The sequence below is a fragment of the Streptomyces monomycini genome (genome assembly GCF_022271435.1).
GTDB lineage: Bacteria > Actinomycetota > Actinomycetes > Streptomycetales > Streptomycetaceae > Streptomyces > Streptomyces monomycini.
In genome coordinates, this window is record NZ_JAFIQY010000025.1 from 1 (window position 1) to 113557 (window position 113557).

The following is a 113557-nucleotide window of genomic DNA, read 5'->3' on the forward strand; positions in this document are numbered from 1 at the left end:
GCACGCCCCGCCGCCCGGCCCGGGCGGCACGGAGCCGCAGCCGGGCGCGCCAGCGGACGGACAGCCACACCCGCCCCACCAGAGCCCGCAGCCCCACCAGGCCCATCAGACCCCACCCCAGCAGCCCCACCACCCCCATCCGCCCCACCCTCAGGCCGGCCAGCAGCCCCACTGGCAGCAGTACGACCCCTGGCGGGCGGCGCAGCACGGCGCGGCGATGCCTCTCGGTACGCCGCCCCCACCGCCGCCGGCTCCCCGGCGCAACCGCCGCGGCGCGCTGGCCGCGGGCGCGGTGGTCCTGGCGCTGCTGGCGGGCGGTGTCGGCGGCGGCGTCGGCGCGTACATCGAACGCAACGGGGGCCTCGGCAGCATCGAGCTGCCGCAGGACACCGGCGACCAGGGCGGCCGCAAGCCGGACAGCGTGGCCGGCATTGCACAGGCGGCGCTGCCCAGCGTGGTCACCCTGCACGTGCGCGGCAACAGTGAGCAGGGCACCGGCACCGGCTTCGTCCTCGACAAGCAGGGCCACATCCTCACCAACAACCATGTCGTCGAGCCGGCCGGCACCGGCGGCGAGATATCGGTCTCCTTCAGCGGCGGCCAGACGGCCAAGGCCAAGGTCATCGGCCGGGACGGCGGCTACGACCTGGCCGTCGTGCAGGTCCAGGGCGTCTCCGGGCTGCGCCCGCTGGCGCTCGGCGACTCCGACTCGGTACGGGTCGGCGACCCGGTCGTGGCGATCGGCGCCCCGTACGACCTCGCCAACACCGTCACCGCCGGCATCATCAGCGCCAAGCAGCGGCCCATCACGGCGGGCGGCAAGAAGGGCGACGGCAGCGACATCTCGTACGTGGACGCCCTGCAGACCGACGCCCCGATCAATCCGGGCAACTCCGGCGGCCCGCTCGTCGACTCCCGGGCCCGGGTGATCGGCATCAACAGCGCCATCCGCGCGGCCGGCAGCTCCGGCGGCGGCCTGGACGGCGGCGGCCAGGGCGGCAGCATCGGCCTGGGCTTCGCCATACCGATCAACCAGGGCAAGTGGGTGGCCGAGCAGCTGATCAACAAGGGCAAGGTTTTGCACCCGGTGATCGGCGTCACGCTGGAGATGGAGTACGCGGGCGACGGCGCGCGGGTCAGTTCCAAGAGCAAGGACGGCGGCGTCCCCGTCACGCCCGGCGGCCCGGGTGACAAGGCGGGCATCAAGCCGCGGGACGTGATCACCAAGGTGGACGGGCAGCCCGTGCACAGCGGCGAGGAGCTGATCATCAAGATCCGCAGCCACCGGCCGGGCGACCGGCTCACGCTGACCCTGCGGCGCGACGGCAAGGAGCAGACCGCCCAGCTGACGCTCGGTGCCGCCGGCCAGGAGTAGCGGGGCACGGGCGTGTTTGCACGGTGTTGGGACGGGCGACTCCCGCCGGACGCCACGGGCCAGGTACCGTGATAGGCGGCCTGGCCCATAGGCCCGACACGTCCCCCCAGACCCCCCTGGGTCCTGGTAGGCCACGGATGACCCAAGGAGCTGCAAGGTGTTCTTCGACATAGGACCCCTAGAGCTGATCGCGCTCGTGATCCTTGCGGTACTGATCTTCGGGCCGGACAAGCTGCCCAAGGTGATCGCCGATGTCATGGGGTTCGTGCGCAAGGTGCGGGCGTTCTCGGACAACGCCAAGGAAGACATCCGCAGCGAGCTGGGGCCGGAGTTCAAGGACTTCGAGTTCGAGGACCTCAAGCCCAAGAACTTCGTCCGCAAGCACGTGCTGGAGAACGACCAGTACGGCCTCCAGGAGATCCGTAACGGCTTCGACCTGAAGAAGGAGATGGCCGAGGTCACGGACGCCGTGCACGGTGTCGACAGCGCCTCCGCCGCCGACCCGGGGCCCGCGTCCCGGGTGAACTTCAGCAAGGAGTCCCCGGCCGCCGGGACCGGCTCCGGCGGCGGGTCCGCCGCGCCGGACATGTTCACCAAGGGCGCGAAGCCGGCCCGCGGCGAGCGCCCTCCGTTCGATCCCGATGCCACCTGACTCGTCTTATGCAAGCCTTATGCCCGCTGGTGCCGAACGGGTTGACTATGCTCCCGGTGTCCGGGGTGAGGTCGCCTGAGGGGGGCGGGCCGCCCACGACGCAGGGCAAATAGGAGGCTCCGCGCAGATGGAGACGACGGGTCGGGCAGGAGTTCAGGCGGTCACCGCCGGCACCGGACGGAAGGTCGACGGTTATCTGTCGGCCGCGTTCCCGTGGTACGGACTCGACGACGCGTTCACCGGTCCCCGCTGGCTGCTGCAGGTCGGCGCGGCCGCGGACGGCACGGTCGAGCACGGCGCGACCGGCCACGGCCAGCAGCCCACCATAAAGGTGGAGAGCACACCGGACGCGGAACGCTTCGCGGTCGTGGTGACCGTCGCCAGCCGGCCCGTGCGGCGCAGCGCCGACGGCACCGGGGTCCTGGACGCCACCTCCACGTCCACCGCGGCCTGGCTCGCCGGATCGGGTCTGCTCTCCCGCACCTGGCCCACCCAGATGGACCGCACGCTCCGCCAGGACTGGCTCGACCAGCAGACGATGCTCGCCTGGGAGCTGGCGGACGACCTCGGCGGCGAGGGCTGGAGCGCGCTGACGCTGCCGGTGGACGGCGTACCGACGCCGTTCCGCTACCGGGAGTCGGAGTACGGCTGGGTGCTGGCCGGCTCGGCGGGCGACGGCCCGGAGGGCGTGCACATCGGGGGATACGGGCGCGGCATGAGCGCGTACGGGCTGGGCTTCGCGGTGGTCAAGGACATCGCCGCGTACGAGAGCGGCGACAGCGGCACGCGGCCGGCGGCCACCGGCGACGCGCGGACCGGCGACGTGCCCGCGGAAGGCGTGGCGGCGGACTGAGCCGAGCGCGGGCCGGGCCTACGGGCCGGGCCCGGCGCACGCCCGCCGCACGGGCCCGGCCCGGCGCACGCCCGCCGCACGCCCGCCGTACGACGACGAAGGGCGGGCCCGTCGGGCCCGCCCCTCCGTATGTCCCGGCCGCCGTCCCCGGCCGCCGGGCGCGTCAGAACTTGTTGCGCGGGGTGATCCCCAGCGACATGCCCGACAGGCCGCGCTGGCGGCCGCCCAGCTTGCCCGCGATGGCCCGGATGGCCGCGCCGGCGGGAGACTCCGGGTCGGTCAGCACGACCGGCTTGCCCTCGTCGCCGCCCTCGCGCAGCCGTACGTCGATCGGGATGGCCCCCAGCACCGGCACCTGCGTGCCGGTCGTCTTCGTCAGGCCCTCGGCGACCCGCTCGCCGCCGCCGGTGCCGAACACGTCCACCATCTCGTCGCAGTGCGGGCAGGGCAGCCCGGACATGTTCTCCACCACGCCGACGATCTTCTGGTGGGTCTGTACGGCGATGGAGCCGGCCCGCTCGGCGACCTCGGCGGCGGCCTGCTGCGGGGTCGTGACGACCAGGATCTCGGCGTTCGGTACGAGCTGCGCCACGGAGATGGCGATGTCGCCGGTGCCCGGGGGCAGGTCGAGCAGCAGGACGTCCAGGTCGCCCCAGTACACGTCGGCCAGGAACTGCTGGAGCGCGCGGTGCAGCATCGGACCGCGCCAGACCACCGGGGCGTTGCCCGGGGTGAACATGCCGATGGAGATCACCTTCACGCCGTGGGCCGACGGCGGCATGATCATGTTCTCGACCTGGGTGGGGCGGCCGTCCGCGCCCAGCATCCGGGGCACCGAGTGGCCGTAGATGTCGGCGTCCACCACGCCGACCTTCAGGCCGTCGGCCGCCATCGCCGCGGCCAGGTTGACCGTCACCGACGACTTGCCGACGCCGCCCTTGCCGGAGGCGACCGCGTAGACCCGGGTCAGCGACCCCGGCTTGGCGAACGGCACCTCGCGCTCGGCGGTGCCGCCGCGCAGCGAGGACGCCAGCTCCTTGCGCTGCTCGTCGCTCATCACGTCCAGGTCGACCGAGACGCCGGTGACACCCTCGACACGGCTCACGGCCTCGCGCACGTTCGAGGTGATCGTCTCGCGCATCGGGCAGCCGGCGACCGTCAGGTAGACCGCCACCGCCACCGCGCCGTCCGCCGCGATCTCCACCGATTTGACCATGCCCAGTTCGGTGATGGGGCGGTGGATCTCGGGGTCGTTCACCGTGGCGAGCGCGGCGTGGACCGCGTCCTCGCCGGGTGCTGCGCCTTGGGGCGTGTCGGTAGCCATGCCGAAATACTACGGCCGCGCGAAAGCGTGTCCCAAAGGGGCGGTGGTCGGGCGACGGGCGGGCCTACGGCGCCGGTGGGGGCCTCCGGAAAGGCCGGTGGGCGGTCGTGTTCGTCACTCCCCGGCGCCTGTCCCGCTCCGCCCGCCGGGACTACTCCCGGCGCCGGCCTTCCTGCTCGCTCTCCGCGTCCACCATCTGACGCAGCTCCAGCTCCTTCAGCAGATCCTGGAGTTCGGAGCGGATCCAGTCACGGGTGGCCACCTCGCCCAGGCCCAGCCGCAGCGCCGCCACCTCCCGGGTCAGGTACTCGGTGTCGGCGATGGCCCGCTCGTTCTGCTTGCGGTCCTGCTCACGGGTGACCCGGTCCCGGTCGTCCTGCCGGTTCTGCGCCAAGAGGATCAGCGGCGCCGCGTAGGACGCCTGGAGCGAGAGCATCAGGGTCAGGAAGATGAACGGGTAGTTGTCGAAGCGCAGATGCCCGGGCGCGGCGATGTTCCAGATGATCCACACCACGATGATCACCGTCATCCAGACGATGAACCGGCCGGTCCCCAGAAAGCGGGCGATCTTCTCCGACAGCCGCCCGAACGCCTCCGGGTCGTACTCCGGCAGCAGGCTGCGCCGGGGCGCGCGCGGCTGGTCCAGGCGCACCCGGGGGCGCCCGCCGCCCGGCCCGGGCCCCGGCGTCGCGCTCAGCGCCCGCGCACGCTCCTTGACACCGTCCCGTTCCTCAGCGCCCATCGTCCGGTTCTCCCTCCCGGTCCGCTGCCGCGCCCGGCGGCCCGTGCATCTCCGCCTCCCGCCAGTCGTCGGGCAGCAGGTGGTCCAGTACGTCGTCGACGGTCACCGCGCCCAGCAGGGAGCCGCTCTCGTCCACGACCGGTGCCGCCACCATGTTGTACGTCGCCAGATAGCTGGTCACCTCGTTCAGCGGGGTGCCCGGCGGCAGCGGTGGCAGATCGGTGTCCGCGACCGAGCTGACCAGCGTGAACGGCGGGTCGCGCAGCAGCCGCTGGAAGTGCACCAGTCCCAGGTACTTGCCGGTCGGCGTCTCGTCCGGCGGCCGGCACACGTACACCTGCGCCGCCAGCGACGGCGACAGGTCCGGGTCACGCACCCGCGCCAGCGCGTCCGCGATCGTCGCGTCCGGCCGCAGCACGATCGGCTCGGTCGTCATCAGACCGCCCGCGGTGCGCTCCTCGTACGCCAGCAGACGCCGTACGTCCGCCGCGTCGTCCGGCCGCATCAGGCCCAGCAGCCGTTCCTTCTCCTCCTCCGGCAGCTCGGAGAGCAGGTCGGCGGCGTCGTCCGGGTCCATCGCCTCCAGGACGTCGGCGGCCCGCTCCTCCGCGAGCTTGCCCATGATCTCGACCCGGTCGTCCTCCGGCAGCTCCTCCAGGACGTCCGCCAGCCGGTCGTCGTCCAGCGCCGCGGCCACCTCGCCGCGCCGCTTCGGTGTCAGGTGGTGCAGGGCGCTGGCCAGGTCCGCCGGGCGCAGCTGCTCGAAGGTGGCGAGCAGGTTCTCGGCGCCCTGTCCGTGCTCCTCGAGGGAGAAACCGGTCACCGCCGACCAGTCGACCGTCAGCACCTCTCCCTTGCGGCGCAGCGCCCCGCCCTTCCCCTTCCGTACGAAGACCTTGTCGATCTCCCAGTCACGGCGCGCCGGCAACTGGATGATGCCGATGTCCAGGACGGTGGCCTCCTCGCCCGACTCGACCAGGCTCACCCGGCGGTCCAGCAGCTCACCGAGGACCAGCGTCTCCGAAGCCCGCTGTTCGAAGCGCCGCATGTTCACCACGCCGGTGGTGATCACCTGGCCGGACTCCACGCCCGTCACCCGGGTCATCGGCAGGAAGATCCGGCGCCGGCTGATCACCTCGACGACCAGGCCCAGCAGCCGGGGTGGCCGGCCGCCCACCCGCAACATCGCGACCAGGTCGCGGACCCGGCCGACCTGGTCGCCGTTGGGGTCGAAGACGGCGATGCCCGCGAGATGGGAGACGAACACCCGAGGGGTGACCACCGCCATGCCGAGTGCCTCCACTTCCGTTCCGCTGCGCCGTAGCGGGCCGCCGCGATGCCGCGCGGCCGCGCCCCCTCTTCCCTGGCGTTACGTGTTGCCGCTTCTGCGCAGGTGAAGCCCCTCAGGCGGGCTTGATCCGAAATCAGGCTAACGTGCACCACCCGGTGCCGCCCCGGCGGAAAGGGCCGTACGGTGTCCACCGCGCACTCCGCCGTACGACGTGCCCGGGCCCGGGTACGCTGCCGTACTGCCGTCGAGGTCATCCGTATCAGGAGGCAGAACCGTCGTGACCGCTTTCCCCTCGGCAGGCCCCGCCGGGGCCTGCTCCCGCCGCCCGGCCGCACCCCGTCGCAGGCGTGGGGCGACGCTGACGGCGGCGGTGTGCGCGGTGCTCGCCGGGGCACTGGCGGGGTGCGCGTCGGAGGACCCGGACGCCGGGACCAACGGGGTCGGCAAACTGCCCGCCGACAAGATCCAGGCCAAGGCGCAGACGGCCGCCCGCGGCGCCGGAACGGTACGGCTCTCCGGCAACCTCGTCAGCCAGGGCCGCACCTACAAGCTGGACATGCGGCTCGGCCCCGGGGGCGCCCGGGGCCAACTCGCCACCGACGCGGCCACCTTCCAGCTGCTGCGGGCCGGCGGCGCGCTCTATCTGAAGGCGGACGCCGGGTTCTGGGCCCGCGAGAAGAACGCCAACCCGTCGAAGAACGACGAGACGTCCGTCGCCAAGCTCGTCGGCAAGTACGTGAAGGTGCCGGCCACGGACCCCGTCTACAAGCGCTTCAGCGGCTTCACGGACAAGGACGTCCTGCTCAGCAGCCTCCTCGGCCTGCACGGCAAGCTCGCCACCGGCGACCGCGGCACCCTCGACGGCACCCGGACCATCCGCATCGCCGCCGGCCAGGGCGCGGGCGGCACCCTCGACGTCTCCCTGGAGGGCGAGCCCTACCCGCTCCGGCTGCGCCGCGCGGGCGACGCGGGCGAGGTGCGTCTCACCGACTGGGGAAAGCCGGTGGAGATCCAGGCACCGGCGGACAGCCAGGTCATCGACTACGGCAAGTCGATCACGCTGGGCGACTGAACGCAGCAACCCCAGTGCCATAGTCGCTCTATGCTGCGGCTATGGCAACGACGACGATTCAGGTCCTGCGAGAGACCCGCGATCACCTTGCCGAGCTGGCCAGAGAGCGCGGTGTGAGCATCGGTCAGTTGGTCGAAGCGCTTGCCGCAGAGCAGCCGACGGCAGTGCAGCGGGCAGAGCGGCTGGCCGCCGACCGGGAAGCCGTACGCCGCATGATGGGTGTGCACATCCGCGACGAAGAGTTCGAGCAAGCCCCCGACGTGCTCGGCAACATCTACAAGATCGCTGCCGAGAAGGTCCGGGCGGCCAAGGGCACCGCAGCGTGATCATCCTGGACACCAGCGCCGTCACGGCGCTCGCCGGCGGCCACAAGACGCTGAACCTCCTGGCCGGCAACATGGCGAAGACACCCGGCGAACACCTGAGCATCCCCGCTCTGTGCCTCACTCAGGCCGAAGCCGGTGAAGAGAACCTCGCGCAGCGCGTTCTGGTCTTTTCCTCAGTTGTCGTCGACAGCCTCGACACAACGGCCGCTGTCAGCGTCGGCACCATGATCCGCGACGGCTACGGCGGCCCGGACACCTGCCACGCGCTCTACTGCGCACTGCCACGCCCCGAGTTCACCGGCATGCCGATCCTGCTGACCGCCGATGAGAACGCCTATCCGCCCGGCGTGGTCACCGTCGACATCGACTCACCTGGGATGCTCGGCTTCTGCTGACGGGCGGCCGGCCCAGGCCGGAGTGGCGGAGAGACGGGACGCCCAGGTGTGCCGCGCGCCTGGCGTCCGCCTTCCGGACCGGCAGCGCCCGTCCGTCCCGTATGCAGAGGAGGCCATGGAAGCGGCCGCCTCCTCAGCGCCCCCGCCGCTTCCCCCGCAGCAGCCTGGGCAGGGCCGCCGGGACGGGGTCGCGGGTGGTGGCCGTGGTGGGGAGGGGACGGGCGGCCTGGGAGCCGTCGTCGAAGTCCGTGGTGGCCGGCGTGTTCGTGACCGGCTCCAGGCGCAGTACGCGGCACTCGCGCGCCCAGCGGCGCGGCATCGTCTCCGCGTCCGGCGCGTTGAGCCGCTTGCCCTTGAGGTCTTCCACGGCGGCCTGCCACGCCTCGCTGTCCGGCTCCAGCTCGGTGACCCGGGCCTGCCAGCCGACCAGCCGGCCGCCCTTGTCCTTGCTGCGCAGGGTGACGGTCGCGGTGCCGCCGTCGGTCAGCCCGAGGTCGTGCAGCGGCTGCTCGTCGGCCGGGTCGGCCGCCCCGTCCGTCGTACGGCCGGAGCCCGCTCCGACGACGCACGCGGCGCCGTCGTGCCAGACGTGCCACAGGGCCCGCGCCGGGCCGGTGGCGCCCCGTACCCAGATGAGGCCGGACTTCTTCGTGGCCTCTTCGATGAGCGCGCGGTCCAGCAGCGCCTGCGACACGGTCTCCGTCATGGGAGCAGCCTAATGGGCGGCGCGCACGCCGCCCGGACCGCTCGGCCCTCTCACAGCCACCCGTTGCGCTTGAAGCCGCGGTGGATGCCGAAGCAGATGCCGACCGTGACGAGCAGGACGAGCGGATAGCCGTACTTCCACTTCAGCTCCGGCATGTACTCGAAGTTCATGCCGTAGATCCCGGCGATCATCGTCGGTACGGCGAAGATCGCCGCCCAGGAGGTGATCTTGCGCATGTCCTCGTTCTGGGCCACCGTCGCCTGCGCCAGGTTGGCCTGGAGGATCGAGTTGAGCAGGTCGTCGAAGGAGAGCACCTGCTCGTTGACCCGGGCCAGGTGGTCGGCCACGTCCCGGAAGTACTTCTGGATGTCGCAGTCGACCAGCCGCATCGGCCGCTCGCTCAGTACCTGCATCGGCCGCAGCAGCGGCGACACGGCCCGCTTGAACTCCAGGACCTCGCGCTTGAGTTGGTAGATCCGCCCGGCGGCGTCGCCGCCCTTCGAGGAGCCCTTGCCGGCGCCCGCGTTCTTGCCGTCCGAGCCGGAGCTGAAGACGTCGATCTCCACCTCGTCGATGTCGTCCTGCATCGCGCCGGCCACCGCGATGTAGCCGTCCACCACCTGGTCGGCGATGGCGTGCAGCACCGCGGACGGGCCCTTGCCGAGCAGCTCGGGGTCGTCCTGGAGGCGGTGGCGCAGGGCGCGCAGCGAGCCCTGGCCGCCGTGCCGCACGGTCACGATGAAGTCCCGGCCGGTGAAGCACATCACCTCGCCGGTCTCGACCACCTCGCTGGTGGCGGTCAGCTCCGCGTGCTCGACGTAGTGGACCGTCTTGAAGACGGTGAACAGGGTGTCGTCGTAGCGCTCCAGCTTGGGCCGCTGGTGGGCGTGGACCGCGTCCTCCACGGCCAGCGGGTGCAGCCCGAACTCCCGCGCGATCTCGGCGAATTCCGCCTCGGTGGGCTCGTGCAGCCCGATCCAGGCGAAGCCGCCGTCGCCGCGTACGCCCGCCATCGCCTGCGACGGCGTGACGTGGTCGCTGACGCGCCGGCCGTCCCGGTAGACGCCGCAGTCCACGATGGCACTGTTGGTGTGGGCCGCCTGGCGCGGATCGGTCTCGTACTTGTACGGGGAGTCCTCACGCCGGCGGGAGGGGCGGACGGCGGCACGCAGGTCGCGGATCATCGACATGGGCAGGCTCCTTCACGGGCCGGCCGCCAGCCGCGGGCGCGCGGCGTAACGCTGCCCGGAACGAGGACGTACACGACGGCGCTGGCCGTACGTCCGCAAAGCGGGCGGCGCTCCGTGCGCAGGTCTGACGGCAGTTCGCAGAACACGCAGAAAACACGGAAACGAGAGTCGAAGGCGCTCTTCCGTCATCTGTTTCCGGCGCGAAGGCACTTCACGGGTTTCACCGCGTGCGGCGGGGGTACGGAAGCCCCTGGATCAAGAAAGCCGCTGGGCGCGCTGGGGGATGACAGGAGAACTGTCGGTACTGCACGGTCGACTTGGATCCACCGCAGCCCCACCTCCTCCGGCCGGTCCCCGCTGGGGGACGAACGTCATTCCCTGACCAGACGGCAAGGCTATCAGCCGTCAGAACCGATCAGGCGCGCCTTTGCCCGTTCCATACGAACAGCCGCCCCGTGCGGCCGGGCGGCCCGCCGGGCGGCCGCGGCCGGGCGCGGGCCCGGGCCTATGCTCGCGGCATGTCTGACGTTCTCGATCTGGTCGAAGCCCGCCTGCGTACGGCCCTGGGCGAGCCGGACGCGCGTGCCGCCGTCACCTTCCTCGGAACCGACCGGGTCGAGGTCCTGCGCTTCACCGGCGGCGGCCCGGACGGCGATCTGGTGCGCTATGTCACGCTCGGCATGTCGGACCGGCCGATGACCGACCCCACGGCGGTGCTGGCCGACCCGCTGCGCGGTCCGCGCGCCGAACTGGTGCTGTCGGTCAAGGCGGGCCGGGCCGACGTCGACAAGGTGCTGCGGCCGCTCGCCGTGCTCGCCGCGTCCCCGCAGGTCGAGGGCGTGGTCGTGGCGCCGGGGGCGTCGCTGGACGTGGGGGAGCCGCTGTGGCCGGGCGCGCCCTTCACCTCCGTACTGGTCGCGGAGTCCGGCGGGCTGGTGGAGGACCTGGAGCTGGACGAGCCGCTGGACCCGGTCCGCTTCCTGCCCCTGCTGCCGATGACGCCCAACGAGGCCGCCTGGAAGCGGGTGCACGGCGCCGAGGCGCTCCAGGAGCGCTGGCTCAAGGGCGGGACGGACCTGCGTGATCCGCTGCGTACGGGCGTGGCGCTGACGTAGCCCCGCGCCCGTGCCCGCCGTGGCATTGACGTGGCCCCGCGCCCGTACTCAGCCGCGGTGAGTGCCTCAGCGGGCGAAGGCGGACACGCCGTCCTCGGTGGCGTGCCGCGGCTCCAACTCGTGCGCCCGTACGGTCAGCGCCCGGCGCCGTACGGCCACGATGCCCGCGCCGACGAGCGCCGCCAGGGCCGCGACCACGAACGGGATGTGGATGTCCGTCCACTCCTCGATCTTCGGCGCCAGGAACGGCGCGGCCGCGGCGGCGAACCAGCGCACGAAGTTGTAGCCCGCGCTCGCCACCGGCCGCGGCGCGTCGGAGACACCGAGCGCCAGCTCCGTGAAGACGGTGTTGTTGAGGCCGATGAAGGCGCCGGACAGGATCGTGCAGACGACGGCCGCGGTGTGGTTGCCGTACCCGAGGACGACGAGGTCGACGGCGAGCAGGACCAGGGAGCCGCCCAGGACCTTCAGCGACCCGAAGCGCTCCTGGAGGCGCGGCGCCACCAGTACGGAGAAGACGGCGAGCAGCACACCCCAGGCGAAGAAGACCCCGCCGGACTTGTACGGGCTCATGTCCAGCACGAACGGCGTGAAGGCCAGCACCGTGAAGAACGCGTAGTTGTAGAAGAACGCGGAGACGGCGGCGGAGGCCAGCCCGCCGTGGCCCAGGGCCTTGACCGGGTCCAGTATCGAGGTCTTGCGCGCCGGCCGGGGCTGTTCCTTGAGGAAGGCCGTGATGGCGATGAAGCCGACGGCCATCAGGGCGGCGGTGCCGAAGAAGGGGTAGCGCCACTTCATGTCGCCCAGGACCGCGCCGAGCAGCGGCCCGCAGGCCATGCCGAGGCCGAGCGCCGACTCGTACAGCAGGATCGCCGCGGCGCTCCCTCCGGCCGCCGCCCCCACGATGACGGCCAGCGAGGTGGAGACGAACAGCGCGTTGCCCAGTCCCCAGCCGGCCCGGAAACCGACCAGCTCGCCCACCGAGGACGAGGTGCCGGACAGGGCCGCGAAGACGACCACGAGCGCCAGCCCGGCGAGCAGCGTCTTACGGCCGCCGATCCGGCTGGAGACGAAGCCGGTGACCAGCATCGCGACCGCGGTGATCAGGAAGTAGGAGGTGAACAGCAGGGAGACCTGGCTGGTGGAGGCGTGCAGCCCCTGGGCGATCGAGGGCAGGATCGGGTCGACGAGGCCGATGCCCATGAAGGCGACGACCGAGGCGCCCGCGGTGGCCCAGACGGCCATCGGCTGGCGCAGGATGCTGGTGCCGCCCTCGTCGAACGGATCATCTCCGGCGCCGCCGTGCCTGCCGCTCTTGCCGTGTGCCGACATGCCGTTGTCCCCTTCCTGTTCCGGTCGCGGGCGCCGGGCCGGGCGTCCGCCGGTCCGGCGCTCCCGCAGGAAACGTTGCTGTATACACACGATAAGTTAGCCGCCCTAAAGAATGCAAGCTACAACTACTCTGCCGGGCGGGCGCGGCTGCCCGGCCCGGGACGCCGGATGGGTGATCGTCCTTGACGCGGCGCCCGGCCGGGAGGACCGTGGGGCTCTATGAGGGGCGAACCCAGTTGCCCGAAGTGCGGTGGCCGGGTGCGGGCGCCCGGTCTCTTTGCCGACTCCTGGCAGTGCGGCGTGCACGGCACCGTGCATCCTCTGCAACCGGTGGTCCCGCCCAGCGTCGAAGCGCTGGCCGTGGTCGTCCGCCGTGCCCGGGTGCCGGTGTGGATGCCGTGGCCGCTGCCCGTCGGCTGGCTGTTCACGGGCGTCTCCTGCGCGGGCGACGACCGCAGCGGCGGGCGCGCCACAGCGGTGGCCTGCTCGGGGCCCGGACCGCTCGGCGGGCCCGGCGAGCTGTTGCTGATCGCGGAGGAGCTGGGCGTCGGCCTGGGCGCGCGGTACGCGGGCATCGACGGCCCCGACCCCGGCCCGCACATGTGCGTGAACAAGCCGCCGCACGTGAAGGTGCTGGCAGCCGGGCGCCCGACCCCGCTGTGGCACGTCGAAGGGGCGCCCGAGGACCGGGCGGTCTTCGCCGGGGAGGCGCGCGGGCTGTGGCTGTGGGCCGTGGTCTGGCCCGCCGAGTCCGGGCTGTTGCTCTACGACGAGCTGGTCCTCACCGACCTCCGGGACGCGGGCGCCGAGGTCGACCTGCTGCCGTGCGGGGCGCTGTCGCCGCGGTTGCTGACGTGAGGCGGGCGGTCACCGGCTCCTTCGGCTCCGGTGTGGCCGGCTCGCGCGGGCGTGTGTTCGGGGGGCCGGCGGGCGCGTGAGGCGGGCGGTCACCGGCTCGCTCGGCTCCGGTGCGGCCGGTGGCCGGCTCGCGCGGGCGTGTGTTCGAGGGTCCGGCGGGCGGCCGGTATCCTTCTGACGTCCCCTGGCCGGCCCCGCAGCAGTCTGGAGTTCAGCGTCGTGCGCATCGATCTGCACACCCACTCCACTGCTTCCGACGGTACGGACACCCCCGCCGAGCTGGTGCGCAACGCCGCCGCTGCCGGGCTGGACGTCGTCGCGCTGACCGACCACGACTCCGTGGGCGGCCACGCCGAGGCCCGGGCCGCACTGCCCGAGGGGCTCACCCTGGTCACCGGTGCCGAGCTGTCCTGCCGGATCGGCGGGGTGAGCATGCACATGCTGGCGTACCTCTTCGACCCCGACGAGCCCGAGCTGGCCCGGGAGCGGGAACTTGTCCGCGACGACCGGGTGCCGCGGGCCCGCGGCATGGTGGCCAAGCTGCGCGACCTGGGGGTCCCGGTCACCTGGGAGCAGGTGGCGCGGATCGCCGGTGACGGTGCCGTGGGGCGGCCGCACGTGGCCGCCGCGATGGTGGAACTGGGCGTCGTCGAGACCGTCTCCGACGCCTTCACGCCGAAGTGGCTCGCCAACGACGGCCGGGCCTACGTCGACAAGCACGAGCTGGACCCGTTCGACGCGATCCGGCTGGTCAAGGCCGCGGGCGGGGTGACGGTCTTCGCGCACCCGCTGGCGGTCAAGCGCGGCCGTACCGTCCCCGAGAGCGTCATCGCCGACCTGGCGGCGGCAGGGCTGGACGGGGTCGAGGTGGACCACATGGACCACGACGACGCCGCGCGGTCCCGGCTGCGCGGACTCGCCGCCGACCTCGGTCTGCTGACCACCGGCTCCAGCGACTACCACGGCAGCCGCAAGACCGTCGCGCTCGGCGAGTACACCACCGACCCGGAGATATACGGCGAGATCGTGCGCCGTGCGTTCGGCGCCTTCCCCGTGCCCGGCGCGGGCGGCTGACCGTACCGCGCTCCGGCCGGCGGGGAGGTTCCCGCCCGGTCGGCTGGCAGGTTTCCGTCCCGGCCGGACGGGCGCGAGCGTGCTCCGGCCGGCGGGCTTCCACCCTGCCGCGCCCTGTCCGGGCCGCCGCATCCCGCTCACGCGCCCGCGTGCGTGAGGCTGCGCGCGCTCCCTCTCACCCGCCTTCCCCCTGACGGACCACCGTTCTCTCTCGTACCACTGTTCTCTCCTGCCACCGCTCTCTACCGCTGTTCTCTCGTCACACCGCTCTCTCGTACCACCTCTCGCAAGGCCTTCACTGTGTTCGACTTCGCTGTCTTCAGTACGCTCTTCGTCACCCTGTTCGTGATCATGGATCCGCCGGGGATCATCCCGATCTTTCTCGCCCTCAGCTCCGGCCGCCCCGCCAAGGTGCAGCGGAAGATGGCCTGGCAGGCGGCCACCGTCGCGTTCTGCGTCATCGCCGTCTTCGGTCTCTTCGGCGAGCAGATCCTCGGCCGGCTGCACATCACCCCGCCCGCGCTGATGATCGCGGGCGGGCTGCTGCTCCTGCTCGTCGCGCTCAGCCTGCTGACCGGCAAGTCGGAGCAGCCCACGCAGACCAAGGACGTCAATGTGGCGCTGGTGCCCCTGGGCATGCCGCTGCTGGCGGGACCGGGCGCCATCGTCTCGGTGATCCTCGCGGTGCAGCACGCGGACGGGGTCAGCGGTGAGCTGTCGGTGTGGGCGGCGATCGCCGCCATCCATGTGGTGCTCTACCTCGTGATGCGCTTCTCGCTGGTCATCATCCGGGTGATCAAGGACGGCGGGGTGGTGCTGGTGACCCGGCTGGCCGGCATGATGCTCTCCGCGCTCGCGGTGCAGCAGATCATCAACGGCGTCATGCAGGTCGTACGCGGCGGCTGAGTGCAGGCGCGCCGGGCGCGCCCGGCCGGGCCCGGACGCGCGAAGCGCCCCGCGCGAAAGATTTCGTGCGGGGCGCTCCGTGCGCCGGACATGTGCGCGTCACGCGCTCATGAGTGACGCGGGTGAGGCGTCAACGGGCGGCGGTGTCGGCTGGGCGGATGTAGATGCGCTGGCCGACTGCGGCGGCCTGCTGCACGATCCGGTTGACGGAGGCGGCGTCCACGACGGTGCTGTCCACGGCGGTGCCGTCGACATCGTCCAGGCGCATGATCTCGAAGCGCATAACGGCTTCTCCCTTCGTCTGATCCTCCTGCGGAGAACTTTGCTGTTGTACGGGGTACTCGCGGGGCGTCGGTGCCCTGCGTTCCCAGTGGGTACAACGACATGCTCCCTGCAATCATTCCCTACGCTAAAGAAAATTTTCGGCCGTCTAAATACTGATGGGTAGTGCGAGCGGTTGTGCGCGCTGAGTGACCGGCCGGACAATGGACCCGTATGAACGACGACGCCCGGCCCACCGGCCCCTCACCCGACCTGACCGCGGTGCTCGCGGGGATCGAGCGCACCAACGAGCTGCTCACCCGGGTGCTCGCCGAGGTCGCCACCACCCCGTCCACCCATGCGGCCTTCGTCGACGCGGGCTATGTGTACGCGGCCGCCGGCCGGCTGGTCGCCGGCACCGAGGACCGCAGGGCCTTCGAGCTGGACGCCGAGGGCCTCATCGAGGCGTTCATCGACAAGGCCCGCACGATCTTCCCGGACAGCCGGCTGCTGCGCGTGTACTGGTACGACGGCGCCCGGCGCCGCATCCACACCACGGAGCAGCAGCGCGTCGCCGAGCTTCCTGACGTCAAGGTGCGGCTCGGCAATCTGAACGCCAACAACCAGCAGAAGGGCGTCGACTCACTGATCCGCTCCGACCTGGAGTCGCTGGCCCGGCACCGGGCGATCAGCGACGCGGTCCTGATCGGCGGCGACGAGGACCTGGTCTCGGCGGTGGAGGCCGCCCAGGGCTACGGCGCCCGGGTCCACCTGTGGGGCATCGAGGCGGTCGGCGGGCGCAACCAGGCCGAGCCGCTGCTGTGGGAGGTCGACAGCCAGCGCACCTTCGACCTGGATTTCTGCAAGCCGTACGTGACCCGGCGGGCCGTCGTCCACGACCACGGGGACCCGGCGGCCGACGGCACCGGCAACGGCGGCTCGCCGCTCACCCGCGACGAGGTGCGCTTCGTCGGCGCGCGGGTCGCCGCGCGCTGGCTGGGCGAACGCGGCGTCCCCTGGGTCACCGAGCTGCTGCCCGGCCACCCGTATCTGCCGGGCGCGGTCGACCAGGAACTGCTGACGGCCGCCGAGGTGCTGCTGCACCACTCCCTGCGCGGGCACGCGGACCTGCGGCGGGTGCTGCGGGACGGCTTCTGGGAACACGTACAGGCGCAGTGCTAGCGGGCGGGCTGCCGGGTGGGCGCCCACTCCGGCGCCGGCTCCGGCGCCCGATGCGCGGGGCGGCGGAAGGCCGTACGTACGGGCGCGTGGGCGGCTTCGCGGGGGTACGGAGGCGACGCGCGCCGGGGCGCGCGCCCCGCTCAGTGGACGCTGTGCCAGAACTCCGCGAGTGCCGCCGCCGTCTCGGCCGGACGTTCCGCGTTGGGGGAGTGCTCCGCGCCCTCGACGACCGTACGCCGGGCTCCCAGCCGTCCGGCCATCGCGTCCATCTCCGGCACCGGCCAGGCGTAGTCGGCGGCGCCCGACACGACGTGCTTGGGCAGCGGTACGGCGGCCAGCTCCGCCACCCGGTCCGGTTCCGACACCATCTGCCGCGCGGTGGCGACCAGCTGCTGCGGGACGGTGTTCATCCAGCGCTGGTGGAGGAAGGCGCCGATCTCCGGCGGGGTGGACGCGTCCTCGGCCTCCGGCGGGTCCAGCTCGCGCATGGCCAGCCACACCGCCTGCATGTCCAGCGTCCCGAGGGCGTCGATGAGCATCCGTACCCGGGCCTGCTGGGGCGCGGCGATGGCGCCCGGACCCGAGCTCATGACGGTCAGGGAGCGGAAGGGCGCGGGGTCGCGCAGGACGGCGGCACGGGTGAGGAGACCGCCGAGGGAGTGCCCGAGGAGGTGCACCGGACCGTCGCCCAGGGCGCGCGCCTGAGCGGCCATGTCCTGCGCCAACTCGCCCTGCGCGTAAGCGGATTCGTCACGCGGCCCGGGTGACTCGTGCTGGCCGCGGCCGTCCACGGCCACCACCCGGAACCCCGCGGCGGCCAGCGGTGCCAGGAGGGCGATGAAGTCCTCCTTGCTGCCGGTGAAGCCCGGCACGAGCAGCGCGGTCCCGGCCGGCGTCCCGTCGGGCCGGGCGTCGTGGACGGCGAACTCACCGCGCGCGGTGACGAGTCGGCGCGCGCGGGCGCACGAGGGCAAGGTGAGGGTGGGCGGCCTGCTCATGGGACGAGGCTATCCGGGGCCCGGAAAGCCATCGCGCGCGGGCGCACACACCGAACGGCCCTGCCCTCCCCGCACTCGCCGACGGCCCGGCCCCGCCGCACATGCCGACGGTCCCCGCACACGCCGACGGCCAGCCCCCCTCGCAACGCCGACGGCCCGGCCCCCGCACACGCCGACGGCCCGGCCCCCGCGTGTGCGGGAACCGGGCCGTCGTACGGTCGGATCAGCCCTCGGCCGGGGCCTCCGCCGTGGCCTTCTTCGCGGCCGTCTTGCGGGTGCGGCGCGGCTTGGCCGGAGCCTCGTCCGCGGCGGCGTCGGCGGCGGGGGCCGCCTCGGCCTTCGCGGCGGCCGTCTTACGGGTACGGCGCGGCTTGGCGGGCGCGTCGTCCTCCGCAGCGGTACCGGCGTCGGCCGCCGGGGCCTCCGCGGTGGCCTTCTTGGCCGCGGTCTTGCGCGTACGGCGCGGCTTGGCGGGCGCCTCGTCCGCGACGGGCTCCGCGCTCTCCACGGCTGCCTTGGCGGCGGCGGTCTTGCGCGTGCGGCGGGGCTTGGCCGGGGCCTCGTCCGCTGCCGTCTCCGTGCCTTCGGCCGTGTCGACCGCGGTCTCCGCCTCGGCCTTCTTGGCAGCGGCGGTCTTGCGGGTACGGCGCGGCTTGGCGGGCGCCTCGTCCGCGACGGGCTCCGCGCTCTCCACGGCTGCCTTGGCGGCGGCGGTCTTGCGCGTACGGCGGGGCTTGGCCGGAGCCTCGTCCGTCACCGTCTCGGCGGCCTCGGCCGTCTCGGCCGTGGTCTCCGCCTCTGCCTCCGCCTTCTTGGCGGCGGCCGTCTTGCGCGTACGGCGCGGCTTGACGGCCGCCTCGTCCGCGACGACCTCGGCACCCTCCGCCGTCTCCACGGCGGCCTCCGCCTTCTTGGCAGCGGCGGTCTTACGGGTGCGGCGGGGCTTGGCCGGGGCCTCGTCCGCGACCGGCTCGACGGCCTCGACCGTGTCGACCGCGGCCTCGGCCTTCTTGGCGGCGGCCGTCTTGCGCGTGCGGCGCGCCTTGGCCGGGGCCTCGTCCGCGACCGGCTCGGTCACGACGGCCGGCTCGGCGCTCTCCGCCGCTTCCACGACGGCTTCCGCCGCGGGCTTGGCGCTGCGCGTCCGGCGGCGCGGCTCGGCCGGGGCCTCGTCCGCGACCGGCTCGGCGGCGACCGGCGCTGCCGCGACGACCGGCGCCTCGGCGGTGGCCTGCGCCGGGACCTTGACGGTCCCGGTGGGGCCCTCGGCCGTGTCCACGGCGGTGGCTGCCGCCGTCCGGGCCGTCTCCGCCTTGGCGGCGGAGTTGGCGCCGCCCCGCGTACGGCGGCGGCGCGGCTTCGACGAGCCAGCGGTGGCGTCGGCGGCCTGCACGGCCTCGGACGCGACGGTCTCGGCGGCGGGCGCCGCCTCGGCACGGTCCGGCGTCACGGCGGCCGGCGCGTTGCCGGAGCCGCCGCGGGTACGGCGACGACGGCGCGGCTGGCGCGGCCCGTCCGTGGCGGGGGCGCCGCCCTCGGACGTACCGGGTGCACCGGACGTGCCGGGCGCCTCGGGGGCGCCCGAAGCGTCCACCGGCGCGCCGTTCCGCGTGCGCCGGCGCTGGCGCGGCGTACGGCTGCGGCTCGGGCGCTCCTCCTCGACGGCGGGCGCGCCCCGGCGCGGACCGCGGCCGCGGCCGCCGGTCTCGCCCAGGTCCTCGACCTCTTCGGCCGCCAGCCCGGCACGCTTGCGCTCCGCGCGCGGCAGGACGCCGGTCGTGCCCTCGGGGATCTCCAGCAGCTCGTAGAGGTGCGCGGAGGTGGAGTACGTCTCCTCCGGCTCGTCGAATGGCAGGTCCAGCGCCTTGTTGATCAGCTTCCAGCGCGGGATGTCGTCCCAGTCGACCAGCGTGATCGCGATGCCCTTGGCACCCGCGCGGCCGGTCCGGCCGATCCGGTGCAGGTAGGTCTTCTCGTCCTCGGGGGACTGGTAGTTGACGACGTGCGTCACACCCTCGACGTCGATGCCGCGGGCGGCGACGTCGGTGCAGACCAGCACGTCGACCTTGCCGTTGCGGAACGCGCGCAGCGCCTGCTCGCGCGCCCCCTGGCCGAGGTCGCCGTGGACCGCGCCGGAGGCGAAGCCGCGACGCGCGAGCTGGTCGGCGATGTCGGCGGCGGTCCGCTTCGTACGGCAGAAGATCATCGCGAGGCCGCGGCCGTTCGACTGCAGGATGCGGGAGACCATCTCCGGCTTGTCCATCGAGTGCGCGCGGAAGACGTGCTGCTTGATGTTGGCGACGGTCTGGCCCTCGTCGTCCGGCGCGGCGGCGCGGATGTGCGTGGGCTGCGACATGTAGCGGCGGGCCAGGCCGATGACCGCGCCCGGCATGGTCGCGGAGAACAGCATGGTCTGGCGGCGGGCCGGCAGCATGTTGATGATGCGCTCGACGTCCGGCAGGAAGCCGAGGTCCAGCATCTCGTCGGCCTCGTCCAGGACGAGCGCCTTGACGTGCGAGAGGTTCAGCTTCTTCTGGCCCGCCAGGTCCAGCAGCCGGCCCGGGGTGCCGACGACCACGTCGACGCCCTTCTTCAGGGCCTCGACCTGCGGCTCGTACGCCCGGCCGCCGTAGATCGACAGCACCCGTACGTTACGGACCTTGCCGGCGGTCAGGAGGTCGTTGGTGACCTGCTGGCACAGCTCGCGGGTGGGAACCACCACGAGGGCCTGCGGGGCCTCCGTCAGCTGCTCGGGCTTGGCCCGGCCCGCCTCGACGTCCGCGGGGACGGTGACGCGCTCCAGCAGGGGGAGGCCGAATCCCAGGGTCTTGCCGGTGCCGGTCTTGGCCTGGCCGATGACGTCGGAGCCCGCGAGGGCCACCGGGAGCGTCATCTCCTGGATGGGGAAGGGGGACGTGATGCCGACGGCCTCAAGGGCTTCGGCGGTCTCGGGGAGGATCCCGAGGTCTCGGAACGTAGACAGAATCTTGCCTCTTCTGTGAGACGCGGTACGAGGCGGCCAAGGGGGTCGTACCGCGCCCTCGCACACTGTCGTACGGGACCGGCCTTGGGTCGGCCGGATGGCGCGGGACCACTGCCTTCGCTCAAGCACTCGAACCGCGAGCGGTGTCCCTCCCGCTGTGCGTACGTCTCGTACGCGCCGCGAAAGAGGGCGGTCGGGTTGGAGCCGATCGGGCCACCGACCGGGCATCCGCATGCGTGGAACAACCCACCGATACTCGGCGGGCGCATTACCACCATACCCCGGATAGCCACACGTGTGTCCGGGCAATCGTTCGGTCGGGTGGGACGGGAGTGGCTGACCAGCCACTTCCCCCGGTTGCGCAGCGGGCTATTGTGCGCTTCATGGAGACGCCTGACAACGCAGCGCACACCGCCGAAGATGACCGAGAACACACCGGGATCGCCGCTCAGGACTGGGCCGCGGCCTCCGCGGAGCCGCAGTACCGGGCCGCGGTGATCGACCTGCTGGGCGCCCTCGCCTACGGGGAGCTGTCCGCCTTCGAGCGCCTCGCGGAGGACGCGAAACTGGCGCCGACGATGGACGACAAGGCGGAGCTGGCCAAGATGGCGTCGGCCGAATTCCATCACTTCGAGCGGCTGCGGGACCGCCTCGCGCACATCGAGGCGGAGCCGAACGAGGCGATGGAGCCGTTCGCGGCGGCGCTGGACGAGTTCCACCGGCAGACCGCTCCGTCGGACTGGCTGGAGGGCCTGGTCAAGGCGTACGTCGGCGACTCGATCGCCAGTGACTTCTACCGCGAGGTGGCGGCCCGGCTCGACTCCGACACCCGGAGCCTGGTCCTGGGCGTCCTCGACGACACCGGGCACGCGACGTTCGCCGTCGAGAAGGTACGGGCCGCGATCGACGCCGACCCCCGCGTCGGCGGACGGCTCGCGCTGTGGGCCCGGCGCCTGATGGGCGAGGCGCTGTCCCAGGCGCAGCGGGTGGTGGCCGACCGGGACTCGCTGTCGACGATGCTGGTGGGCGGCGTGGCCGACGGGTTCGACCTCGCGGAGGTCGGACGGATGTTCTCGCGGATCACCGAGGCGCACACGAAGCGGATGGCGGCGCTGGGGCTGGCCGCGTAGCGGAGCGGAGAGCGCGGCGCCGCGCTGTCGACCGGCCCGCGGCCGGTGGACGGCAGCGGGCGCCGCGTCCCCATACCCATGTCTGAGGGGCTGGACACATGTCCAGCCCCTCCGGCGTAGGGATCATCGGATCAGCGCGGGCCTCGAAGGGCCGCCGCCCCGTCTCCGGGCGGGCCCGGGCCCGCCCGGGTCACACCCCGGACCGCAGCGCCGTCAGCCGGTGTGCGGGCCGGACCAGCAGCGAGAGCATGGCCGCGCCCAGGCCGGCGGCGGCCAGCAGCGTCTGGAAGAAATGGCCGGGGCCCAGGATGGAATGGGCGAGCAAGGCGCCGAGGAGGGCCGCTGCGGGGCCGGTCGCCAGCGTCAGGGGGCGTGAGGGGAACCGGCCCGGCAGCTTGCGCGTGGCGGCCAGTGCGATGGCGAGTCCGACGATCACGGAGCCGAGAGCTTCCCAGATCATGGCTTATCCCTCCCGCGGTTACGACCGGTTGGACGACACAAATCGGTCGTAGGCGGTCGTACCCAGGGAGAATGCGCGGCAACCCTCGTCGGCGCAGGCAGTCGCGAGCGGGCCGGACACCGAAGCGGCGGCCCGGAGACAATCTCTCCGGGCCGCCGCTCGTGACGGGTGCGCGCGGGCCCGTCCAAGGGCCCGCGGCCGGCTACAGCGCGCCGAAGCCGACCTTGCGGACGGTCTGCTCGCCGATCTCCACATAGGCCAGCCGGTCCGCCGGGACCAGGACCTTGCGGCCGTGATCGTCCACGAGGCTCAGCAGCTGCGACTTGCCGCCCAGTGCGTCCGCCACCGCTCGCTCGACGTCCTCGGCGGTCTGCCCGCTCTCCAGAACGATCTCGCGGGGCGCGTGCTGCACGCCGATCTTGACCTCCACGGCTTTGTCCCTCCGACGGTCTCGGTGCCCCCTGGCGAGGCCACGGGGCAGGTGCGCGGAATCCGCGCCGTACGCAGCACACATTAGCCCGGTGAGCGGACGGACAGGGCGCCGCGGAGCACGCCCGCAGCGAACAGAGGAGGGGCGTGGGTGTGCGGGAGTGCGGGGCGTGGCAGGCCGGACACGCCACCGCCGGGACCCGCGGACGGCTCACTGCCCGGTGGTACGGCTCACAGTGCGGCAGCGGGCACGGCCCGCGGTCCGGTGGCGGTACGGCTCGCTGTTCGACGGGCCCGGCGCGCCGCCCGGCGGCCCGGTTCAGTACCCGGCGGTACGGGTCACTGCCCCTCGGAGCCGTGCAGCGGGAAGCCCGCGATGCCCTTCCAGGCCAGTGAGGTCAGGTGCTGTACGGCCGTCTCGCGCGGCACGGTGCTCTCGGAGGAGAGCCAGTAGCGCGCCACGACCTGCGAGACGCCGCCCAGCCCGACCGCCAGCAGCATCGACTCGTCCTTGGACAGGCCGGTGTCCTCGGCGATGACCTCACTGATCGCCTCGGCGCACTCCAGGGAGACCTTGTCCACCCGCTCGCGCACGGCGGGCTCGTTGGTCAGGTCCGACTCGAAGACCAGCCGGAAGGCGCCGCCCGGGTCCTCGACGTACGCGAAGTAGGCATCCATCGTCGCGGCGACGCGCTGCTTGTTGTCGGTCGTCGAGGCGAGCGCGGTGCGCACCGACTGCAGCAGCGCCTCGCAGTGCTGGTCCAGCAGGGCCAGGTAGAGGTCGAGCTTGCCCGGGAAGTGCTGGTAGAGCACGGGCTTGCTGACGCCGGCGCGCTCGGCGATGTCGTCCATCGCGGCCGCGTGGTAACCCTGCGCAACGAAGACCTCCTGGGCCGCGCCCAGGAGCTGGTTGCGCCGGGCTCGGCGTGGCAGGCGCGTGCCCCGCGGGCGTGCCGCCTCGGTCTGCTCGATGGCGCTCACGCTGCCTCCCAGGTGTCGTTCCGTCCGCGGCGCACGCACAGCGGTGCGCCGCGTCCGCCATCGTACTTTTGGGTAACCCGGCTGTGCGTGGTCACGGGCGAGAAAATCTGCCGCCGAAGACTGTGGGAAGCCGACATATGGCCCCAGGTCATCGGTAATCGTCTTCGTCGAGATCCACGACGCGGGCCTGTTCGGCGACGTCCGCCTCGTTCGCGGCGGACGGATCGATGCCGGTCAGCGGCTGGTCGTGGTGCGGCGCGAGGTCCGCGTGCTGCTCCGCGGCGTCGGCCTCGGGCGCTTCGACGTCGATCTCCGAGGCGTCCGTCTCGTCCTCGAAGGTGTCCGGGTCGGTCGGGTCGACGGGCATGGTGGCTCCCTTTCTCTCACGTCCTCCGGAGGCCAGGGCGAGCGTCCGTACGCGAGCGCTCCTCACACGGGTGCCCTTCCTGCCCGAGCCTAAGAGAGCGGGTTCCGAAATGCGATGCGGTGTGTGAGCGCGAACACACGATCGGCGGCGTGATCGTCTCGTAACATCGACTCCATGTCTTCGACGGATTCGACGGAGTCGACCGGATTGCCGGACGGGTTGCCGGGCGGATCGCCGGACGCGGCGCCGGACACCCGCGCCGTTCTCCCGGTGCCCCCGGCGGGCCGCTCCTCGCGCGTCGGTCCGGGCGAGACGGTGCGTTCCGTGAGCCTGCCGGGCCTGACCATGAGCGTGCGGGGTGTGCCGGGCGCGCGGGCCGGGCTGCCGTCCGCGCTGTACGTCCACGGACTCGGCGGGTCCTCCCAGAACTGGTCCGCGCTGATGCCGCTGCTCGCCGGCCAGGTGGACGGCGAGGCGCTGGACCTCCCCGGATTCGGTGACTCCCCGCCGCCGGACGACGGTGACTACTCGGTCTCCGCGCAGGCGCGGGCGGTCATCCGCCATCTGGACGCGAGCGGCCGCGGGCCGGTGCACCTGTTCGGGAACTCCATGGGCGGCGCGGCCGTGACGCGGGTGGCGGCGGTGCGCCCGGACCTGGTGCGGACGCTGACGCTGATCTCGCCCGCGCTCCCGGAGCTGCGCCCGCAGCTGTCCGCGGTGCCGACCGGGCTGCTCGCCGTGCCCGGTGTGACCCGGCTGTTCAGCAGGCTGACGCGGGACTGGACGCCGGAGCGGCGCACCCGTGAGGTGCTCGCGCTGTGTTACGGCGATCCCGCCCTGGTGACCCCGGACGGCTTCACCGCCGCCGCGGAGGAATACGCACGGCGCCTCGAACTCCCTTACTTCTGGGAGGTGATGACGCGCTCGGCGCGGGGCATCGTCCATGCGTACACGCTCGGCGGGCAGCACAATCTGTGGCGGCAGGCGCAGCGGGTGCTCGCGCCCACGCTTCTCGTCTACGGTGGGCGCGACCGCCTGGTCTCCTTCCGTATGGCACGCCGGGCGGCCGCCGCTTTCCGTGCCTCCCGGCTGCTGACGCTGCCGGAGGCGGGGCACGTGGCGATGATGGAGTACCCGGAAACGGTGGCGCGGGCCTTCCGCGAGCTGTTGGACGACGACGCGGCCGCGCGGGACGCGGCCGGTGCGGGCGGGAGCGCCGGTGCGGGAGAGCCCGCCGCCGGTGGCGCGTCCGGGACGTGAGTAGGAGCTGACAGGCCGAGTGGGACGTCACAGCCGCCGGAGCCCGGCCGCAACCGCCGGTGACACCTCCGGAATAGGCGAGGTGGGCGAGGCGGACGGGCTCGGCGCGGCAGGTGGCGCCGGACCTGCCCCCGCCCCCGGGCCGGGTACGGGCCGCCGGCGCCGCCGCGCGGAGCCGGGACCGGACGGCGGAGGCAGCGGAGAGGCCGGCCGGACGGACGGCGCCGAGCAGCGGCGCACGCCGGGTGGTGAGCCCGCGCAGGGTGCGGGTCGTTACGCGGCCGGGCACCGTACGCCCGAGCGCGGACCGGCGCAGGGCGCACCGTGGCAGCCCCCGGCGCAACGCGCGCCCCGGAATCCGTCCACGCGCCCCGAGCCGCACCATCATCCGACCGCGCGCTCCGCATCGCAGAACGCGCCCGCGCACGACGCGTCCGCCGGTGCGCCCGCGCACGGCACGCCCCCGAACGGCATCCCCGCGCACGACGCGTCCCCGGGTGTGCCCCCGAACGGCACCCCCGCGCTCGGCACGCCTCGCGTGCCGCGACCGCGCGAGGGGCGCCCGCAGTCCGCGTCGGCCACTCCGGCGCACGGATTCGCCCCGTTCGAGGACGGCAGCGAAGGCGCGAGCAGGCCCGCCCCCGCCCCGGGGGCCCCTGCCTCCGTCCCGGGCGCCCCCGGCGCCCCCGCTGCTGGTGCCGACGCCGCCGACACCGACGCCGCCCAGGGCGGATCCGTACGAGCGGACAACGGCAGTGCGCCCGGTGCCGAGTCCGGGCCCGCCCTCGGCCCGACCACCACCGGTACGGGATCGGTCGGCTCACCGTTCGTCCCGCAGAACCGGGAACCGGCGCCCCGCCAGGAGTACATCGACGCCTTCGCGGCGCAGCCCGGCCCCGGAGGGAACCGCCCCGGCGGCCCCGAGGACGCGGACGACGACGTGTTCGTGGCCGGGACCCCGGCGGGCGGACGGCCCGGACAGCCCGGGCCGGGGCGCGACACCGGCCGGTCGGTGGTCTTCCCGAGGGAGGGCGACACCCCGGCCGACACCCCGGCCGACGCGCCGGACGCCACCCCGGACACGAGTGAACTCGGCGTCCAGGGGCCCCGGTTCACCTCCCGCAAGAAGATCGCCAAGGGCCGCACCCTCACCGGTGTGGCCGCGGCGGCCGTGACGACCGTGCTCGCGGTCGTGGTGGCCGGACAGGTCGCAGAACAGCAGCAGGACGACGGCAAGGCACAGGCGCTGAGCGGGAAGGAACGGGGCGCCGGCTCCGACGCCGCCTCGCGCTCGAACGCGCGCCCGACGCAGCAGGCGGCCCCCGCCACGTACGACGAGAAGATGGCGAAGGCCTACCCGCTGGATGCGAAGCTGGCGGCCTCCGGGCGGTTCAAGCCGGCCGGCGGGGACGCCAAGGCGCCCGGCCACGGCCCGGTGTCGCGCTACCGCGTCGACGTGGAGGAGGGCATGGGCCTGGACGGCGAACTGTTCGCCGACGCGGTGCACAAGACCCTCAACGACGAGCGCAGTTGGGCCCACGGGGGCCGGCGCGCCTTCGAGCGGGTGGGCTCCGGCAAGGCCGACTACGTCATCACGCTGGCGAGCCCCGGGACCACCGCCAAGTGGTGCGCCAAGTCCGGGCTCGACACGACCGAGGACAACGTGTCGTGCGACTCGGCGGCGACCGAGCGGGTCATGATCAACGCGTACCGGTGGGCGCGGGGCGCCGAGACCTACGGGCCGGACCAGCTGCACGCGTACCGGCAGATGCTCATCAACCACGAGGTGGGCCACCGGCTCGGCCGCAACCACGAGAGCTGCTCGCGGCAGGGCGCGCTGGCACCGGTGATGATGCAGCAGACCAAATTCCTGACCACGGACGGCGCGACCTGCCGCCCCAACGCCTGGCCGTTCCCGGAAGGGCAGTGAGCCGCCGGGGCTTCGGAGAGCGCTGATCCGGGGGCGGCTGGGCGTGCCGCGCCGGTGTACCGGGCCTGGTCCGCCGTGCCGGCCCGCCGACCCGGCCAGGCGCGGCCCCTCGGCCCCGCGGCCCCGTAAGTCCGGCATACGGAACGGCCCGTCTCTCATCGCGGGACACCTTTGCCACCGGACGCACATTCGGGAAGTCTTCCTCCCATGCCGCGCCCTGCCACCGCCTTCGGACACGCCGCTTTCGAGCTGGCGCTGATCGGCGTGTCCGTGCAGTCCGTGGCCGACATCCACTGTCGCTGAGGCCCGTCCCCGGCCGCGCGGAAGCGCGCCGCGACGGCCCGCGACCGCCGGGGCCGTGAGACGCGGCGACCTGTGACCCCGGGCCGGGGCGTCCCCCGCGTATCCACGTATCTCACTCGAACGTGTCCGCAGGGGCGGCCCCGCGCCTCACCGCGCCCCTCCTGCCGCCGCCTTCCGCGGGTACGTCCCGCTGCGAAAGGCACCCACCGACATGGCCGAGCCGTCCCGCCCCCGTCACTCCGCCCCCGCCAGACGCGCGGTCACCGTCGCGGTGGCCGTCGCGCTGGCCGCCGGGGCCACCGCCTGCGGCCCCAAGGACACCGCGGCGGGTGACGGCGCGGGCGCCGCGCCCGCCAAGGGCGGCACGCTCACCGTCCTGAACTCCGCACCCCAGACCAACTTCGACCCGGCGCGCCTTTACACCTCCGGCGGCGGCAAGGTACCGACCCTGGTCTTCCGTACGCTGACCACCCGCAACCGGGAGAACGGCGCGGTCGGCGCGAAGGCCGTACCGGACCTCGCCACCGACACCGGGCGGCCCAGCGAGAACGCCACGGTGTGGACGTACACGCTCAAGGACGGGCTGAAGTTCGAGGACGGCTCGCCGATCACCAGCGCCGACGTGAAGTACGGGATCGAGCGTTCCTTCGCCGCCGAACTCTCCGGCGGCGCGCCGTATCTGCGGGACTGGCTGGTCGGCGGCGAAAGCTACCAAGGGCCCTACAAGGACAAGGACAAGGACGGGCTGAAGTCCATCGAGACCCCGGACGAGAAGACCCTCGTCTTCCACCTGAAGAAGCCCGAGGGCGAATTCCCGCTGCTCGCCACGCAGACACAGTTCGCGCCGGTGCCGAAAGCCAAGGACACCGGCACCAAGTACGAGGAACACCCGGTCTCCTCGGGGCCGTACAAGGTCGCCAAGAACACCGGGGACGGCGAACACCTCGTTCTGGAACGCAATCCGTACTGGTCCGAGAAGACCGACTCCGAACGGCACGCCTATCCCGATACCATCGAGGTGAAATCCGGCCTGGACTCCGCGGTCATCAACCAGCGGCTGGCCACCGGCGCAGGTCCGGACGCCGCCGCGGTGACCACCGACACCAACCTCGGCCCGGCCGAACTCGCGCAGATCAGCGGCGACGCGGGGCTCGGCAAAAGGGTCGGCACCGGCCACTTCGGTTACACCGACTACCTTGCCTTCAACCCGAAGGTGAAGCCGTTCGACGACCCGAAGGTGCGCCAGGCCGTCGCATACGCCGTCAACCGGCAGAGCGTCGTGAACGCCGCCGGCGGCTCCGCGCTCGCCGAACCCGCCACCACCTTCCTGCCGAACGGCGAAGCCTTCGGCCACACCCCGTACGACCCGTTCCCGGCGGGCCGTACCGGAAATCCGGCCAAGGCGAAGGAACTGCTGAAGGAAGCCGGTCACGGGAACGGGCTGAGCATCACCCTCACGCATTCCACCGCCAAGAACTTCGAGACCGGCCCGGACATCGCCACCGCCGTGCAGGAAGCCCTGAAGAAGGCCGGAATCACCGTCAAACTCCAGGGCCTGGAGGACAACGACTACAAGGAGAAGGTGCACAGCGTCGACGACGCGCCGGGCCTGTTCATCGGCGGCTGGGGAGCGGACTGGCCGTCCGGCGGCCCGTTCCTCGCGCCGGTCTTCGACGGCCGGCAGATCGTCCGGGACGCCTCCAACTTCAACCACGCGCAGCTCGACGACCCGGCGGTCAACCACGAGATCGACGAGATCAACAAGCTGACCGACCTGAAGGCGGCGGCGGTCCGGTGGGGCGCGCTGGACAAGAAGATCGGCGCGCAGGCCCTGTCCGTACCGCTCTTCCACCCCGTCTACAAGCGGCTGTACGGCAAGGACGTCAAGAACGTCGTCATCAGCGACTGGGACGGCGTGCTGGACGTCTCCCAGGTCGCGGTCAAGTGACGACGGCCGGCATGACGTCACCCCAGGCCGACGCGGCGCTCCCTCCGCACGAGGTGACGCCTGCTCGGAAAGGGACGGTCTGGCGGCGGCTGCGGCAGCGCCCGGCCGCCGTGCTCTCCGCGGCCGTCCTGATCGTCCTCGTCCTGCTCGCCCTCGGCGCGCCGCTGCTGGCCGCGCTGGAGGGCCAGGACCCCACCACGTACCACGACGACCTGATCGACTCCGCGCGCGGCGGCGTGCCGCTCGGGTCGTACGGCGGGATCAGCGCCGACCACTGGCTGGGCGTCGAACCCGGCACCGGCCGGGACATGTTCGCGCGGCTGCTGTACGGGGCCCGGGTCTCCCTGCTCATCGCGCTCGGCGCCACGGCCGTACAGGTCCTCATCGGTGTGGTGGTCGGCCTCGCGGCCGGGCTGGGCAACCGGCTCGCCGACCAGGTGCTCTCCCGGTTCACCGAGGTGCTGACCGCGCTGCCGATGCTCGTCATCGCGATCTCGCTGACCGCGATCGTGCCCGCCGACTTCCCCCGTCCGCTGCTGCTGGTGCTGGTCATCGGCCTGCTCAGCTGGTTCGGCACCTCGCGGATCGTGCGGGCCCGGACGCTGGCGCTGAAGAAGCTGGACCATGTGGCGGCGGCCCGGCTCGGCGGCGCGGGACCGCTGCGCGTGGCGCGGCGCGAGCTGCTGCCGTCGCTCGCCGCACCGGTGATCACGTACGCGGCGGTCCTGGTGCCCGGCAACATCGTGGTCGAGGCGTCGCTGTCCTTCCTCGGCATCGGCGTCCGGCCGCCCACCGCGTCCTGGGGGCAGATGCTGTCGACCGCGACGACCTGGTTCCGGGCCGACCCGGTGTACGTCCTGCTCCCGGCGGGCTTCCTGCTGGTCACCGTGCTCGCGTTCACGGTGCTGGGCGACGTGGTCCGTACGGCGCTGGATCCGCGTGAGCGGTCCCGGCTGCGGATCGGCACCCGGGCGGGCCGCAAGGAGAAGCCCCCGAAGAAGGAAAAGCACGACGTGCGCGAGAAGCGCGAGAAGGAGGCTGTCGTATGACCGGCTACGCACTGCGCCGGCTCGGCGGCGGGCTCCTGGTCCTCTTCCTGCTGACCGTCGCCGTCTACGCGCTCTTCTACGTCGCACCCGGCGACCCCGCCAAACTGGCCTGCGGGCCGCGCTGCAATCCGGGGCAGATCCAGCAGGTACGCGAACGGCTGGAGCTGGACGCGCCGGTCCTGACGCAGTACCTGCACTTCCTCCAGGGGCTGGTGGCCGGCCGCGACTTCTCGTCCGGCACCGCCGTACTGCACTGCGACGCGCCCTGCCTCGGCCTCTCCTACCAGAACAGCTCGCCCGTCACGGAGCTGCTCGCCGACCGGCTGCCGGTCACCGCGTCGCTCGCCCTCGGCTCGATGGTGCTCTGGCTGCTGCTCGGCGTCGGCACCGGCCTGCTGTCCGCGCTGCGCCGCGGCGGCACGACGGAACGCGTCCTGACCGGCCTGACCCTCGCCGGCACGGCCACCCCGGTCTTCATCACCGGACTGCTGCTCCTGATGGTGTTCTGCGCGTACCTCCAGTGGCTGCCCTTCCCCTCCTACGTCCCGCTGTCCGAGGACCCGGAGCAGTGGGCCTGGAACCTGCTGCTGCCCTGGACGGCGCTGGCGCTGCTGGAATCCGCCAAGTACGCCCGGCTGACCCGGTCCTCGACGCTGGAGACGCTGGCCGAGGACCACATCCGCACCTTCCGCGCGTACGGCGTGCGGGAACGTTCCGTCGTGACGCGGCACGCGCTGCGCGGCGCGCTGCCGCCGGTCATCGCGCTCACCGCGCTCGACCTCGGAACGATGTTCGGCGGCGCGATGCTCACCGAGGAACTCTTCGGGCTGCCCGGCATCGGCCAGCTCCTGGTCCACTCGGTGCGCGTCGTCGACCTGCCCGTGGTCGTCGGTGTCGTCCTGGGCACCGGCGCCGCCGTCATCGTCGCCAACGTCGTGGCGGACGTCCTCCACGCACTCGCCGACCGAAGGGTGGCCCTGACATGACCTCCGAGGAACCCGCGGGCACGACCGGAGCGGCACCGGACCTGCTGAAGCCGGACCTGCTGAAGCCGGACCTGCTGAAGCCGGGCCGGTCGGTGCCGGGCCGGCCGCAGCCGGATCCGCTGGTGGAGGTCCGCGACCTGTCGGTCGCCTTTCCCGGCGGGGCCGGTGCCTTTCCAGCCGACGGGGGAGGCGCCGGTGGGGGAGACGCCGGTGGGGAAGGCCCCGCCGCCGTGCAGGCCGTGGACCGCCTCTCGTTCTCGCTGGCCGCCGGCCGGGCCCTCGGCATCGTCGGCGAGTCCGGGTCCGGCAAGTCCACCGTCGCGGCGGCCCTGCTGGACCTGCACCGGGGGACCGGAGCGCAGGTGAGCGGCACGGTACGGGTCGCCGGTACGGACGTACGGGCAGCGGACGAGCGGGAGCTGCGGCGGCTGCGCGGCGGCCGGGCCGCCATGGTGTTCCAGGACCCGCTGTCCTCGCTCGACCCGTACTACGCGATCGGCGACCAGATCGCCGAGGTGTACCGGGTGCACCGGCCGGACGTCTCACGGCGCGCCGCCCGTGCCCGCGCCGTCGAGGTGCTGGAGCGCGTGGGCATCGCGGACGCCCCCCGGCGCGCCCGCTCGCGGCCCCACGAGTTCAGCGGGGGTATGCGCCAGCGCGCGTTGCTCGCGATGGCGCTCGCCTGCGAACCGCGCCTGCTGATCGCCGACGAGCCCACCACCGCGCTGGACGTCACCGTCCAGGCGCAGATCCTCGACCTGTTGCACGGGCTGCGGGCGGAGACCGGCATGGGGCTGCTGCTGGTCACCCATGACCTGGGGGTGGTCGCGGGCAGTGTGGACGAGGTGCTGGTGATGCGCGGCGGCCGGGCGGTGGAGCACGGCCCGGTCGGCGAGGTGCTGCTCGCGCCGCGCGCGCCGTACACGAAGGAACTGCTGGCGGCGGTACCACGGGTGGACGCGCAGCCGGACGGGCGCGCCCTGCGCGGCACGCGCGCCGGGCGCGACGGCGACGGGAGCGGGGACGGCGTCCTGCTCGAAGCCGTCGGGCTGCGGCGGGAGTTCGGTGGCCGGCGGCACCGGACGACGGCGGTCGACGAGGTCTCGCTGACCGTACGGGAAGGGGAGACCGTCGGCCTCGTGGGGGAGTCGGGCAGCGGCAAGACGACGCTCGGGCGGATGCTCGTACGCCTGCTGGACCCGACCGCGGGGACGCTGCGCTACCGGGGGCGCGACATCGGCACCCTCGGTGACCGGCAGCTCCGTCCCTTCCGCAGCGAACTCCAGATGGTGTTCCAGGACCCGGTCTCCTCGCTCAACCCGCGGCGCAGCATCGGCGAATCGGTCGCCGACCCGCTGCGCGCGGCCGGTGACCGGGACGACGCGCGCGTGCTGCGCCGGGTGTGCGAACTGCTGGAACGGGTCGGCCTGGACCCGGCGTGGTACCACCGCTATCCGCACGAGTTCAGCGGCGGGCAGCGGCAGCGCGTCGGCATCGCGCGGGCGCTCGCCCCCGGCCCCCGGCTGCTGGTCTGCGACGAACCCGTGTCGGCGCTGGACGTCACCACACAGGCGCAGGTCGTCGGCCTCCTCGGCGAACTCCAGCGGGAGCTGGGCCTCGCGCTGGTCTTCATCGCGCACGACCTGGCGGTCGTACGGGCGGTCAGCGACCGGGTCGCGGTGATGCGCGGCGGGCGGATCGTGGAGGAGGGCAGCACCGAGGAGGTGTACGAACGCCCCCGGCACCCGTACACGAAGGGTCTGCTGGCGGCGGTGCCCGTGCTGGACCCGGAGGTGTCGGCCGGGCGGCGGGCGCTGCGCGCGGTGGCCTGACGGCACATAGCGCGCCAGAACGCCCACCGGGGTGGAAAGTTACGTCTCTTCACCCCTTCCGGTGGCGCGACGGACAACCGTCCGCCGTGTCACCGGAATCTCTGCGTAGCTTCTTCCTGCCAGGTAGCGGCGGGCCCCCGGGGGTGACCGCCGCCGTCGACGCCGATCAGGAAGAACGGGGGTGCGCTCGTGCGCATTGGTCTGCTCACCGAGGGTGGCGGCCCGGATGCGTCCGGTGAGACGCGTCCGTGGCGCGACCGGCTCGTGCACGGACTCCCCGGCCACGAGTTCGAGGTCTACACCCTCGACCGGGGCCCCGAGAGCGGTGCGGTGGAGGGCGTGCAGGGCGGTGGCGCGGGAGAGGGCGCCGGACAGCCGGGCACGGGTCCGGAGGCGCGTGGGGCGCAGGGGGCGGAGGGCCGTGCGGGCGGCGCGGAGGGCCGCGCCCGGGTGGTGCGGATCGCGCCGCTGCACGGAGAGCTTCCCGCCGCCCTGCGATGGTGGCCCGACGGGCGGCGCGCCGGGGCGCGCGGACGGCGCGCGCGGCGGCGGTTCGCGGAGTGCTTCGGTGATCTCGCGGCGGGGTTCATCGCGACGGAACCGCCCGGGGGCCGGGCCCTTCCCCCGGTGTCGCCGGTGGACGGTGCCGCGGACCGTGGGGGTCAGGCGGTCCGTGGGGGTCTGGCGGACCGTTTCGCCGCTGGTTTGTACGGTCTGGCGCAGCTGGCCCGCGACCACGGCGGCCTGCCCGAACTGCTCCGCTCCGAACAGGCCGTACGCATCCTGGAGAGCGCCTGCCACGCGCCCGGCGCGCTGTGTGCCGCGCACGGCGCCCGCGTGGGCGACCTGCTGGCCGTGGCCGAGGAGCTGGAACGCGCCCTGCGTCCGCTCTCCCTGGACTGGTACGGCTCAGGCCGGTACGACGCGGCCCGGTACGGCGCGGACCCGTATGACGCGGCCCGGTACGACGCGGACCCGTACGACACGGGCCGGCGCGACACGGGCCGGTACGGCGGCTCTGCCGGCCCTTCCGGCAGCGATGCTGACGGGCTTGCCGCGGTCGACCTCTGCCATGCCACCGCCGGCGGCTCGGCCGCCCTCCCCGGCCTGCTGGCCAAACGCTTCTTCGGTACGCCCCTCCTGCTCACCGAGTACGGCGTGCGCCTGCGCGAGCACTACCTCGCGCGCTCCGGAGCACGGTCGAGCGCCCCCGTACGCGCCCTGCTGGGCGCCTTCGAGGCCGCGCTGGCCGCCGAGACGTACGCCCAGGCCGCCCTCGTCACCCCCGGCAACGCCCACACCCGGCGCTGGCAGGAACGCTGCGGTGCGGACCGGGAGCGCCTGCGCACGGTGTACCCCGGTATGGACGCGACCGGCTTCGCCGCCGTCCCCGACACGGCGGCCGACCGCTCCGCGACGCTGGTGTGGACCGGCACCGTCGAACCCGCCAAGGACCTCGTCTCGCTGCTGCACGCCTTCGCCCGCGTGCACCGGGCCGAACCCGCCGCGACCCTGCGCATCGTCGGAGTCCCGGGCCCCGGCCCGGAGGACGCCGCCTACCTGGCGCAGTGCCGGGTGCTGGCCGCCCAGCTCTTCCCCGACGAGGCCGCCGACGCGCGGAGCGCCGGGGACAACCCGGTCTCCTTCGAGGAGATCGGCGGCCCCGGTCTGCCGCGCCCGCAGGACGCCTACGCGGCCGGCGCGGTGCTGGTCTCGTCCAGCGTGGCGGAGGGCTTCCCGCGCTCCCTCGTGGAGGCGATGCTCAGCGGCCGCGCCACCGTCTCCACCGACGTCGGAGCGGTCTGCGAGGTCATCGGCGGTACGGGCCTGGTCGTGCCGCCGCGCAACCCGCGCGCGCTGGCCGACGCGTGCCTGGCGCTGCTGCTCGACCCGGAGCGGCGCGCCCGGCTGGGCGCCGCCGCGCGCGCCCGCGCACGCGAACTGTTCACGGTGGAGCAGAACATCGCGGCATTTCGTGGCATCTACCTGGAGCTGATGTCCCGTACGCCGTGCCGCCCGGCCGCCGGCGCAGGGCCGGACGGCGAGAGCGGGCCCCGCCTCTTCACCCGGCCCGCCGAGTCCCACGTACCGGGCCGCTGGGCGGCCGTGGCGGGCAGCGCCGCGCAGGCCACGCCACCGACGGGGCGCGCACCGAGCTGGGCGGTACCGGATCCGGGGGCCCCGGCCGCTGAACCGGTCGCCGAACCGGTCGCCGCCGAATCGCTCGCCGAACCGGCCGCCGCCGAACCGCTCGCCGAACCGGCCGCCGCCGGAGCGGGAGCCGGTGCCGACCGTCAGAGAGGAGCGCGACCGTGACGACAGCCGACACGGGAACCGGCCCCGGCCCCGACCTCGACACCGGCGCGACGCCGAAAGCGCCGCCGGAAGTGGGAACGGCAGCGCGAACGGCAGCGGGCGCGACCCCGCCGCTCCCCGCCGCCCCGCCCCCGTACCCCTCCGCGGCCCCCGCCCCCCTGCCCGTACGGGACACCCCCGCCCCGCCGCCCCGGCGCGGCCCCGCCGACCCCGTGAAGACACTGATGCACCAGCACCGCACGCTGTGTGAACGGGCCGTCGACCCGATGGAGATCGCCGCCGGTCTGGAGGCGCACGGCGTCACCGACCGTACGGCCGCCCGCTTCCGGCACCGCGACGTCTTCTCGCTGGCCGAGGAGTTGTACGCCCGCGTCCCCCGCGCCGACGCGCCGCCGCCCGCCGTGCCCGCGCCCGGCCCCGTACGGCGGGGGAGGGCTGTCCGTGTGGCGCTGCACCTGCTGCCCGGCGCTGTGTGTGCCTCGACCGTGGCCGCCGTCGCCGCTGCCGGGCGCGCGCCCACGCCCGTACCGTTCACGACTGCCGACGGCCCGTCACCTCAGCTCGTACGGTTCGCCGTTGCGGCGATCGGCGCAGGGCTCGTGCTTCTGGCCCTGCGCCTGTGCGTCCGCCACGGCCCCCTGCGTGCGCGGTGTCCGTCCGCCCGCGCCACCGGGCTGTGGACCTGCTGGCTGGCCGGGTATGCGCTGGGCGGTGACTGGCTGCTGCGGCAGGTCCTGGCAGGCGGCCCCGATCTCCCGCCCGCGCGCTCTCAGTTGGCCATCGCTTCCGCCTTGGCCCTGACGTGCGCGGTCGTGCCCGCTGCCTGGTGCGCGTACTGGTTCGCGGGCCGCGCGCGCCGTGGGCTGGCGGACAGCCGGTTCCTGACCGTATTCGCGTCCGGCGTGCGGCCGTTGCTGCTCATCGCCACGGCGATGCAGCTCGCGGCGCTGCTCGCCCTGTCGGCCGCGGCGGACGCGATCGGCAGCGGCGCTGACAGCGGAGGCGATGGCGGCGCGGGGCCGGTGGCGGCCGCCTCGGCCCTGGGTGTCCTGCTCTTCCTGGCGCGGCTGCTCGCCCGGCACGGCTTCCCGGCCGCTGCCGCAGCGGGCCCGGCCGCCGCCGTCGCCCTGGAGGCCGCCGCCCTGGCCTGCGTACTGGCCGCCCGGCTGCCGGGCCTGGAGCCGCTGGGCGGGCCGGTCGAGGTGGCCGTCACCCACCTCGGTCCGTCCGCCGTACCGGCCGTGGCCTGCGCGCTGCCCGCCCTCGGTCTGCTGTGGTACGCGCTCCACGCCCTCACCGGCGCCTCGGCGCACGCGCCGGCGCCCGAAGAAGCTCCCGCCCCGGCTCCCGCCCCGGCGCCCGACGGGGCCCCCGCCCCCGTACCGACGGAGGCGGCCCGGCCGTGACCCCGCACACGTCGCCACCGGCGATACGCACCCCACACCGTCCGGCCCGTCCGGCCCTTCTGCCTCCGCCGGTCCTCCCGGTCCTTCCGGTACGCACACCACCACTCCCGGCGCGCGCACCGTCGCCGCCCGCCCGTACGCCATCACCCCCGGCGCTCGCGCTGGCCTCCGCAGTACCGGCGCTCCCACGGTGCCGGCCGTCCGCTCCCGGACGCCCGCCACCATCCGTGCGGCGTACACCGCCACCGCCCGGCCCCCGCGGCGGCGGTCCCCGCTGCCGAACCACGTCTTCAACCCACCGCATGAGGAGAACGACAACATGAACGTCCACCCCACCGAAGCACACCGGGACCGGGGGGTCGCGCGATGAGGGTGCTGCTCATCGGTGCCAACGGGTACCTCGGCCGCTACGTCGCCGACCGGCTGCTCGCCGACCCGGCCGTCCAGCTGACCGCCCTCGGGCGCGGCGACGACGCGGACGTCCGCTTCGACCTGGCCTCCGGCAGTCCGGGCGCCCTCACCCGCTTCCTGGACGCGGTCCATCCGGGCGTGGTGGTCAACTGCGCGGGCACCACCCGCGGCGGCGCCCGCGACCTGACCCGGCACAACACCGTCGCGGTCGCCACCGTCTGCGAGTCGCTGCGGCGCAGCAGCTGCGGCGCCCGGCTCGTGCATCTGGGCTGCGCGTCCGAGTACGGGCCCTCGCAGCCCGGCTCCTCGACCGCCGAGGACGCCGTGCCGCGGCCCGGCGGACCGTACGGCGTCAGCAAGCTGGCCGCCACCGAACTCGTCCTCGGCTCCGGCCTGGACGCCGTCGTGCTGCGGGTCTTCTCGCCGGTCGGCCCGGGCACCCCGGCCGGCTCGCCGCTCGGCCGGCTCGCCGAGGCGATGCGGCGCGCGATGCAGTCCGGGGACACCGAACTGAAGCTGGGCGGCCTGGGCGTGCAGCGCGACTTCGTGGACGTACGGGACGTGGCGCGGGCGGTGCACGCCGCCTCGCTCTCCGCCGCCCAGGGCGTGGTCAACATCGGCACCGGGCACGCCGTACGGCTGCGCGAGGCCGCCGCGCTGCTCGCGCGCGTCGCCGGGTTCGGCGGCTCGCTCCACGAACTGGACACCCCGCCCGGCTACTCCGCGGGCGGCCCCGGCGCCGCGCGGCTCGCCATCCCGGGCCCGGCCTCTGAACACGGGACGGTGCCCCCCGCGTATCCCTATCCGGACGGGTGCGGGAGCTGGCAGCAGGCGGACGTGCGCACCGCCCGCGACCGCCTGGGATGGCGGCCGCGGATCGGGCTGGAGGAATCCCTCGCCGACATCTGGATGGAGGCCGCATGTCGTATCTGACGACGTCCCTGGGCGCCGGCACCGCCGTGACCGGCGCCGCGCCGCTCGGCGTCGGTGTCCCGGGGTTCGCCCACCCGCTGCTGGCGCCCGCCGAATGGGCCGAGCTGCTGCGCCTGGCCCGGGGGTTGGCCTGCACCGGAGCCGCGCGCCGGGCGCCGGGGCCACGGAGCGGTGCGGCGGCGCTGCACTGGGTGGTGCTCAACGTCGCGCGCGGCCCGGGCGTGCGCCCCGACCCGTACTGCCTGCCGGCCGCCGCCCAGCTGCGTGACGCGGGGGCCCGGATGCTGGGCCTCCTCGATCTGGAGCACGGGGCCCGGCCGTTCGGTGAACTGGTCTCCGACGCGCACCGGTTCCTGGAGTGGTACAAGGTCGACGGTTTCTATCTGGACCGCTGTCCCACGGATCGGACACTGCTGCCCGAGACCCGGCGGCTGACCACCACCCTGCGGGCCCTCCGGGACGGCGCGCACCTCGTCACCGGGCACGGCCGTCACCCGGACCCCGGCTACGCGGAGGTCGCCGACCAGCTCGTCACCTTCGCCGGCCGCTGGTCCGACTACCGCTGGTCCCAAGTGGCCGAGTGGACCGCCGAGTACCCGGCGCACCGCTTCTGCCATCTCGTGCACGGCGTCCCCGCCTCCCACCTGGAAGAAGCGCTGCGGATCGCCCGCTGGCAGGGCGCCGGGACCGTCTATCTCACCGACCGCGCCGACCACGGAGGGAGTGCCTGGGAGTCGCTGCCCGGTTACTGGGACACATTCGTCTCGCGTATCGGACCGGGTGTCTCGGAATGAAGAAGGGCGTGGCAGTGTTACGGGGAGACCACCGTCCCTTGCTCCGGGTTCTCCCGGAGCGGGGGGTCGCCCATCGAGATACCGACCAACGGAGTCCCCGTGTCGCTGCCACCCCTGGTCGAGCCCGCATCGGAGCTCACCGTCGACGAGGTCCGCAGGTACTCCCGCCACCTGATCATCCCGGATGTCGGGATGGACGGGCAGAAGCGGCTGAAGAACGCCAAGGTGCTGGCCGTCGGCGCCGGCGGACTGGGTTCGCCCGCGCTGATGTACCTCGCCGCGGCGGGCGTCGGCACCCTCGGCATCGTGGAGTTCGACGAGGTCGACGAGTCCAATCTCCAGCGCCAGATCATCCACAGCCAGGCGGACATCGGCCGCTCCAAGGCCGCGTCCGCCAAGGACACGGTGCTGGGCATCAACCCGTATGTCACGGTCAACCTGCACGAAGAGCGCCTCGACTCCAGCAATGTCATGGACCTCTTCGCCCAGTACGACCTGATCGTCGACGGCACCGACAACTTCGCCACCCGGTACCTGGTCAACGACGCCTGCGTGCTGCTGAACAAGCCGTACGTCTGGGGCTCGATCTACCGCTTCGACGGCCAGGCCTCGGTCTTCTGGAGCGAGCACGGCCCCTGCTACCGCTGCCTGTACCCGGAGCCCCCGCCGCCCGGCATGGTCCCCTCCTGCGCCGAGGGCGGCGTGCTGGGCGTGCTGTGCGCGTCCATCGGCTCCATCCAGGTCAACGAGGCCATCAAGCTGCTGGCTGGCATCGGTGACCCGCTGGTCGGCCGCCTGATGATCTACGACGCGCTGGAGATGACGTATCGCCAGGTCAAGGTCCGCAAGGACCCCGACTGCGCGATCTGCGGCGAGAACCCGACCGTCACCGAACTCATCGACTACGAGGCCTTCTGCGGCGTCGTGTCCGAGGAGGCCCAGGAGGCGGCGGCCGGTTCCACGATCACTCCGGCGCAGCTCAAGGAGTGGATCGACACGGACGAGAAGATCGAGATCATCGACGTCCGGGAGCCGAACGAGTACGAGATCGTCTCGATCCCCGGCGCCAAGCTGATCCCGAAGAACGAGTTCCTGATGGGCAGCGCGCTCCAGGACCTCCCGCAGGACAAGAAGATCGTCCTGCACTGCAAGACGGGCGTCCGCTCCGCCGAGGTCCTCGCCGTCCTGAAGTCCGCGGGCTTCGCGGACGCGGTGCACGTCGGCGGCGGCGTCATCGGCTGGGTCAACACGGTCGAGCCGGAGAAGCCGGTCTACTGACCGTTCCCGGAGCAGCCGGTCCACCGACCGTTCGGTGGCCGGCTGCCGGCCGCACACGGCGAAGGCCCGCACCCCGAGGGGCGCGGGCCTTCGCCGTACCCGGTGCTCAGATCTCGCCCTTGCGGGTCAGATGCGTGAACGAGATCCAGCCCGGCAGCACCGGCAGCCAGAACGTCATCAGCCGGAACAACAGCACCGCGGGGAACGCGATGTCCCCGGTGAGCCCGGCCAGGGTCAGTGTGGTGGTCAGCGCGGTCTCGATGGCCGCCACACCGCCGGGGGTGGGCGCCGCGGAGCCCACCGCGTTGCCCGCGAGGAAGACCACCGCGATGGCCGCGTAGCTCAGCTGCCCGCCCCCGCCGAACGCGCGGATCGAGGCGTCCAGGCACAGCACGTTCGCCGCCGTGAGCAGCAGCGTGCCGCTGATGCCGATCGCCAGCTTCTTCGGGCGCTGGAGCACGTCCAGCATGCGCGGCACCACGCCCGCGAACAGCGACCGTACGCGGGTGGAGATGAACTTGCGCAGCGTCGGGACCGCGGTGACCACCAGCACCAGCACGGCGGCCGTCAGCAGGCCCGCGATCACCGCGCGGGACGGTGAGAGCGACGGGGTGCGCTCCGTGCCGGTGAGATAGCCGAAGGTCAGCAGCAGCACGATGTGGCAGCCCAGACCGAACAGCTGGGACGCGCCCACGCTCGCCACCGCCAGGCCGGGCCGGATGCCGGAGCGCTGGAGGAAGCGGGTGTTCAGCGCCACGCCGCCCACCGCTGCCGGTGCGACCAGCTTGACGAAGTTGCCCGCCACCTGCGCGATCACCGTCCGCAGGAAGGACACCTTCTCCGGTACGAAGCCGAGCAGGCTCATCGCCGCCGCCGGGTAGGTCAGTGCCGAGAAGGCCAGCGCCGCCGCCACCCACAGCCACTGCGCCTCGCCGACCACCTGGCCGAAGTTGGCGTGGGTGATCTGCGACAGCAGGAAGTACGCGGCGAAGACACCGGCGATCCAGCTGACGAGGGTGCGGGGCCGGATCCGTTCCAGGCGGGCCGGCTCGACCGGCGCGGTCGGCCGGATCAGCAGCACCTGCTGGCGGATCTGCGAGAGCAGGTCCTCCTCGCGGGCCTCCTCCAGCGCCTCGTCGACCGCCCGCTTCTCGGCGTTCTTCTCGGCGCGCGCCACCTTGCGGTTGGTCGGCTGTTCCTGTGGGAGTGCACCGCCCCGCCCGGCCGCTTCGGCAGCCTTGCGTTCCTTGGCGACGCGCGACGCCTCCAGGACGGCCTCCCGCTCGCGTGCGGAGCGTTCGCGGGCCAGATGGCGCAGAGTGGCCCGGGTGGTGCGGCTGAGCGCGATCGGCTGGAGCAGCGGCAGGCTGTCGGCGACCGCGTCGGGGCCCAGCACGTCGAGGGCCGCGGCCACCGCCCGCTCGGCGCCGACCCGCAGCGCGAACGTGGTCAGCAGCTGCGCGATGTCCATCCGCAGCACCAGGTCGCCGGCCGCGATCTCGCCGCCGCGCAGTTCGGTCAGGAAAATCCTGCCGGAACGATCCACCAGGAGGGCGTCACCCACCAGACGCCGGTGCGCGATGCGCCGCGACTGCAGCGCCGCCACCTGCCGCCAGGCGTTGCGCATCAGCTCGCCGGTGATCTCCTCGTCCGGCAGCGAGTCCAGCGGCCGGCCGTCGATGTGCTCGTACACGAGCATCACGGCGTCCGGGCCCAGCTCGGAGGTGGCGATCAGCTTGGGCGCGTTGGCGCCGGCCGCGATGGCCGCGTACGCCAGCAGCGCCTCCTGCTCCAGCGCCTGGCGCAGCGACTGGAGGCTGCGGCGCTGGTTGATGCCGCGCAGCGACAGCCGGCGCCACACCCGGTAGAAGAAGCCCTGGGCCTGCCGTTCGCGGTCCACGACGGTGACGTCGATCGGCGGGCCGTCCTCCAGGGTGACGATGTAGCGGCGGCCGCGGTCGGCGTGCTCCGGGTGCTCGGCGGTGCCGATGTCCTCGGCGCGCACCGCCCGGACGGGGTGGAAGCCGACCCGGCGCAGGCCGGCGAGCAGGTTCTGGCCGGTGGGGCGCACATTGGGCGAGCCGACCGCGTACAGCGTCCCGAAGGCCACCGTCCAGCCGATGAGGATGGTGGTGACGATGGCGAACGGCGTCGTGTAGCGGCCCACGAGCACGGCGAACGCGTCGAGCAGCAGCACGCACCACATCGCCACCCGCCAGCGCGGGCGCCGCGACATCCCCACCGCGGTCATGTACGCGATGACCGGCGCGAGGTAGCTGTGCACCGGCGGGGTCAGCCCGCCGTTGGCCAGGGGCTGGGTCAGCGCGATCCGGATGGACTCCGGGGCGGCCTCGGCGACCCACAGGTCGGTGGCGAGCGAGACCCCGTGCGCGAGGACCGCGGCCAGCACGCCGTCCGCGATCCGCAGCCCGTCCCGTTTGATCAGCCGTTCGACGGCGAAGGCCACCGGGACGATCAGTACGGCCACGCTGGACGCCAGCCCGGCGAAGTTGATCAGCAGGCGGGGTGCCAGCCCCGCGCCCTCGCCGATGTCGCGCTGGAGGCCCTGGGTCGTGCCGTGCGCGAACGTCGCCAGCAGCAGGACCAGCGCGATGCCGACGATCCCGAGCAGCAGGCGCATCAGGTCGGACGGGCGGTGCACCCGGGCGGGCAGCAGCGGCTCGTCACCGGAGACCTGGTCGACGTGGAACTCGCTGCCCACGTGGTCGTGGGGCGGGGCCGGCCGGTCGGACCGGTCGGTTCTGCTGCCCTTGTCGACCTTGTCGACCTTGTCGCCCTTGTCGACCTTTTCGCCCTTGCTGCTTCTGGTGGCTTTCTCGGCTCCGTCGACTTCGCCAACTGCGGCGGGGGCGGCGGGCTCGGCGGTGGCGCCGGTCCCGGCGGCCGCTCCCGCCCCGGTGGCCTCGCGCGTGTCGCCCGGCCGGTCCGGGCCGGCCGTCCCGTCGACGGTGCGTTCCTCTTCTGCCGTGCCCTCCGCTCCGGTGGAAGCGGTCGCCGTGTCGGCCCGGCAGGGCCGGTCCGGCCCTGCCGGCCCGGCCGGCCCTTCCGGTTCCTCCGGACTCGCGGGCTCGTCGGCTCTTCCGGCCTTCTCGATCGTGCTCGCCTTTTCGGTCTCGGAAGCCTGTGACGGCTTCCCCCGTGGTTTTCCGTCCCCCCGGGCGGGGGTGGCGGAGGACAGCGCCTCAGGGGTGCCGGCCTCCCGTGGAGGCACCGCACCCTGTTGTTCGGCCGTCTCTTTTTGATCTCGTATCACCAGTCACCGCCCGGAAGATGGTGGCATGGCCGGGAGGAGGCGGAGGGCATCAGGGTGCATTTCGAAGGGCCGGGAAACGGAACATACGCCGCCGCGACCGCCCGCGCACGCCGTCGGCGGGCCGCCGCTCGGGCGGGGCGGGACTGTCGGTGGTGTGGTGCAGGATGGGCCGAATGAGTGGGACAGCGGGAGACATTCCCGAGTACGACGCCGGGGGGATCCCCGAGTACGCGGAACGGGTCCTCGGCGTCGCCGAGCTGATCCCGCCCGGGCGGGTGATGACGTACGGCGACGTCGCCGAGTGGCTCGCGGGCGAGGAGCCGCCGGGGGAGCCGGCCTCCGGCGAGCGGTCCGCGGGGGCCGGTGGCGGGCGACGTGTGGGCGGGCCGCGCCAGGTGGGGCGCGTGATGGCCCTGTACGGGGGCGCCGTGCCGTGGTGGCGCGTGGTGCGCGCGGACGGGCAGCTGCTGCCGGGCAGCGAGCTGCGCGCGTTGGCGCACTACCGGGAGGAAGGCACTCCGCTGCGGGAGGCGTCCAGGTCCGCCGAGGGGCATGTACCGCGCCTCGACATGCGGCGGGCTCGGTGGGACGGGGGTGGGGTGGAGGGCTGAGGGGGTGGTGGGTTCGGAGCGGGTGGGGCCGTAGTGCGTCCGTCCGGGGGATGCGGGGGCGAGGCGTACGGGGCCGAGGTCCGTGGGGTCGAGGTCCGTGGGGTCGAGGTCCGCGGGTCCGGCGCGTGCTGATCCGGTCGTCCTGGCCGGGCGCCGCGGAGGCGCGTGCGGTCTGCCCGGCAGGCCGGTCCCGTCCGGCAGGCCGGTCCTGCTGGGCAGGCGGATTCCGTCCGGCCCATCCGTCCCATCCGGCCCGCCGGTCCCGTCCAGCTCACCTGACCCGTTCGGCGCATCCGACACGGACGCACCCATCCGACGTACCGTCGTGGGACGGACTGCGGCTCGTGCGCCACCTGGCGTAGCGTCGGGCACGGTCCGTACCACCGCCCCGCCCACCGGCGCCCGGCGCGGTGGCCGCACCGCCACGCCCCGCACCGCGGTGCGCACCACGACCAGCACCTCCTCCCAGGACCGGCGATCCACGTGAGTTCCTCCTTCTCGGCCTCGGCCATGCCGTCCGCGCAGCCGCGCCGGCGGCCGGCGCGGCGGGATGCCGCCGGCGCGTACCGACTGGTGCGTACCCGGCCGGGACCGGCGGACCCTCCTGCTTTGGACGCACGTCAGCGTGCTGTGGTTGACCACGGCGGCGGGCCGCTGCTGGCCCTGGCCGGCCCGGGTACGGGCAAGACCACGACGCTCGTGGAGGCGGTCGCCCGGCGCGTACTGGAGGGCGCCGCCCCCGAGCGGCTGCTCGTGCTGACCTTCAGCCGCAAGGCCGCCGTCGAACTGCGGGACCGGATCGCCGCGCGCCTGGGCAGCACCGCCGCCCCGCAGGCGACCACCTTCCACTCGTACTGCTACGCGCTCGTACGGGCCCATCAGGACGCCGACCTGTTCGCCGACCCGCTGCGGCTGCTGTCCGGGCCCGAGCAGGACCTCGTCGTGCGCGAGCTCCTCGAAGGGCAGGCCGGGCTGGCGGCCGCCGGGCGGGCCCGGGTGCGCTGGCCGGACGAGCTGCGCGCCTGTCTGACGACGCGCGGCTTCGCGGACGAGGTCCGCGCGGTGCTCGCGCGCAGCCGGGAGCTGGGGCTGGGTCCGGACGCGCTCGCCGCCTTCGCGCGGCGTACGGGGCGGCCCGACTGGGGCGCGGCGGCCGGGTTCCTCGCCGAGTACCTGGACGTGCTGGACGCCCAGGGCATGCTGGACTACGCGGAACTGGTGCACCGCGCGGTGCTGCTCGCGGAGCGCGACGAGGTCGCGGCGGAGCTGGCGGCGCGCTACGACGCGGTGTTCGTCGACGAGTACCAGGACACGGACGCCTCCCAGGTACGGCTGCTGCGCGCGCTGGCCGGGGGCGGCCGTACGCTCGTGGCCTTCGGCGACCCGGACCAGTCGATCTACGCCTTCCGCGGCGCCGACGTCAACGGCATCCTCGACTTCCCGGCGATGTTCCCGCGTACGGACGGCACCCCGGCGCCGGTCGAGGTGCTCGGCACCTCCCGCCGCTCGGGCGCGGCCCTGCTGGCGGCCACCCGGCGGCTCACCGCCCGCATGCCGCTGACCCGCCTCCCGGCCCGCGCGGTACGGGCACACCGCGACCTGGCGGCGGTACGGGACGGCGGCCGCGTCGAGGTCTTCACGTACCCGACGCCGGGCGCCGAACTGGACAACATCGCGGACATTCTGCGGCGCGCGCACCTGGAGGACGGGGTGCCGTGGCGCGACATGGCCGTCCTCGTACGCGCCGGCGCGCGTTCCCTCCCCGGCGTGCGGCGGGCCCTGACCACGGCCGGTGTGCCCCTGGAGATCGACGGCGACGACCTGCCCCTGCGGCAGGAACAGGCGGTGGCACCACTGCTGACGGCCCTGCGGGTGGCGGCTTCGGCGGCGGCTCCAGCGGCGGCGGCTTCGGCGGTGGTGGCCGCGCCCGCCGGCGGTGCGGCCGCCGCCGACGCGCCCGTCGCCGATGCTTCCGCCGGGGACGCCTCGGCGGACGACGCCCCTGCCGGTGACGTTCCCGCTGAGGACGCCCCCGCAGGGGCGGACCGGCGCGCCGAGACACCCCCCGGCCTCTCCGCCGAAACGGCCATAGACCTGCTGACCTCCCCCCTCGGCGGTATGGACGCCGCCGACCTGCGCCGGCTCGGGCGGGCGCTGCGCGAGGAGGAGCGGGCCGCCGGGCACGACGTACCGCGGCCCTCCGACGAACTGATCGCGCGGGCGCTCGCCGAACCGGAGCGCCTGATCGCGCACGATCCGGCGTACGCGCGGGGCGCACGGCAGCTCGGTGAGCTGCTGCGCACCACCCGCGATCTGCTGGCCCGCGGCGGCACCGCCGAAGAGGCCCTGTGGACCCTGTGGGACGGCACGCCCACCTGGTCGCAGCGGCTGGAGCGGACCGCCCGGCGCGGCGGCGCGGCGGCCCGCAACGCCGACCGCGACCTGGACGCCGTGGTGGCGCTGTTCGAGACCGCCGCCCGGGCGGAGGCCCGTACCGGCGGCCGGGGCGCCCTGAACTTCCTGGAGGAACTGGACGCCCAGGACATCGCCGCGGACACTCTGACCCGCCGGACCGTACGTCCCGACGCGGTGCGCCTGATGACCGCGCACCGTTCCAAGGGGCTGGAGTGGCGGCTCGTCGTCGTGGCCGGCGTACAGGAAGGGCTCTGGCCCGACCTGCGCCGGCGCGGTTCGCTCCTGGAGGCGGACCGGATCGGCCGCGACGGACTGGCCGAGCCGCTGCCGCCGGGCGCGCTGCTCACCGAGGAGCGCCGGCTGTTCTACGTGGCGGCGACCCGCGCCCGCGAGCGCCTGGTGGTCACCGCGGTCAAGGCCGCGTCCGACGACGGCGACCAGCCGTCCCGCTTCCTGACGGAGCTGGGCGTGGAGCCGCAGGACGTCACCGGGCGCCCCCGCCGTCCGCTGTCGGTCGCCGCGCTCGTCGCGGAGCTGCGGGCCACCACCGTCGACCCGGACGCCACCGAGGCCCTGCGGGAGGCCGCCGCACGCCGGCTGGCGAAGCTGGCGGCGCTGCGCGACGACGACGGCCAGCCGCTGGTGCCGGCCGCCCACCCGGACCAGTGGTGGGGCCTGTACGAGCCGACGCACAGCGCCGTGCCCCTGCGTGACCGCGACCGTCCCGTGACGCTCTCCGGCAGCGCGCTGGACCAGCTCGCCAACACCTGCGCACTCCAGTGGTTCCTGGGGCGCGAGGTGAAGGCGGACACGCCCGCGACCGCCGCCCAGGGCTTCGGCAACGTCGTGCACGTACTCGCCGACGAGGTCGCCTCCGGACGTACTCCGGCCGACCTGTCCGTCCTGATGGAGCGCCTGGACTCCGTATGGGACGCGCTCGCGTTCGACGCGCCCTGGAAGTCGCGGCAGGAGAAGGACAACGCGCGCGCCGCACTGGAACGCTTCCTGCGCTGGCACGTGATGGAGCGCGGCACGCTCGGCCGCGAGACCGTCGCGACCGAGCACGGCTTCGACGTCACCCTCGAAGCGGGCGAGTACGCCGTCCGCATCCGGGGGAGCATGGACCGCGTCGAGCGGGACGCGGAGGGCCGGGCGTACGTCGTCGACTTCAAGACCGGCAAGCAGAAGCCGACCGGCCCTGAGGTCGCCCGGCACCCGCAGCTCGCCGTGTACCAGCTGGCGGTGCGCACCGGCGCGGTGGACGCCGCCTTCGACGGGCAGCGCCCCGAGCCGGGCGGCGCGGAACTCGTCCACCTGCGGCTGGGCGCCCCCCAGAAGGAAGGCGGGGACGCGCTTCCCGCAGTCCAGGCGCAAGGCCCTTTGGACGGGGACTGGGTGGGCGAGCTGCTGGCCACCGCCGCGGGCCGCGTCCTGGAGGAGCGCTTCACGCCCACCACGGGACAGCACTGCACCCACTGCACGTTCCGCAGCGCCTGCTCGGCGCTGCCGGAGGGGCAGCACGTGGTGGACTGACGGTTCCGGCGGCCGCCCGCACCCCGCTCAGCAGGCGTTTGCCGCGATTGTCAGTGGGGGCGGATACGGTCTCGGATGTGTCAGCTCGCATCACCGACCCCGAGCAGCTCAAGGAGCTCCTCGGCATCCCGTTCACCCCGGAGCAGACGGCCTGCATCACCGCACCGCCCGCCCCGCAGGTCGTCGTGGCCGGCGCCGGTTCCGGCAAGACCACGGTCATGGCCGCGCGCGTGGTGTGGCTGGTCGGCACGGGCCAGGTCGCCCCGGAGCAGGTGCTCGGGCTGACGTTCACGAACAAGGCGGCGGGCGAGCTGGCGGAGCGCGTCCGCAAGGCCCTGGCGGCGGCCGGGGTGACGGAACCGGCCGATCCGTTCGGCGCGGGCCTCCCGGGAGCCGGGGGGACGGGGCCCGGCGCTCCGGCGGCCTCGGACGGCGTCCCCGGCGAGCCCCGGATCTCCACGTACCACTCCTTCGCCGGCCAGCTCCTCAAGGACCACGGCCTGCGCATCGGCCTGGAGCCCAGCGCCCGCCTGCTCGCCGACGCCACCCGCTTCCAGCTCGCCGCCCGGGTGCTGCGCACCGCCCCCGGCCCGTATCCCGCCCTGACGAAGTCGCTGCCCGCCCTGGTGGAGGACCTGCTCGCGCTCGACGGCGAGCTGGCCGAGCACCTGGTGGAGCCGGACCGCCTGCGGGCGTACGACACCGAGCTGCTGACCGCCCTCGACCAGGTCAGACTCTCCAACGCCGACCTGCGCAAGGTGCCCGAGACGGCCCGCGGCCGCCTGGAGCTGCTGGAGCTGGTCAGGACGTACCGCGCCGAGAAGCGGCGGCGCGAGCTGCTCGACTTCGGCGACCAGATCGCCCTGTCGGCGACCCTCGCGACCACCCGCCCCGAGGTGGGCGCGCTGCTCCGGGAGGAGTTCAAGGTCGTCCTCCTGGACGAGTACCAGGACACCTCCGTGGCGCAGCGGATCATGCTCTCCGGCCTGTTCGGCGGCGGTACGGGCCATGCGGTGACCGCCGTCGGCGACCCCTGCCAGGCCATCTACGGATGGCGCGGCGCCTCCGTCGCCAACCTGGACGACTTCCCCGACCACTTCCCCTACGAGGACGGCAGCCCGGCCGCGCGCTCCGCCCTCAGCCAGAACCGCCGCAGCGGCGGCCGGCTGCTCGACCTGGCCAACGGGCTCGCCGCGCCGCTCCGCGCCATGCACGCGGGCGTCGAGGCACTGCGTCCGGCGCCGGGCGCGGAGCGCGACGGCGTGGTGCGCTGCGCGCTGCTGCCCACCCACGCCGAGGAGATGACCTGGCTCGCTGAAAACATCGCCCACCTGGTGCGCACGGGCACCCCGCCCGGCGAGATCGCGGTGCTGTGCCGGACCGCCGGCGACTTCGCCCGTATCCAGGGCGAGCTGGTCGCACGGGAGATCCCGGTGGAGGTCGTGGGCCTGTCCGGGCTGCTGCACCTGCCCGAGATCGCCGATCTGGTGGCGGTCTGCGAGGTTCTCCAGGACCCCACGGCCAACGCCGCCCTGGTACGGCTGCTGATCGGCCCGCGCTGGCAGATCGGCCCCCGTGACCTGGCTCTCCTGGGCCGCCGGGCGCGGCTCCTGGTCCACCGCGACGGCCAGTCCGAGGACCCCGAACGGCGGCTGGCCGAAGCCGTGGAGGGCGTCGACCCGGCCGAGACGATCTCGCTCGCCGACGCGCTCGACACCTTCCTGGAGTCCGACGGCCGCCCCGACGACGGCCTGCCGTTCTCCCCGGAGGCGCGCGTCCGCTTCGCCTACGTGGCACGCGAGCTGCGCGAGCTGCGGCGTTCCGCGGGCGACCCCCTGATGGACGCACTGCATCGAGTGCTGACCGTCACCGGCCTGGAGGTCGAGCTGTCCGCGTCCCCCCGCGCGCTGGCCGCCCGCCGCCGGGAGACCCTGGGCACCTTCCTGGACATCGCCGCCGGCTTCGCCGCCAAGCAGGGCGGCGCCGCGCTGGACGGCGACGCCACCCTCCTCGCCTTCCTGGGCTTCCTGCGCACGGCCGTCCAGCACGAGAAGGGCCTGGACAGCTCCCTCCCGGGCGGCGACAACACGGTCAAGGTGCTGACCGCCCACAAGTCCAAGGGCCTGGAGTGGGACGTGGTCGCGGTCCCCGGCCTGGTCGGCAAGCAGTTCCCCAGCGAGCAGGCCCGCGACTCCTGGCTCACCCAGCCCAAGGTCCTGCCGCACGCCCTGCGCGGCGACGCCGCGACGCTGCCGGACGTGGCCGACTGGAGCAGCCGTGGCCTGAAGTCCTTCAAGGAGGCGATGAAGGACCACCAGTCCGTCGAGGAGCTGCGCCTCGGCTACGTGACCTTCACCCGCCCCCGCTCCCTGCTGCTCGGCTCCGGCCACTGGTGGGGCCCCGACCAGAAGCGGCCGCGCGGCCCGTCCGCCTTCCTGGAGGCCCTGCGCGCCCACTGCGAGGCCGGTCACGGCGAGATCGAGGAGTGGGCCGACGCCCCCGAGGAGGGCGCGGAGAACCCCTCGCTGAAGGAGGCGGAGACCGAGCGGGAATGGCCGCTCCCGCTGGACGCGGTGGCGAAGCAACGCCGCCGCGCGGCCGCCGCGACGGTCCGGGCGTATCTGGACGGGATGCCGGGGGGCGGTGCGGGCACGGGCGTCGGCACAGGCCCGGGCGTCGGTACAGGTGCAGACCCGAGCGCCGGTGCCGTGCTGCCCCACGCCGCCGCCGCGACCGACGGCCCGGAGGCCGCAGCCACCCACGATGCCCCGCATCCGGCGGCGGGGGGAGCCGCGTCCGTACCCGGCCGGTACGAGGACAGCCCCTACGCGGACGTCCCGTACGAGGGTGACCCGTACGAGGGCGACCCGTACGAGGGCGATCCTTATGAGGGCGCCCCGTACGAAGACGCGCACGCCGCCGACGCCGCCCAGGGGCCAGGCTTCGCCCCCGCCCCTGCCCCTTACTCCGCCCCCGATCCCGACCCCGGCCCCGAACACCACCTCGCCGACTGGGACGCCTGGAGCGCCGAGCGGCCCGCGCACCCGGAGGACGACGAGCGGCCGGGCCGAGCCGTGGGCGATGCCGTACCCGCCGCTGCCGGGCTCGCCCACGTACCGGCCCAGGCGCACGCCCCCGAAGCCGCCCCGGAACCCGGCCCCAACCCCCTCCTCCCCGAGGAGCGCCGGACCGTCGCCTCCTGGGACCGCGACCTCGACGCGCTCGCCGATGAGCTGCGGCGCTCCCGCGCGACCGTGCGCGACGTGCCCCTGCCGTCCTCGCTCAGCGCCTCGCAGCTGCTGTGGCTCGCGTCCGACCCGGACGGCTTCACCCGGGAGCTGGCGCGCCCCATGCCGCACCCGCCCCGGCCCGCCGCCCGCCGCGGCACGCGCTTCCACGCCTGGGTGGAGTCGCGCTTCGAGGAACTGACGCTGCCCCTGCTCGGCCCCGACGAACTGCCGGGCGGCGCGTACGGCCATGAAGCCCGCGCCCAGGAAGCGGCCGGAGAAGCCGACCCGATCAGGGACGAGGACGACCTGGAGGCACTCAAGGACGCCTTCGCCCGCACCCCGTACGCCCGCCGCACCCCGTACCGCATCGAGGTCCCGGTGCAGGTCACCCTCGCGGGCCGGGTGATCCGCGGCCGTATCGACGCCGTCTACCGCAACCGCGGCCCCCAGGGGGACACCTACGAGATCATCGACTGGAAGACCCACCACGCGCAGACCGCCGACCCGCTCCAGCTGGCCCTCTACCGGGTGGCCTGGGCCGAGCAGCACGGCCTGCCGCTGTCCGCGGTCGACGCCGCGTTCCTGTACGTACGCAGTGGCGAGACGGTCCGTCCGCAGCGGCTGCCCGACCGCGCCGGGCTGGAACGCATCCTGCTCGGCGAACCCGCACGGACCGCCGGCGACGCGGACGCGACGACGGACATGGAGGACACGGCGGGAGGAGAGCAGAGGTGACAAGATCGACGAGACCGGCGGCCGACCGCGCCCGCGCGCCGGATAGGCTCGGACACATGAGCACCACCTCGGACAGCGCCGTCCGCGCCTACATCAACGTCCACCGCGAAGAGTTCCTCGACGACCTGGCCGCCTGGCTGCGCATCCCCTCGGTGTCCGCCGACCCGGAGCGCGCCGCCGACGTGCGCCGCAGCGCCGAATGGCTGGCCGGCCGGCTCACCGCGACCGGCTTCCCCACCGCCGAGATCTGGGAGACGGACGGTGCTCCCGCCGTCTTCGCCGAGTGGCCCTCCGGGGACCCGTCGGCCCCCACCGTCCTCGTCTACGGCCACCACGACGTGCAGCCCGCCGCCCGTGAGGACGGCTGGCACACCGACCCCTTCGAGCCGCAGACCGTCGACGGCAAGCTGTACGCACGCGGCGCCGCCGACGACAAGGGCCAGGTGTTCTTCCACACCCTCGGCGTCCGCGCCCACCTCGCCGCGACCGGCCGCACCGCCCCGGCCGTCAACCTCAAGCTCCTCATCGAGGGCGAGGAGGAGTCCGGCTCCCCGAACTTCCCGGCGCTGATCGCCCGGCACGCGGACCGGCTGGCCTGCGACACGGTGATCGTCTCCGACACCGGCATGTGGTCCAAGGACACCCCGACCGTCTGCACGGGCATGCGCGGCCTCACCGACTGCCAGATCGACCTGTACGGCCCCGACCAGGACATCCACTCCGGCTCCTTCGGCGGCGCGGTGCCCAACCCCGCGACCGAGGCCGCCCGCCTGGCCGCCGCCCTCCACGACGAGGACCGCCGGGTCGCGGTCCCCGGCTTCTACGACGGCATCGTCGAGCTGACCGACCGCGAGCGCGAACTCTTCGCCGAGCTGCCCTTCGACGAGCCCGAGTGGCTGCGTACGGCCCACTCCCACGCCGCGCTCGGCGAGACCGGCCACAGCACCCTGGAGCGCATCTGGGCCCGCCCCACCGCCGAGGTCAACGGCATCGGCGGCGGCTACCAGGGCCCCGGCGGCAAGACCATCGTGCCGTCCGCCGCGCAGCTGAAGCTCTCGTTCCGCCTGGTGGCGGGCCAGGACGCGGCCGCGGTCCAGCAGGCCGTACGGGACTGGGTCGCCGCCCGGCTGCCCGACGGCATCCGCCACGAGATCACCTTCTGGGGCGCCACCCGCCCCTGCCTGACCCCGCTCGACCACCCCGCCCTGCAGTCCGTCGTACGGGCCATGGGCCGCGCCTTCGGCCAGAAGATCCGGTTCACCCGCGAGGGCGGCTCGGGCCCGGCCGCCGACCTCCAGGACGTCCTCGGCGTACCGGTCCTCTTCCTCGGCATATCCATCCCCTCGGACGGCTGGCACGCCCCGAACGAGAAGGTCGAGCTGGACCTGCTGATGAAGGGCGTCGAGACCGCCGCGCACCTGTGGGGCGACCTGGCGGAGAACTGGCGCGTCGCTTGATCCGTGACCATGCCCCGACGGCGTCCGTGCCCGTGACCCGGCCGGCGAGCCGCGCCGCGGCCGGGTTGCCGGCCCGCGCCCGGACGGTGGCCGCCCGCACGTCGCCGCCCGGTCCGCGCACGAGCCGTGCCACTCGTACCACCCTCGCCGCCCGGTCCGCCGCCCGCCCGGCGGCCGCGCCCACGGGCGGCAATCACCCACGCCCTAGGGGGAGTTGGAAACCGCAGTGACCACCTGGACCGACCACAGCGCCGACCGGCCGATCACGTTCAGCGCGCCGAGCGGCATCGACAGAGCTGCCCACCACCGCCTCGACGAGGCGTGGCTCGCGGCGGCCTGGAGCCACCCGACGACGCGCGTCTTCGTGGTCTCCGGAGGCCAGGCACTGGTCGACGACACCCCCGACGGCCGCACCGAACTGGTCATGACGCCGTCCTTCGAGGCGCCGCTCACCGAGACGCACCGCTACTTCCTCGGCACCGACGAGGACGGCGTGCGCTACTTCGCGCTCCAGAAGGACTCGCTGCCGGGGCGCATGGACCAGTCCGCGCGCCCCGCCGGCCTGCGCGAGGCGGGCCTGCTGCTGTCCCCGCGCGACGCCGGGCTGCTCGTGCACGCCGTCGCCCTGGAGAACTGGCAGCGCCTGCACCGCTTCTGCTCCCGCTGCGGCGAACGCACCGTCATCGCGGCGGCCGGCCACATCCGCCGCTGCCCCGCCTGCGGCGCCGAGCACTACCCGCGCACCGACCCCGCCGTGATCATGCTGGTCACGGACGAGGAGGACCGCGCGCTCCTCGGCCGCCAGGTGCACTGGCCGGAGGGCCGCTTCTCCACCCTGGCCGGCTTCGTCGAGCCCGGCGAGTCCATCGAGCAGTCGGTGGCCCGCGAGGTCTTCGAGGAGGCGGGTGTCGTCGTCGGCGACGTCGAATACGTCGCCAGCCAGCCCTGGCCGTTCCCGTCCAGCCTGATGCTCGGCTTCATGGCCCGCGCCACGTCCTCCGAGATCCAGGTCGACGGCGAGGAGATCGAGGAGGCCCGCTGGTTCTCCCGCGAGGATCTGAAGGCCGCCTTCGAGTCCGGCGAGGTCCTGCCCCCGTACGGCATCTCCATCGCCGCCCGCCTCATCGAAGCCTGGTACGGCAAGCCCTTGCCCAAGCCGTGACCCCACCGGCCGGGGCCGCGACAGGCCCCGGCCCCCGGCCCGGTCGCGCACCGGCTGCCGCTACTGTCCGGACTGTCTGCCCTTGGCCGCGCAGATCCCGCAGGGAAACGGACGCGGCGGAACCGCGCCGCCCGCACCCCTCACCGCGGCAGCGGAACCTCCCGCTGGTGCGCCTCCCTCATATGGCGCCGGTACCGCACCCGGGCGTCCACCTCCATCGACTGGTCCCGGCTCCCCCGGCCCGCGGCTTCGAGCGCCTTCAACAGCTCGCACACTTCGCATGCCTCGCACCTGTCCGTCGGGTTCTCGCTCACGGGGCCCATGCTCCGGGCGGCCGCACGTCATCGCGACGGCGGTGAGGCGCCCGTTCGGAGTCCGTCAGGCGTCATGTGCGAGACGTCAAAGCGGTGTCACGGTGCGGGGGTCGGGTCTAGCTTGAATCCATGACGATCGCGCCGGATCTCTCAGCGAACGCGGCCTTCCGGGCCGTGCGCCTGTCCCTCCGGATGAGCCAGGACGACATGGCCCGCGCGCTCCGGAAGGCGGGCGACGGGGCGGGCGAACCCAACGACGCCAACAAGCGGCTCGTGCAGCGCTGGGAGGGCGGCACGACCCGCGTGCCCAGGCCCGTGTACGTACGCGCCCTGGAGAAGGTCACCGGGCTGCCCATCGAGTCACTCGGGTTCGCCCTGCCGGCCATGGTTCAGACACGCGACGACGGTGCCGGAGGGCATGACGTGGCCGGTGGTGTGCCGGGGGCTCCCGGGGGCGCTGGGGTCGCCGGAAGCGAGTCCGCCCCGGGCGCCATCGAGACGGCCGCCCAGACGCCCGGACACGCGCACTACGCGGGTGTGTGGCTCAGCCGGTACGAGTTCTACTCGTCCGGCAGGGGGCAGACCTTCACCGGCGCCCACTTCGTCGTACTGGTACAGAACGGGAACCGGCTCACCGGCCGGTCACTGCCCGGAGCGTCGTCCCACCCCGACTCACCGCTCTCCCTGGACCTCACCGTGGACGGGAACGTGGTCACCGGGACCTGGGTGGAGCAGACCGCGACGGACGGCTACTACGCGGGCGCCCGCTATCACGGAGCCGTCCAACTGCTCGCCGAACCGACTGGACGGCGCCTGGCCGGGAAATGGGTCGGGTTCGGCAAGGACTTCGACGTGAACACCGGACCGTGGGAACTGATCTTCAAGGACGCATCCACGGCGAAGGAAACGGTGGAGCGGTACAGCCGCCGTCCGGAGTGACCAGGCGGTGACGCGGGCAGAGCGCCGGCCACGGCCGCGATGGCCCGTACGAGGGTGACCGGGGCGCGGTGGCCCGCACGGGATTCGCGGGCGTGACGGCCGGTACGACGCCCCTTTCGCCCGCGCGTGACGCCCCCGGCCGTCTCACGGCCAGGGGCGTCCACGAAAACCCGTGAATCCGCGGCTCAGACGCCGAGCGCCTGCTTGACCTGGGCCAGGGACGGGTTCGTCATGACCGACTCCTCGCCCGAGGCGGGAACGACGCGGACGGTCGGCACGGTCTGATTGCCGCCGTTGGCCTTCTCGACGAACGCCGCGGACTCGGGGTCGTGCTCGATGTTGATCTCGGTGTACGCGATGCCCTCGCGGTCCATCTGGCCCTTCAGCCGACGGCAGTAGCCGCACCACGTGGTGCTGTACATCGTCACAGTGCCCGCCATGGGTCCTCGCGCTCCTTCAAGCTCGGCGTGTATCGCTGGGAGAACGTCTGCGCGGGCCGGACCATTCCCGTCCGTGCCGGGCCGCTCCCGTACACGTACGGTGCCACTTCTGAAGGCCCGCGTATTCGTACGACCGCGGGGTGACGGCTGTGGACAACTTTCCCGGCTGCCCCGGTCGACCTGGCAGCATGGTCGGGTGACAGCAGCATCGGACTCCACTCTCTTCCCGCAGGTTGCGGCCGCGACCCAGTTCCCGGCCACGCCCGAGGGTGCCGACGCGGTGCTCGACGGCCTGGACCCCGAGCAGCGCGAGGTCGCCACGGCCCTGCACGGGCCCGTGTGCGTCCTGGCGGGCGCCGGGACGGGCAAGACCCGCGCGATCACCCACCGCATCGCGTACGGCGTGCGTGCGGGCATCCTGCAGCCCTCCACGGTGCTCGCCGTCACCTTCACCGCCCGCGCGGCGGGGGAGATGCGCGGGCGGCTGCGGCAGCTGGGGGCGGGCGGGGTGCAGGCCCGGACGTTCCACTCGGCCGCGCTGCGCCAGCTCCAGTACTTCTGGCCGAAGGCGGTCGGGGGCGAGGTGCCGAGGCTGCTGGAGCGCAAGGTCCAGGTCGTCGCGGAGGCCGCCGCCCGCTGCCGTATCCGCCTGGACCGCAACGAGCTGCGTGACGTCACGGGCGAGATCGAGTGGTCCAAGGTCACCCAGACCGTGCCCGCCGACTACCCGGCCGCCGTGCACAAGGCCGGACGCGAGGCCCCCCGCGACCCCGCCGAGATCGGGCAGATCTACGGCACGTACGAGCAGCTCAAGCGCGACCGGGGGACCATCGACTTCGAGGACGTGCTGCTGCTGACGGTCGGCGTCCTGCAGGACCGGCACGACATCGCCGAGCAGGTCCGCGCCCAGTACCAGCACTTCGTCGTGGACGAGTATCAGGACGTCAGCCCGCTCCAGCAGCGGCTGCTCGACCTGTGGCTCGGCGACCGCGACAACCTCTGCGTCGTCGGCGACGCCAGCCAGACGATCTACAGCTTCACCGGCGCCACCCCCGACCACCTGCTGAACTTCCGCACCCGCCATCCGAACGCCACGGTCGTGAAGCTCGTACGGGACTATCGCTCCACCCCCCAGGTCGTGCACCTCGCCAACGGGCTGCTCTCCCAGGCGCGCGGCCGTGCCGCCGAGCACCGGCTGGAGCTGATCTCGCAGCGGGACGCCGGCCCCGAGCCGGCGTACGCGGAGTACGCGGACGAGCCCGCGGAGGCCGAGGGCACCGCCCGCCGTGTCCGCGATCTGATCGCGTCCGGCGTGCCGGCCAGCGAGATAGCGGTCCTGTTCCGCATCAACGCGCAGTCCGAGGTCTACGAGCAGGCCCTCGCCGACCACGGCGTGCCGTACCAGCTCCGGGGTGCCGAGCGGTTCTTCGAGCGGCCCGAGGTGCGCGAGGCGGGCGTCAAGCTGCGCGGCGCCGCCCGCTTCGGCGCCAACGACGCCCTCCTGGACGACGCCGTGGACCTCCCGTCCGAGGTGCGGGCGGTGCTGAGCGACATGGGGTGGACGAGTGTGGCCCCGGCCGGGTCCGGTGCCGTGCGGGACCGCTGGGAGTCGCTGGCCGCGCTGGTCCGCCTCGCCGAGGACTTCGCCAAGGCCCGGCCGGCGGCCACCCTCGCCGATCTGGTCGCCGAGCTGGACGAGCGGGCCAACGCCCAGCACGCCCCGACCGTCGAAGGTGTGACGCTCGCCTCTTTCCACGCCGCCAAGGGCCTGGAGTGGGACGCCGTCTTCCTGGTCGGCCTGACCGAGGGCATGATGCCGATCACCTACGCCAAGACCGACGAGCAGGTCGAGGAGGAGCGCCGCCTGCTGTACGTGGGCGTGACCCGGGCCCGCCTGCATCTGGGGCTCTCGTGGTCCCTGTCGCGCGCTCCGGGCGGCCGTGCGGTCCGGCGCCCCAGCCGTTTCCTGGACGGTCTGCGGCCCGGATCGGGGGGCGCGGGACGCCGGGCGGCGGCTGCCGCCGCGGGCGGCATCGAGCGCGGCGGCGCCGCGACCAGGGGTGCGGCCAAGCGCCGGACCCGGTCACCCGCCCGTTGCCGGGTCTGCGGCAAGACGCTCACCGATGCGGGTGAAATGAAGCTCATGCGCTGCGACGACTGCCCCTGCGAGCTCGACGAGGCGTTGTACGGGCGGCTGCGCGACTGGCGGGCCGAACGGGCACGGCAGCTGGGCCAGCCGGCGTACTGCGTCTTCACGGACAAGACGCTGATGGCGATCGCCGAGGCCGTTCCGGGAACCGAGGGGGAGCTGGCGGGCATCCCTGGTGTGGGGGGACGCAAGCTGGGCAGATTCGGCGCCGACGTCCTCGCGCTGTGCGCAGGTGAGGAGCTCGTTCCGGCAGCGGACGGGCCGTCGCCGGACGATCTTTCGGAGGGTGGTGCAAGAACCTCCGGAAAGTCGTCAGAAAAATAGTTTGCGCGCGCGGAGCGCATCCCCATAGCCTTCACAGGCACGAAGACGACGGGCCTTCCGGGATCCGCTGATTTCGTGTTGTACTGAACAAGCCCGGACCGGATTTTCCGGTCCGCCGAGACGCCGAGAGGAGGCGAGACCAGTGATCAGCTTCATCGAGACCCAGAAAATGACCGATCGTTCGGTCGTCGCCACCTGCATGCTCGGCGCCTCGCTCCCGGGCACCGGTCTGTCCGGCTCCGGCCGACTGTCCGGTCTTGAGGTCTCCCGTGCCGCTTCCCTGGTGTTCCTGCCCAAGGGTGAGTGCGACGAGCGACCGACCCAGGCACCCGCAGTAGCGGCAGCGGCACAGGCAGCGAATGCGCATGCCTTTGCCGGCGCGGCGGCCAACGGTGCCGAATCCCGGATGCAGTACCAGACGCAGCAGGACACGTGGGCCCACCGCGGGCACGAACCCTGGAGAGATCCAGCCTGATTCGCATGATCAGGTCGGCACCTTCCAGGGCCGCGGAACCCACACCGGGATCCGCGGCCCTTTTGCTTTGCCCATGAGCCCAGCCACCAGCCGGGCCGAACAGACGAGGAACACACCACCGTGCAACTCCAGTCGCACACCCCGTCCGTCGCCACCGACCTGATCCCTCCGCCCGACCCCCAGGAGACCCCCTTGCTGCCCCTCACCGAGCTCGACGACGAGATCGACCGACTCGGCGCCGCCGTGCCGTGCCGTACCTACGACCCCGAGGTCTTCTTCGCCGAGACCCCGGCCGACGTGGAGTACGCCAAGTCCCTGTGCCAGACCTGTCCGGTGCGCGAGGCGTGTCTCGCCGGCGCCAAGGACCGTCGTGAGCCGTGGGGCGTCTGGGGCGGCGAACTGTTCGTCCAGGGCGTCGTGGTGCCCCGCAAGCGTCCGCGTGGCCGTCCGCGCAAGAACCCGGTCGCGGCATGAATCTCGGCGGCACCTACACCAGCGGCACAGGAACGATCGACCGTCCCACCCAGCGGGACCCCCAGAAGCAGGACCCGATGAACCCCTCCCTCACCGACACCACCGCACCAGCGAACTCCGGCGTGATCGAGTCGCGCCAGAACAGGACCCGTGAAATGCAACTCATCCCAGAAGCCCTGGCGCGCGCACATATGCAACAGCGCCTGCAAGAGGCCGAGTCCGAACGCAGGGCCCAGCGCCTCGCCACGGCCCGGCGCATGCAGCGCCGCGCCGAGCGGGCGTCGCTGCGCGCCCGGCGCGCTCTGGCCATGGCCGTCATGCAGTGACCTGTCGGCTGCCCGGCATCCGTACGGTGCCGGGCCGCCCGGCGGTGTCACCACCGCACCAGGCGGCCACCGCGACACCACACATCTCAGGGGCTGTCCAACTGGGCGGCCCCTGAGGCGTTGTGCCCTCTTTCCCGGCGGTGACGGGGATATTGTCGGCTGATGAACCAGAAGACGTATGAACAGGCGGAGTTGACCACCGACGACGCGGAGTGCGCGCAGTGCGGCGTCACGGCCGAGGGCACCCCGGCCACCTGGACCTGCACCATCTCCCACGGCACCCGCCAGCACCTCTGCGACACCTGCACCCGGGCCAGCCTCCGCTTCATCGAATCCCACCTGGATCCGGTACCGACACGGTGAACGACGGCCGACGACCGACGGCCGGCGGCTGCCACCTGCCATTTCCCGCCTGCTGCCTGCCCGCGCCTCAGGCCGGTGTCTCCTCCTCCGCGGGGATGCTCTGTCCGGGCACGGACGGGGTGGGAACGCCGGTGGTGGAGGCGTCGTCGGTGGTGAAGCCCGGGAGCCAGGACTCCAGTTCGTCGCGCAGACGGACGGTGGCTCCCAGCTGGCACAGGACGCCGATCGTGCTCAGCGTCACGCGGTGGATGAGCAGGTAGGAGGGGGGCAGGTTCAGCTGGCGGCCCAGCTGGTAGGCGGGGGAGCGGGGATCGGCGATGCGCGCGGCCTGGGTACGCATCCAGGAGCGGGTGAAGGTGAAGTCGTCCACCTGGGCCGGTTCGATGATCGGAAGCAGATAGTCCAGCACCGCGTCGGGGTCCAGCTCGATGGACTCTTTCACGAAGCCCTCCTCGCACAGCAGCTCGTAGACCGCCTCGGCCTCGCCGTCGAGCGTCATGCGCAGCGAGGCGCCGATCGTGGACGGCAGGCCGTCCGGCAGCCGGTCGACCGTGCCGAAGTCCAGAACGCCCAGCCGCCACTTCTCCGCCGGGCCGTCGGGGGCGTCGCCGGTCAGCAGCCGGAAATTGCCCGGGTGCGGGTCGGCGTGCAGCAGACCGGTGCGCGCGGTGCCGGAGAAGAGGAAGCGGGCGAGGAGCTGTCCGGCCCGGTCGCGCTCCTCCTGGGTGCCGTTCGCGATGACCTCCGAGAGGGGGACGCCCTCCATCCACTCGGTCACCAGCACCTGATCGCCCTGATGGACCACCGCGGGTACCCGTACGTCGGGGTCGTCGGCGAACTCCTCGGCGTGCGCCTGCTGGGCCTCCGCCTCCAGGGCGTAGTCCAGCTCCTCGGAGACCCGGTCACGCAGCTCGGAGATCAGCGGCTTGATGTCCATGCCGGGGATCAGCGGCCCGAGCAGCCGGGCGAAGCGGCCCAGCTGGGACAGGTCGGACAGCAGGGCCGCGCCCGCTCCCGGGTACTGGACCTTGACCGCCACCTCACGGCCGTCGTGCCAGACCGCGCGGTGCACCTGGCCGATCGACGCGGCCGCCGACGGCTTGTCCTCGAACTCCGTGAACAGCTCGCGCCAGTCCGCACCCAGCCGCTCCGCCAGAATCGCGTGCACCGAATCGGTCGGCATCGGCGGTGCGGCTTCCTGAAGTTTGGTGAGCGCGGCGCGGTACGGACCGGCGATCTCCTCCGGCAGCGCCGACTCGAAGACCGACAGCGCCTGCCCGAACTTCATGGCGCCGCCCTTCAGCTCGCCGAGCACCCGGAAGAGCTGCTCGGCGGTGCGCTGTTGGAGCTCGCGGCCGACGAGGTCCGCCGACCTGCCGCCGATCCGCTTGCCCAGCCCCCAGGTGGCGCGGCCGGCGAATCCCAGTGGCAGCGCGGCCAGCTTGGCGGTACGGGTGACCGCCTTGCGGGGAAGATCTGACATGCGCCCCTCCAACTCACACTGTCCCCAACCGGGGTTACTCCGCCATTGTTACGTGTTGCCGGCGCGGATCCGAGGCAGCCGTGGCGCCGGCCGGTCCCGCCGCGCCGCAGCCGCACTCCGGATGCGGCGCGACCTTGGTCGTCCGCCAGTCCGCACAGGGCAGCGCGACCTCGATCCGGGCCCCTGTGCAGGGTGGCAACTGACCGTCCAGGAACGCCAGCGCCTGTACGGCGGCCAGCCCCGCCACCGTCGTCGCCAGCGCCGCGTCGCACGCCGGAACGGCCGGCGCGCCGCGCCCCGAGCGCCACTGGGCCAGCAGCCGCGGCCAGGCGGGCTCCGCGTCCGTACGCCGCAGCTGGAGGCAGCCGGCGCAGGAGGAGTCACCCGGCAGGACCAGCGGACCCACCACCCCGGTCCCTTCGACCACCCCGGCGAACAGGTGCGGGATTCCCGCGGTCACGAAGGGCTCGTACAGGACCGGGTCGGGCGCGTAGGCGGCGAGGCCGTCGCGCGGGGCGACCACGACGAGTCCGAGGCCCGGCTCACCGGAGCCGGACGGCTCGCCCCCGGACCGCAGCCGCCGTGACCAGGGCGAGGCGCGGTGGACCAGACTGCGGGCGGCGGTGTCCCGGCGCGCGCCGATCTGCTCCGCCCGCACCCCGCCCGGCACGACGTCCCAGGGCTCGACCTTCCCGCCGTCCTGCACCTCCACCCGCCCGATGCCCGCCGCCGACAGCAGGGCCGCCACCGAAGCACCCACCCGGCCGGCGCCGCGCACCCGCGCCCGTATGGCCCGGCGCGCCCCCATCCGCTCCAGTCCGCCCGCCGCCTCGGGATGGCGCACGGACAGCGACGCGAGATCCGCCCGGAGTCGGCCGAAAGCCGCGGAGTCGGCGCGCACCGCGTCGGCCGCCGGACCGCCAGCCGTCGGCGCGTCCAGCAGGCCGGCCCGCTCCAGCCGGTCCACCATCCGCCGCGCGTGCCCGGCCGGCAGCCCCAGCGACTCGGCGGCGTCGGCGAGCTGCTCCGGACTCCGTGTGCCGTCGATCAAGGCCAGAAAACTCCCGGTGGCCGTGTCCACCGGGCCCAGTTCCACCGCGTGCGCCGGGGCCACCCCGAACCGCACCGTCTCCCGGTTTCGCCATCCGCGCCGCAGCGCGGGCTTGAGCATCGGATACATGAAGCCGCCCCCGTCGATCGCATCTCGTCCAGCGGTCTTCAGCATCCCGCGGCCGGGCGACGGCCGCCGGAAGTTGTCCACAGCCCCCGGGCAATAGTCATACAAGCCGTACCCGTCCTTGAGGGGTCCGGGAACATGGCGGAGGCCGGGGACAAGACTTCCCGCACGGGCAGCGGGTAACGTCGGGGCGTGCCCGCCGACCCTTTGCGCCGAGCCGCAGACCCTCCCCGCAGGACCGCCACGCGTTCCGCGACCGGGGGCCCCGCGACGAGCCCGGTCGAGGTGCGCAGAAGCTCGCGGCGACGCCGCACGGTCTCCGCCTACCGGGAGGGGGACCGCACCGTCGTCCTGATCCCGGCCCGGATGTCCGAGGCCGAGGAACGGCGCTGGGTCACCGTGATGCTGGACAAGCTCGCCGCGCAGGAGAGCCGGCGCACACTCGGCGACAGTGAGCTGGCCGAGCGCGCGGAGCGCCTGTCGGAGCAGTACCTGGACGGCCGCGCCCGGCCTGCCACGGTGCGCTGGGTGACCAACCAGAACACCCGCTGGGGCTCCTGCACCCCCGCCGAGGGCAGCATCCGCCTCTCGCACCGGCTCCAGGGGATGCCGGAGTACGTCGTCGACTACGTCCTCCTGCACGAGCTGGCGCATCTTCTCGTCCCCGGTCATGGGCAGCGTTTCTGGCAGCTTCTGGAGTCGTACCCGCGTACGGAGCGTGCGCGCGGCTATCTCGAAGGGGTCGTCGCGGCGGAGCGGTTGCCGCATCTGCCCGCGGCCCGTACGGAATAGGGCCGGTTCCGCCCGGTTCGCTCCGCGCCCGGCATCGCCCGCTGTCGGCGGCAGCGGTTAGCCTGGCGCGACGTCATCAGAGCGCGGAGCGGGAGCGGGGGACGGTCGTTACGTATGGCCAGGGAATTCCAGCGGGGCCACAAGGCCAGGATCAGTGACCTGACGGCCGGGACGGATCTGTACGTAGGGGTGCGGATCGCGGGTTCCGGACTGTCCTTCGACATCAGCTGCTTCGGTCTCGACGCGGACGAGCGGCTCTCGGACGACCGGTATTTCGTCTTCTTCAACCAGCCTGCCTCCCCCGAGGGGTCCGTCCAGCTGCTGGGCGCCCAGGCGGGCGACACCGAGTCCTTCCGGGTCACGCTCGACCGGATACCGCAGCACATCCGGAAGCTGTCCTTCACCGCCACGCTCGACGGCGCGGGCCAGATGTCCCAGATCGGCCCCGGCTACCTGCGCATCGTCGCGGGCGGCGAGGAGGTCGCACGCTACGCGTTCGACGGTGCCGAGTTCAGCACCGAGCGTGCCGTGATGCTCGGCGACTTCTACCTGAAGGACGTGTGGCGCTTCGCCGCGGTCGGGCAGGGCTTCGACGGCGGTCTGGAAGCGCTGCTGAAGAACTTCGGCGGTGAGGTCGCGGAGGAGGAGCCCGCGCCAGAGCCCGATCCGGCGCCGCAGGACGGCGTGCCGGGCTTCGCGCCGCCCACCGCTTCCGAGCCCGCGCCGGGCTTCGCCGCTCCGGCAGCCCAAGGACAGCCCGCTCCGGCAGCCCAAGGGCAGCCCGCGCAGCCGCAGGTCCCGGCCCAGGCGCAGCCGCCGCAAGCCCCGCCGCCCCAGCAGCCCGCCGCGCAGGTGCACACCGCTCCGACGATCGCGGCCCCGCTGGCGCCGCCCGGCGCACCGCCCGGTCAGTTCCCCGGACAGCAGCCCCCGTACGGCCAGCCCCCGCACCAGCAGGCGCCGCCGTACGGCCAGCCGGGCCAGTCGCCCCAGGCGGCACCCCAAGCGCCGCCGCAAGCCCCGCCTCAGGCCCCGTACGGACAGCCCGGCGGCCCGCTCCCCGGGCAGCAGGCCCCGGCCCCGTACGGAGCGCCTCAGGGCCAGCCCGCCCCGTACGGGCAGCCGCAGATCCAGAAGGGCGGCCCCGGCCTCAGCGTCGTCCTGGAGAAATACCGCGAAGCGCCCACAGGGCAGCGGTGGACCCCGCAGAACGAGAAACTGATCCGCGCCGATCTCGGCATCGACGGACAGCCGGTGCTCGCCCGGCAGGGCAGCATGGTCCTCTACCAGGGCAAGGTCGACTTCAGTTACAAGGGCGCCGGCATCCGGGGCCGCATCGTGGGCAACGCCACCGGCCAGGAGATGCAGCTGATGCGCTGCACGGGCCAGGGCCAGGTGTTCTTCGCGGACAACAGCGCCCATGTGCACCCCATCGAGCTCCAGGGTGACGCGATCTGCGTGTCGGCCGAGAGCGTGCTCGCCTTCGACGAGTCGCTCCAGTACGAGACCCGCCGCATCGAAGGGCACGGCATCCCCGGCGGCGCGCTGTTCACCATGCAGTTCCAGGGCAGCGGCACGGTCGTCGTGAAGACCCAGGGCGCCCCCGTCGTCCTCCCGGTCACCCCCACGACCTTCGCGGACGCCAACGCTGTCGTCGCCTGGTCGGCCGCCTCTCAGGTGATCATTTCCAGTCAGGTCAGCCTGCGCCGCAGCGCCTACCCGGGACACTCCGGCGAGACCGTGAACCTCCAGTTCCGCGGCGCGCCCGGGAACTTCGTCGTCGTCCAGCCCTACGAGGTCTGAGGGAGCCCGCCATGTACGAACAGCAAGCACCGGGCCATGCCCCGACCGCACCCGTCGCCCGTATGGAGAACCACGGCAGCGCCATGGTGAAGATCGCCATGCAGAGCGGCCAGGACGTCTTCGCCCGCACCGGCTCGATGGTCGCCTACGAGGGCTTCGTCCAGTACGAGCCCAACCCGCCCGCGGTCCGCCAGATGGCCTCCCAGTGGCTGACCGGCGAGGGCGCGCCCCTGATGAAGTGCACCGGCGACGGCCTGCTCTACCTCGCCGACTACGGCGCCGACGTCGTCTGCGTCAACCTCGACGGCGACTCGATCTCCGTCAACGGCACCAACCTGCTGGCCTTCGACGCCCACCTCCAGTGGGGCGTGCAGCGCGTCAAGGGCATGGCGAAGTTCGCCGGTCAGGGGCTCTTCAACGTCGGCATCTCGGGCACCGGCTGGGTCGCGCTGACCTCCCGCGGCACCCCGATCGTGGTGGACTGCGGCCGCGGCGAGGACGAGACCTACGTCGACCCGGACGCGCTCGTGGCCTGGTCGACGAACCTGAAGATGAAGGGCAAGCGCAGCTTCAAGGCGTCCTCGATGATCGGGCGCGGCAGCGGCGAGGCGTACCAGCTCGGCTTCTCCGGGCAGGGCTTCGTCGTCGTACAGCCCAGTGAGGACAGCACCGACCGGCTCCGGGCCCGGGGCTGAGGGGAGGAGGTCGAGCCATCATGCAGAGTCCGCTTTTCGCCTACACCGAGGCGCAGACCCAGGACCGGTACACCCTGCAGAACCCGCAGCTGCTGCGGGTCGCCCTGCAAGGCCACGAGGACCTGCTCGCCCGTAAGGGCAGCATGGTCGCCTACCAAGGGCTGCTGGAGTTCGACGGGAACTACCAGACCCCGGGGCAGCAGCACGCCCGCGCCGCCTCCGGTGAGGGTCTGGACCTGATGCGCGTCTCCGGGCAGGGCACCGTCTACCTGGCCAATCTCGCGCAGTATGTGCACGTCATGGACGTCGACCACGACGGCCTGACCGTGGACAGCAGTTATGTGCTGGCGCTGGACTCCGGCCTCCACTGGGAGGTGATCTCGGTGGACAGCCAGTACGGGATCTCCGGCACCGGCAAGTACCAGCTCAACATCTCCGGCCGCGGCAAGGTCGTGCTGATGACCTCGGGCCAGCCGCTGGTGATGCGGGTCACCCCGGACAAGTACGTCAACGCCGACGCGGACGCGGTGGTCGCCTGGTCCGCCTCGCTGCGGGTGCAGATGCAGGCACAGACGCACTCCTCGGGCGTGTGGCGCCGCCGCGGGAACACAGGCGAGGGCTGGGAACTGAGCTTCCTGGGGCAGGGCTACGCGCTCGTCCAGCCGAGCGAGCTGCTGCCGCCGCAGAACGCGGCCATCGGGTCCGGCCTGGCCGCCCAGTTCGGCATGGGGCAGCAGGGCGCCCACGGCCAGAACCAGGGGAACATCTTCACCAACTGAGACACGCCGGCCGCCCGCGCCCTCTCCGTGAGAGAGCGCGGGCGGCCGCCGCGCGTCCTACAGAAGCGCGCGGGTGCGCTCCACGAGGCGGACGACCGAGGTGTCCGCCACGGCCGCCACCTCGTCGTACGGGAACCAGCGGAGGTCCAGCGACTCGTCGCTGATCACCGCCTCGGCCCCCTCGGGCGCCAGCGCCGCGTACTGCACGTCCAGATGCCACGCGCACGGCGTCAGATGCCGGTCCAGGCGCACCGGCCCGCCCAGCAGCGTCAGCCCGGACGCGATCCCGGACTCCTCGCGGGCCTCGCGCAGCGCCGCGTCCGCGAGCGTGGCGTCCTCGGGCTCGCAGTGTCCGCCCATCTGGAGCCACATCTTGAGCTTGCGGTGCAGCGTCAGCAGCACCCGCCCGCGCGCCGGGTCGATGACCAGGGCACTGGCCGTGATGTGCCCGTCCTTGCAGGGCTTGCCCATGCCGTCGGGGTGGGACGCCAGGTGGTCCAGGTAGGAGAGCCGCAGCCGCTCCTGCTCGGGGGACGGCGCGGGCCACTCCTTGAGGACCCGCGCCGCGTCGTCGTGAAGACTCACTTCTCGCCGTCGCCCCCGGGCTTGCCGCCCTCGGCCGAACCGTCCTGACCGGTTCCTTCGTCCGTCTCCTTGGTCAGGTCCGGCTTCCCGGCGCCGCCCGCCGCCTCGCCGAGCATCTTGTCCAGCTCGGAGAAGTCCAGCTGCTCGTGGTGGACGAAGCCGTCCGGGTCGTCCAGGTCGGCGGCGGTCGGCAGCATGTCCGGGTGCTCCCAGAGCGCGTCCCGGCCGTCCAGGCCACGGGCGTCCGTCAGCAGGGCCCACAGCCGCGAGGCGTCCCGCAGGCGCCGCGGACGCAGCTCCAGGCCGATGAGGGTGGCGAAGGTCTGCTCGGCCGGGCCGCCGGTCGCCCGGCGCCGCCGCAGCGTCTCGCGCAGCGCGTCGGCCGACGGCAGGTGCGGGGAGGCGGCGGCGTGCACCACCGCGTCCACCCAGCCCTCCACGAGGGCCAGCGCCGTCTCCAGCCGGGCCAGCGCCGCCTTCTGCTCCGGGGTGTCCTCGGGCTGGAACATGCCCTGCTGAAGGGCGTTCTGCAGCTCTTCGGGGTGCTGCGGGTCGAGCTGGCCGACCACGTCCTCCAGCTTGGTCGTGTCGACCTTGATGCCGCGGGCGTAACCCTCGACCGCGCCGAACAGGTGCGAGCGCAGCCACGGCACGTGGGCGAAGAGCCGCTGGTGGGCGGCCTCGCGCAGGGCCAGGTAGAGCCGCACCTCCTCCTCGGGCACGCCGAGGCCGGAGCCGAAGTTGGCGATGTTCCCGGGCAGCAGCGCGGCCTTGCCGGCCGGGCCCAGGGGCAGTCCGACGTCGGTGGAGCCGACGACCTCACCGGCCAGGACGCCCAGCGCCTGCCCGATCTGGGTGCCGAACATGGCGCCGCCCATGGAGCGCATCATGCCGAGCAGCGGGCCCGCCATGGCCTGCATCTCCTCGGGCAGGACGTCGCCCATGGCCGCGCCGACGCGCTCCGCGACCGGGTCCACCAGGTCCTTCCACACCGGCAGGGTCTCCTCGACCCACTCGGCGCGGCTCCACGACAGCACCGTGCTCGCGCCCGAGGGCAGCGACGTCACGCCGTCCAGCCACAGGTCGGCGAGGCGCACGGCCTCTTCGAGGGCCGCCCGCTCTCCGGGGGAGACACTGGCGTCCTTGGTGCCGTCCTCGGCGCCCTGCGCGACGGTCTGCCGCGCGATGTCCTTGGCCATGTCCCAGTTCACCGGGCCGCCCTCGTACGAGAGCATCTGGCCCAGCTTCTGGAAGGCGGCGCCAAGATCGCCAGGGTTCATCTCGCCACCAGGGCCGCCCGTGCCGCCGAAGAGCGCCGCGAACGGGTTGTCCGCGCCGCCGCTCCCGCCGCCGAATCCGAACGGGTTCGCGGGGCCCTGGCTACCTCCCTGGCCGCCCTTCTTCTTGCCGTTGTCGCCGTCCTCCGGCTCCTCCGGCGGAAGGCCGAATCCAAATGGGGTGTCACTCACGGGTTTCCTCGGCTCGTAGGGCCGCCGGCCAGGGGGCCGGCGGCGGCTGCCCGACATTCTCTTCCAGCCTAGACACCCGCCCCGCTTCGGGGCTCGGTGCTTCGCCGTCCCGGTGCCTGCGGCAGGATGGACGCCACCTGGTACGTACGGCGTCAGCACGCCTACGCACTGAAGACAACCGCTGGAGACGCCCGGTGAGTTCCCCAGATCCGACCGTTCGCGCAGCGCGAAACACCGCTGCCGAGACCGAGCACGCAGGAAAACAGGCGGACGGCGAGCCCGCCCGGCCGCTGCGCCGCCCCGTCGTCGCGGTCACCGGCGCCGCCTCCGGCGTGGGTGCCCTGCTGACCCAGGCGCTGACCGAGTCCGACGAGGTCAAGCGGGTCGTGGCCATCGACGAGCGGCGCGGCGAGATCGCCGAGGCGCACTGGCACGTCCTGGACGTCCGGGACCCGGCCATCGCCGACAAGCTGCGCGGCGCCGATGTCGTCGTGCACCTCGCCGTCGACCTCGACCTGGAGACCGACGCGGCCGCGCGTACGGCGTACAACGTGCGCGGTACGCAGACGGTCCTCACGGCCGCGGCGGCCGCCGGCGTGCACCGGGTCGTGCTCTGCACCTCCGCCATGGTCTACGGCGCGCTCCCGGACAACGACGTGCCGCTGGCCGAGGACGCCGAGCTGCGGGCCACCGCCGACGCCACCGGGGTCGGCGACCTTCTGGAGATCGAGCGCCTGGCCCACCGCGCGCCCCGCGCGCACCCCGGCCTGAACGTCACCGTCCTGCGCCCCACCGTCCTGGTGGGCGGCACGGACACCGCCCTGACCCGTTACTTCGAGTCGCCGCGGCTGCTGGTCGTCGCCGGTTCCCGCCCCGCCTGGCAGTTCTGTCATGTGGAGGACCTGGTCAGCGCCCTGGAGTACGCCGCGCTGGAGAAGGTCGAGGGCGAGCTGGCGGTGGGCTGCGACGGGTGGCTGGAGCAGGAGGAGGTCGAGGAGCTGTCCGGCATCCGGCGCATGGAGCTGCCGTCCTCGGTGGCGCTCGGCGCCGCCGCCCGGCTGCACCGCATCGGCCTCACGCCGTCGCCCGCCGGAGACCTGGCCTACACGATGCACCCGTGGGTGGTCAGCGGCAGCCGGCTGCACGAGGCGGGCTGGCGGCCCCGGTGGACGAACGAGGAGGTGCTGGCCGAGCTGCTGGAGGAGGTGGCGGGCCGGTACACGGTCGCCGGCCGCCGCCTGGGCCGCAAGGACGCCACCGCGGCCGGAGCGGCCGGCGCGACGGTCGCCCTTCTGGGCACCGCCGCTCTGGTCCGCCGCGCCCGTAAGGCGCGCCGGCGCATCTGAGGCGGCAGGGGCGGGTGCGCTACGTCTCGGCCGTGGGGGAGGGCTCGTACGGCGACGACGGCTCCGTACGGCCGTGCCGGGCCCGTTCCGCAGCGCCGACTCCGGACAGGCCCCGACGGCCCGTACGGCCACGCAGCGGCCCCCGTACGGCCACGCAGCGGCCCCGGAGCAGCGCCCGTACGGCCGTGCCGAGGCCCCGCGCCGGCCCCGCCCGCCCCGCGCCTGTAGGAGCCTCCAACACGCCCCGTCACAGGACCGGCGGAAAGCCCATGCCCCGGGCGGCCGCCCCGTACGGCACGATGGAGCCATGCCAGGCACGTATGACCACCCGGGCGAGCAGGGTGCGGCGGACGCGATCCGCCTCCTCGCGGTCCGTGACACCCCGCTGTCCTTGGACGAGGTCTTCGCGGCCGTCGGCGATCCCGCCGCCGGCGGCACGGCCCTGTTCGTCGGTACGGTCCGTTCCCACGACGGCGGCGCCGACGTCGACGCCCTCGGTTACTCGGCGCACCCGAGTGCCGAGGCCGAACTGCGCCGCGTCGCCGAGAAGGTGGCCGCCGACTTCCCCGTACGCGCGATGGCCGCGGTGCACCGCGTGGGTGAGCTGGCCGTCGGCGACCTGGCGGTCGTCGTGGCGGTCTCCTGCCCGCACCGCGCGGAGGCGTTCGCGGCCTGCCGGCGGCTGATCGACGACCTCAAGCACGAGGTGCCGATATGGAAGAACCAGCGTTTTTCGGACGGTACCCAGGAGTGGGTCGGTGCCTGCTGACGGCCGGTTTCCGGCGGTGGCGGCGGTTCCGGGCGGCGTCGGTGAAGCCTTTACGCGCGCTCCAGTTGCGTAACCCGCCCCCTGGCGTGAGCGTTGACCTGGCAGATGGTTAATCTGCTTATTCGTCGTTGCGGTTGTTACAAGGGGTCGGGAGGCCGCTATGGGAGCGCTCCTCTGGTTGCTGATTCCGGTTCTCGCCGTCATCGCCGCCGTCGTGTGGAGCAGTTGGGCATCACGCAACCGCAGGACCGGGGACGTCGCGGAACTGGCGGGCTACGCGCGGTTCCGGGAGGCGATGGAGAAACCGGAGAAGGCGCATTCCGGTTCGGACGCGGCGCGAGCCTGACGGGCTGAGCCGGGGCCATGACCGGGGCCGTGGCCGTCGTACGCGGACGCGAGCGGCCGCCATGGTTCCGGTTTCCCGCCGCCCTCGCCCCGCCGCGTCCGCGGCGGTTCCGGGGCACCGCGTCCCGTGACCCGCTCCGCACCCCGCCCCGTCCGCCCCCGGACGGACGGCCCCCGAGGCCGGGTGTCGGAGGCGTCCCGTACTGTCGTTCCATGCCACGCCGCACCGCGACGCTGCTCGCCTCTCTCGTGATGCTGATTGCGCTGATCTGCGCCGGGATGGTGATTCCCGTTCCGTATTCCGAGATGTATCCGGGGCCCACGACCAACACCCTGGGCGAGCACGAGGGCGAGCCGGTGCTGCAGATATCCGGCCACAAGACGTATCCGACCTCCGGCCATCTGAACATGGTCACCGTCCGGGTCACCGGCGCCGAGTACCGCATGAACCTCTTCGCCGCGGTCGTCGGCTGGCTCAAGCACGACAGCCTCGTGGTGCCGCACAAGACGCTCTACCCGGAGGGCCAGACGGCGGAGCAGTCCGACCAGCAGAACGCCGAGGAGTTCACCCAGTCCCTGGAGAGCGCCAAGGTCGCCGCGTTCAAGCAGCTGAACATCCCGGTGGGCTCCCAGACGGTCGTGGCATCCGTCGTCAAGGACGCCCCCGCGGACGGCAAGCTGCACGCCGGTGACGTGATCAAGGCCGTGGACGGTACGGCGGTCAAGGCCAACACCGACGTGGCGAAGCTGGTCACCCGGCACAAGCCGGGCGAACAGGCCGTCTTCACGGTCATTCCCGCCAAGGAGGCGGCCGCGGCCCAGAAGAAGGGCAAGCGCCCCGAAGGGCCCACCAAGGACGTCGCCGTCACGACCGCGAAGGCGGAGGGCGGCCGGTCGGTCGTGGGCATCCAGGCCGGCATCGACTACACGTTCCCGTTCGACGTCGACATCAAGCTGGCCGACGTCAGCGGCCCCAGCGCCGGGCTGATGTTCGCTCTCGGGATCATCGACAAGCTCACGCCCGAGGACATGACCGGCGGCAAGTTCGTGGCCGGTACGGGCACGATCGACGCCGACGGCAAGGTCGGCCCGATCGGCGGTATCGCGATGAAGGTGGTCGGCGCGCGCAACAAGGGCGCCGAGTACTTCCTCACCCCCAAGGACAACTGCGCGTCCGTCGTCGACGACCACCCGGACGGCCTGCGCCTGGTCAAGGTGGACACCATCCAGGACGCGCTGAAGTCCCTGGAGAAGATCCGCAAGGGGGACACGGCCGACCTGCCGAGCTGCCCCGCGAACAAGTAGGCGGCCCGCCCCGGGCCGGGCGGCAGCTCCGGCATCGGGCCCGGCAGCCGCTGCCGCGCCCGTAGGCCCGCGGGGCCCGTGGAGGACCCGTAAGAGACCGCCGGCCCCGTGCCGCGGCGGCCGGGCCGGGGCACCCGCCCCGGCCCCGGGCGGGCCGCGGCGTCAGCTCTCGAAGGTGGCGGACAGCGCGTCCGCCAGCCCCGGCACGAGCTGCGAGCCGGTCAGCACCTCGGACGTGGAGTCCTTCTCCCGCAGCCGCAGCGCCGACTCGCGCGTGCCGTCCCGCAGCACCGCCACCGTCATCCGCACCTCCTGGCGGTCCGGGTGATCGGCGACCCACTTGGCGATCTGCGCGTCGTCCATGCCCTTCGGGACGGAGTCCTCCGCGGACGGCGGCAGCATCAGCCGCTCGACGGTCATCGCGCAGCCGGCCACCGCGTCCGGCCAGCCGATGGTGGCCAGGAACTCGTCCAGCGGGGCGCCGGCCGGGATCTCGTCCTGCTCGACCGGGGTCAGCGAGGCGGTGGTGGAGTCGTCGATACCGAGCTGCTCGGCGAGCGAGGGTTCCTGCTCACGCAGCTGGGCGGTGTCCACGAGGGCGAAGAGGCGGGCGGGCTGGTCCCAGCCGAGCCCGGCGGCGTACTCGTCGATTTCGAGTACGGCACGGGTCAGCGGGCTGGCGGCGAGGGGGGTGCCGTCGACGGGAAGGTTGTTCATGCTCAATATCGTGCCCTGCTGACCCCGGAAAACGGGAACCGGGTAAAGCCTTAGTAAGTTGCAACAGTGGGTCCTACTATCGCCGGGCCTGCTCAACACGACAGCGAACTTCGAGGTGCGCACCTTGGCTTTCCAGATGCCGGACCGCGGCGGAGGCCCGACAGGGCCACGGATCAGAGTCGGCCGACCGTCCCGGCGGATCCGGACCCTGCTCATGACACTGGGCGTGCTGGCCGTGCTGGCCATGCTCTTCGTCATGTTCTCCGGGTTCTGGACCGACTGGCTCTGGTTCCGGTCGGTCCACTACTCCTCGGTCTTCACCACCACTTTGTTGACGAAGATCGGACTTTTTCTCGCCTTCGGCGCCCTGATGGCCGCCGCGGTCGGCATCAACATCTGGCTGGCGCACCGGCTGCGGCCGCCGCTGAGCGCGATGTCCATGGAGCAGCAGAGCCTCGACCGCTACCGGATGGGCCTCGCCCCGTACAAGAAGTGGGCGCTGCTCGCGGTCACCGCGGTGGTGGGTCTGATCGCCGGCGCGTCGGCCTCCGGCCAGTGGCGTACGTGGCTCCAGTGGGTGAACGGCGTGCCGTTCGGCCAGAAGGACCCGCAGTTCGGCAAGGACGTCGCGTTCTACGCCTTCGACCTGCCCTGGTACCGCTTCCTGCTCAGCTTCGGCTTCGCGTGCGCGGTACTGTGCCTGATCGCCGCGGCGCTCACCCACTACCTGTACGGCGGGCTGCGCGTCACGAGCCCCGGCTCGCGCGCGACGGCCGCCGCCACCGGCCACCTCTCCGTGGTGCTGGGCGTCTTCGTGTCGCTCAAGGCCGTCGCGTACTGGCTCGACCGGTACGGCCTGGCGGTGAAGTCCAGCGGGCTGAAGTCCGCCGACGGCTGGACCGGTCTGCGCTATGTGGACGCCAACGCCTACCTGCCCGCCAAGACGATCCTGTTCTTCATCGCGGCGATCTGCGCGGTGCTCTTCTTCGCGACGCTGTGGCGCCGTACCTGGCAGCTGCCGGTCATCGGCTTCGGCCTGATGGTGCTCTCCGCGGTCCTCATCGGCGGCCTGTACCCGGCCATCGTGCAGAAGTTCCAGGTCCAGCCGAACGAGCAGGCCAAGGAAGCGCCGTACATCAAGCAGAACATCGAGGCGACCCGCGACGCGTACGACATCAAGGGTGTCGACGTGCAGGGGTACGACGGCAACTACAAGCCGAAGAACGACACGGAACGGGAGAAGCTGCGCGACGCCGCCGACACCACGGCGAGCGTGCGGCTGCTCGACCCGAACGTGGTCTCCCCGTCCTTCCAGCAGCGCCAGCAGGTCCGCAGCTACTACCAGTTCCCGTCGACGCTCGACGTGGACCGGTACAAGGACAAGGACGGCAAGGACCAGGACACCGTCATCGGTCTGCGTGAGCTGAACCTCAACGGCGTCTCCGAGCGCAACTGGATCAACGACCACTTCAAGTACACCCACGGTTTCGGCGCCGTGGCGGCCAAGGGCACCACGTTCGCCGAGGGCGGCGAGCCGGCCTACACCGAGAGCGAGCTGCCCTCGAAGGGCCAGTTCGGCCCGTACGAGCAGCGGGTGTACTACGGCGAGAAGACCACCCAGTACTCGATCGTGGGCGGGCCGCAGAAGGAGCTGGACTACTCCTCCGACAAGAGCGGCGAGAAGAGTTACAGCTACACCGGCAAGAGCGGGGTCAACCTCGACAACCCGGTCAACCGCGCCGCCTACGCGGTCGCGTTCGGTGAGCCGCAGATCCTCTACTCGGGCGCCATCGGCAAGGGCTCGCGGATTCTGTACAACCGCACGCCCAAGGAGCGCGTGGAGGCGGTCGCCCCCTGGCTGACCATCGACGGCGACGCCTACCCGGCGGTCATCGACGGCCGGATCAAGTGGATCGTCGACGCCTACACGACGAGCAACGGCTATCCGTACGCCTCGCGCACCACGCTCGGTGACACCACCGCCGACTCGCTCACCGACGGTCAGCGGGCGGTCGTCGCCCAGCAGAACCAGGTCAACTACATCCGCAACTCGGTCAAGGCCACGGTCGACGCCTACGACGGTTCGGTCAAGCTCTACGAGTGGGACACCAAGGACCCGGTCCTGAAGACCTGGATGAAGTCGTTCCCCGGGACGGTCGAGAAGAAGAGTTCCATCAGCAAGTCCCTGATGGAGCACATGCGCTACCCGCAGGACCTCTTCAAGGTGCAGCGCCAGCTGCTGACGACATACCACGTCACCGACCCGAACACCTTCTACACGGGCAGCGAGCGCTGGCAGGTCCCGAACGACCCGACGAACAAGTCGGGCAACTCGGTGCCGCCGTACTACCAGAGCCTGAAGATGCCGGACCAGAAGGCCCAGACCTTCGCGCTCACCACGACGTTCACCCCCAACAAGCGGGACAACCTGGGGGCGTTCATGGCGGTCGACGCCAATGCCACCAGTGGTGACTACGGCAAGATCAGAGTGCTGAAACTGCCGTCCCAGACACCGGTGCCGGGACCCCAGCAGGTCCAGTCGAAGTTCAACTCCGATCCGAAGATCGCCAACGAGCTGAACATCCTGAAGAAACTCGGCGACTCCGAGATCGAGTACGGCAACCTGCTGACGGTCCCGATGAACGGCGGCCTGCTGTACGTGGAGCCGGTCTACCTGCGCGGCGCGGGCACCAACTACCCGCTGCTGAAGAAGGTGCTGGTCAGCTACGGCGAGAACGACCCCGTGCTGGGCAACAACCTGGCCGAGGCCCTCGATGTCGTGTTCGGCAAGAAGCCGCCGGGCTCCGGCACGGAGCAGCCGCCGTCCGACGGCGGTGACACGGGCAAGCAGCCGCCCGGCGGCCAGACGTACAAACAGGCTGTCGCCGACGCCGAGAAGGCGCGTGAGGACGGCGAGAAGGCCCTGAAGGAAGGCGACTGGGCCGGTTTCGGCGAGGCGCAGAAGAGGCTGAAGGCGGCCCTGGAGCGGGCCGTCGAGGCGGCGGAGAAGGTCCCGCAGAAGGAGGACGCCGGCAAGAACGGCGGCACCGGCGGTAGCTGACACCGCGGCCCGGCCCCCGGAAGCGACCGGTGGGCCGGGCACCCCTCCGCGCCGTGGTACCTTGGATACACAACGGCGCGGGGTGGAGCAGCTCGGTAGCTCGCTGGGCTCATAACCCAGAGGTCGCAGGTTCAAATCCTGTCCCCGCTACTGAAGAACGAAGGCCCGGATCCTTGGGATCCGGGCCTTCGTCATGTGTGGCGCGACACGCCCGGACGGGCGCGCCTTTCCCAGATGTGAACGACAGTGGAGGAGAACGGAGTTTGGCATGTCTCTGTATCGGGAAGTCGACAAAACGCTGTAGTGACCTCACTGGCTGCGGTATACCAGGTGTACGCGGGTTGCGGGTGGTGCGACGATGGCCCTCATGGGGGACAAGGCAAGGTTGTTGGAGACAGGCCGGTTTGTGCACGCGCCCGACGACGGGCGCGAATCCGGGACACCGGGTGGACGGGACACCGTGCTTCCGGACCAGCGTGATGCCGACATGCCGCTGGACGTGATCGAGGCCGACGCCGCCGCGGAGGCGTCCGAAGCCGTGACCGAAGCCCACCACCGCCGGGCCGCCGAAGCCGGCGACACCGCCGCCATGAGCGTGCTGGGCGCGATGCTGCTGCGCCGCGGCGACCTGGACGGCGCCGAACCGTACCTGCGCTCCGCCACCGCGGCGGGCGACCGCGCGGCCGCCAACAACCTGGGCGTCCTGCTGCACCAGCGCGGGTACGCCGACGAGGCGGCGGGCTGGTGGCGTATCGCCGCCGTCGCCGGATCCGCCGCGGCCGCCCACGCGCTCGGCCGCTTCTACCGGGAGCGCGGCGACGAGCCCGCGGCCGAGTACTGGCTGCGCCAGTCCGCCGAGTCGGGACACTGCCTCGGCGCGTACGCCCTCGCCGACCTCCTGGAGCACCGCGGCGACGTGGGCGCCGAGCGCTGGTTCCGCGCCGCCGCCGAGCGCGGGCACCGCGAAGCCGCGTACCGCCTCGCCCGCCTGCTGGACGACCGCGCCAACGCCCTGGGCGGCGACGGTACCCCGGACGCCGAGGCCGAGCAGTGGTACCGCCAGGCCGCCGCGCGCGGGCACCGTCGCGCCGCACTGCACCTGGGCACGCTCCTGGAGGAGCGCGGGGAAACCCAGGAAGCGGGCCGCTGGTACCTGACCGCGGCCAAGGGCGGTGAGGCGCGGGCCGCCTGCGCCCTCGGCTTCCTGCTGCGCGACGCGGGCGACGAGGAGAGCGCCGCCGAGTGGTGGCGCCGCGCCGCCCAGGACGGCGACGGCAATGCCGCCAACGCGCTGGGCGCGCTGCACGCCGACCGGGGCGAGACGCAGACCGCCGAACGCTGGTACCGCGCCGCATTGGACGCGGGCGATGTGAACGGCGCGTACAACATCGGCCTGCTCTGCGCCGAACAGGGCCGGGAGGGCCGCGGCGAGCAGTGGTACCGCCGCGCCGCCTACGCCGGACACCGCGAGGCCGCCAACGCGCTCGCCATCATGCTGCTCCAGCGCGGCGACTCGGCGGGCGCCGAGCCGTGGTTCTCCAAGGCCGCCGAGGCGGGCAGCGTGGACGCCGCCTTCAACCTCGGCATCCTGTACGCGGAACGCGGCGCGGAGCGGATGGCGCACGAGTGGTACGAGCGCGCCGCGGCGGCCGGGCACACCGAGGCGGCCCTCCAGGTGGCCATCGTCCACCTGCGCGACGGTGACACGGAGGCCGCCGAGCGGCACCTGCGCTGCGCGGCGGACGGCGGCAGCGCCGAGGCGGCGTTCCGCCTCGCCGACCTGCTGGACCGCCGCGACGGTGGCGCGGTCGAGCGACGGCAGGACGCCGAGTGCACCCGGTGGTACGAGCACGCCGCGCGGCAGGGGCACCGGCGCGCCCAGGTCCGGGTTGGCATGTTCGCGGCGGCGCGGGGCGATGTGGTCGAGGCCGCGCGCTGGTACCGCGCCGCGGCCGAGGCGGGCAGCCGCAACGGCGCCTTCAACCTCGGCCTGCTGCTGGCCCGGGAGGGCAGTCTGCCCGAGGCCGCCCTGTGGTGGACCCGCGCCGCCGAGGACGGGCACGGGCGCGCCGCCCTGCGGCTGGCCCTGCTCGCCGCCCGGCGCGGCGCCCTCGCCGAGGGGCACCAGTGGTGCCGGCGGGCCGTGGAACTGGGGCCGCCGGAGGTCGCGGAGCGCGCGGCGCGGCTGCGCGAGGCGCTCCAGGAGGAGCTGAGCGCGTAGGACGACGCGTGCGGGAGGCGGGCGCGTCGTACGGGGCCGGGCTGCTCCGTACGACGCTGTCCACCCGCGACCCGGTGCCCCGGATGCCGCTGGCCCCAGCCCGACGGAACGTGATTTGCGCTGGTCGTCGCGGTGCGGTTACAGTAGACACACAACGGCGCGGGGTGGAGCAGCTCGGTAGCTCGCTGGGCTCATAACCCAGAGGTCGCAGGTTCAAATCCTGTCCCCGCTACTGAAGACGAAGGCCCGGATTCTCAGGAATCCGGGCCTTCGTCGTATGGGCGCTCGGAGCTTCGCCGTACGGGCGCGCGGGGTGCCGGCGCGTCATCCGGCGCCGCGTTCGCCCTTCGGGCCCCGGCCGCGCTCGGTGCGCGGGCCCCGGCTGCGCCGGCCCTCCTCGTTCTGGAGGATCTCGTTGGCCTCCTCGTTGGCCTGCTGATCGTTGATACCGCTGTTCTCGGCGTCCTTGCGGAGCCGGGCGCGGCGCTTGTCGTAGTCCTTGCTGCCGGGCTCGGGCACGGTGACCACCTCCTGGGCCCTGGGTGCCCCGGCGGATCGGTCGAAAACGCCTTAACCGGGACGATTCAGGGGTGTGGGGGAGGCGCATACGCCGAAGAGCCCGCACCGGACGGCGCGGGCTCTCTCCGTGGGCGGGCCGGCGCCGGTGGCGCGGCCGTCGCCCGGGTCAGCTGTGGGAGTGGCAGTTCGGGCAGATGCCCCGGTACGTCACCGACACCTCGGAGACCTGGAAGCCGAACCGTTCCGGCACCGGCAGGGCGGCGAGCGGGTCGCTGTCCAGGTGGACGTCCCTTATCGTCCCGCACCGCGAGCACACCAGGTGCTGGTGGTCGTGGTGGGCGTTGGGGTCGTACCGCTTGGCGCGGCCGTCCGTGCTGACCTCCAGCACCTCGCCGAGCGAGACCAGCTCGCCGAGCGTGTTGTACACGGTCGCGCGCGAGATCTCCGGCAGGCGCTCGGTCGCCCGGGCGTGCACTTCGTCAGCGGTGTAGTGGACGTGGTCCCCGTCGAGGACCTCGGCGACGACGCGTCGCTGCGCGGTCAGCCGCCAGCCGCGTCCCCGGAGTCGTTCCAGCAGGTCACTCATGCCAATCACCTATCAGTCAGATAAGGCCAGGGTAGCAGTGGCTCGTCCATCACCGGATCCGGTACGAGTTTCGGGTTCTTCTTGACTTAGACAATGTCCAATGTAGGATCGGTTTCGGCGCAAGCCAAGGGCAGGTTCATGACTCAGGAGGCGCACGTGTCGGTACAGAGCAGCACCGGACCGCTGACCACGGAGGCCGGGGCTCCGGTCGCGGACAATCAGAACAGCGAGACGGCTGGCATCGGCGGTCCCGGACTCATCCAGGACCAGCTCCTGATGGAGAAGCTCGCGCACTTCAACCGCGAGCGCATCCCGGAGCGTGTGGTGCACGCCCGCGGCGCCGGCGCCTACGGCACGTTCACCCTGACCGCGGACGTCTCGCGGTACACCCGCGCCAAGTTCCTCTCCGAGGTCGGCAAGCAGACCGAGACGTTCCTGCGGTTCTCCACGGTCGCCGGCAACCTCGGCTCCGCCGACGCGGTGCGCGACCCGCGCGGCTTCGCGCTGAAGTTCTACACCGAAGAGGGCAACTACGACCTCGTCGGCAACAACACCCCGGTGTTCTTCATCAAGGACGCCATCAAGTTCCCCGACTTCATCCACACCCAGAAGCGCGACCCGTACACCGGCTCGCAGGAGGCGGACAACGTCTGGGACTTCTGGGGTCTGTCGCCCGAGTCCACCCACCAGGTGACCTGGCTCTTCGGTGACCGCGGCATCCCGGCGTCCTACCGCCACATGGACGGCTTCGGCTCGCACACCTACCAGTGGAACAACGAGGCCGGCGAGGTCTTCTGGGTCAAGTACCACTTCAAGACCGACCAGGGCATCAAGTGCCTCACCCAGCCGGAGGCCGACAAGCTCGCCGGTGAGGACCCGGACAGCCACCAGCGCGACCTGCGCGAGTCCATCGAGCGCGGCGAGTTCCCGAGCTGGACCGTCCAGGTGCAGATCATGCCGGCCGCCGACGCCGCGACGTACCGCTTCAACCCGTTCGACCTGACCAAGGTCTGGCCGCACGCGGACTACCCGCCGATCGAGATCGGCAAGCTGGAGCTCAACCGCAACCCGGAGAACGTCTTCGCCGAGGTCGAGCAGTCGATCTTCTCCCCGCACCACTTCGTGCCGGGCATCGGCCCGTCCCCCGACAAGATGCTCCAGGGCCGGCTGTTCGCGTACGGCGACGCCCACCGCTACCGCGTCGGGATCAACGCCGACCACCTGCCGGTCAACCGCCCGCACGCCACCGAGGCCCGCTCGCACGGCCGCGACGGCGCGCTCTACGACGGCCGGCACGGCGGCGCGAAGAACTACGAGCCGAACAGCTTCGGCGGCCCGGTGGAGACCGGCCGGGCGATGTGGCAGCCGATCGCGGTGAGCGGCACGACCGGTGAGTCTCAGGCTCCTTCGCACGCCGAGGACAACGACTACGTGCAGGCCGGCAACCTGTACCGCCTGATGACGGAAGAGGAGAAGGAGCGCCTGGTCGGCAACCTGGCCGGCTTCATCTCCAAGGTCTCGCGCGACGACATAGCCCAGCGCGCGATCGAGAACTTCCGCAAGGCGGACCCCGACTACGGCAAGCGGCTGGAGGCCGCGGTCCAGGCCCTGCGCGGCTGACCCTTCCCTTGCCGTAACACCGAAGAGGCCGGACGCCAATGGGCTCCGGCCTCTTCGCGTGCGCGCGGGCGGTCACGCAGCCGCGCGCACCGTACGCCGTACGCCCGCCCGCCGTCACCGCGCCGCGAGGGCCGTCACCGCATCGCGGGGGCCGGCACTCTCGCGGCAACGGCCGTCGCCGCGCGCCGTGAGAGCCACCACCCCACGGCGCCGGCCGTCATGTCGGCGTGAGGCCTCTCACGCCGGTACGGGGGTGACCCGCTCCTCGCGCTGTTCCGGTACCGACGCCCGGCACCGGATGATGTCGCGGACCGACACGATCCCCACCGGCTCCAGGTCGTCGAGGACGATGAGATGCCGGAAGCCGCCGTGCACCATGGCGGTGGCGGCCTCGTCGAGCGTCCACTCCGGAGCGGCGAAGACCACGTCCGAGGTCGTGTGGGCCTGCGCGGTCTCCCGGTCCGGGTCCTCTCCCGCGCCCAGCGAGTTGAGGATGTCGCGCTCGGTGAGGATGCCGAGGCCGCTGGTGTCCGTGTCCAGGACGACGGCCGCGCCGACGCGCCGCGCGGCCATCAGACGGGCTGCCTGGCGCAGGGTGTGGGCGGGCCCGATGGTGAGGACCACCGTGCTCATGGCGTTGCGCACGTACATGGGCATGGAATGGAGCCACCTCCTTGTCGCTTGCGGAGAGCACCTTGCGAATCGATTCACAAGTTCACAAGCTCCGGTGTTCTCATGTTCACATGCGTCCGGGGGTGCAACAAGGGGCGCGGAACGGACGGTTTCCGTTCGCACGCCCCCGGGTGCCGGTCCGTCTGCCAGTACGGGCCGGGCCGCGCCTTCAGCGGCGCTCGTCGCCGACGTAACTGAGCAGTTCCTCGTGCAGCAGGCCGTTGGAGGCCGCGGCGTTCCCGCTGTGCGGCCCCGGCGCGCCGTCCAGGCCGGTGAACCGGCCGCCCGCCTCCTGCACGACGACGGCACAGGCCGCCATGTCCCACAGCGACAGCTCCGGCTCGGCGCAGATGTCCACCGAGCCCTCGGCGACCATCATGTACGGCCAGAAGTCGCCGTAGCCACGGGTGCGCCAGCAGTCCCGGGACAGTTCGAGGAAGCCGGGCAGCCGGCCCTGCTCCTCCCAGCCGGTGAGCGAGGAGTACGCGAACGACGCGTCCTGGATGCGGCCCACCTGCGAGGCCTGGAGCCGGCTCGCGGAGGTCAGACTGCGGCCCGTGTACGCGCCGAGGCCCTCCGCCGCCCACCAGCGGCGGTTCAGCGCGGGCGCGGAGACGACGCCGACCACCGGGCGGTCGCCGCCCTCGCCGCGCTCCATCAGGGCGATGAGCGTGGCCCAGACCGGTACCCCGCGCACGTAGTTCTTCGTGCCGTCGATGGGGTCGATGATCCAGCGGCGCGGCCCCGAGCCCTCGCTGCCGAACTCTTCGCCCAGGACGGCGTCGCGCGGACGGGCGCGCTGCAGATGACCACGGATCAGTTCCTCGGCCGCCTTGTCGGCCTCGCTCACCGGAGTCATGTCCGGTTTGGTCTCGACCTTGAGGTCGAGTGCCTTGAACCGCTCCATGGTCGCGGCGTCGGCGGCGTCCGCCAGGACGTGGCCGAGGCGAAGGTCATCGTGATAGTCGGGCATGTGCGAACAGTATCGACTGGTCTCGGGCACGAGCCACATGACGCCGGTTGCCCGGCGCGTACGGACCCTTGACAGCCCCTGGCGGCGAGTCAATTCTGTGCGGCACACCGGCCATCTGGGCCGGCGGCCTGGGAGGCGACGATGCCTACAGCGCGTGAATCCCTGCTGGACGCCGCCTACGCGGCGCTCGCGGCCAGGCCGTGGGCAGGCGTCCGGATGGTCGATGTCGCGGCCGAGGCCGGGGTGTCCCGGCAGACCCTCTACAACGAGTTCGGCAGCAAGGAAGGCCTGGCCAGGGCCCTGGTACGGCGAGAGACCGAAGGGTATATCGCCGGCGTCACCCGGGCCCTGGCGGCCCCGGGCGCCGGGCCGGGCGGGTCGGGAGGGACGGGTGGTGACGTGGAGGCCCGGGTGGTGGCCGCGGCCGCGTGGACCGTACGGGCCGCACGGACCAATCCGCTCGTACGGGCGGCGCTGACGGGATGCTGGAGCGAGCGCCTGCCGACCCCGGCGGGCGGGATACCGGGACGGCGCGGACCGTACCCCGGCGGCGCGAGCAGCCAGCCGGGGGCGCGCGCGGACGGGCTCCCGCCGGGACCGACCGACCTGGTGAGCAGGTTCAGCGACTGCGCGATGGCGGCGCTGGAGGCCGACTGGCCCAAGGAGGACCTCCCCGAACTGGGCACCGCCTGTGCCACCGCAGCCCGCCTCACCCTGTCGTACGTCGTCGCCCCCGCCGAACCGGAAGACCTCACCCGCCAGCTCCACAGGGCCTTCGCCCACGCCAACCACCGCCCCTGACCACCGTCCGCGGCAACCGGAAGCCGGACGGCAATACAGCGCCTGACGACAGAACAGCGCTGGCCCTAGTGCGCCGACCCCGAAAGCTGAAGCCCGATCACGCCGACGATGACGAAGGCGATGGAGACGAGCTTGAGGGTGGAGACCAGGTCGCCGAGGAAGACCATGCCGTAGATCGCGGTGCCGGCGGCGCCGATGCCGGTCCACACCGCGTAGGCCGGGCCCACGTCCAGCTTCTTGAGCGAGAGGGTGAGCAGGCCGAAGCTGCCGAGGGCGAAACAGGCGAAGGCGATCGTGGGCCAGAGCCGGGTGAAGCCGTGGGAGAGCTTGAGACAGACCGCGAACCCGGTCTCCAGGAGCCCCGCCACCACGACGAGCAGCCACGCCATGTCCATTGCCTCCGTACGGTCCGTGACCGCTTCGCCAGCCTTGGTGTGATTATGCATTCACCGCGGCGGCAGGGCAGCAAACTTGCGCGATCAGTCCCCTTCGCGTCGCTCCCTGGTAGCCAGCAGGCGACGTAGCGAGTACAGCCGCGCCGGGTCCGCGTGGCCGTCGGCCACCCACTGGTCCAGGGCGCAGTCCGGCTCGTCGTGGCTGCACGCGCGCGGGCAGTCGGCGGTGCCGGGGACCAGGTCGGGGAAGGCGAGAATGACCCGGGCCGGATCCACGTGGTGCAGCCCGAAGGAGCGGACGCCCGGGGTGTCGATGACCCAGCCCGAGTCGTCGGGCAGCGGCAGCGCGAGCGCGGAGGTGGTGGTGTGCCGGCCGCGGCCGGTGACCGCGTTGACGTGGCCGGTGGCCCGTGCGCGGTCCGGCACCAGCGCGTTGACGAGGGTGGTCTTGCCGACGCCGGAGTGCCCGACGAAGGCGGTCATGTGGCCGCGCAGCCGCTCGCGGACCCGCTCCGCGGCGGTGCCGTCGGTCAGTTCGTCGCGGTTGGTGACGATGTACGGGACGCCGATCGTGCCGTAGGACTCCAGGAGGGCGTCGGCGGAGGCCAGGTCGGACTTGGTCAGGACCAGCAGCGGGTCCAGGCCCGCGTCGTACGCGGCGACCAGGCAGCGGTCGATCAGCCGCGGCCGCGGCTCCGGGTCGGCGAGCGCGGTGACGATCGCGAGCTGGTCGGCGTTGGCGACGACCACCCGCTCGAACGGGTCGTCGTCGTCCGCCGTCCGCCGCAGGGTGGAGCTGCGCGGCTCGACCCGGACGATCCGCGCCAGGGTGTCCTTCGCGCCGGACAGGTCGCCGACGACCGCGACCCGGTCGCCGACGACGGCGGACTTGCGGCCCAGCTCGCGGGCCTTCATCGCGATGACCGTGCGGTCCTCGATGAGGCAGGTGAGCCGGCCCCGGTCGACGGTCAGGACCAGGCCCTCGCTGGCGTCCTCGTGCTTGGGCCGGATGTTCGTCCGCGGGCGGTTGCCCTTGCGGTTGGGGCGGACGCGGATGTCGTCCTCGTCGGGGTTCTTGCCGTAGCGCCGCATGGTCGAAAGAGCCTCAGCCTCGCCGTGCGGGGGCCGTGGCCTCGCCGAGCATGCCGGTCCACAGGGCGGGGAAGTCGGGGAGCGTCTTGGCGGTCGTCGCCACGTTCTCGACCTGTACGCCCGGTACGGCCAGTCCGATGATCGCGGCGGCGGTGGCCAGCCGGTGGTCCTCGTACGTGTGGAAGATGCCGCCGTGCAGCGGGCGCGGCCGGATGTGCAGGCCGTCCTCGGTCTCCGTGACGTCGCCGCCCAGCTCGTTGATCTCCTTGGTGAGCGCCGCCAGCCGGTCGGTCTCGTGCAGGCGCAGATGGGCGACGCCGCGCAGGGTGGAGGGGGAGTCGGCGAGGGCGGCCACCGCGGCGATGCCGGGGGTCAGCTCGCCGACCTCGCTCAGGTCCACGTCGATGCCCTGGACACGGCCGGTGCCGGTGAAGGTCAGGCCGCGCTCGGTCAGCTCGCAGGAACCGCCCATGGCGGTGAAGATCTCGCGCAGCGCGTCACCGGGCTGGGTGGTGCGCTCGGGCCAGTCGGGAATGGTGACCCGGCCGCCGGTGACCAGCGCCGCCGCCAGGAACGGCTGGGCGTTGGACAGGTCCGGCTCGACGATCAGGTCACGGCCCAGCAGGGCGCCCGGGGAGACCCGCCAGACGTTCGGCTCGCCGCCGGACTCGGGGGTGTCCACCTGGGCGCCGACGCTGCGCAGCATGTCGACGGTCATCCGGATGTGCGGCATCGAAGGCAGCGCCGAGCCGACGTGCCGTACCTCGACGCCCTGGTTGAAGCGGGGCGCGGACAGCAGCAGCGCGCTGACGAACTGGGACGAGGAGGAGGCGTCGATCTCGACCGCGCCGCCCTCCAGGGCGCCGCCGCCGAACACCGTCATGGGCAGCGCGCCGCGGCCGTCGTCGTCGATCCGGGCACCGAGCGAGCGCAGCGCGTTGATCACGCCGTCGAGCGGGCGCTCGTAGGAGCGCGGGTCGCCGTCGAAGCGGATGGCGCCGTCGGCGAGGGCCGCGACCGGGGGCAGGAAGCGCATGACCGTACCGGCGTTGCCGACGTCGACGGTGGCCGGGCCGTGCAGGCCGGCCGGGATCACCCGCCACGCCTCGCCGCCGCCGTCCGCGCCGGCCGTCGCGGCGGCGCTGGAGGGGGCGGTCTCCTCGATGCCGACGCCCATCGTGCGCAGTGCCTCGGCCATCAGCAGGGTGTCCCGGGAGCGCAGTGGCCGGCGCAGCCAGCCGGGCTCGGAGGACAGGGCGGCAAGGACGAGGCCACGGTTGGTGACCGATTTGGAGCCGGGCACGGTGACGGTGGCGTCGACCGCCCCGGCAGCTACGGGGGCGGGCCAGAGGGCGGGATGCACGGGGCTCTCGGTCATGTCCCTCACTTTAATGGCTGGGCCGGGGTGCATATCTTGATCAAAAGTGGCGCAACCTGTAGGAAACACAGCACTGATAGTGCAGGCCGGGTCACCGTCCGGCGCCGCGCTCCCGGGGAGGCGCTCCGGGGCGCACCCCGAGGGAACCGGCGTCCCGTCCGTACCGTACGGGCGCGGGGCACGGCTCGCGCCCGGAAGGCGGGCACCGGCGCACGACTCCGGCGCACGGCTCGCGCCCGAGGCCGGGCGACGGCGCACCGCTCGTACCGCCTCAGATGTCCAGCAGCCACCGGCCGCCGCCGGCCAGTGAGCACAGCGTCACCAGGTGGAAGAGCCCCAGCCAGACGGCTGCCGGTACGCGGGTGAGCCGGGCCAGCTGGTCGGGGTCGGAGTCCCCGGCCCGGCCGCGGCGCCGCTTGCCCTGGAGCTCGAAGGGCGGCCGTACGCCGCCCAGCAGCAGGAACCACACCACCGCGTACGCGAACGCCGCCTGCACGTCCGGGGTGGTCAGCCAGGAGACGAGGAAGAAGGCGGCCCCGGAGACCACGACGGTCAGCACGCCGTACGCGTTACGGATCATCAGCAGCATCGCGACGAGCAGCGCCACGGCGCCCCACAGCAGCGCCGTGATGTGCCCGGAGGCCAGCAGCCAGGCGCCGAGCAGCCCCAGCAGGGACGGGGTGACGTACCCGGCGGCCGCGGTGAGGATCATGCCGAGGCCGTGCGGCTTGCCGCGCGAGACCGTCAGCCCCGAGGTGTCCGAGTGCAGCCGGATACCGGACAGCCGGCGGCCGCTGAGCAGGGCGACGAGCCCGTGGCCGCCCTCGTGGGCGATGGTGACGGCGTTACGGGACAGCCGCCAGGCGCGGTACGGGACGATGGCGCCGAGGGCGAGCACCGCGGTGACCAGGACGAGCCAGGGCGGCGGGTCGGGCTGGATGCCGAAAACCCTGTCCCATACGTCGGTGATATGACCGGTGTCCATCTCTCCCCTTGATGTGGCGTGGCACTGTGGCATACATGTGCGGACGGTATGCAGCGAGTCGCGGCCCCGAGGATCTGGCGGGGCTCTTCGAGGTCGAGAAGTGGGAGCCGGAGGAGACCCTGGCGCCCGACTGGAACATCGCCCCGACGAAGAACGTCCACGCGGTGCTCGAACGTCCCCTTAAAGACGCGGAAGACCGTCGTCCGGTTCGCCAGTTGCGCAGACTGACCTGGGGGCTGGTCCCGTCCTGGGCGAAATCGCCCGATGTCGGGGTCAAGATGATCAACGCGCGGGCGGAGACGGTGCACGAGAAGCCCTCGTTCCGGCGGCCGTTCGCCGCCCGCCGCTGCCTGCTGCCCGGCGACGGCTACTACGAGTGGGTCACGGCCGCGGCCGAACGGCAGCTGGAGGAGCAGGGCAGGAAGAAGCGCCCGCGCAAACAGCCGTACTTCGTCACACCGGCGGACGGCCAGGTGATGGCGCTGGCCGGGCTCTACGAGTTCTGGCGCGACCGCACGCTGCCCGACGACCACCCGCAGGCCTGGTGGGTGACCTGCACGGTCGTCACCACCGAGGCCGAGACCACCCCGCTGGCGAACGCGGACGGCGGCGAGGGCCCGCAGACGCTCGCCGACATCCACCCCCGGATGCCGCTGGTCATGACGCCCGACAAGTGGGACGCCTGGCTCGACCCGGCCCGTACGGACGTGGCCGACCTGCTGCCGCTGCTTGCGCCGCCGCCCGCCGGGCTGATGCGCGCGTACCCGGTGCCGACCGAGGTGAGCAACGTCCGCAACAACGGGCCCGAGCTGGTCAAGGAGCTGCCGGCACCGGAGGAGGAGACGCTCTTCTGACGCGCGCCCCGGGGCCGGACCGCGGACCCGGGGAGGCAGGATGAGGGCGTGAGCGAAACAGTTGAGACCCCTGTGGGTGAGGCGCGCATCACCTGGCACCGGGCGGCGGACGCGCGGGCCGTCCTCGCCGTCAGCCACGGCGCCGGCGGCGGCATCGAAGCACGTGATTTGCGCGCGCTCGCGGCGGAGCTGCCCGCGCGCGGCTACACCGTGGCGCTGGTCGAGCAGCCGTGGCGGGTGGCCGGGAAGAAGCTGGCACCGGCCCCCAAGACGCTGGACGCCGCTTGGACCGCGCTGTGGCCCGCCATGGAGAAGCCCGGCCTGCCGGTCGTCGCGGGCGGACGCAGCGCGGGGGCGCGAGTGGCCTGCCGCACGGCGCGCGGACTGGGCGCGCACGGCGTACTGGCGTTGAGCTTTCCCCTGCACCCGCCGGGCAAGCCGGAGAAGTCACGCGCGGACGAGCTGACCGGTGCCGGGCTGCCGACGCTGGTGGTGCAGGGCGGCCGGGACCCGTTCGGGCGGCCGGCGGAGTTCCCGGAGGGCACCCGCGTCGTCGAGGTGCCGTACGGGGACCACGGTTTCGCCGTACCGAAGAAGGCGGACCTCGACGAGCCGGCGGCGATGGCCGTGATCACGGACGCGGCGGGGGAGTGGCTGGACGGACTGTTCGCCTGACCGGCGGGGATCAGCGGGGATCAGCAGAAATCAGCGGGGGACTGCGGGGACTGGCGGCGGCCGTCGCCAGTCCCCGCGCGCGACCCCCGCACTCCGGCCGGACCGGACCCCTTCACTGCTCCTCCTTGTCCCGGCCGCGCGGCCGGGCCCGTACGTGCATCCGCTCGCCTTGCCGCCCGAAGAGGCTGAGCACCTCCACCGGTTCGCCGCCCGCCGGCCCGAACCAGTGCGGCAGCCGGGTGTCGAATTCGGCCGCCTCGCCGGACCGCAGCACCACCTCCCGGTCCGCGAGCAGCAGCCGCAGCCGCCCGGAGAGCACGTACAGCCACTCGTAACCCTCATGGGTCCGCGGATCGGGCTCGCCCGCCACCGGATCGATGATCAGCTTGTACGCCTGGAGCCCGCCGGGCTGCCGGGTCAGCGGGACGAATGTCATGTGCGCCCTGCGCTGCGGCACCGCGCGCACCCGCGGATCGCCCACCTCCGGCGCGCCGACCAGTTCGTCCAGCGGCACCTGGTGGGCCTGGGCGAGCGGCAGCAGCAGTTCGAGCGTGGCCTTGCGGCCGCCCGATTCGAGGCGGGAGAGGGTGCTCACCGAGATGCCCGTCGTCTCCGAGAGGGCGGTGAGCGTCACCCCCCGGTCCTGCCGCAGCCGCCGCAGCCGCGGCCCCACGTTCGTCAGCACCCGTTCGTACGCTTTGTCGTCCATCTCTTCATTGCTGAAGCGGCAAGCGGTTTTGTCAAGGGGGCCCGGCTGTACGGTCCGGTCCGGCGGGCGCCGTGACGATGCTCACGGGGCGGCTCCGCGATGCGGGAATGACGTGCGGGGTGCGGCTGTTGTGCCGGTTGTAGGAACGCCGAGGGAATCTTCGAGGAAGTGGAGTCCGCCGCATGGGGATCGCTTGCCCAGCCCGCCCGCAGGCCGCTGACCTGCAGTGGTCACAGCTGAGGGGCGCCCAGGCCGCCATGGCTGGAGCGGCGGCGGTACCGGATCGTCGTCTATTCTCCGAATCGAGCGGGTCCGCGTCCGGATCCGTCACGGTGTTGGAGGAGGTGGGTCCGGTCACCGGTACCGACGCAGGGACCGACGGCACGGCTGAGGAGCACGCTGGCCAGGGAAAGCGGGAGACGGACGCCGAGCGCAACGCGCGCTTCGAGCGGGACGCGCTCACCTTCCTGGACCAGATGTATTCGGCCGCGCTGCGCATGACGCGCAACCCGGCCGATGCGGAGGACCTGGTTCAGGAGACGTACGCGAAGGCGTACGCGTCCTTCCACCAGTTCCGTGAGGGGACGAACCTCAAGGCGTGGCTGTACCGCATCCTCACGAACACCTTCATCAACTCCTACCGCAAGAAGCAGCGCGAGCCCCAGCGCAGTGCCGCCGAGGAGATCGAGGACTGGCAGCTGGCGCGCGCCGAGTCGCACATGTCCACGGGCCTGCGGTCCGCCGAGTCCCAGGCGCTGGACCACCTGCCCGACTCCGACGTGAAGGCCGCGCTCCAGGCCATCCCGGAGGAGTTCCGCATCGCGGTCTATCTCGCGGACGTCGAGGGCTTTGCGTACAAGGAGATCGCCGACATCATGGGTACACCCATCGGCACGGTGATGTCCCGTCTGCACCGCGGCCGGCGCCAACTGCGCGGCATGCTGGAGGATTACGCCCGTGAGCGTGGGCTGGTCCCCGCCGGGGCAGGCGCTGCGTCCGCGCAGTCGTCGCAGTCGCACGATCGGAAAGGCTCGGGATCATGAGCTGCGGAGAGCCGCACGAGAAGGACTGCTCAGAGGTCCTCGACCACCTGTACGAGTACCTCGACCGGGAGATGCCGGCCGGTGAGTGCGAGAAGTTCCAGGAGCACTTCGACGAATGCTCGCCCTGCCTGGAGAAGTACGGGCTGGAGCAGGCCGTCAAGAAGCTCGTCAAGCGCTGCTGCGGCCATGACGACGTCCCGGTCGACCTGCGGTCGAAGGTGATGGGCCGGATCGACCTGATCCGCGCGGGCGAGGCCGTGCCCGAGCAGAGCGTGCTCGAACAGGCCAAGCAGGAGCAGGCTGCGGCCCGCGCCGCCGCGGCCGCCAAGGCCCCCGAGCAGGCGACCGGGCCCGGCCCGGACACCACGCTCGACGCGCGTGGTGAGACCGCGCGGGCCGAATAGCGCGGCGTATCACCCCAAGGGGTGAGGGGCGGGACGGTTCGTCCCGCCCGATCCACTGATCCGCCCTCGCACCGCCGGATTCGTCGCGGCCGCGCCGCCCACCGGCTGCCCTCAGAGGCTCAACTCTCCTGACCCGGACCGCCGTTGCCGTACGGCGGGCCGCCGTATCGAACGTCCTGCCGCCTGCCTCGGCGGCCTCCCTCGAAGAGCACTCGGCCCGTGAGGGTTCCGCTTCCGGACTCCCGCGCCGTCGCACGACCGATCCACGGCGGACCCGTGGACTGCTCCGTGGGGAGATCCACGTACAGATCCCCGCAAAGGCCCGCGCAAGCTCATGGAACCGATGGGTAATGAGCGGCCCCGGAGATGGGCATGGTTGGATGCGAAGGAACCCCCACGAACGGGGATTCAGGGGGACGGCGAAAGGCAAGGAGCCGGTGAGGGGGACGGCGGCGGGCCGCGTGCGGCGCGGCAACCGGGCTGAGCCCGGCGGCAATCTGTGGCAGGTTGTCGAGTGGGCCCTCGAACGGCCCCCGGCCTCCGTCCGGGGCGGCATCCAGGAAGCAACCAGCAGGCGGGAATCGTGAAGATCTTCGGCAAGGTACGGCACCGGCCCTCCGCCTCGTGGCGGCAGGCGACCGACCGCGCTTTCACGCTGATCGGTGACGGCCGTTACGAGGACGCGGGCGCGCTGCTGACGCGGGCGGCCGACATGGAGCCGTGGCTGTCGGAGTCCTGGTTCAACCTCGCGCTGCTGCACAAGTTCCGGCACGACTGGGAGCAGGCGCGCGCCGCCGGACTGCGCGCGGTCGCCCTGCTGGACCGCGAGGCCGGCGCCCCCGACTGGTGGAACGTGGGCATCGCCGCCACCGCCTTGCAGGACTGGCCGCTGGCCCGGCGCGCCTGGCAGGCGTACGGCCTGAAGGTCCCCGGCGAGGGCTCGCCGTCCGCCGCACCGGTCGGCATGGAACTGGGCAGCGCCGCCGTGCGCCTCTCGCCCGAGGGCGAGGCCGAGGTGGTCTGGGGCCGCCGGCTGGACCCGGCCCGCATCGAGGTGCTCTCCATCCCGCTGCCGTCCTCCGGGCGGCGCTGGGGCGAGGTGGTGCTGCACGACGGTGTGCCGAACGGCGAGCGCACGACCGCGGCCGGCCCGTCCTTCCCGGTGTTCGACGAGATCGAGCTGTGGGCGCCTTCCCCGGTCCCCACCTGGGTGGTGCTCCTGGAGGCCGCCACGGAGGCCGACCGGGACGCCCTGGAGCGGCTGGCCGCCGACGCGGGCTTTGCCGCCGAGGACTGGTCGTCGTCCGTACGCCTGCTGTGCCGTACGTGCTCGGAGAGCCGGATGCCCAGCGACGAGGGCGAGGGCGAGCACCTGGACCCGCACGACCACAGTGAGCCGGGCCACCCGGGCCCGCTGGGCCACCGCACGGCGGGCTCCGGCTCGCTGTGGGTGCCGGAGCGCGAGTGCGGTATCGCGGCCCCCGCCGGGCTGGTGCGCGGCCTGCTGGACGGCTGGGTCGCGGACAGCCCGGACACCCGTGAGTGGCGGGACCTCGAAGAGGTCTGCTGACGGCGGGCCGTACGGCGCTCACGCCTCGCGCCCGGCAGCCGGTCCGTACCGGCGCCCTGTACCCCGCGCGCCCCGGCGCCCGGCATCCCGCGAGCCCCGGCGCCCGGCCGGAACCGGACGCGGTCTCCGAGAGCCCGCAGGGCGCCCCGCGTAGGCTGGAGGGCGAGTATTTCGGGTTTCCAGGTTTTCTAGGAAGGCGTACGGCGGAGATGGCGCAACAGCCTGTTTTTGACCACAACGAGGAGCGGGCGGCGGAGGGCTTCGTCGACGACGTCACCGGCGCGGCGGAGCGGGAGGAGGCGCACCGCGAACGCGGCACGTCCCGCCCGATCACCGTCGTCGGCAACCCGGTGCTGCACAAGGAGTGCAAGGACGTCACCGAGTTCGACGACAAGCTCGCCCAGCTCGTCGACGACATGTTCGCCAGCCAGCGCACGGCCGAGGGCGTGGGCCTGGCCGCCAACCAGATCGGCGTGGACCTGAAGGTCTTCGTCTACGACTGCCTGGACGACGAGGGCGTCCGGCACGTCGGTGCGGTCTGCAACCCGGTCCTGGACGAGCTGCCGGTCGAGCGTCGGATGCTGGACGACTCGAACGAGGGCTGCCTGTCGGTGCCCGGCGCGTACGCGGAGCTGGCCCGCCCGGACTACGCGGTCGTCCGCGGCCAGGACACCGAGGGCAACCCGATCGTGGTCCAGGGCACCGGCTACTTCGCGCGCTGCCTCCAGCACGAGACCGACCACCTGTACGGCTACCTGTACATCGACCGGCTCTCCAAGCGCGACCGCAAGGACGCGCTGAAGCAGATGGCCGAGCGCGAGCCGCGTTACCCCGTCGTCGCCAACGACTGAGCCGCTGCTCGCCCCGGCCCCCGCTCACTTCGCCGTACCAGAGGCGTACGCGGTGGCGTACGCGCCCCAGATCCGGGGCGGTATCCCGTTGCCGAACAGCCGGGCGTCGCCGCCCACGCCCTCCATGGGCAGCAGCCGCGGCGTCCCCGGCTTGGCGCGGAAGACGGTGACGGCGGTGGTCAGCCCGCCGCCGGGCGCGCCGTCGTTGCCGATGAACCACGCCGACCGCATGCGGTCGGCGGGTCCGGTGCCACCGGCGGTGACCCCTTGCGGCAGCTTGGCGACGGTCTCCTGGGGCAGCGACTTCCAGGCGAAGGACCGCAGCGTGAAGTTGACGCTGCGGGCCGCCGCCGGGGCCAGCACGCGGCGCGGTGCCGGCGGCTCTAGGCCCGGCAGCGGCTTGCCGTCGTGCACGACCTTGGTCACCGAGTACGGCTCGGTCCGGTTGCCGCCGCTGCTGAACAGCGCGTACGCGCCGGCCAGCCGGATCGCGCTGGGCGTGGAGGTGCCGAGCGGGAACGTCGGCTCCAGCCGGGCCAGGCTCTCCTTGTGCAGGCCCGCTTCGACGGCCAGGTCCCGGATCTTCTCCAGTCCGAGGCGCTTGCCTGCGCTGACGAACGGCGGGTGGGCGGAGGTCACCAGACCCTCGTACAGGGCGGACGGCAGGGCGGCGGCCGACGACGGCCCACCGTCTTGGGGAGCGGCCTCCGCGGCTTCGCCGCTGCCCTCGCGGAGGGCGGTGGCCAGCACGAACGGCTTGAAGGCCGAGCCCGCCGGCACACCCGCGGTGTCGGCGTTGTTCGCGAAGTGCTTCGTCGCGTCCGGACCGCCGTAGAGCGCGACGACCGCGCCGTCCCGCGGCCGTACGGACGCGGCGCCGAATTCCACGTACGTGTCGGCATCACGCTTCTTCGGATCGATGCCGCGGCGCCGTTCGTCCTCCACCGCTTTCGTGAGCAGCGCCACCTTGTCCTTCTCGAAGGTGGTGTGGACGCGGTAGCCGCCGCGGGCCAGATCGCGGTCGGTCAGATCCGTACGGCTCCTGAGGTATTTCTTCGCGGCGTCGACGAGATAGCCGGTCTGGCCTTTCTGGCTGGTCGGTGTGACGGGTTGGCGCGGCTCCGGGAACGTCGTGTAGCGGGCGCGCTCCTCCCGGCTCATCAGGCCGGTCTCCACCTCACGGTCCAGAATCCATTTCCAACGCTCCACCGCCCGCTGGTGGTTGGCGTCGCTCAGTGCCGGATCGTACTGCTCGGCGCCCTTGAGCAGCGCGGCCAGCGCCGCTCCCTGGCTGGGGTCCAGGCTCTTGGCGGGAATGCCGTAATAGGCGTTCGCGGCGGCCTGGATGCCGAACGAATTCCGGCCGAAATAACTGGTGTTGAGGTACCCCTGCAAGATCTCCGACTTGGACTTGCGGTGGTCCAGCTTCAGCGCGATGAAGAATTCCTTCACCTTGCGCTTGAGGGTCTGGTCCTGCGAGAGGTACGTGTTCTTCACGAACTGCTGGGTGATGGTGGAACCGCCCTGCGCCTCCTGGCCCTGGGCCATGTTCACCGCGGCGCGGGCGATCCCGGAGAGCGAGACGCCGGAATCGGAGTAGAAACTCTCGTTCTCGGCGGCGATGACGGCGTGTTCGACGGAATCGGGCACCTGGGCGAGCGTGACGTTCTGCCGGTTGACGGCGCCCTCGCTCACCATCTGGCTGCCGTCCGCCCAGTAGTAGACGGTGGCTTCCTGGCGCGAGGCGGCGTTCTCGTCCGGGATGTCGACCTGTGCGTAGACGGTGACGAAGAGCCCGGCGAGACCGGCCGCGCCGACGGCGGCGGTGCCGAGCTGCTGTCTCCAGGACGGCAGCCAGCGGCGCCAGCCGCCGCGGCCCTGGCGGGGATAGTCGATGAACCGTTTCCTCGGTTGCTCGCTGCCCTTCATGCAAGGGGAGAGCCGGCGGGCCGGGGCAGGGTTGCCGTCGCCCGCACGTTGTCATCGACTCATCAAATCCGATCCGGATTCGTCGGACATAAAGAAACGGACGGTGCCGGTCCGCCCTCGGGGACCGGCACCGCCCGGCTGCTCGGGCCGCCGGATCAGAACTCGTCGTCGAAGGAGACCGAACCCTCGACGGCGACCTGGTAGGCCGAGGCGCGCCGCTCGAAGAAGTTGGTCAGCTCCTGGACGTTCTGCAGCTCCATGAAGGAGAACGGGTTCTCCGAGCCGTACACCGGCGCGAAGCCGAGGCGCTGCAGGCGCTGGTCGGCGACGCACTGGAGGTACTCGCGCATCGACTCGGTGTTCATGCCCGGCAGGCCCTCGCCGCACAGGTCACGGCCGAACTGGAGCTCCGCCTCGACGGCCTCCTTGAGCATGTCGGTGACCTGGCCCTCCAGCTCGTCGTCGAAGAGGTCCGGCTCCTCCTCGCGCACCGTGTCCACGACCGAGAACGCGAACTCCATGTGCATGGTCTCGTCGCGGAAGACCCAGTTGGTGCCGGTCGCCAGGCCGTGCAGCAGACCGCGCGAGCGGAACCAGTACACGTACGCGAAGGCGCCGTAGAAGAAGAGGCCCTCGATGCAGGCCGCGAAGCAGATCAGGTTCAGCAGGAAGCGGCGGCGGTCGGCCTTCGACTCCAGACGGTCGATGGACTCGACCGAGTCCATCCACTTGAAGCAGAACTCGGCCTTCTCGCGGATGGAGGGGATGTTCTCCACGGCGGCGAACGCGGCCGCGCGGTCCTCCGGGTCGGGCAGGTAGGTGTCCAGCAGCGTCAGATAGAACTGGACGTGCACGGCCTCCTCGAACAGCTGCCGGCTCAGGTAGAGCCGCGCCTCGGGGGAGTTGATGTGCTTGTACAGCGTCAGGACGAGGTTGTTCGCCACGATCGAGTCGCCGGTCGCGAAGAACGCGACGAGCCGGCCGATCATGTGCTGCTCGCCGGGCGACAGCTTGGCGAGGTCGGCCACATCGGAGTGGAGGTCGACTTCTTCCACCGTCCAGGTGTTCTTGATCGCGTCCCGGTAGCGGTCGTAGAAGTCCGGGTAGCGCATCGGGCGCAGGGTCAGCTCGAAGCCCGGGTCGAGGAGGTTCTTGCTGCCGGTGGTGGCGGTGTGCGAGGCGGCCGCGGTCGTCTCGTTCTTTTCAGGTGCGGTAGTCATTTACTGGCATGCCTCGCAGGACTCGGGGTTTTCCAGGGAGCAGGCGACGGCCTCGGGGTCGGCCGCCTGGGCGGGGACGGGAGCGGTCTGCGCGCCCCCGCCCGTACCGCGCGCGGACTGGGCGATACGGGTCGCCGGCCGCGAGCGGAGGTAGTAGGTGGTCTTGATGCCGCGCTTCCAGGCGTACGCGTACATCGAGCTGAGCTTGCCGATGGTCGGCGACGCCATGAACAGGTTCAGCGACTGGCTCTGGTCGAGGTAGGGCGTACGGTCCGCCGCCATGTCGATCAGCGCGCGCTGCGGGATCTCCCAGGCCGTGCGGTACAGCGCGCGGGTCTCGGCGGGAATCCAGTCCAGCTCCTGCACCGAGCCGTTGGCCTCGCGCAGTGCGTCACGGGTGCGGGCGTCCCACAGGCCCAGCGCCTTCAGCTCCTCGATCAGGTACGCGTTGACCTGGAGGAACTCGCCCGACAGCGTCTCGCGCTTGAACAGGTTCGAGACCTGCGGCTCGATGCACTCGTACACACCCGCGATGGACGCGATGGTGGCGGTCGGCGCGATGGCCAGCAGCAGCGAGTTGCGCATACCGGTCGCCGCGATACGGGCGCGCAGCGCCGTCCACCGGTCCGCCCAGCGGGGCTCGGCGTTCGGGTAGTGGTCGGGGTGCAGCACGCCGCGGGCCGTACGGGTCGCGGACCAGGCCGGGTGCGGGCCGTGCCGCTCGGCGAGGTCGGCGGACGCCTCGTACGCCGCGAGCATGATCCGCTCGGAGATGCGGGTGGACAGCTCCCGCGCCTCGGGCGAGTCGAAGCCCAGCCGCAGCCGGAAGAAGACGTCCTGGAGGCCCATCAGGCCCAGGCCCACCGGGCGCCAGCGGGAGTTGGAGGTGCCGGCCTGCTCGGTCGGGTAGAAGTTGATGTCCACCACGCGGTCGAGGAAGGTCACCGCGGTACGGACCGTGGCGTCCAGCCGCTCCCAGTCCATCTCGCCGTTGTCCCCCAGATGGGCGGCGAGGTTGACCGAGCCGAGGTTGCAGACGGCGGTCTCGCCGTCGTCGGTGACCTCCAGGATCTCGGTGCACAGGTTCGAGGAGTGCACGACCTTGCCGGGCTCGGCGGTCTGGTTCGCGGTGCGGTTGGCGGCGTCCTTGAAGGTCATCCAGCCGTTGCCGGTCTGCGCGAGGGTGCGCATCATCCGCGAGTACAGGACACGGGCCGGCACCTGTTTGACGTAGCGGCCCTCGGCCTCCGCCTTGCGGTACGCGGCGTCGAACTCGTCGCCGTACAGGTCCACCAGCTCGGGCGCGTCGCTGGGGGAGAACAGCGACCAGTCGGCGTCCGCCTCGACGCGGCGCATGAACTCGTCCGGGATCCAGTGCGCGATGTTCAGGTTGTGGGTGCGCCGGGCCTCCTCGCCCGTGTTGTCGCGCAGCTCCAGGAACTCCTCCAGGTCCGCGTGCCAGGTCTCCAGGTAGACGCAGGCGGCGCCCTTGCGCCGGCCGCCCTGGTTCACGGCCGCGACCGAGGCGTCCAGGGTGCGCAGGAACGGCACGATGCCGTTGGAGTGGCCGTTGGTGCCGCGGATCAGCGAGCCGCGGGCCCGGACCCGGGAGTACGACAGGCCGATGCCGCCGGCGTGCTTGGACAGCCGGGCCACCTGGTGGTAGCGGTCGTAGATCGAGTCCAGTTCGTCCAGCGGGGAGTCCAGCAGGTAGCAGGAGGACATCTGCGGGTGCCGGGTGCCGGAGTTGAACAGCGTCGGCGAGGAGGGCAGGTACGACAGGGTGCTGGTCAGCCGGTACAGCTCGGCGACGTCGGCGAGCGCCCGCTCGCTGTGGTCCTCGGCCAGGCCGCAGGCCACCCGCAGCAGGAAGTGCTGCGGGGTCTCGATCACCTGGCGGGTGATCGGGTGGCGCAGCAGGTAGCGGGAGTGCAGGGTGCGCAGGCCGAAGTAGCCGAACCGGTCGTCGGCGCCGTCCGTCAGGGCGCGCTCCACCAGCTCGTCCAGGCGGGCCGCGTGGGTCCGTACGAACTCCGCCGTGCTGTCGGCGATCAGGCCCTCGCGGTGGCCGACGGCGACGGAGGCGGAGAAGGCGGTCGCCCCCTCCGCGGCCGCCTCCTCCGCGATGGCGCGGGTCAGCAGGCGGGCGGCCAGCTTGGAGTACTGCGGCTCGTCGCCGATCAGGCCGGCCGCGGCCTCGGTGGCCAGCGAGCGCAGCTCGGCCTCGTCGGAACCGGGGTGGCGGCCGCGCAGCGCGGCGGCGGCGATCTTGCCCGGGTCGGTGGCGGGCAGGTCGACGGTGAGGTCGGTCAGCGTGCGCAGCAGGGCGGCGCCGGGGCCGTCCGCGGCCTGGCCGCCGGGGCCCTGCTGGGGCTGCGTGTCCTTCGCGGGCTGCACGACCTGCTCGGCTGCTGCGGGCTCCGTTGGCGCGATGGTCACGTGCTGCTCTCCCTCACTCGGCGGGGGCCTGGGGAGGGCACGGGGCGCGTACGGGCGTGCGGCACCCCCGGCACGGCAAGGGGCACGCGGGCACACCGCGCAGCGTCCACCGGTCCAACCCGCGAGACCCGGACGTATCGACGTCCGCGCCGGTCCTGGCGCGGGCGTACTGTGGGCAGGTCTTCGGACTCACGGGTGCGGTTCGCGCACTTCGTACACCGTTGCGGGACAGTTCCGGATTCGCACCGGATTCCCCTGCGACGACAGCGAGCACGAGCATACATCTTGTGCCGCCTCGTGCACCCACCCCCATATCTTGTGTCGCGTTGGCGCGGGGATGTCCGGAGCCGTGGTATTCGGCGGCCGTTGCGGGGCGGATTCCCGGGGTTTTCCGGGGCCTCCGAGAGGGTGTCACGCGGCGGCTCCGGGGCTGTTCCCGGGGGTTCCGCGGCCGTTCGCCGGGCCGTTCGCCGGGTCGTCCGGCGGGCCGTTCTGCGCGGCCTGGACGGGGGCTGATGCAGGGGGCGTATTGGTGGCGCGGAATGTCCTGGGCGCGTTGACCGGGACCCCTGGAGCGTATTGGCTCCTTGTCTGCTCCGTCGGTCCGGCGGGGCGGGTGGGGGCCTTGTGCGAGGGGGGAACATGCGAGGAACCGGTGCGGCACGCGGCGCCGTGCGCGTCGTGGGGCTGATGGCGGGGGTGTGCGCCGTGGCGGGGGTGCTGCCCGCGTCACCGGCGGCCGCCGCGGGGCGGGCGGCGCCGGCCACCGAGCGGGTCAGCGTCGCCGCGGACGGGACGCAGGGAAACGGTTTTTCAGGCGATCCGACGCTCAGCGCGAACGGGCGGTTCGTGGCCTTCACCTCGGAAGCCACCAACCTGGGGCCCACGGACACCAACGGCCACCAGGACGTCTACGTCAAGGATTTACGGACGGGAAAGGTCGACCTGGTCAGCGTCGCCGGTGACGGCACGCCCGGCGACGCTCTCTCCGGATCGCCCGAGATCAGCGCCGACGGGCGGTATGTGGCCTTCTACTCCGGCGCGACGAACCTGGTCCCCGGCGACACCAACGGCGAGGGCGATGTCTTCGTCCACGACCGCCGCACCGGGCGCACCGTGAGCCCCACGGCCGGCGCCGGGACGTCCCCGTACGGATACGGGGTCCAGGACTTCGCCCTCAGCGGCGACGGCCGCCGCCTCGTCTTCGGCTCCTACCGCCCGGACCTGGTGCCCGGCGACACCAACGAGCGCCTGGACATCTTCGTCCACGATGTGCGGAAGGGAACGACGCGACGGGGCAGCGTGGCGAGCGACGGCACCCAGGCGAACGCCGCGTCCGCGTTCCCGTCGATCAGCGCCGACGGCCGCCGGATCGCGTTCACCTCGAAGGCGACGAATCTCACCCCCGCCGGGCCCGGCTTCCGCCGCCCGCCGCCGCAGGACCCCCTGTACGTCCACGACGTGGACACCGGGCGCACCCGCGCGGCGAGCCTGAGCACCACGGGCGCCGTGGTCGGCGTGTCGCCGTCCCCCCGGATCGGCCCCGACGGCCGGTACGCGGTCTTCTCCGCCCTGGCCGCCGACGTGGTGCCGGGCGACACCAACGGCACGTACGACCTCTTCGCCCGCGACCTGGAGCGCGGCACCACCCGGCTGCTGTCCCGCGCGCACGACGGCGCCCAGGGCGACGGCTGGTCCTCCGACGGGCGGCTCAGCGCCGGCAACCAGCGGCTCTTCTTCACCTCGGCGGCCACCAACCTGGTGCCCGGCGACACCAACGGCCAGGTGGACGGCTTCGTCCGCGACCTGCGCACCGGGCGGGTCGAGCGGATCAACGTCGGCGCGGACGGCGGCCAGTCGGCGTCCTGGACGAACACCGCGGCACCGGATGCCACCGGACGGCTGGCGGCCTTCGACTCGCGCGACGAGGGGCTGGTGCCCGGGGACACGAACACGACGGGCGATGTGTTCGTCCGGCGGCTGGAGCACTGACGCACCGACGCACCGACGCACCGACGCACCGACGCACCGACGTACCGACGCACCGACGCACCGGCGCCGGGGCGCTCGGCCGGAACCGGCGTACGGCGCGCCGCCGCCAACCGGACATCGACGTACCGAACCCGGACATCGGCGTACCGACCAGGAGGGGAACCCACCATGAGGACCACCCGCACCACCGCGCGAAGAATCGCCGCCGTGACGGGCGTGTGCGCGCTCGCCGCGCTGCTGCCCGCGACGACGGCCGGCGCCCGGACCCCGCCGCCTTCCGGCACCGAGCGGGTCAGCGTCACCGCCGAGGGGGCGCAGGCCGACGACGGCTCGTCCGGCGCGGCGATCAGCGCCGACGGACGGTACGTCGCCTTCACCTCCGACGCGAAAAACCTGGTGCCCGGCGACACCAACGGCAGGTCGGACATCTTCGTGAAGGACCTGCGGACGGGCGCCGTCCAGCGCGTCAACGTGGCGAGCGACGGCACCCAGGCCACTTCCTGGTCGTCCACCCCGTCCCTCAGCGCCGACGGGCGGTATGTCGCCTTCGCGTCCGACGCGGCCGACCTCGTGCCGGGCGACACCAACGCCGACACCGACATCTTCGTCCACGACCGCCGGACCGGACGGACCGAGAGCGTCACCCTCGACGGGCGGCCCCCGCAGGGCAGGCAGGGCAACCAGATGCCGGTGATCAGCGCCAACGGGCGGTACGTGGCGTTCGCGTCCAGCCGCGAGGACCTGGTGCCCGGCGACACCAACGGCGCCCAGGACATCTTCGTACGCGACCGGAAGACCGGCACCGTGACCCGGGTGAGCGTCTCCGTCACCGGCGGCGAGCAGGCCGCCGGCCCCTCCGCCAGCCCGGTGATCAGCTACGACGGCCGCAAGGTCGGCTTCATCTCCAAGGCGTCCAACATGCCCCCGAAACCGGCCCGGGCCGCGGCCGCCCGCCAGGAGGCCGACCCGCGCAGACCGCACAGCTACCCGTTCTTCCTGCACGACCTGGACACCGGCCGCACGAGCGTGGCGAGCCTCAGTTCGGCCGGTGAGCCGGTGGGCGCCTGGAACGCCTCGCTCAGCCCCGACGGCCGCTACGCCATCTTCTCCAGCCAGTACGGCGACGTGGTGCCCGGCCACCCGACGGGCCGCCCGGACCTGTTCGTCCGCGACCTCGCCAAGGGCACCACGGAGCAGATGAGCCTCACCCCCGACGGCAAGCAGCCGGTGTCCGGGTCCTCCGGCCAGGGCGTGCTGTCCGCCGACAACCGCCGTCTGTACTTCCAGTCCTCGTCCCCCGACCTGGTGCCCGGCGACACCAACGGCGCCCAGGACATCTTCGTCCGCGACCTGCGGGCCGGCACCGTCGAGCGGGTCAGCGTCGCCACCGACGGCACCCAGGCCCAGGGCTATGCCTCCAACGCCTCCACCGACGCCACGGGCCGCCTCGTCACCTTCGACTCCAACGCGCCCGACCTGGTCCCGGGCGACACGAACGGAGCCACGGACGTGTTCGTACGGCGGGTGAGGCCGTAACCCCGTACCCCGGGCCCCGGCCGTCCGTCCCTAGGCCCTGTCCAGGTCGCAGGTGAACGCCCACAGCTCGACGCCCGGCACCGGCGCCCAGTCCCGCTCGGGTATCCGGGTGAACCCGATGCGCTCGTACACCCGATGGGCCTTCTCGACGTGCGGCATCGTGGAGAGCACCATGCGGGACAGGCCGAGGGAGCGGGCGCGGTCCATGCAGGCGCGAACCAGCGCCTCGCCGATGCCGCGCCCGCGGCCGCCGGGGGCGACGGCCAGCATCCGGAACTCGCCCTCGTCGGGAGCGGCTATCTCGGCGTACGGGCTGCCGGGGGCGGCGAAGGTCACCACCCCCAGCACCGCGCCGTCGGCGTCGACCGCCGTCAGCACCTCGGCGTGCTCCGCCCGCGGCGCGACCTCGCGCAGCTTGCCCGCATACGGGTCGTCGGCCCCGAACGCCAGCAGCCCGTCCGCCGCGTAGGCCGCCACGAGGAGTTCGCCGATCGCTTCGAACTCCTCCGGCCGCGCGGCCCTGATCGTGATGTCCATGAGCCCAGTGTGCACCGGGGGTCTGACAACGGGCCCCCGGCGACGCACCCGGCCCCTCAGTGCCCCGCCGGGACCCCGGCCGTGACCGGCGGCGGATCCGCCTGGACGCCCTTGTCGCCCACGTCCGCCGTGTAGTCCTCCGGGGAGGTCTCGTCGACGCCGTCCGGGGCCTTCGTGGCCCGCAGGACCACCGTGAGGACGACGGTGACCAGCACGTTCAGGACGAACGCGGTCAGCCCGATGTAGCCGATCTCGCCGATGCCGGGGATCTCCGCGCTGGAGCCGCCGAAGTGCTTCTGCGTGGGGCTGGCCACCCCGTACGCCGCGAGCGTGCCGTAGACCATGCCGGCCGCCCAGCCGGCCAGCAGCGCCCACCGGTGGAACCAGCGGGTGAACAGGCCGCCGACCAGGGCCGGCATCGTCTGCAGGATCCAGATGCCGCCCAGCAGCTGGAAGTTGATCGCGACGGTCTTGTCCATCGTCAGGACGAAGACCAGCGCACCCACCTTCACCAGCAGTGACACCAGCTTGGCCACCTTGTGCTCCTGTGCGGGCGTGGCGCCGGGCCTGAGGAAGTCCTTGTAGATGTTGCGGGTGAACAGGTTCGCCGCGGCGATGGACATGATCGCGGCGGGGACGAGGGCGCCGATGCCGATCGCGGCGAACGCCACGCCCGTGAACCAGTCGGGGAACATGTCCTCGAACAGCTGCGGGATCGCCAGCTGCCCGTTCTGCACCTTGATCCCGGCCGCCACCGCCATGAAGCCGAGCAGCGCGAGCAGCCCCAGCATCAGGGAGTACAGCGGCAGGATGGTGGTGTTGCGGCGGATCACGTTGCGGCTGCGGGAGGACAGCGTCGCGGTGATCGAGTGCGGGTACATGAACAGCGCGAGCGCCGAGCCGAGGGCCAGCGTCGCGTACGCCCACTGCGCGTTCGGCCCGCTCGCCAGTTCGCCGCGTGGCTTGCCGGTCGCCGGATTCGGCTGCGCGAAGGTGTCCTCGGCCACCGAGAAGATGTGCTCGAAGCCGCCCAGCTTGATCGGGATGTAGATGATCGCGACGATGATGACCAGGTAGATCAGTCCGTCCTTGACGAACGCGATCAGCGCGGGCGCCCGCAGCCCGGAGGAGTAGGTGTACGCCGCGAGCACCCCGAAGGCGATCAGCAGCGGCAGGTCCTTGACGAACCAGTGGGTGTTCTCGCCGCCGCCGACGCCCATCACGTCCAGCACCGCCTGGATGCCGACGAGTTGCAGCGCGATGTACGGCATCGTGGCGAGGATGCCGGTGAGTGCCACGGCCAGCGACAGGCCCTTGGAGCCGAACCGGCCGCGCACGAAGTCGGAGGTGGTCACGTACCCGTGCTTGTGCGAGACCGACCACAGCCGGGGCAGGAAGGTGAAGATCAGCGGGTAGACCAGGATCGTGTACGGCACCGCGAAGAACCCGGCCGCGCCCGCCGCGTAGATCGCCGCGGGTACGGCGACGAAGGTGTACGCGGTGTAGAGGTCGCCGCCCAGCAGGAACCAGGTCACCCAGGTGCCGAAGCTGCGGCCGCCCAGGCCCCATTCGTCGAGGTTGTCGGACTGCGCGGCCTTGCGCCAGCGCGCCGCCAGGAAGCCCATGACCGTGACGGCCACGAAGAAGAAGATGAAGACGGCGAGCGCGACGCCGTTCACGCCGTCCTTCACCGCGACGCACCTCCCTTGCGCAGCCGCTGCTCACGCTGGACCAGCTTGTAGGCGATCATCGTGAGCGCGGTCGAGATCAGCACCCACAGCATCTGGTACCAGTAGAAGAACGGGATGCCGACGAGCGTCGGCTCCACCTTGGCGTACGAGCCCACCCACAGCATCGCCACGAAGGGCGCGACCAGGCACAGCCCGGCGATCACGCGGCTGGGCGTGACGACCGGGGCGGCTCTGCCCGCTGGTGTTCCGGCTGATTCGGAAGGCTCTGGCATGGCCGTGGCTCCGTTCCCTGGCGGTCCCTTGGTGATCACGCGTGCAATGGGCAGGAAATCTAAGCCAGGGAAGTTGTACGCGTCACTACCTGTCCGCATATCGGTACGGCAACGACGCCCGCCGCCTCCGCCGCGGCCGGCCCCGCCGCCTCAGCAGCAGCGGAAGCCGGAGCGGGGGTCGCCCTCGCGTGCGGCGGCCCGCTGCCGCTCGAACTCACGGCGGCCGGGCACCGGCGCGTCGGGAGCGTGCTGCCGGACATGCGCGACGTACCGCTCGTACGCGCTCTCGCCGGTCAATTCCCGTACGTACCAGCGCATCCAGCGCAGCCCGCGCCGGGCCGCCGCCACGGCCGGCGCCGCGCTCACGGCCCGCTCCGCTCCGCGGCCGCCAGCTCCGCCTTCTCCTCCTTGGAGGCCACCAGCCCGGCGGGCGCGACGATCGCCGACCGCACGTACGGGGCCTCGCTGAGCCGGGTCGCCGCGGGGTCGCGCAGATGGCGTACGCAGACCCGGGCGGCGTCCGCGATCACCACCACGATCAGCAGGGCGAGCACCGCCGACAGCACGCCGTCCACCGTCGAGTTGGTGACCACCGTGTGCATGTCGTCCATGGTCTTGGCGGGCGGCAGCACCTTCCCGGCGTCGATGGCGTCCTGGTAGACCGCACGCTGCGTGAAGAAACCGACCTTGGGGTCGCCGGAGAAGACCTTCTGCCAGCTCGCGGTGAGCGTCACGGTGGCGTCCCAGACGAGCGGCACGCCCGTGATCCAGGCCCACTTGAAGCGGCCGGACTTCACCAGCAGGGTCGTGCAGACGGTCAACGCGACCGCCGCCAGGAGCTGGTTGGCGATGCCGAACACTGGGAACAGCTGGTTGATGCCGCCGAGCGGCTCGTGCACGCCGACCCACAGGAAGTAGCCCCACAGCGCCACCACGGCCGCGCTGCACAGCACCAGCCCCGGCTTCCAACTCACGCGGCGGAACGGCTTGTAGACGTTTCCCAGCATGTCCTGGAGCATGAACCGGCCGACCCGGGTACCCGCGTCCAACGCCGTGAGGATGAACAGCGCCTCGAACATGATGGCGAAGTGGTACCAGAACGCCTTCATCCCGGCACCGCCGAAGACCTGCGAGAAGATGTCCGCGACCCCGACGGCGAGGGTGGGCGCGCCGCCCGTACGGGACAGCAGGGTGTGCTCCTCCACGGCCTTGGCCGCGGCCGCCAACTGGTCGGGGGAGATGCTGTATCCGAACTGGGCGACGGCCTGGGAGGCCGACTGCACGGTGTCGCCGATCACCCCGGCCGGCGCGTTCATCGCGAAGTACAGCCCCGGGTCGATGATCGACGCCGCCACCAGGGCCATCACCGCGACGAACGACTCCATGAGCATCGAGCCGTAACCGATCATGCGGATCTGGGTCTCCTTCTGCACCATCTTGGGCGTGGTGCCGGAGGAGATCAGCGCGTGGAAGCCGGAGAGCGCGCCGCAGGCGATGGTGATGAAGACGAACGGGAAGAGCGACCCGGCGAAGACCGGGCCGTCACCGCGCCCGGCGAAGTCCGTGACCGCGTCCATCCTGAGGTTGGGCACCGTGACCAGCACGCCGACCGCCAGCAGGCCGATCGTGCCGATCTTCATGAAGGTGGAGAGGTAGTCGCGCGGTGCCAGCAGCGTCCACACGGGCAGGACGGAGGCGATGAACCCGTACGCCACCAGCCAGACGACCAGCGTCCCCGGCTCCAGCGTGAAGGTGTCGGCCCAGGAGGAGTCCGCGACCCAGCGGCCCGCGACCAGTGCGAGCAGCAGCAGCGCGACACCGATCAGGGAGACCTCGGTGACCCGGCCGGGGCGCAGGACCCGCAGGTAGAAGCCCATCAGCAGGGCGATGGGGATGGTCATGCCGATGGAGAAGGTGCCCCAGGGGGACTGGGCGAGCGCGTTGACGATGATCAGCGCCAGCACGCCCAGCAGGATGATCATGATGGCGAAGGCGGCGAGCAGCGCGGCGGCGCCGCCGGCCACACCGATCTCCTCGCGCGCCATCTGCCCCAGCGACCGGCCGTCGCGCCGGGTGGAGAAGAACAGCACCACCATGTCCTGCACGGCGCCCGCGAAGACCACCCCGACGATGATCCAGATGGTGCCCGGCAGATATCCCATCTGGGCGGCGAGCACCGGTCCGACCAGCGGCCCGGCGCCCGCGATGGCCGCGAAGTGGTGCCCGAGCAGCACTCGCCGGTCGGTGGGGTGGAAGTCCACGCCGTCGTTCAGCCGCTCGGCGGGCGTGGCGCGGGTCCGGTCGAACTTCAGTACGCGGGTCGCGATGAACCGCGCGTAGAAGCGGTACCCGATGGCGTACGAGCCGAGGGCGGCGGCCACCATCCAGGCGGCCGAGACCTCCTCGCCGCGGGACAGCGCGAGCAGCGTCCAGCCGGCGGCGCCGACCAGCGCCACGGCCGTCCACAGCGCGATCCTCCGGGGATTGGCGGCACTTCGAGGTCTGCCTGCTGGGCGCACCTGTACGTCCTCCCGTCGACGCGACGACGGAAGGACCGTAGAGGCAGGAGGGCGGCTCGCGCCATACCCCGGCAGACGGTGCGTCGGGCCCGGGGCGTACGGCCGCGGACGGCGGACCGTACGGCAGCGGGCCCGGCGCCCGTCAGTCGGCCGGCCGCCGCAGCCGGGCCACGAACTTGTAGCGGTCGCCCCGGTAGACCGAGCGCACCCACTCCACCGGCGCGCCCTCGGCGTCGAGGGAGTGCCGGGAGAGCATCAGCATCGGCAGGCCCACGTCCGTACCGAGCAGTCCGGCCTCGCGCGGTGTGGCCAGCGAGGTCTCGATCGTCTCCTCCGCCTCGGCCGGCCGGACGTCGTAGACCTCGGACAGCGCCGTGTAGAGCGAGGTGTACTTCACCAGGTTGCGGCGCAGCGCGGGGAAGCGCTTCGCCGACAGGTGGGTGGTCTCGATGGCCATCGGCTCGCCGCTGGCCAGCCGCAGCCGTTCGATGCGCAGCACCCGGCCGCCGGCCGTTATGTCCAGCAGCCCGGCCAGGCGGTCGTCGGCCGTGACATAGCCGATGTCGAGCAGTTGCGAGGCCGGTTCCAGACCCTGGGCCCGCATGTCCTCGGTGTAGGAGGTAAGTTGCAGGGCTTGTGAGACCTTGGGTTTGGCGACGAACGTACCCTTGCCCTGGATGCGTTCCAGCCGGCCTTCCACGACCAGTTCCTGGAGGGCCTGGCGTACCGTGGTGCGGGAGGTGTCGAACTCCGCGGCCAGGGTCCGCTCCGGCGGGACCGGCGTGCCCGGGGGCAGCGTCTCGGTGATCTCCAGCAAGTGGCGCTTGAGGCGGTAGTACTTGGGCACTCGGGCGGTACGCGCGCCGCCGCCGTTGTCCGCACTGCCCCCGTCGGTCTCCATGACCCGCCTCTCCGACTCCTGTCGCGCTGCCGTCACCGGCTCCTCCGTACGTAGCGGCTCATCGTGGCACGGGTGGGGTCCCGATGCTCCCTTGCTGGTCCGTGCCCGCTCGCGGGGCCTGACGCCAACGTAGCGTCTGCCCTGCGGACGGACGCCGCCGTAGCGGCGACAGGCCCCAGATGTCGGTCCGGTAACGGACCTGACAGCGACTCTTATACACCCTTGACACCCCAAAAGGTCTAGGCCAAGCTGCGGGCACTGGTCTAAACCATTAAAGACCACTCACGGTTTTCAGGGGAGAGCGCAATGAAGCGTGGACTCATAGCGGCGACGGCAGTCGCGGGAATGTTGGTGAGTGTCGCTGCCTGTGGGTCCGGCGACAGCAAGACGGCGGGGGCCTCGGACTTCAAGGGCAAGAAGCTCATCGTCTGGGTCATGGACGGCTCCAACCCGGCGCAGTGGACCAAGCAGGTCTCCGAGGACTTCAAGAAGAAGACCGGCGCCACGGTCGAGTTCCGCATCCAGCAGTGGAACGGCATCCAGCAGAAGCTGACCACCGCCCTCTCCGAGAGCAGTCCGCCCGACGTCGTCGAGATCGGCAACACCCAGACCGCCGCGTACGCCAAGGCCGGCGCCCTCGCGGACCTGGGCGACCTGAAGAAGGAGATCGGCGCCGACTGGACCGACTCCTTCAACAAGGCCGCCATGGCCGACGGCAAGCAGTACGCCCTCCCCTGGTACGCGGGCAACCGCGTGGTGATGTACAACAAGAAGATCTGGGCGCAGGCCGGCATCAAGGAACTGCCCAAGACCCGCGCCGAACTCTTCAAGGCCTTCGACACCATCAAGCAGAAGACCGAGGCCGAGCCGCTCTACCTCCCCGGCCAGAACTGGTACTTCTTCGACGGCCTGACGATCGGCACCGGCGCCGACCTGGTCAAGAAGGAAGGCAGCAAGTGGGTCTCCAACCTCGGTGACCCCAAGGTCTCCAAGGCCATGGACATCTACAAGCAGTACCAGGCCTTCAGCACCGCCCCGAAGAACAAGGACGAGGCCACCCCGCAGCAGGCCGAGATCTTCTCCAAGGGCAAGACCGGCGCCATCATCGCCATGGGCTACGAGGGCCCCACCGCCGTCAAGGCCAACCCGGCCATCAAGGACGACATCGGCTTCTTCCCCATCCCGGGCGAGACCGCCGACAAGCCCGAGGGCGTCTTCCTCGGCGGCTCCAACCTCGCCGTCGCGGGCGGCGGCCAGAACCAGGAACTCGCCAAGGAGTTCCTGAAGGTCGCGCTGTCCAAGAAGAACGACGCACAGATGGTCAAGGAGGTCGGCTGGAGCCCGAAGTCCCCCGACCTCGCGTCCGCCGCCAAGGGCAACCCGGCAGCCGAGGCCGCCGCGCCCGGCGCCGCCAAGTCCAGCGGCACCACCCCGCTGATCCCCGAGTGGGCCCAGGTCGAGAACACGCCGAACCCGATCAAGGCGTACATGACCGCGGTGCTCAACGGCAAGGCCCCCGCGGACGCCGCCAAGGACGTCGAAGGCGAGATCAACAAGCGGCTGGCCCAGAAGCAGTGACCGACGGCGTGCCGCGCGGTCCGGTTCGTACGGACCCCTGACGGCACGCCCCGGCACCAGAAACGCGGTCCCCGCGGCGGCGCCAGCCGCGGGGGCCGCCACACCGTACGGGTTCCGTACGGGAGCCGGCCGTCCCGGTCCCCGTACGGGACCGACCAGCGTGAGCACGACCAGGTGATGGGGAGCGGGACATGTCAGTGCAGATCGAGGACGCGGTGCGAGACTCCGCGCCGCGGATCGGCAAGGGCGGCGCCCCGCCGTCCCGGCGCGGCCGGAAGACCGGCCGGGCCGCCAGAAGCGCCCCCTACCTGCTGCTGATCCCCGCCCTGGCCGCCACCGCGGTCTTCCTGGGCTGGCCCATGGTGCGGAACCTGATCATCTCGTTCCAGAACCTGAACATGAAGCAGCTGATCCAGCACCTCACCGAGTGGCGCGGCTTCGACAACTACGCGGAGATCCTCGGAGGCGAGCAGTTCTGGCGGGTCACGCTCCGCACCGTCGTCTTCACCGCCGTCAACGTCACCCTGATCATGGTGCTGGGCGTCCTGATCGGCCTCCTGCTGGCCAAGCTCGGCAAGAAGATGCGCCTGACGCTGTCCGTCGCGCTCGTCCTGACCTGGGCGATGCCCGCCATCGCCGCCACCACCGTCTTCCAGTGGCTGTTCGACGCCCGCTACGGCGTCGTCAACTGGGTCCTGGACGCGCTGGGCTGGCACTCCATGGCCCGCTTCGACTGGGTCGGCAGCCAGCTGTCCACGTTCTTCGTCATCACCGTACTGATCGTCTGGCAGTCGCTGCCGTTCGTGGCGCTGAACCTCTACGCCGCGACCACGACCATCCCCAAGGAGCTGTACGAGGCGGCCCGGATGGACGGCGCCGGCACCTGGAAGGTCTTCACCAGCGTCACCTTCCCCTTCCTCAAGCCGTTCTTCCTGGCGACCACGTTCCTTGAGGTCATCTGGGTCTTCAAGGCGTTCCCGCAGATCTTCGCGATCAACGAGGGCGGCCCGGACCGGCTCACCGAGACCCTGCCGATCTACGCCTTCACCGAAGGCGTCGGCAACCTCCACTTCGGCATGGGCGCGGCCATCTCGCTGCTGACCATCGTCGTCCTGCTCGCCATGACCGCGTACTACCTGCGACTGACCCTGAAGCAAGAGGAGGACGAGCTGTGAACCGCTCACTGCTCGGCCGCATCTGGCCCAACGCGACGGCGATCGTGCTCGCCCTCGGATTCGTCTTCCCCGTGTACTGGATGTTCACCACGGCCTTCAAGCCGAACAGTGACATCATCACCGAGGACCCGGTGTGGTTCCCGTTCCACGGCACCTTCGAGCACTTCACGACCGCCGTGAACGCGCCGAACTTCTGGACCCTGGTGGGCAACTCCGTCACCGTCACCGTGCTGGCGGTCGGCCTCTCGCTGCTGATCGCCCTGTGCGGCTCCTTCGCCATCGCCCGGATGCGCTTCAAGGGCCGCAAGGGCATCATCCTGACCTTCATGGTCGCCCAGATGGCGCCCTGGGAGGTCCTGGTCATCTCGGTCTACATGATCGTGCGCGACGCCGACATGCTGAACAGCCTGGTGCCGCTGACCTTCTTCTACATGCTCATGGTGCTGCCCTTCACCCTCCTGACGCTGCGCGGCTACGTCGCCGCCGTGCCCAAGGAGCTGGAGGAGTCCGCGATGGTCGACGGCTGCACCCGCCGGCAGGCCTTTGTGAAGATCATCTTTCCGCTGCTCGCCCCCGGCCTGATGGCCACCTCGCTGTTCGGCTTCATCACCGCCTGGAACGAATTCCCGCTGGTGCTGGTTCTCAACAAGGAACCGGACAAGGGGACGCTGCCGCTGTGGCTCTCGCAGTTCCAGAGCCAGTTCGGCGACGACTGGGGCGCCACGATGGCCGCCGCCTCCATCTTCGCCGTACCGATCCTGGTCCTGTTCCTGTTCCTGCAACGCAAGGCGGTCAGCGGACTGACCGCCGGCGCAGTGAAGGGATGACGCGCGCCATGACGACACTCCTGCACCCGGCCGACACCCTCACCCGCGACGCGCTCACCGTCCTCCAGCCCGGCTTCACCGGCACCTCGGCGCCCGACTGGCTGCTGCGCCGGCTCGGCGAGGGCCTCGCCTCGGTGGGGCTGTTCGGACGCAACGTCGCCTCACCCGAACAGCTCGCCGCGCTCACCGCCCAGCTGCGGGCCGAGCGCGACGACATCCTCGTCGCCATCGACGAGGAGGGCGGCGACGTCACCCGCCTCGAAGTACGCGGCGGCTCCTCCTTCCCCGGCAACCTCGCCCTGGGCGCGGTCGACGACACGCGGCTCACCCACGACGTGGCCCGCGAACTCGGCCGCCGCCTCGCCGAGTGCGGCGTCAACCTGAACTGGGCGCCGTCCGCCGACGTCAACTCCAACCCGTCCAACCCGGTCATCGGCGTCCGCTCCTTCGGCGCCGACCCCCGGCTGGTCGCCCGGCACACCGCCGCGTACGTCGAAGGACTCCAGTCCGCCGGCGTCGCCGCCTGCGCCAAGCACTTCCCCGGCCACGGTGACACCGCCGTCGACTCCCACCACGACGTACCGCACATCGCCGCCGA

At 72.5% G+C, this 113557-nt stretch carries 98 protein-coding genes, 2 tRNA genes and 1 riboswitch (1 of these 101 cut by a window edge); of the genes, 61 read left to right on the forward strand and 39 right to left on the reverse strand.

Annotated features, from left to right (window positions below; genetic code table 11):
- The 3 genes from JXZ78_RS25150 to JXZ78_RS25160 all read left to right on the forward strand — a co-directional run.
- Positions 1-1375 (forward strand): S1C family serine protease (locus JXZ78_RS25150; RefSeq protein WP_372498444.1); only part of this gene is annotated, 1375 nt, incomplete at its 5' end.
- A gap of 157 nt (positions 1376-1532) precedes the next feature.
- Positions 1533-2027, forward strand: coding sequence for a sec-independent translocase (locus tag JXZ78_RS25155; protein WP_030020303.1), 495 nt, complete (start codon positions 1533-1535; stop codon positions 2025-2027).
- A gap of 127 nt (positions 2028-2154) precedes the next feature.
- Positions 2155-2880 (forward strand): hypothetical protein, encoded by a 726-nt coding sequence (locus JXZ78_RS25160; RefSeq protein ID WP_033037877.1) that lies wholly within the window; start codon positions 2155-2157, stop codon positions 2878-2880.
- 163 nt (positions 2881-3043) lie between these two features.
- On the opposite strand, the gene JXZ78_RS25165 is transcribed toward JXZ78_RS25160, so the two are convergent.
- From JXZ78_RS25165 to JXZ78_RS25175, 3 genes are all read right to left on the reverse strand, one after another.
- Positions 3044-4204, reverse strand: coding sequence for an Mrp/NBP35 family ATP-binding protein (locus tag JXZ78_RS25165; protein ID WP_030020305.1), 1161 nt, complete (start codon positions 4202-4204; stop codon positions 3044-3046).
- Positions 4205-4355: 151 nt separating this feature from the next.
- On the reverse strand, positions 4356-4946 hold the full coding sequence (locus JXZ78_RS25170) for a DUF1003 domain-containing protein (RefSeq protein ID WP_030020306.1): 591 nt from the start codon (positions 4944-4946) through the stop codon (positions 4356-4358).
- A complete protein-coding gene (locus JXZ78_RS25175; protein ID WP_030020307.1) occupies positions 4936-6234 on the reverse strand; it encodes a magnesium transporter MgtE N-terminal domain-containing protein in 1299 nt (432 codons plus the stop codon). Before JXZ78_RS25175 ends, JXZ78_RS25170 begins: the two co-directional genes overlap by 11 nt.
- Positions 6235-6595: 361 nt before the next feature.
- Here JXZ78_RS25175 and JXZ78_RS25180 point away from each other — a divergent pair, with 361 nt between their 5' ends.
- The 3 genes from JXZ78_RS25180 to JXZ78_RS25190 are packed head-to-tail and all read left to right on the forward strand — an operon-like array spanning position 6596 to position 8030.
- Entirely contained in the window at positions 6596-7309 is a 714-nt protein-coding gene (locus JXZ78_RS25180; protein ID WP_030020308.1) for a hypothetical protein, read from the forward strand.
- A 41-nt stretch (positions 7310-7350) separates the two neighbouring features.
- On the forward strand, positions 7351-7635 hold the full coding sequence (locus tag JXZ78_RS25185; protein ID WP_030020309.1) for a hypothetical protein: 285 nt from the start codon (positions 7351-7353) through the stop codon (positions 7633-7635).
- Entirely contained in the window at positions 7632-8030 is a 399-nt protein-coding gene (locus JXZ78_RS25190; protein WP_030020310.1) for a hypothetical protein, read from the forward strand. The genes JXZ78_RS25185 and JXZ78_RS25190 overlap by 4 nt, the downstream gene beginning before the upstream one ends.
- A 133-nt stretch (positions 8031-8163) precedes the next feature.
- Here the strand turns inward: JXZ78_RS25190 and JXZ78_RS25195 are convergent, their stop codons facing one another.
- Both JXZ78_RS25195 and JXZ78_RS25200 read right to left on the reverse strand, forming a co-directional pair.
- Positions 8164-8736 carry a hypothetical protein gene (locus JXZ78_RS25195; RefSeq protein WP_030020311.1) on the reverse strand — a complete coding sequence of 191 codons (573 nt, stop codon included), beginning with the start codon at positions 8734-8736 and terminating at the stop codon, positions 8164-8166.
- Positions 8737-8786: 50 nt separating this feature from the next.
- Positions 8787-9926: a magnesium and cobalt transport protein CorA gene (locus JXZ78_RS25200; protein ID WP_030020312.1), complete on the reverse strand. Its 1140-nt coding sequence runs from the start codon at positions 9924-9926 to the stop codon at positions 8787-8789.
- 518 nt (positions 9927-10444) lie between these two features.
- Between JXZ78_RS25200 and JXZ78_RS25205 the strand changes: the two genes are divergently transcribed.
- Positions 10445-11041, forward strand: coding sequence for a suppressor of fused domain protein (locus JXZ78_RS25205; protein WP_030020313.1), 597 nt, complete (start codon positions 10445-10447; stop codon positions 11039-11041).
- Positions 11042-11107: 66 nt separating this feature from the next.
- On the opposite strand, the gene JXZ78_RS25210 is transcribed toward JXZ78_RS25205, so the two are convergent.
- The gene (locus JXZ78_RS25210) at positions 11108-12373 is read right to left on the reverse strand and encodes an MFS transporter (protein ID WP_030020314.1); all 1266 of its coding nucleotides are present in this window, start codon (positions 12371-12373) and stop codon (positions 11108-11110) included.
- 219 nt (positions 12374-12592) lie between these two features.
- Here JXZ78_RS25210 and JXZ78_RS25215 point away from each other — a divergent pair, with 219 nt between their 5' ends.
- From JXZ78_RS25215 to JXZ78_RS25225, 3 genes are all read left to right on the forward strand, one after another.
- Positions 12593-13231 carry a DUF6758 family protein gene (locus JXZ78_RS25215; protein ID WP_030020315.1) on the forward strand — a complete coding sequence of 213 codons (639 nt, stop codon included), beginning with the start codon at positions 12593-12595 and terminating at the stop codon, positions 13229-13231.
- A 219-nt stretch (positions 13232-13450) separates the two neighbouring features.
- Positions 13451-14305, forward strand: a complete 855-nt coding sequence (locus JXZ78_RS25220) for a PHP domain-containing protein (protein WP_030020316.1) — start codon at positions 13451-13453, stop codon at positions 14303-14305.
- A gap of 300 nt (positions 14306-14605) precedes the next feature.
- Positions 14606-15211: a MarC family protein gene (locus tag JXZ78_RS25225; RefSeq protein ID WP_030020317.1), complete on the forward strand. Its 606-nt coding sequence runs from the start codon at positions 14606-14608 to the stop codon at positions 15209-15211.
- A gap of 130 nt (positions 15212-15341) precedes the next feature.
- Here the strand turns inward: JXZ78_RS25225 and JXZ78_RS25230 are convergent, their stop codons facing one another.
- Positions 15342-15494, reverse strand: coding sequence for a DUF8834 family protein (locus JXZ78_RS25230; RefSeq protein ID WP_003985759.1), 153 nt, complete (start codon positions 15492-15494; stop codon positions 15342-15344).
- 212 nt (positions 15495-15706) lie between these two features.
- Between JXZ78_RS25230 and JXZ78_RS25235 the strand changes: the two genes are divergently transcribed.
- Positions 15707-16654 (forward strand): NYN domain-containing protein, encoded by a 948-nt coding sequence (locus JXZ78_RS25235; RefSeq protein WP_030020318.1) that lies wholly within the window; start codon positions 15707-15709, stop codon positions 16652-16654.
- 140 nt (positions 16655-16794) lie between these two features.
- Here the strand turns inward: JXZ78_RS25235 and JXZ78_RS25240 are convergent, their stop codons facing one another.
- On the reverse strand, positions 16795-17652 hold the full coding sequence (locus tag JXZ78_RS25240; protein WP_030020319.1) for an alpha/beta fold hydrolase: 858 nt from the start codon (positions 17650-17652) through the stop codon (positions 16795-16797).
- A 223-nt stretch (positions 17653-17875) separates the two neighbouring features.
- Positions 17876-20545, reverse strand: coding sequence for a DEAD/DEAH box helicase (locus JXZ78_RS25245; protein WP_238783363.1), 2670 nt, complete (start codon positions 20543-20545; stop codon positions 17876-17878).
- Positions 20546-21009: 464 nt separating this feature from the next.
- On the opposite strand from JXZ78_RS25245, the gene JXZ78_RS25250 reads away from it, so the two are divergent.
- Positions 21010-21765: a ferritin-like fold-containing protein gene (locus JXZ78_RS25250; RefSeq protein WP_033040110.1), complete on the forward strand. Its 756-nt coding sequence runs from the start codon at positions 21010-21012 to the stop codon at positions 21763-21765.
- Between the two features lie 190 nt (positions 21766-21955).
- Here the strand turns inward: JXZ78_RS25250 and JXZ78_RS25255 are convergent, their stop codons facing one another.
- The 4 genes from JXZ78_RS25255 to JXZ78_RS25270 all read right to left on the reverse strand — a co-directional run bounded on the left by JXZ78_RS25255 (position 21956) and on the right by JXZ78_RS25270 (position 24002).
- On the reverse strand, positions 21956-22225 hold the full coding sequence (locus tag JXZ78_RS25255; RefSeq protein ID WP_030024621.1) for a hypothetical protein: 270 nt from the start codon (positions 22223-22225) through the stop codon (positions 21956-21958).
- A 202-nt stretch (positions 22226-22427) separates the two neighbouring features.
- A complete protein-coding gene (locus JXZ78_RS25260; RefSeq protein ID WP_030024620.1) occupies positions 22428-22655 on the reverse strand; it encodes a DUF3107 domain-containing protein in 228 nt (75 codons plus the stop codon).
- Positions 22656-22993: 338 nt separating this feature from the next.
- On the reverse strand, positions 22994-23635 hold the full coding sequence (locus JXZ78_RS25265) for a TetR/AcrR family transcriptional regulator (RefSeq protein WP_030024619.1): 642 nt from the start codon (positions 23633-23635) through the stop codon (positions 22994-22996).
- Between the two features lie 148 nt (positions 23636-23783).
- On the reverse strand, positions 23784-24002 hold the full coding sequence (locus tag JXZ78_RS25270; protein WP_030024618.1) for an Rv3202a family protein: 219 nt from the start codon (positions 24000-24002) through the stop codon (positions 23784-23786).
- Between the two features lie 174 nt (positions 24003-24176).
- Between JXZ78_RS25270 and JXZ78_RS25275 the strand changes: the two genes are divergently transcribed.
- From JXZ78_RS25275 to moeZ, 12 genes are all read left to right on the forward strand, one after another.
- Positions 24177-25262, forward strand: coding sequence for an alpha/beta fold hydrolase (locus tag JXZ78_RS25275; RefSeq protein WP_078624693.1), 1086 nt, complete (start codon positions 24177-24179; stop codon positions 25260-25262).
- A gap of 538 nt (positions 25263-25800) precedes the next feature.
- Entirely contained in the window at positions 25801-27192 is a 1392-nt protein-coding gene (locus tag JXZ78_RS40850; protein WP_030024615.1) for a DUF3152 domain-containing protein, read from the forward strand.
- A gap of 207 nt (positions 27193-27399) precedes the next feature.
- Positions 27400-27495 carry an Ms4533A family Cys-rich leader peptide gene (locus tag JXZ78_RS41145; protein WP_341865892.1) on the forward strand — a complete coding sequence of 32 codons (96 nt, stop codon included), beginning with the start codon at positions 27400-27402 and terminating at the stop codon, positions 27493-27495.
- A gap of 211 nt (positions 27496-27706) precedes the next feature.
- Positions 27707-29443, forward strand: a complete 1737-nt coding sequence (locus JXZ78_RS25285; protein ID WP_030024613.1) for an ABC transporter substrate-binding protein — start codon at positions 27707-27709, stop codon at positions 29441-29443.
- 11 nt (positions 29444-29454) lie between these two features.
- On the forward strand, positions 29455-30492 hold the full coding sequence (locus JXZ78_RS25290; RefSeq protein ID WP_078624695.1) for an ABC transporter permease: 1038 nt from the start codon (positions 29455-29457) through the stop codon (positions 30490-30492).
- Entirely contained in the window at positions 30489-31478 is a 990-nt protein-coding gene (locus tag JXZ78_RS25295; protein WP_030024611.1) for an ABC transporter permease, read from the forward strand. Before JXZ78_RS25290 ends, JXZ78_RS25295 begins: the two co-directional genes overlap by 4 nt.
- Complete coding sequence (locus tag JXZ78_RS25300) at positions 31475-33310, forward strand: dipeptide ABC transporter ATP-binding protein (RefSeq protein WP_078624692.1); 1836 nt, start codon at positions 31475-31477, stop codon at positions 33308-33310. The genes JXZ78_RS25295 and JXZ78_RS25300 overlap by 4 nt, the downstream gene beginning before the upstream one ends.
- 189 nt (positions 33311-33499) lie before the next feature.
- Positions 33500-35626, forward strand: a complete 2127-nt coding sequence (locus JXZ78_RS25305; RefSeq protein WP_050503040.1) for a glycosyltransferase — start codon at positions 33500-33502, stop codon at positions 35624-35626.
- The gene (locus JXZ78_RS25310; protein WP_308281062.1) at positions 35623-37032 is read left to right on the forward strand and encodes a hypothetical protein; all 1410 of its coding nucleotides are present in this window, start codon (positions 35623-35625) and stop codon (positions 37030-37032) included. The genes JXZ78_RS25305 and JXZ78_RS25310 overlap by 4 nt, the downstream gene beginning before the upstream one ends.
- Before the next feature lie 366 nt (positions 37033-37398).
- A complete protein-coding gene (locus tag JXZ78_RS25315) occupies positions 37399-38376 on the forward strand; it encodes an NAD-dependent epimerase/dehydratase family protein (protein ID WP_030022074.1) in 978 nt (325 codons plus the stop codon).
- Positions 38364-39170, forward strand: coding sequence for a spherulation-specific family 4 protein (locus JXZ78_RS25320; RefSeq protein ID WP_030022075.1), 807 nt, complete (start codon positions 38364-38366; stop codon positions 39168-39170). The genes JXZ78_RS25315 and JXZ78_RS25320 overlap by 13 nt, the downstream gene beginning before the upstream one ends.
- A gap of 99 nt (positions 39171-39269) precedes the next feature.
- Positions 39270-40448 carry an adenylyltransferase/sulfurtransferase MoeZ gene (gene moeZ, locus JXZ78_RS25325; RefSeq protein WP_030022076.1) on the forward strand — a complete coding sequence of 393 codons (1179 nt, stop codon included), beginning with the start codon at positions 39270-39272 and terminating at the stop codon, positions 40446-40448.
- A 106-nt stretch (positions 40449-40554) separates the two neighbouring features.
- On the opposite strand, the gene JXZ78_RS25330 is transcribed toward moeZ, so the two are convergent.
- Positions 40555-43089 carry a lysylphosphatidylglycerol synthase transmembrane domain-containing protein gene (locus JXZ78_RS25330; protein ID WP_238783369.1) on the reverse strand — a complete coding sequence of 845 codons (2535 nt, stop codon included), beginning with the start codon at positions 43087-43089 and terminating at the stop codon, positions 40555-40557.
- 806 nt (positions 43090-43895) lie between these two features.
- On the opposite strand from JXZ78_RS25330, the gene JXZ78_RS25335 reads away from it, so the two are divergent.
- The 5 genes from JXZ78_RS25335 to nudC all read left to right on the forward strand — a co-directional run bounded on the left by JXZ78_RS25335 (position 43896) and on the right by nudC (position 54865).
- Complete coding sequence (locus JXZ78_RS25335; protein WP_078624464.1) at positions 43896-44333, forward strand: MGMT family protein; 438 nt, start codon at positions 43896-43898, stop codon at positions 44331-44333.
- A gap of 510 nt (positions 44334-44843) precedes the next feature.
- Entirely contained in the window at positions 44844-48281 is a 3438-nt protein-coding gene (locus tag JXZ78_RS25340) for an ATP-dependent helicase (protein WP_033038699.1), read from the forward strand.
- A 77-nt stretch (positions 48282-48358) separates the two neighbouring features.
- Positions 48359-52246, forward strand: a complete 3888-nt coding sequence (locus JXZ78_RS25345) for a UvrD-helicase domain-containing protein (RefSeq protein ID WP_050502736.1) — start codon at positions 48359-48361, stop codon at positions 52244-52246.
- A 56-nt stretch (positions 52247-52302) separates the two neighbouring features.
- On the forward strand, positions 52303-53703 hold the full coding sequence (locus tag JXZ78_RS25350) for a dipeptidase (RefSeq protein ID WP_030022082.1): 1401 nt from the start codon (positions 52303-52305) through the stop codon (positions 53701-53703).
- A gap of 226 nt (positions 53704-53929) precedes the next feature.
- Positions 53930-54865, forward strand: a complete 936-nt coding sequence (gene nudC, locus JXZ78_RS25355) for an NAD(+) diphosphatase (RefSeq protein WP_030022083.1) — start codon at positions 53930-53932, stop codon at positions 54863-54865.
- Between the two features lie 140 nt (positions 54866-55005).
- Here nudC and JXZ78_RS25360 read toward each other — a convergent pair whose 3' ends face one another.
- Positions 55006-55179: a hypothetical protein gene (locus tag JXZ78_RS25360; protein ID WP_157851664.1), complete on the reverse strand. Its 174-nt coding sequence runs from the start codon at positions 55177-55179 to the stop codon at positions 55006-55008.
- Between the two features lie 129 nt (positions 55180-55308).
- Here JXZ78_RS25360 and JXZ78_RS25365 point away from each other — a divergent pair, with 129 nt between their 5' ends.
- A complete protein-coding gene (locus JXZ78_RS25365) occupies positions 55309-56118 on the forward strand; it encodes a helix-turn-helix domain-containing protein (protein ID WP_030022085.1) in 810 nt (269 codons plus the stop codon).
- A gap of 185 nt (positions 56119-56303) precedes the next feature.
- Here JXZ78_RS25365 and JXZ78_RS25370 read toward each other — a convergent pair whose 3' ends face one another.
- Entirely contained in the window at positions 56304-56558 is a 255-nt protein-coding gene (locus tag JXZ78_RS25370) for a mycoredoxin (protein ID WP_030022086.1), read from the reverse strand.
- A 196-nt stretch (positions 56559-56754) separates the two neighbouring features.
- Between JXZ78_RS25370 and JXZ78_RS25375 the strand changes: the two genes are divergently transcribed.
- From JXZ78_RS25375 to JXZ78_RS25395, 5 genes are all read left to right on the forward strand, one after another.
- Entirely contained in the window at positions 56755-59031 is a 2277-nt protein-coding gene (locus JXZ78_RS25375) for an ATP-dependent DNA helicase UvrD2 (RefSeq protein ID WP_106968849.1), read from the forward strand.
- Positions 59032-59173: 142 nt separating this feature from the next.
- The gene (locus JXZ78_RS25380; RefSeq protein WP_030022088.1) at positions 59174-59506 is read left to right on the forward strand and encodes a hypothetical protein; all 333 of its coding nucleotides are present in this window, start codon (positions 59174-59176) and stop codon (positions 59504-59506) included.
- A 120-nt stretch (positions 59507-59626) separates the two neighbouring features.
- A complete protein-coding gene (locus JXZ78_RS25385; RefSeq protein ID WP_030022089.1) occupies positions 59627-59980 on the forward strand; it encodes a WhiB family transcriptional regulator in 354 nt (117 codons plus the stop codon).
- Positions 59977-60306 (forward strand): putative WhiB-interacting protein, encoded by a 330-nt coding sequence (locus JXZ78_RS25390; protein WP_030022090.1) that lies wholly within the window; start codon positions 59977-59979, stop codon positions 60304-60306. The genes JXZ78_RS25385 and JXZ78_RS25390 overlap by 4 nt, the downstream gene beginning before the upstream one ends.
- Positions 60307-60468: 162 nt before the next feature.
- Positions 60469-60669 carry a hypothetical protein gene (locus tag JXZ78_RS25395; protein WP_030022091.1) on the forward strand — a complete coding sequence of 67 codons (201 nt, stop codon included), beginning with the start codon at positions 60469-60471 and terminating at the stop codon, positions 60667-60669.
- A 67-nt stretch (positions 60670-60736) separates the two neighbouring features.
- Here the strand turns inward: JXZ78_RS25395 and JXZ78_RS25400 are convergent, their stop codons facing one another.
- On the reverse strand, positions 60737-62152 hold the full coding sequence (locus tag JXZ78_RS25400) for an ABC1 kinase family protein (protein ID WP_030022092.1): 1416 nt from the start codon (positions 62150-62152) through the stop codon (positions 60737-60739).
- 34 nt (positions 62153-62186) lie between these two features.
- Positions 62187-63332, reverse strand: a complete 1146-nt coding sequence (locus JXZ78_RS25405) for a TOMM precursor leader peptide-binding protein (protein WP_030022093.1) — start codon at positions 63330-63332, stop codon at positions 62187-62189.
- 189 nt (positions 63333-63521) lie between these two features.
- Here JXZ78_RS25405 and JXZ78_RS25410 point away from each other — a divergent pair, with 189 nt between their 5' ends.
- From JXZ78_RS25410 to JXZ78_RS25425, 4 genes are all read left to right on the forward strand, one after another.
- Entirely contained in the window at positions 63522-64121 is a 600-nt protein-coding gene (locus JXZ78_RS25410; RefSeq protein WP_033038690.1) for a M48 metallopeptidase family protein, read from the forward strand.
- A 114-nt stretch (positions 64122-64235) separates the two neighbouring features.
- The gene (locus JXZ78_RS25415) at positions 64236-65924 is read left to right on the forward strand and encodes a TerD family protein (protein ID WP_030022096.1); all 1689 of its coding nucleotides are present in this window, start codon (positions 64236-64238) and stop codon (positions 65922-65924) included.
- 11 nt (positions 65925-65935) lie between these two features.
- Positions 65936-66619 carry an AIM24 family protein gene (locus JXZ78_RS25420; protein ID WP_030022097.1) on the forward strand — a complete coding sequence of 228 codons (684 nt, stop codon included), beginning with the start codon at positions 65936-65938 and terminating at the stop codon, positions 66617-66619.
- Positions 66620-66639: 20 nt separating this feature from the next.
- Entirely contained in the window at positions 66640-67398 is a 759-nt protein-coding gene (locus JXZ78_RS25425) for an AIM24 family protein (protein WP_030022098.1), read from the forward strand.
- A 57-nt stretch (positions 67399-67455) separates the two neighbouring features.
- Here JXZ78_RS25425 and JXZ78_RS25430 read toward each other — a convergent pair whose 3' ends face one another.
- Both JXZ78_RS25430 and JXZ78_RS25435 read right to left on the reverse strand, forming a co-directional pair.
- Positions 67456-67983, reverse strand: a complete 528-nt coding sequence (locus tag JXZ78_RS25430) for an NUDIX hydrolase (RefSeq protein ID WP_030022099.1) — start codon at positions 67981-67983, stop codon at positions 67456-67458.
- Positions 67980-69452, reverse strand: coding sequence for a zinc-dependent metalloprotease (locus JXZ78_RS25435; RefSeq protein ID WP_030022100.1), 1473 nt, complete (start codon positions 69450-69452; stop codon positions 67980-67982). Before JXZ78_RS25435 ends, JXZ78_RS25430 begins: the two co-directional genes overlap by 4 nt.
- Before the next feature lie 194 nt (positions 69453-69646).
- Here JXZ78_RS25435 and JXZ78_RS25440 point away from each other — a divergent pair, with 194 nt between their 5' ends.
- The 4 genes from JXZ78_RS25440 to JXZ78_RS25455 all read left to right on the forward strand — a co-directional run bounded on the left by JXZ78_RS25440 (position 69647) and on the right by JXZ78_RS25455 (position 73217).
- Positions 69647-70798: an SDR family oxidoreductase gene (locus JXZ78_RS25440; RefSeq protein ID WP_030022101.1), complete on the forward strand. Its 1152-nt coding sequence runs from the start codon at positions 69647-69649 to the stop codon at positions 70796-70798.
- Between the two features lie 307 nt (positions 70799-71105).
- Positions 71106-71567, forward strand: coding sequence for a molybdenum cofactor biosynthesis protein MoaE (locus JXZ78_RS25445; RefSeq protein WP_030022102.1), 462 nt, complete (start codon positions 71106-71108; stop codon positions 71565-71567).
- Between the two features lie 160 nt (positions 71568-71727).
- Positions 71728-71913, forward strand: a complete 186-nt coding sequence (locus JXZ78_RS25450; protein ID WP_030022103.1) for a hypothetical protein — start codon at positions 71728-71730, stop codon at positions 71911-71913.
- 212 nt (positions 71914-72125) lie between these two features.
- On the forward strand, positions 72126-73217 hold the full coding sequence (locus tag JXZ78_RS25455) for a YlbL family protein (protein WP_030022104.1): 1092 nt from the start codon (positions 72126-72128) through the stop codon (positions 73215-73217).
- A gap of 162 nt (positions 73218-73379) precedes the next feature.
- Here the strand turns inward: JXZ78_RS25455 and JXZ78_RS25460 are convergent, their stop codons facing one another.
- Positions 73380-73934, reverse strand: a complete 555-nt coding sequence (locus JXZ78_RS25460) for a PPA1309 family protein (RefSeq protein WP_030022105.1) — start codon at positions 73932-73934, stop codon at positions 73380-73382.
- A 136-nt stretch (positions 73935-74070) separates the two neighbouring features.
- Here JXZ78_RS25460 and JXZ78_RS25465 point away from each other — a divergent pair, with 136 nt between their 5' ends.
- The 4 genes from JXZ78_RS25465 to JXZ78_RS25480 all read left to right on the forward strand — a co-directional run bounded on the left by JXZ78_RS25465 (position 74071) and on the right by JXZ78_RS25480 (position 79448).
- Positions 74071-76995: a UPF0182 family membrane protein gene (locus JXZ78_RS25465; protein WP_063726132.1), complete on the forward strand. Its 2925-nt coding sequence runs from the start codon at positions 74071-74073 to the stop codon at positions 76993-76995.
- A gap of 76 nt (positions 76996-77071) precedes the next feature.
- A tRNA-Met gene (locus tag JXZ78_RS25470) sits at positions 77072-77145 on the forward strand.
- A 208-nt stretch (positions 77146-77353) separates the two neighbouring features.
- Complete coding sequence (locus JXZ78_RS25475; RefSeq protein WP_078624465.1) at positions 77354-79216, forward strand: tetratricopeptide repeat protein; 1863 nt, start codon at positions 77354-77356, stop codon at positions 79214-79216.
- 158 nt (positions 79217-79374) lie between these two features.
- A tRNA-Met gene (locus tag JXZ78_RS25480) sits at positions 79375-79448 on the forward strand.
- A gap of 92 nt (positions 79449-79540) precedes the next feature.
- Here the strand turns inward: JXZ78_RS25480 and JXZ78_RS25485 are convergent.
- Together JXZ78_RS25485 and JXZ78_RS25490 are read right to left on the reverse strand one after the other, a co-directional pair.
- Positions 79541-79735 carry a hypothetical protein gene (locus JXZ78_RS25485; protein WP_030022108.1) on the reverse strand — a complete coding sequence of 65 codons (195 nt, stop codon included), beginning with the start codon at positions 79733-79735 and terminating at the stop codon, positions 79541-79543.
- A 166-nt stretch (positions 79736-79901) separates the two neighbouring features.
- Positions 79902-80321, reverse strand: a complete 420-nt coding sequence (locus JXZ78_RS25490; RefSeq protein ID WP_030022109.1) for a Fur family transcriptional regulator — start codon at positions 80319-80321, stop codon at positions 79902-79904.
- A 138-nt stretch (positions 80322-80459) separates the two neighbouring features.
- Between JXZ78_RS25490 and JXZ78_RS25495 the strand changes: the two genes are divergently transcribed.
- Positions 80460-81941 (forward strand): catalase, encoded by a 1482-nt coding sequence (locus tag JXZ78_RS25495; protein ID WP_030022110.1) that lies wholly within the window; start codon positions 80460-80462, stop codon positions 81939-81941.
- A 237-nt stretch (positions 81942-82178) separates the two neighbouring features.
- Here JXZ78_RS25495 and JXZ78_RS25500 read toward each other — a convergent pair whose 3' ends face one another.
- Positions 82179-82592 (reverse strand): CBS domain-containing protein, encoded by a 414-nt coding sequence (locus JXZ78_RS25500; RefSeq protein WP_030022111.1) that lies wholly within the window; start codon positions 82590-82592, stop codon positions 82179-82181.
- A gap of 190 nt (positions 82593-82782) precedes the next feature.
- A complete protein-coding gene (gene hisN / locus JXZ78_RS25505; RefSeq protein WP_030022112.1) occupies positions 82783-83586 on the reverse strand; it encodes a histidinol-phosphatase in 804 nt (267 codons plus the stop codon).
- Positions 83587-83727: 141 nt separating this feature from the next.
- Between hisN and JXZ78_RS25510 the strand changes: the two genes are divergently transcribed.
- Positions 83728-84387: a TetR/AcrR family transcriptional regulator gene (locus tag JXZ78_RS25510; RefSeq protein WP_030022113.1), complete on the forward strand. Its 660-nt coding sequence runs from the start codon at positions 83728-83730 to the stop codon at positions 84385-84387.
- A 65-nt stretch (positions 84388-84452) separates the two neighbouring features.
- On the opposite strand, the gene JXZ78_RS25515 is transcribed toward JXZ78_RS25510, so the two are convergent.
- From JXZ78_RS25515 to JXZ78_RS25530, 4 genes are all read right to left on the reverse strand, one after another.
- Positions 84453-84776 (reverse strand): DMT family transporter, encoded by a 324-nt coding sequence (locus tag JXZ78_RS25515; protein ID WP_030022114.1) that lies wholly within the window; start codon positions 84774-84776, stop codon positions 84453-84455.
- Positions 84777-84866: 90 nt separating this feature from the next.
- On the reverse strand, positions 84867-85874 hold the full coding sequence (gene rsgA, locus JXZ78_RS25520; protein ID WP_030022115.1) for a ribosome small subunit-dependent GTPase A: 1008 nt from the start codon (positions 85872-85874) through the stop codon (positions 84867-84869).
- A gap of 13 nt (positions 85875-85887) precedes the next feature.
- Positions 85888-87252: a 3-phosphoshikimate 1-carboxyvinyltransferase gene (gene aroA / locus JXZ78_RS25525; RefSeq protein ID WP_030022116.1), complete on the reverse strand. Its 1365-nt coding sequence runs from the start codon at positions 87250-87252 to the stop codon at positions 85888-85890.
- 271 nt (positions 87253-87523) lie between these two features.
- Complete coding sequence (locus JXZ78_RS25530) at positions 87524-88237, reverse strand: M50 family metallopeptidase (protein ID WP_030022117.1); 714 nt, start codon at positions 88235-88237, stop codon at positions 87524-87526.
- A 35-nt stretch (positions 88238-88272) separates the two neighbouring features.
- Between JXZ78_RS25530 and JXZ78_RS25535 the strand changes: the two genes are divergently transcribed.
- Together JXZ78_RS25535 and JXZ78_RS25540 are read left to right on the forward strand one after the other, a co-directional pair.
- The gene (locus tag JXZ78_RS25535; RefSeq protein WP_030022118.1) at positions 88273-89091 is read left to right on the forward strand and encodes an SOS response-associated peptidase; all 819 of its coding nucleotides are present in this window, start codon (positions 88273-88275) and stop codon (positions 89089-89091) included.
- A gap of 48 nt (positions 89092-89139) precedes the next feature.
- Positions 89140-89766: an alpha/beta hydrolase family protein gene (locus JXZ78_RS25540; protein WP_030022119.1), complete on the forward strand. Its 627-nt coding sequence runs from the start codon at positions 89140-89142 to the stop codon at positions 89764-89766.
- A 112-nt stretch (positions 89767-89878) separates the two neighbouring features.
- Here the strand turns inward: JXZ78_RS25540 and JXZ78_RS25545 are convergent, their stop codons facing one another.
- Entirely contained in the window at positions 89879-90475 is a 597-nt protein-coding gene (locus JXZ78_RS25545; RefSeq protein ID WP_030022120.1) for a helix-turn-helix domain-containing protein, read from the reverse strand.
- Between the two features lie 344 nt (positions 90476-90819).
- Here JXZ78_RS25545 and JXZ78_RS25550 point away from each other — a divergent pair, with 344 nt between their 5' ends.
- The 4 genes from JXZ78_RS25550 to def all read left to right on the forward strand — a co-directional run bounded on the left by JXZ78_RS25550 (position 90820) and on the right by def (position 94343).
- A complete protein-coding gene (locus tag JXZ78_RS25550) occupies positions 90820-91518 on the forward strand; it encodes a sigma-70 family RNA polymerase sigma factor (protein WP_030022121.1) in 699 nt (232 codons plus the stop codon).
- A complete protein-coding gene (rsrA, locus tag JXZ78_RS25555) occupies positions 91515-91922 on the forward strand; it encodes a mycothiol system anti-sigma-R factor (protein ID WP_030022122.1) in 408 nt (135 codons plus the stop codon). Before JXZ78_RS25550 ends, rsrA begins: the two co-directional genes overlap by 4 nt.
- 583 nt (positions 91923-92505) lie before the next feature.
- Positions 92506-93492 (forward strand): tetratricopeptide repeat protein, encoded by a 987-nt coding sequence (locus JXZ78_RS25560; RefSeq protein ID WP_030022123.1) that lies wholly within the window; start codon positions 92506-92508, stop codon positions 93490-93492.
- A 209-nt stretch (positions 93493-93701) separates the two neighbouring features.
- The gene (def, locus tag JXZ78_RS25565) at positions 93702-94343 is read left to right on the forward strand and encodes a peptide deformylase (protein WP_030022124.1); all 642 of its coding nucleotides are present in this window, start codon (positions 93702-93704) and stop codon (positions 94341-94343) included.
- A gap of 24 nt (positions 94344-94367) precedes the next feature.
- Here the strand turns inward: def and JXZ78_RS25570 are convergent, their stop codons facing one another.
- From JXZ78_RS25570 to JXZ78_RS25580, 3 genes are all read right to left on the reverse strand, one after another.
- Positions 94368-96272 (reverse strand): transglycosylase domain-containing protein, encoded by a 1905-nt coding sequence (locus JXZ78_RS25570; RefSeq protein ID WP_030022125.1) that lies wholly within the window; start codon positions 96270-96272, stop codon positions 94368-94370.
- A gap of 155 nt (positions 96273-96427) precedes the next feature.
- Positions 96428-97492 carry a ribonucleotide-diphosphate reductase subunit beta gene (locus JXZ78_RS25575; RefSeq protein WP_030022126.1) on the reverse strand — a complete coding sequence of 355 codons (1065 nt, stop codon included), beginning with the start codon at positions 97490-97492 and terminating at the stop codon, positions 96428-96430.
- The gene (locus tag JXZ78_RS25580; protein WP_030022127.1) at positions 97493-99931 is read right to left on the reverse strand and encodes a ribonucleoside-diphosphate reductase subunit alpha; all 2439 of its coding nucleotides are present in this window, start codon (positions 99929-99931) and stop codon (positions 97493-97495) included.
- A 157-nt stretch (positions 99932-100088) separates the two neighbouring features.
- A riboswitch (cobalamin riboswitch) is annotated at positions 100089-100253 on the reverse strand.
- A 320-nt stretch (positions 100254-100573) separates the two neighbouring features.
- Between JXZ78_RS25580 and JXZ78_RS25585 the strand changes: the two genes are divergently transcribed.
- Positions 100574-101923, forward strand: a complete 1350-nt coding sequence (locus JXZ78_RS25585) for a TolB-like translocation protein (RefSeq protein ID WP_238783364.1) — start codon at positions 100574-100576, stop codon at positions 101921-101923.
- A gap of 168 nt (positions 101924-102091) precedes the next feature.
- A complete protein-coding gene (locus JXZ78_RS25590) occupies positions 102092-103459 on the forward strand; it encodes a TolB family protein (RefSeq protein WP_050502738.1) in 1368 nt (455 codons plus the stop codon).
- A gap of 30 nt (positions 103460-103489) precedes the next feature.
- Here the strand turns inward: JXZ78_RS25590 and JXZ78_RS25595 are convergent, their stop codons facing one another.
- The 6 genes from JXZ78_RS25595 to JXZ78_RS25620 all read right to left on the reverse strand — a co-directional run bounded on the left by JXZ78_RS25595 (position 103490) and on the right by JXZ78_RS25620 (position 109379).
- On the reverse strand, positions 103490-103996 hold the full coding sequence (locus JXZ78_RS25595) for a GNAT family N-acetyltransferase (RefSeq protein WP_030022130.1): 507 nt from the start codon (positions 103994-103996) through the stop codon (positions 103490-103492).
- Between the two features lie 56 nt (positions 103997-104052).
- Positions 104053-105687 (reverse strand): monocarboxylate uptake permease MctP, encoded by a 1635-nt coding sequence (gene mctP / locus JXZ78_RS25600; protein ID WP_030022131.1) that lies wholly within the window; start codon positions 105685-105687, stop codon positions 104053-104055.
- On the reverse strand, positions 105684-105959 hold the full coding sequence (locus JXZ78_RS25605) for a DUF3311 domain-containing protein (protein ID WP_078624467.1): 276 nt from the start codon (positions 105957-105959) through the stop codon (positions 105684-105686). The genes mctP and JXZ78_RS25605 overlap by 4 nt, the downstream gene beginning before the upstream one ends.
- 150 nt (positions 105960-106109) lie before the next feature.
- Entirely contained in the window at positions 106110-106325 is a 216-nt protein-coding gene (locus JXZ78_RS25610) for a YbdD/YjiX family protein (RefSeq protein WP_033038692.1), read from the reverse strand.
- A complete protein-coding gene (locus JXZ78_RS25615) occupies positions 106322-108478 on the reverse strand; it encodes a carbon starvation CstA family protein (protein ID WP_078624468.1) in 2157 nt (718 codons plus the stop codon). The genes JXZ78_RS25610 and JXZ78_RS25615 overlap by 4 nt, the downstream gene beginning before the upstream one ends.
- A gap of 142 nt (positions 108479-108620) precedes the next feature.
- Positions 108621-109379: a GntR family transcriptional regulator gene (locus JXZ78_RS25620; protein WP_030022135.1), complete on the reverse strand. Its 759-nt coding sequence runs from the start codon at positions 109377-109379 to the stop codon at positions 108621-108623.
- Positions 109380-109685: 306 nt separating this feature from the next.
- On the opposite strand from JXZ78_RS25620, the gene JXZ78_RS25625 reads away from it, so the two are divergent.
- The 4 genes from JXZ78_RS25625 to JXZ78_RS25640 all read left to right on the forward strand — a co-directional run.
- On the forward strand, positions 109686-110957 hold the full coding sequence (locus JXZ78_RS25625; RefSeq protein WP_033038693.1) for an extracellular solute-binding protein: 1272 nt from the start codon (positions 109686-109688) through the stop codon (positions 110955-110957).
- A gap of 191 nt (positions 110958-111148) precedes the next feature.
- Complete coding sequence (locus JXZ78_RS25630; RefSeq protein WP_030022137.1) at positions 111149-112132, forward strand: carbohydrate ABC transporter permease; 984 nt, start codon at positions 111149-111151, stop codon at positions 112130-112132.
- Positions 112129-112959 (forward strand): carbohydrate ABC transporter permease, encoded by an 831-nt coding sequence (locus tag JXZ78_RS25635; protein WP_030022138.1) that lies wholly within the window; start codon positions 112129-112131, stop codon positions 112957-112959. The genes JXZ78_RS25630 and JXZ78_RS25635 overlap by 4 nt, the downstream gene beginning before the upstream one ends.
- 8 nt (positions 112960-112967) lie before the next feature.
- Positions 112968-113557, forward strand: the 5' portion of a protein-coding gene (locus JXZ78_RS25640) for a glycoside hydrolase family 3 protein (protein WP_238783365.1). The gene runs 1144 nt beyond the window's last position; the window shows 590 of its 1734 coding nt (coding positions 1-590); it begins with the start codon at positions 112968-112970; its stop codon lies beyond the right edge, outside the window.

What these genes read in the sequence shown, in the direction of transcription:
- JXZ78_RS25340 (WP_033038699.1), top strand. Translation starts at nt 44,844, where the DNA reads ATGCCGTCCGCGCAGCCGCGCCGGCGGCCGGCGCGGCGGGATGCCGCC.
- JXZ78_RS25490 (WP_030022109.1), bottom strand. Translation starts at nt 80,321, where the DNA reads ATGAGTGACCTGCTGGAACGACTCCGGGGACGCGGCTGGCGGCTGACC.
- JXZ78_RS25625 (WP_033038693.1), top strand. Translation starts at nt 109,686, where the DNA reads ATGAAGCGTGGACTCATAGCGGCGACGGCAGTCGCGGGAATGTTGGTG.
- JXZ78_RS25605 (WP_078624467.1), bottom strand. Translation starts at nt 105,959, where the DNA reads ATGCCAGAGCCTTCCGAATCAGCCGGAACACCAGCGGGCAGAGCCGCC.
- hisN (WP_030022112.1), bottom strand. Translation starts at nt 83,586, where the DNA reads ATGCCCGACTATCACGATGACCTTCGCCTCGGCCACGTCCTGGCGGAC.
- JXZ78_RS25570 (WP_030022125.1), bottom strand. Translation starts at nt 96,272, where the DNA reads ATGAAGGGCAGCGAGCAACCGAGGAAACGGTTCATCGACTATCCCCGC.
- JXZ78_RS25320 (WP_030022075.1), top strand. Translation starts at nt 38,364, where the DNA reads ATGTCGTATCTGACGACGTCCCTGGGCGCCGGCACCGCCGTGACCGGC.
- JXZ78_RS25450 (WP_030022103.1), top strand. Translation starts at nt 71,728, where the DNA reads ATGGGAGCGCTCCTCTGGTTGCTGATTCCGGTTCTCGCCGTCATCGCC.
- JXZ78_RS25350 (WP_030022082.1), top strand. Translation starts at nt 52,303, where the DNA reads ATGAGCACCACCTCGGACAGCGCCGTCCGCGCCTACATCAACGTCCAC.
- JXZ78_RS25510 (WP_030022113.1), top strand. Translation starts at nt 83,728, where the DNA reads ATGCCTACAGCGCGTGAATCCCTGCTGGACGCCGCCTACGCGGCGCTC.
- JXZ78_RS25185 (WP_030020309.1), top strand. Translation starts at nt 7,351, where the DNA reads ATGGCAACGACGACGATTCAGGTCCTGCGAGAGACCCGCGATCACCTT.
- JXZ78_RS25530 (WP_030022117.1), bottom strand. Translation starts at nt 88,237, where the DNA reads ATGGACACCGGTCATATCACCGACGTATGGGACAGGGTTTTCGGCATC.
- JXZ78_RS25395 (WP_030022091.1), top strand. Translation starts at nt 60,469, where the DNA reads ATGAACCAGAAGACGTATGAACAGGCGGAGTTGACCACCGACGACGCG.
- JXZ78_RS25630 (WP_030022137.1), top strand. Translation starts at nt 111,149, where the DNA reads ATGTCAGTGCAGATCGAGGACGCGGTGCGAGACTCCGCGCCGCGGATC.
- JXZ78_RS25205 (WP_030020313.1), top strand. Translation starts at nt 10,445, where the DNA reads ATGTCTGACGTTCTCGATCTGGTCGAAGCCCGCCTGCGTACGGCCCTG.
- JXZ78_RS25275 (WP_078624693.1), top strand. Translation starts at nt 24,177, where the DNA reads ATGTCTTCGACGGATTCGACGGAGTCGACCGGATTGCCGGACGGGTTG.
- JXZ78_RS25300 (WP_078624692.1), top strand. Translation starts at nt 31,475, where the DNA reads ATGACCTCCGAGGAACCCGCGGGCACGACCGGAGCGGCACCGGACCTG.
- aroA (WP_030022116.1), bottom strand. Translation starts at nt 87,252, where the DNA reads ATGACCGAGAGCCCCGTGCATCCCGCCCTCTGGCCCGCCCCCGTAGCT.
- JXZ78_RS25390 (WP_030022090.1), top strand. Translation starts at nt 59,977, where the DNA reads ATGAATCTCGGCGGCACCTACACCAGCGGCACAGGAACGATCGACCGT.
- JXZ78_RS25370 (WP_030022086.1), bottom strand. Translation starts at nt 56,558, where the DNA reads ATGGCGGGCACTGTGACGATGTACAGCACCACGTGGTGCGGCTACTGC.
- JXZ78_RS41145 (WP_341865892.1), top strand. Translation starts at nt 27,400, where the DNA reads ATGCCGCGCCCTGCCACCGCCTTCGGACACGCCGCTTTCGAGCTGGCG.
- JXZ78_RS25495 (WP_030022110.1), top strand. Translation starts at nt 80,460, where the DNA reads ATGACTCAGGAGGCGCACGTGTCGGTACAGAGCAGCACCGGACCGCTG.
- JXZ78_RS25335 (WP_078624464.1), top strand. Translation starts at nt 43,896, where the DNA reads ATGAGTGGGACAGCGGGAGACATTCCCGAGTACGACGCCGGGGGGATC.
- JXZ78_RS25400 (WP_030022092.1), bottom strand. Translation starts at nt 62,152, where the DNA reads ATGTCAGATCTTCCCCGCAAGGCGGTCACCCGTACCGCCAAGCTGGCC.
- JXZ78_RS25160 (WP_033037877.1), top strand. Translation starts at nt 2,155, where the DNA reads ATGGAGACGACGGGTCGGGCAGGAGTTCAGGCGGTCACCGCCGGCACC.
- JXZ78_RS25425 (WP_030022098.1), top strand. Translation starts at nt 66,640, where the DNA reads ATGCAGAGTCCGCTTTTCGCCTACACCGAGGCGCAGACCCAGGACCGG.
- JXZ78_RS25315 (WP_030022074.1), top strand. Translation starts at nt 37,399, where the DNA reads ATGAGGGTGCTGCTCATCGGTGCCAACGGGTACCTCGGCCGCTACGTC.
- JXZ78_RS25295 (WP_030024611.1), top strand. Translation starts at nt 30,489, where the DNA reads ATGACCGGCTACGCACTGCGCCGGCTCGGCGGCGGGCTCCTGGTCCTC.
- JXZ78_RS25200 (WP_030020312.1), bottom strand. Translation starts at nt 9,926, where the DNA reads ATGTCGATGATCCGCGACCTGCGTGCCGCCGTCCGCCCCTCCCGCCGG.
- JXZ78_RS25210 (WP_030020314.1), bottom strand. Translation starts at nt 12,373, where the DNA reads ATGTCGGCACACGGCAAGAGCGGCAGGCACGGCGGCGCCGGAGATGAT.
- JXZ78_RS25255 (WP_030024621.1), bottom strand. Translation starts at nt 22,225, where the DNA reads ATGATCTGGGAAGCTCTCGGCTCCGTGATCGTCGGACTCGCCATCGCA.
- JXZ78_RS25475 (WP_078624465.1), top strand. Translation starts at nt 77,354, where the DNA reads ATGGCCCTCATGGGGGACAAGGCAAGGTTGTTGGAGACAGGCCGGTTT.
- JXZ78_RS25620 (WP_030022135.1), bottom strand. Translation starts at nt 109,379, where the DNA reads ATGGAGACCGACGGGGGCAGTGCGGACAACGGCGGCGGCGCGCGTACC.
- JXZ78_RS25415 (WP_030022096.1), top strand. Translation starts at nt 64,236, where the DNA reads ATGGCCAGGGAATTCCAGCGGGGCCACAAGGCCAGGATCAGTGACCTG.
- JXZ78_RS25535 (WP_030022118.1), top strand. Translation starts at nt 88,273, where the DNA reads ATGTGCGGACGGTATGCAGCGAGTCGCGGCCCCGAGGATCTGGCGGGG.
- JXZ78_RS25235 (WP_030020318.1), top strand. Translation starts at nt 15,707, where the DNA reads ATGAACGACGACGCCCGGCCCACCGGCCCCTCACCCGACCTGACCGCG.
- JXZ78_RS25465 (WP_063726132.1), top strand. Translation starts at nt 74,071, where the DNA reads ATGCCGGACCGCGGCGGAGGCCCGACAGGGCCACGGATCAGAGTCGGC.
- JXZ78_RS25175 (WP_030020307.1), bottom strand. Translation starts at nt 6,234, where the DNA reads ATGGCGGTGGTCACCCCTCGGGTGTTCGTCTCCCATCTCGCGGGCATC.
- JXZ78_RS25455 (WP_030022104.1), top strand. Translation starts at nt 72,126, where the DNA reads ATGCCACGCCGCACCGCGACGCTGCTCGCCTCTCTCGTGATGCTGATT.
- rsgA (WP_030022115.1), bottom strand. Translation starts at nt 85,874, where the DNA reads ATGCGGCGCTACGGCAAGAACCCCGACGAGGACGACATCCGCGTCCGC.
- JXZ78_RS25500 (WP_030022111.1), bottom strand. Translation starts at nt 82,592, where the DNA reads ATGTACGTGCGCAACGCCATGAGCACGGTGGTCCTCACCATCGGGCCC.
- JXZ78_RS25170 (WP_030020306.1), bottom strand. Translation starts at nt 4,946, where the DNA reads ATGGGCGCTGAGGAACGGGACGGTGTCAAGGAGCGTGCGCGGGCGCTG.
- def (WP_030022124.1), top strand. Translation starts at nt 93,702, where the DNA reads ATGGCGCAACAGCCTGTTTTTGACCACAACGAGGAGCGGGCGGCGGAG.
- JXZ78_RS25285 (WP_030024613.1), top strand. Translation starts at nt 27,707, where the DNA reads ATGGCCGAGCCGTCCCGCCCCCGTCACTCCGCCCCCGCCAGACGCGCG.
- JXZ78_RS25290 (WP_078624695.1), top strand. Translation starts at nt 29,455, where the DNA reads ATGACGTCACCCCAGGCCGACGCGGCGCTCCCTCCGCACGAGGTGACG.
- JXZ78_RS25515 (WP_030022114.1), bottom strand. Translation starts at nt 84,776, where the DNA reads ATGGCGTGGCTGCTCGTCGTGGTGGCGGGGCTCCTGGAGACCGGGTTC.
- JXZ78_RS25460 (WP_030022105.1), bottom strand. Translation starts at nt 73,934, where the DNA reads ATGAACAACCTTCCCGTCGACGGCACCCCCCTCGCCGCCAGCCCGCTG.
- rsrA (WP_030022122.1), top strand. Translation starts at nt 91,515, where the DNA reads ATGAGCTGCGGAGAGCCGCACGAGAAGGACTGCTCAGAGGTCCTCGAC.
- JXZ78_RS25365 (WP_030022085.1), top strand. Translation starts at nt 55,309, where the DNA reads ATGACGATCGCGCCGGATCTCTCAGCGAACGCGGCCTTCCGGGCCGTG.
- JXZ78_RS25420 (WP_030022097.1), top strand. Translation starts at nt 65,936, where the DNA reads ATGTACGAACAGCAAGCACCGGGCCATGCCCCGACCGCACCCGTCGCC.
- JXZ78_RS25165 (WP_030020305.1), bottom strand. Translation starts at nt 4,204, where the DNA reads ATGGCTACCGACACGCCCCAAGGCGCAGCACCCGGCGAGGACGCGGTC.
- JXZ78_RS25590 (WP_050502738.1), top strand. Translation starts at nt 102,092, where the DNA reads ATGAGGACCACCCGCACCACCGCGCGAAGAATCGCCGCCGTGACGGGC.
- JXZ78_RS25230 (WP_003985759.1), bottom strand. Translation starts at nt 15,494, where the DNA reads ATGCGCTTCGAGATCATGCGCCTGGACGATGTCGACGGCACCGCCGTG.
- JXZ78_RS25195 (WP_030020311.1), bottom strand. Translation starts at nt 8,736, where the DNA reads ATGACGGAGACCGTGTCGCAGGCGCTGCTGGACCGCGCGCTCATCGAA.
- JXZ78_RS25585 (WP_238783364.1), top strand. Translation starts at nt 100,574, where the DNA reads ATGCGAGGAACCGGTGCGGCACGCGGCGCCGTGCGCGTCGTGGGGCTG.
- JXZ78_RS25240 (WP_030020319.1), bottom strand. Translation starts at nt 17,652, where the DNA reads ATGAGCAGGCCGCCCACCCTCACCTTGCCCTCGTGCGCCCGCGCGCGC.
- JXZ78_RS25245 (WP_238783363.1), bottom strand. Translation starts at nt 20,545, where the DNA reads ATGACGCTCCCGGTGGCCCTCGCGGGCTCCGACGTCATCGGCCAGGCC.
- JXZ78_RS25330 (WP_238783369.1), bottom strand. Translation starts at nt 43,089, where the DNA reads ATGCGCCTGCTGCTCGGGATCGTCGGCATCGCGCTGGTCCTGCTGCTG.
- JXZ78_RS25545 (WP_030022120.1), bottom strand. Translation starts at nt 90,475, where the DNA reads ATGGACGACAAAGCGTACGAACGGGTGCTGACGAACGTGGGGCCGCGG.
- JXZ78_RS25445 (WP_030022102.1), top strand. Translation starts at nt 71,106, where the DNA reads ATGCCAGGCACGTATGACCACCCGGGCGAGCAGGGTGCGGCGGACGCG.
- JXZ78_RS25270 (WP_030024618.1), bottom strand. Translation starts at nt 24,002, where the DNA reads ATGCCCGTCGACCCGACCGACCCGGACACCTTCGAGGACGAGACGGAC.
- JXZ78_RS25215 (WP_030020315.1), top strand. Translation starts at nt 12,593, where the DNA reads ATGAGGGGCGAACCCAGTTGCCCGAAGTGCGGTGGCCGGGTGCGGGCG.
- JXZ78_RS25595 (WP_030022130.1), bottom strand. Translation starts at nt 103,996, where the DNA reads ATGGACATCACGATCAGGGCCGCGCGGCCGGAGGAGTTCGAAGCGATC.
- JXZ78_RS25575 (WP_030022126.1), bottom strand. Translation starts at nt 97,492, where the DNA reads ATGACTACCGCACCTGAAAAGAACGAGACGACCGCGGCCGCCTCGCAC.
- JXZ78_RS25405 (WP_030022093.1), bottom strand. Translation starts at nt 63,332, where the DNA reads ATGTATCCGATGCTCAAGCCCGCGCTGCGGCGCGGATGGCGAAACCGG.